Genomic DNA, 101,780 nt, shown 5'->3' on the forward strand with positions numbered 1-101,780 from the left:
TGCGAGCGGAAGAGTTTGCTGCCATGGTTGATGCGTTTGGTGCTGTTGGTCCGCGTCATTGGAAGGGAAGAAGAGCTAGAGCTCATTCCGAGCAGTGGATGGAGCAAATCATTGAAGATGTACGGGCTGGCAAGCTGAAAGCAGAGAAAGGCTCAGTCCTTCATACAATGGCATTCTTTAAGGAGCTGGATGGCAATCCGCTGGCACAAATCACGACCCGCGAATTTGGGAGCGTCCAGAAGAATTTCGACCAGAGCGCTTTAATAAGGATTGGCAGGAAAATCCGTTCATGTTTGTTCCACAAGGCGGAGGCGATCCAGCTCAAGGACATCGTTGTCCAGGCGAAGGCATAACAGTCGAACTCATGAAAGCGACCCTCGATTTCCTTGTCAATCAGATCGAGTATGAGGTGCCTGCCCAGGATTTAAACTACAAGCTGAACCGTATGCCGACTTATCCTGAAAGCGGCTTTGTTATGAGCAATGTTAAACGCATATAATTGTCGCTGCATTATGAAAAAATCCGTTACCTTGCTCTGGACGATTACTTCCTTAAGCATAGGAAACGGATTTTTTCGTTTGGACTGGATTAAGACCATGCCCTGCTGCAACTAGCTGCTTACTTTACAGAACTGCCAGTGAAGGCATTCCAATAGGCAACCTCGTCAACAGACAAGCGCTCGGTTTTACGTGGCTCTCCAGCTGCCTTGCCTACTGCAATTAGCATAACTGGATGGAAATTGGCAGGCACTTCAAAGGCTTCGATAAATTTATCAGCTTGAAAACCGCCCATTGGTACAGTATCAAGCCCTCTTGCTTTTGCGGCAAGCATTAGCTGCATCGAAATGAGTCCCGCATCAACCAGTGCGGTATCACGGTAGCGTGCAAGATCTTCGCTGTAGTAAGCCGAAATGCGTGCAACATAGCTTGTAATGATGCTTTCTGGCATATAGCCCTTCTCTACAGCACGGCTGTAAATAAGCTCAGCATTTCTGAAGCCTTCAAGATCAGCCAGCACGGCGATCACAGCTGAAGATGTTTTTACTTGCTCTTGATTGTTAGCGATTGGAAACAGCTTTTCCTTTAATGCTTGATCATGAATAACTAAAAAGCGCCAAGGCTGAAGATTGGAGGAGGATGGCGCCAAAATGGCATCTTCAAGCAAGGAACGAAGTTCTCCTTCCGTTAGCTTGAACTCCGGATCATAGGCACGAACAGAATGACGTTCACGAATAACCTCATCAAAAGTTGGTTGCTGCACTTTTACTGCTTCACTCATTATTTATTCCTTCTTTCCCAATAGTTTTTATCGGATTAAAATTGTATATCGGTAGTGTATACTTCTCCTCTTACAATGTCAACTTCATTTTTTGTATCAACTTACTTTTTTATACCATAAAAATAATATACCATTCAGTACACAATTTCAACTAAAATATACTGCCAAAAGCATCGCGTGTCAATAGCTCTTGTTGCATTTCCAATATATTTTCGGGTCCGTTTGTTTGACAGCGCTTTATTTCGATTCTATAATAATTGTATACTTTACGTTACAAAATAATGGAGGTTGCTATGGCCAGACTTCGTGAATTTGATGAAAACAAAGCACTCGATGCTGCAATACTGCTGTTCTCGGAAAAGGGATATGAAGCGACCTCGTTAAGCGACCTGACCGCTAAAATGGGCATTCAACGGCCGAGCATATATGCAGCCTTTGGAGATAAAAAGGAACTATTCGAAAGAGCACTGCGCAAATATACGCAATCCCGTACCGCGTATATCCGCACTCGACTGGCTAACCACTCATCTGTGAAGGAAGCGTTTCGCGCTTTTTTTAATAGTTTGGTTGCCTCGCAATATGGAGAGGGGCCTAATTGTGGATGTTTTTGCACCAATACGATAGTAGAGCTTGCCCCCCATGATGAGAAATTTGAAATCATTACTAGAGAGCATGAAATGTACCTCGCCGTCATCTTTCAGGAAACGATTGAACGCGGCATACAATCAGGTGAATTAAAGGAAGGTTTGAATGCAAGGGCCTTGGCACAAACATTCGTCGTCCACATGGTTGGGTTAAATGTGTTGATGAAATCGCGCCCTGAACGTGCATTTGTCGATAATTCCATCACATCCATCCTTTCGCTGCTGGATGCAAGCTAATCCAGCAGGATGGCAGCCAGTCTGCTTGAAGCAGTAACCAAGAAGCTGAAGCGAAGGAACAGATCAATTCCACAAAACGCAAATAGTCGCCTTCAAACCCTAATGTCACCTCTAACTATAAACAAGAGGAGCATTAGGGTTTAAAAGCGACTGGAGGAATGCTTTACGAAGCAGTCTGAATTAAATGCTATTGCCCAGCTGCGCCAATATTAACCAGGCTGACATCAGATAACGTAATTGTATTTTGCCCATCATGCTCACCTGAAAGATTGCCCATGTCAAATGAGATTCGCGCGTTCGGGTAGCTGTCTGCGGCAGCATCGAAGGTAAACGTGAACAGCTGCTCTTCGCTTGTTAATTCTACCTGCTGTCCAAAATAGCCATGCCACTGATAGTTATTGTCAACATCTACCCAGCCGACTCCGATTGCTAGCGCTCTATCCTTTTCAGCCTTCGCTTTAAAGCTGAGTGTATAGCGAGAGCCTTGTTGAATCGCAAAGCCTTCATGAATCACCTGGCGATCCCACGGATTGTCTCCAGCACTGCCGATTGCCGCTTGAAGCTGGCGATTAACCGCATTTATCGCAATCTGGCTTTGATCGCCTGCGGCATAAGCCTGCCAGCCTTCCGTTCCTTTGGCAAAATCTCCGTTGCTTATCAAGTTGACATTGATCGGCTGTCCCCCTTGATCCGCCTTCGGATTAACCTCGAACAGCATCACATTGCTAATCGATACTGTGTGAATGCCATCCTGTTCAGCAGCATGGCCCAAACCAAATGCCAGTACAGCTGCCGCATCCGTTTGATCTTTCATTGCCAGCTCATAGATGAAATGCTGCTTGCCTTCGGTTAGCTCAGCTTCCTTCTCCATATACTTTGCAAATTCACCACTGCTTTGCGAGAGGACAACCTGCAGCTTTTTATTGGACGAAGCAGCTGCATCAAATTCCAGCCTGTAATGCTTGCCTTGTTCAAGCACGATATTGCTTTGCTGCAGCAAGGCATCCCACCACTGCGTGCTTGTGCCTGGCAGTTCAATTGCGAGCTCGCCATCCTCTGAGCGTGATGTCTGCAGGTCATGCGGAATGAGCTCCCATTTATCTAAATCTGCGGCAAGCTTGCCGTTTTGCACTTTGTTTTGCGAAATATCAAGCCAAAGGGTGTTGTAATTAGCGCCTGCAAAATCAATATAGTAGCTGTGCCCTGCTTCCAGCTGTACCGCCGGGAAATAAACCGTTTGATAGGTTTGCCATCCGCCAGTGCTGCCCAGCTTGAGCGTGGAATGAGCAATCGTTTCACCGCGATCATTTTTCACGCTGAATTTAACGTGGGAGCCTGCATCCTCACTAGCAAGACGAGCCGATACGATATAATCGCCGGTCTGCTTCGCTTCAAGCTTATATTGCAGTAAATCTCCTTCATCCATATAAGCAACATGCTTGCCGCCCTCGCTGGAGTTTTCCAGCTGCAAGCCCTGCATCGCCCATGCTTGTGTAGCCGGCACATGTGCATAGCCGCTCACTGATACTGGAGCGCCGCGCTTCACCAGACGTACATTGTCAACATAAGCAGTGCCTTCTGCTCCGCCAAACAGCAATTGAAGCTCATATGCGGAAATTGCTTCTCCTTCACCTATAACAATTTCTGCCGTATAGCTTTGCAGCTCCGTATCAAGCTGAACCGTTTTCCCTTGGAGAATTTGAATCGAATTGCTGCTTTCACCGACGAGATCAATATCCAATGATCTTGGCGCATCAGCCTTCGCTTCAAAGGAAAGCCCATAGGTCGTGTTCGCTTCAAGCTGCAAATTCGACTGTCCTACAATAACATCTTTAGGGTCGCCATTGCTGGCAGTTACATCGACCACTAGCTGACGTTCCATAATTGGGAACTTCAAAAAGTTATTGACACTAACTTCAGCTTGAGCGCCAGCATCTGCAGCGATGCGGCTGGTCCAGAACGCAAGACGAGCTTTACCCTGATCAAATGTACCATTGTAAATCAAATTGCCATCAAGCAGCGGTACTCGTTCGCTTGGCTGCTCTGGCAGCGGACCAGCATCGCCCAGCTCAACAAGTTTAACGTTAGCCAGCGAGACCGTTGCATCATGCAGGCCCATATTAAATTCAAATCTGGCATTGTTGTCTGAGCTTGCTCTCATATCAAATTCATATTCATAAGTCTTCCAGTCCGTTGTGAGCTCAAACACCTTCTCGCCCGAGTAATTGGTCCAGTTTTTCTGGAACTGTGTCACCTTGGACATCATCGTGCGTGCAGCAGCAGCTTTGGCATCAAAGGTCACTTTATATTTTTTGTTCTTCTCTACAAAAATCGGCATTTGCGTTAACTGGATGGAGTAGCTTTCCGTACCAGCATGTTCAATGCTTATTTGCGCTGCCTTGCCCTTCTGCTCATCATCGACCACTTCTACTGTGCCGGCGCCGCCAGCATTTTCAATAAACTCCCAGCTGCTTGGCACTCCGTCTGCTGCGGTTGCTTCGGCAAACTTGTCGTTATAAAGCTGATTGCCGTCCGCTTGCGGCTCGCGCTTTTTCGCTGGTATTGGCGGATTGCCTGTTACATCCGGCCATTGCTCCAAATCCTTGTAGGAATAAACGCGCACGAAATCAACCTTCATCGTTTCAGACTCGAAATCGCTGTTCGGCGATCCCGGCCAGTCTCCGCCAACCGCCAAATTTAATATTAAATAAAACGGACGATCAAATGGTGCCGGGTACGTATAATATTCCGGCTGGCCTGCCGCCTTGGTCTGCCAGTCACTCACCTCATGATGCAGCTTGCCATCCATATAGAAACGAATTACGCCTGGCAGCCATTCCACTTGGAAATCATGATAATCATCAGCAAAGGTTTGTCCTTCAGGAAGAACGGTGCTGCCTTGATCATGCCCATGCACGCCGTCAGCATCCTTGCTGTCAAAATGCAAGGTGCTGTAGACGCGGCTTTGGTTCTGATTCTGCTCGCCTCCAATTAGCTCCATAATGTCAATCTCACCCGAAGCAGGCCAGCCGCCGTAGTGCGCTTCGTCTGTCGGCATCATCCAAATCGCCGGCCACATCCCTTGCTGAATAGGCAGCTTGGCGCGCACAACTATTTTGCCGTAAGTCCAATCGCCTTTGCCCATTGTGATCAGCTTGCCTGAGCTGTATGCTTTTCCTTCATACCCGCCCTTTTTTGCCTCGATTTGCAGGACACTGCGATCATTATCTTTGACGATGCTTACATTGTTCGGACTATAGTATTGCAGCTCATTGTTGTAGACGAGACCAGTATCCATGACGGTCCATTTGGCGCTGTCAACAGTCGAGCCATTAAATTCGTCCTGCCAAACCAGCTCCCATTGATGATCCGGTATAGTTGTTGATGCTACCGGTTTTTCGCCAATTGGATTAGTAGGATTGGTTGGATTCGTTGGGTTAGTGGGGTTGGCTGGATTTGTCGGCTGCTGCGGCGTTCCTGTCCCGGCATCAGAATCAGCTGGCTTAGGCTGCATGGAAATTCGGTCGCCCGCTGCCAGCTTCTTACCATTGACTATGACATCATTCGCATCAACGCTCATTTCGTTAATCGCTCCCTCACTATTTACGACAGTTTGATGAGCCTGCTTATTGATTGTCAGTGAGCCAAGCGAGCTATTGCGCGAAATATCAATCTGTGCCTGCTGCTGCACACTTACGCTTGTCGCTTCGCTTGAATCAGTAAATCTCACGTGCAGCGGATTGCCAGCTTTGTCGATTATCATTCTATGAAGCTCGGAATTTTTAATCTTGATCGAGCTGCCGCCTTTAATAATAACGCTGCCTGTTACCGTGACGCCCTCAAGCGTCACCTCTCCGTCTCCGATCCCTTCAGCAAGCAATAAATTCCCTCGTATATTAACGTTTTGCAGCGAAGCATCCGCCGAGCGCACAATTAAATTGCCTGTTATGCTTTGGTCAGCATACGTGCTGGATGAGCCAACAATATGTGCAACCATCGATGAAAGCAGCTTCGCGGTTTCTGCTCGTGTAATCGGTGCTTTAGGCTGCAGCTTGCCGTTATAGCCATTCATTATTTTTTCATTGATAAAATAAGTAAACGCTTTCCTGGAATAGCTGGACAAGTCATCATAATCCGAAAATTGATGCAGCTGTTCCGCAGCTTCAGTATCAGCAGATAGCTGAAAAGCGCGGTCAAGCATTACTACAGCGTCCTCTCTCGTAAGTGAAGCAGCTGGCGCCAAATGTGTGCTGTCTACACCTTGAATAATGCCTGAGCCGTTCGCTCGCAGCATCGCCTCATAGTACCAATCAGCAGCTGCAAGATCGACAAATTGGTCGGAGCCTTGACCGGTAAAGCCAAACATACGATCAAGCACTGCAACAAATTCTGCCCTGCTAATGCTGCGCTCTGGTCTAAAGCTGCCATCTTGATAGCCATTCAACAGCTCTAATGCAGTCATATGCTGCACTGCTGACTGTGCCCAATGCCCCGACATATCGTTAAACCTTGCAGCCTGCTCATGTTGCGCTTGCTGGGCGCTTTGCTCAGCAAGCTGCTGGGTACTTTGCTCAGCATGCTGCTGGGCACTTTGCCCAGCATGCTGCTGCATGTCTTCCTCCTGCCCGCTTTGTGCTGCATAGGTTGTTGGGCTAATAAGCGTTAGCGTCAAGCAACCTGTCAAAAGCAATGCCGTCCATCTCCTCATCGTTTATCCCCCTTAATTTGAGTTCACCTTATTCCTTGACTGCACCTATTACTAAGCCCTTCACGAAAAAGCGCTGCAAAAATGGATACACAAGCAAAATCGGAAGCGCTCCGATAAAGATTTGCGCTGCGCGTACCGTACGCTGTGAAACGTTCTCCAGCATTGATGCGTCGACATTGATCTTGCTAAAGTCCTGCTGCACAATAATCGTTTGCAGCAATGAGGCCAGCGGATAATTTTTTATGTCTGACATATAAATCATTCCGTCAAACCAGGCGTTCCAATGAAAAACCATCGTAAACAGCGACAAGGTTGCAATCGCTGGCAACGATAGCGGAATATAGACCAGCATCAACGTTTTGAACTGCCCGGCCCCATCCAAGTAAGCAGCTTCCTCCAGCTCCTTCGGCAGCCCTCTGTAGAAGTTCATCATCAAAACGACGTTCCATACAGACAATGCGCCCGGCAAAATTAGCGCCCATATTGAATCCATCAGCCCAAGCTTTTGCACCAAAATATAGCTTGGGATCAAGCCGCCGCTAAATAAAATCGTAAACACAAAAAACCAGGTGTACATCGATCGGCCCTTAAAATTCGCATCTTCCTTCGACAACGGAAATGCGGTAATTAGCACGATCACCATGCCAATTACAGTAGCGATCACCGTTCGCTCTGCCGAAACGACAAGCGAGTTCAAAAAGTTTGAGTTGCCAAATGTTTTCTCGTACGCATCGGTCGTAAAGCCAATCGGCCAGAAGCCAACCAGATTGGCAGAAGCCGGAGCCATGCTGCTGAACGACACCGCCAAAATATGAATGATCGGCAGGATGCAAAGCAGTGATAGAATCGCAATAAAGATGTAGTTCACTATGCTGAACAATTTGTAGCCTTTCGTTTTGTAATACAAGCAAGTTCCTCCTTCTTCTAAAACACGCGATAATTAGCAAGCTTATACGCCAGCCTGTATGAAACAATGATTAGAATGGTGCCGACGACTGATTTAAATAGGCCAACCGTTGTCGCAAAGCTCATTTTCCCGTTAAGAATGCCCAGACGATAAACAAATGTATCGATAATATCTCCTTTATCGTAAACTAGCGGGTTATACAGGTTGAACACTTGATCGAAGCCGGCATTCAAAATATTGCCGAGCGAAAGCGTCATAAGCACGATCGTAATTGGCATTAGCGCTGGCAGCGTAATGTGCAGCGTCTGCTTAAAGCGGTTCGCTCCATCGACTTCCGCCGCCTCATACAAGGCAGGATTGATGCCGGCAAGAGAAGCAAGAAATACAATTGTGCCGAAGCCAAATTCCTTCCACACATCACTTACAATGAGCGTGAAGCGGAACCAGTTGCCGTCTCCGAGGAAAAAGATCGGCTCTCCGCCGAGCGCTACGATAAGCTTGTTCACCATTCCCCCTTGAGGAGAAAGTATATCGAGCAAAATTCCGCCAAGAATAACCCAGGATAAAAAATGCGGTAAATACACTAGCGTTTGGCTAACTCGTTTGAACGCCATCCAGCGAATTTCATTGAGCAATATCGCAAAGCTTAAAGGAGCAACAAGCCCCGCAACGATTTTGAAAACCGCTATAATAAGCGTGTTCCATATTACCTTGTCTACATCAGGATATAGAAACAAGTAGCGAAAATTTTCCAGACCAACCCATTTCGAGCCAGTAAAGCCGAGCCATGGCTTAAAATCCTGAAATGCAATAATGATGCCGCCCATCGGCACGTACTGGAATACGATTGCGAGCAGCACCGCGGGTACAAGCATCATATGCAGTGGCCAATTGCGTTTCATGTTCCAGCGCTGCCTTGTCTTAAGCGGCTGTGCAAGCTTGTTTTCTGTTTTTAAGGTAAGATCCTTCACCCCTACACCCTCCATGTTTTTGAAATTTTGTCTTTTCTAGGTCGTCCAGACCTTGTATAGTACGATTATAGCAACGTCGAATTGCGATCTATATCCTAATATTGCAACAACGATATTGATATTTTAACTAGATTAAGGAGGGGTCACTCTGTTTGCCCGCTTAAATGTTTTTACGAAAATTACGCTGCTCATATTGCTGCTGCTCTTGCTCGTACTGTCCATCTACACCTATTCCAACCGGGAAAGCGTGCGTGTTATTGAGCAAGAAATCCAGAACAATACGACGAACCGCTTATCTACTTTTGCCGATTCGGTAGAATCCAATATCTATCAATTGTCGCTTTATGGAATGTCGATCGGGCAGGACTCCAGCATTCAAGAGTATCAGCGTCCTGATTACAAGGATGTGCCGTATGAGCTTGTCCGGCTTAACGGAGCTATTTTGGAAAAAATCAATTTATACAATGCAGCAAGCAAATGGCATTCTACCATTACGTTATATTTTCCTCGTATGAAGCAGGTCATATCGACCGATTATTATGCGTCAATTCCGTACAGGGAAGATGAATTTACAGAGCCGTTTGCACAATCATGGACCTATGCCGATGATCAGTTTGTGTGGCATACAACCGATCCGACTACCGCAATGTCTGATCCAAGCAAGGCGAGACTAATTACGAAAATCAGCTTTCCAACCAATCATCTTGCTGTTCTGCTTAATCAAAACAAACTGAACAATAACGGAGATCCTTTTCTATTTCATCCTGAATTGGGTTTAATAAGCAACAGCACGGCAAATGATGCGCTAATGACGATATTGGCGGAGCAATTGCGCACGTCGCAGCTGCTTGATAGCGGAGGCTTTCGCACGAAGCTTGACAATACGGAATATTACGTCTCGTATATAAAGTCCAAAAGCCTGGACTGGTATTACGTGGACTATGTGCCGATGCAGCAAATATTGCGCCCAATAACAAGCAGTAGAAATTTGTTTTACGTGTCTGTCGCGGTTCTCGTCGTCATGAGCACTATCGTGCTCTTTGCCTTGTACCGCAGCGTCCAAATGCCGCTTCTGCAGCTGGTAAGAGGAACCAATCGCTTGTCTGGCGGCGACTTTTCAGTGCGTCTCGATTACTCGGCACGCAATGAATTCAGCCTGTTATTCGCCCGCTTCAACATTATGGCCCAGCGTATTCAGGAGCTGATCGAGAATGTGTACGAGGAGAAGCTGCGTCGCCGCGAAGCGACTTTAAAGCAGCTGCAATCGCAGATCAATCCTCATTTTCTGTATAATTGTCTGTTCTACATCAAAAATATGGCACGCATGAAAAACGAGCAGGCTGTCGTGGCAATGGCATTGAATTTGGGGGAGTATTATCGCTATATTACGCGGACAGAAAATGATATGGCGACCATCGGTGAGGAGCTGAAAATGGTAACAAACTACTTGGAAATCCAATCTCTCAGACTGGAGCGGATGCAATTTACAATCGATGTGCCTCATGCTATATTAAACAAAACTGTGCCGCGGCTAACCTTGCAGCCGATAGTTGAAAACGCTATACTTCATGGGCTGGAGCCCAAGGCGGAAAATGGTGAAATAAAAATTTACGGCGATTGCCAAGGCGATCGCTATACGATTACGGTTGAAGATAGCGGACTCGGCATGACTGATGAGCAGCTGGAGCTCATGCGTCGCAATCTGCTCAAGCCGCTAGATGAAAACATCGGCTGCGGAACCTGGAATGTTCATCAGCGCATAACCTATTTGTTTGGTGAACCAGCCGGGCTAACCTACAGCCACTCCTCGCTGGGCGGTGTTAGAGTCGATATTACGTGGCAAGACAAAGCAAACGAATAGAGAAGGTGTTCATAAATGCTGCAGCTTTTACTAGTTGATGATGAGCGCTCCGTTGTGGAAACGCTGGCTGAAACGATTCCTTGGGAGGAATGTGGAATCGGTACAGTTCATGAGGCGCTATCTGGAGCAACGGCGCTGGAAATGATGGAGAATCATGCGATCGACATCGTCATTACAGACATCCGCATGCCGGGCATGTCCGGCATCGAGCTCATTACGGCGATTCATGACAGATGGCCTCATGTTCATTCGATTCTATTATCGGGCTATGCCGAATTTGAATATGCCAAGCAAGCGATCGTAAATCAAAGCTTCGATTACTTGCTGAAGCCTGTTAGCGATGAGGATCTGATTGATTCGGTCAAGCGACTCGTTCAGCGCATTCAGGAAAAATGGGAGGAAGCAGCGTCCTATCAAAAAGCGCTGTACACCTTTCAAGAGAATCTCCCGTTGCTGCGCTCCACGCTGCTGAATGAGCTGCTTACGGGCAAAAGCTTTACAGCAGTAGCACTTGCGGACAAGCTAAAGCTGCTGGAGCTGCCCTATACAGAGGGCGAGCAGCTTGGCATGCTCGTTATTCGAATGGAAGAGCATTTGTCCGATATGGCAGGGCAGGATCTTGCCTTGATCGAGTATGCGATCTGCAATATTGTAAGCGAAGTAATGCAAACTGACTTTCATATTTGGCATACGCGCGATGCCCATGATTACATCGTGATTCTCGCTAGTGTGCGCCAGGACAGCAAGCTGTTCCCGGGCAAGCTCGACCATGCCAAGGCGTTGCTGGAGCAGTATGCGGCACAAATTCAAACCAATGTGCAGCTTTATTTGAAGGGTGCAATTTCGGTTTTAGTCGGCAGCTGGGGGCAGTTCCCGCATCAGATTCGAGCAAGCTATGAGCATGCGGTGATGTCGATGCGCAAGCGAATGGGCCAAGGAAAGGGCTTGTTTGTTACTGCTTCGGATGAGCCCGCCTGCGAGCCTGTACATAGCATTCGCTCGTTGTATGAACCGCCGACGCTCATTAGTTTGCTGGAGGCCGGACGCTTTGACGATGTGGAGAAAAAGCTTGCTCACATATTCGAGGAGCTGCTGCGCTCGAGTGAAAACTATGATATAGCCGAGCATATGATTGAGGTTTATCATGTTCTTGCCGGAGCCTTTTCGTATATTATTCATAAAAACGGCAAGCAGCTCTCATCGATACTGCCGAGCGAATCCTATCGCTATTTTCAGGCTCCCAGCTATACGACGGCACAGCAACTGCTGGACTGGTCGATTCGCACGCTGCAATATATTCGGGAGGATTCAGAGCAGGAGCTTAAGGACAATCACAGCACGATTGTGCGCAGCGTCAAAAGCTTTGTTGATCGCCATCTGGCAGAGGACGTATCGCTGCCCGCGATTGCCGAGCATGTGCATTTGCACCCTGTATATTTGTCCAAGGTGTACAAGGCTGAAACAGGAGAAGCGCTCACAGCGTATGTGTATCGGCTAAGAATGGAAAAAGCAGCGTTCTATTTGCGGACGACGACAGCAAAGGTATTTGAAGTGGCGGAGCTTGTCGGCTACAACAATACGGCCTACTTTATTCGGGTGTTCAAGAAGTTTTATGATGTGACTCCCCAGGAATATAGAGATAGCTTGCCTTCCTGAGAGTTAGTTCAAAACGCCGAACTTTAATTACGCTGTTACGCGCTCGCTGGCAATGCCAAATAAGCATCCTGCGCACTTGATTTTGGGGCTGAGCCCTTGACCAAGTGTGGCAGGATGCTTTGTTGTTGTGCTATCGCGAAATATTAGCGAATTAGCAAATTAGCGATGACTTGCATGATGTTTATTGCCCACCGCTAACCGATTGGTACCATTCGTTTACTTCCTTCGTAATCTGATCGCCGCCTGACGATTTCCATTTTTCCACGAATGTGTCAAAGGAATCAAGCGGTGCTTTGCCGTAAATAATTTGTGAGAACGTATCCTTCTCCATTTTGCCTAAAATGTCATTGTTCATCTGCATCGTTGCTGTTGGCGCGCCTGTGAACATTTGCTGGTATACGCTGTCCTTTTGTGCCATAACGATTTCTGCTGCTTCAAGCATCGATTGCGGCACGCTCGACTTCAGCTTCTTCTCAAATGGCGTTGTTGCTTCTTCGCCGCTAGCAAGCTTAGCCAATGTAGACATATTCAAGCTCGGAATACGTGCGCCGTCAAATGTAATTGTATATTTCTCTGGTGCAAAGCCGCCAGTATGGGCCGCATCAGTAGTCGGCTGACCGTCAACCATTACCCAGTCATAGCCTTCTGCCAAGCCAAATTCGAACTCGCTTCCCGCTTCCGGATTGGCAAAATGGTCAAACAGGTAGTTTTGGTATTTGAAAAATGCTTCCGGGTTCTTCATATCCTTGTTAATCAAAACAACTCCGTTGGAATTCGCTGTCCCATGTCTGCCTACTTTGCCGTCAGGGCCAGCAGGAATTGGATAAGCTTTATACTGCGCATCAGCATTGTTCTTTTTCACATCCTCCAGCGGCCATGATGGCATCCAGTGCGGGCCAACTACGATCCCTGCCTTGCCTGCCGTAAATTCTTCTGCTGCCTTAGTCTCGTCGTACAAGCCAGCTTCTTCGGAGAGATAGCCTTTGCTCATCCAGCTTTGCAGCTTTGCAAGAGCCTGCTTGGAGCCTTCTGATACTGAACCGTATTCAAGCGTGCCGTCCTCCGTCAAATTCCATTGGTTCGGCATCGTGCCGAAAGCGCCGAATACCCAGCCTGCATCGGACATCCAGGTGTTGATCCAGTTTTTAAAGCCAATTGACAGGCCGTACGTATCCTTCTTGCCATTACCGTCCGGATCCTGATTCGTGAACGCTTCCATAATTTCCTCAAGCTCATCCAACGTTTCTGGCGCATCGAAGCCAAACTTCTGCATCCAATCCTCGCGAATCCACATGACAGGATCACCATTGTATGCATAATCAAGAATCGGAATGCCAATTCGTTTGCCGTCCTCCATATATGGATACCAAACAGATGGGTCCTCATTCATCGCTGCTTTCCAAACATCGCTCGCATATTTATCGAACAACTCGCCAGCGTCAAGAAATTTCCCTGATTCAATCAATTCGCGCACAATATTAAAATCGCCGCGGTATGAAATAATGTCAGGCATTTCAGAGTTTGAAGCCAATGACAAGCGCAGCTTGGTTTCAAACGCATTGTTGGTGGAAGGCGACACCCACTGGTTTTTCAGCTCAATGCCCAGCTTTTCCTTGGCCCAAGCTGCATGAACGTTATTGTCCTGATCCTCGCCCGACTTGAACTTAACATCCGGTCCCCACGGGCGCAAATAAGTAATTGTAACTGGAGGATCATATTTCCCATCCTGCAATACTGCTTCCGCACCATTATTCGCCGCATTGCTTGCATTTTCGGTATTGCTTGAGTTGCTTGGCTTGTTGCCATTATTGCTGGAATTGTTGCCGCCACATCCACTTAAAATTGTAGACAATGTTAGTACCCCTGCCAGCAAAAGACTGCTCATTATTCTTTTCTTGCTTCTGTTCAACTTCATTTCCCCCTGTCCATATAATGTGGTTTACAGAAACAATAATAATGATGATTACTATTGCTGCCCATACTAACATTGCAACATTTATTGCACTAATTTAGGATGTTAAAAATTGAATATAATTGTTGAAATATTACTGCTTTCGATTAATTGCTCGTATATTTCACCCAATCATATTCAGCATACAAAGGATTAGCTCCATTATACGAGCCTAGCCAGCTGTCAACGCCAGTACCATTCCAAATATTCATCATAATTTTTCCTGGCGTACTTGGAATATTGGTCGTTGCGGTATGCTTCAGCACTCCGTCAACATACCACTTAATATAGCCTGGCTGCCAATCAAACGCATAGGTATGGAAGCCAGCCGATGCATCAAAGCCAAGGTCGACGACCTTCTCATGACCGCCGACTCCATTGGTGAAGTAATTGAACTGCACCTTGGTCGTGTCCTTGCCTAGAAATTCAATGTCGATTTCATCCCACTGCGTGCCATATGCAGGACCGGTATACGTAAAGAAGGATGATACAATTCCTACGTTTTTGGCAGGCTTCATGCTAACCTCATACAAGCCGTAGCCGTAGGTGTACTTGGATTGATATTCCCCGCAATCAAAAACATTGTAGGCCGAGCTTGTCAGTCCAAGCCTAAGCTTGCCGTCATTAGTAAAGCTGACATTGTTGCTGCGCCAGGTGCAATTAAACATCCCGCCATTGGAATAGCCGTTCGATTTGTTCCATGTCTCAGGATTGAAATAGGTTAGTGGCTCCCAGAAAACAAAACTAGCAAATACAGATCCAGCCAAAACCATAGAAATGAGACCTGTTGCAACTAATGAAATCCAAGACTTCTTCTTCATTCCGACACCTCCTAAATAATTGACCAGCACGAAAGACGTATACAATAGCGTAGATGTCTGCATCATTTGTAAAGCGCTTTCATAATTGGCGTCTTTATTGTATATCGTAGCCATGCCGCTACTCTATAACAACATCTTAAGTTTGGTGTTAAATTTCCAACTTTAAAGCTGAAGACATGCTGCTGAAAATGGTTCGTGCTGTTCCGAGAATGTACTAACGTCCAGCAAGCTCCAAGTATACAGAATACTGTTCCTGCTCGATTCGAAAAAGCGGTTTAAATGCCGCTTTATGTCCAAGGTCGTCTGTTAATACAAATTCCAGCTGATTCTTTTCACATTTTACGAATCTACTCAACAAATTTTCTTTTGATATGCCGACAAATTTTTGTTCATTTCCTAATTGGGCAAGTAATACGTTTCCGTACATTACCGCAACCAAATGCTCATTGCCTTGTAATGGAACGAAACGTAATGGTGCTGCAATTTCGATTTGAATGATGTCTTGATCATCGAATACTCGCTCAATGAGAATAAATCCTCCTTCTCTCTTGTATTCGATGCTTGATGAATTTATTTTTACGTCAGCAATAGTGCCTTCCTTTAGCTTCAAGGTGAACGCTGCAGCATGTTTTGTGCTAATGACAAGCGTTGATGTAAGACTGTCTGGGAAAGCAGTTTGCTGTGAAATCACTACTTCTTTTTCCTTCCAATATAAAGTAGATGAGATAAAGCAATTCAGTAATAACGTGTCTGTTCCTTTAAACCAGATGTTCTTTTGCAATTCACTCATTGCCTCGATTCCGGATGCTGTGCAGCACCAGAAGGTATCGTAAGGTTCACTGAATGTTTTGCAAGCTCCGCTGCCCATAGGCTGATGATATTGAGAAAGACCTGTTTCACTGCTTGTGCTGTTAAGGATGGCGTTGTATTTCAGCGATTCAATATGATCCAAGTAGTTCACCTCCTGAGTCCAGTAAAACAATCGCTCAACGATTCTCTCCGTGTTATGCGCACAGCAGCTCTCACTTTCACCACCAGTCAAGCTATTGTCCAATCTGCCATAAGCTCCCCAGTGCTCTGATTTCTCGGATACTGTCCCTTGTATAGCATGTGTTGCCCTGGAGCTGCTGTTGCCATTGGCAAATGTTCTTCCAAGCAAGAAATGATAAAAGTTCATCGCTGCAAGCTTATACTTCTCCTCACCTGTAATCTCGTATCGGTGCATTGCACTTATAATCATCGGTAGATGGGTATTCGCATGCAGGTTATTAAGAACGTCTTCACCTGACGCAAGTGGAGACATGAAATAATCTCTATCGAACTGATGTGCAAGACGAAGCAGATTCGCGTCACCAGTTAGGTCATATAAGGTATAGAAGGAATCTCCTATTCCGCCAAATTCATTTGCCGGATTAAGCTTGGTGCATCTGAGTATACCGTCAACTTGCCAATAGGATAGCTTCTCAAACCTTCGATTAATGTAATGAGCCAAATTAAGTGCCAAGGTCAACGCTTTTGCATTGCCCAAGTAGTGATAACAATCAATTAATCCTTGAACAATTTTGTGCAGTGTATAGTATGGCGCCCATACATTGCGGTTTTCCTCCTGCTCCAAAACATCCAAAACGCCTTCTTCAAAGGCGCTAAGATATCCGTTGGGCTGAGCACAGACATCCAACACATCGACAATTGTATTCGCTTTCAGCTTTAAGTGTGGATCGCCATCAGCGTAAGCAAGCTTCGCGCAAGCAGAAAGAAAATGCCCGACAAAGTGACCTCTTAAGCCGCAATTTTCCGCCTCCCACCCTCCTAATGGTTTAGCCTGAGAAGGTAAGCCTGCATTTAGCTTAAATGTATGCAGCAGCCTATCCAGCTCGAAATTGGCTATATACTGTTTTACGAGTTGACGGCGAACAGCTGCATCGTTATCCATTAAAGTAACCTCATCCAAAAGACATGAACGAATCATTTCCCATTCCTCCCTTATTGATTGCACATACCGCTTGTTTCAGCAGTCTGCTTCGCCACTTGCGCTTTTGCGATATTCACCTGGAGTCGTGCCCGTATATCGCTTGAACACCTTCGCAAAATAATGCTTGTTGTCATAACCAACCATTTCTCCAATTGAGCTGACTGAGAGATCGCGCTCAGAGACAAGTAATTTTTTGGCTTCATCAATTCGAATTCCATTCAAATAGTTTACAAAGGTCTGGCCTGTTTCTTTCTTAAACAAGCTGGAAATGTAATTAGGATGTAGATTCATGATCTGGGAGATATGATCAAGTGAAAGATCTTTCCGAAAATGAACCTGCATATAGGCCAATATTCTGCTGGCATGACGAGTGTAGTCTGTATCACTTGCAGGGGGGAGTTCTTTGTTAATACGTTCAAGTAATATTGCAATTTCCTCTTGATCGATTGGCTTCAGAATATAGTCGATGACACCAACGCGCAATGCTGTTCGAACGTACTCAAATTCATCATAACCAGTCAATATGATAAAACGACTGCACAGCTCTTGTTCTCTCGCTTCTTCAATCATCTCAAAACCATTTTTCTCAGGCATATTTACGTCAGTTATCGTAATATCAGGCATATAATTTTTCATAACCTCAAGTCCCTCTAATGCATTGAGCGCTTCCCGAATCTCAGTTCCTCCAGGAGCAACTTTTCTGATGACTTTGATCAAACCTTGCAATATCAATGGTTCATCGTCTACAATTAGCAATCTCATTGTTACTTCTCCCTCCTTTTCTCGATAATAATACATAGACTCGTTCCCTTTCCAAATTCACTGTCTATCTCAAGACGCGATGCTCCACCGAAAAAAGCCTTTATTCGATCATGAACATTAATAAGACCAACACCCGTTACAGTAGTCGCTTCACTCTGCCTATCTCCAGCCATAAGCAACGATTGCAGCATTTTTAATTTATCGGCAGGGATTCCCTTCCCATCATCTATTACGAAGATTCGAATTTCATTTTCTGAATCTTTAGCTGCAAGTCGAATATTTACAGGACGAATTACGGTAGATACTCCGTGTATAATACTATTTTCCACAAGAGGCTGAATAATAAAACGAGGACATATAACGCTCGACAAATCCATAGAAATATCTATCTCATACGTCAATCTGGCTTGTAGTCTTGTTTTATGAATTTGCAAATAAAACTTTGCCATATTAATCTCCTGTGCAAGATTTACCTCATCCTGCTCAGAAGACAAGCTGTAGCGCATCAGCCTTCCAAACCAAAACGAAATATCAGCCACTTCTTTATCATTGTTCGTTTCAGCGAGCATCCTAATTGTCTCAAGCGTATTATAAAGAAAATGCGGTTTAATCTGTGCTTGTAAAACTTTATAGGCAGCCTCTTTGTTAAGCAGCTCAGCACGATGGACATTGTTAATCAGCTCGTCCATGCGATGAAGCATAGAATTATACGTTTCAATTAAAAAGCCTATTTCATCCTTTTTCTTGGAACTTTTCTGTTTGAATATACTTTGACGCAAATTCTCTTCGTTTAACGTACGCATATGTCTCGCTAATTTTAGAATGCGCTTCGTAATAGAAGTTGCCAGCCAATAATATGCGAGTGATAATCCTACTAGCAGCAAAAATAGAATTATAATTACGATCACTTCAGACCTTGTAAGGGAATGAAACACATCGTCAACTTTACCTGTTATGAAGACATGAACGCCAAGCTCTTCAAGCACCAGTTGATTGATTACATTTTGACGGTCAATAATAAATGTATCCGTTTCCGAATCCACTAGCTCGAAAACATTGTCATGAATTTGCATTGGAAGGTTTCCAACAATTTCATCCTCTACTAAGAAAAAGGCCTCCCATGGAGCTTTTACTCCTGCAGCTTCAAAAAACTTTTTTATAAATGTATCGTTAATTCTAATTTCCAATAGTCCGATTATTTCAGTAAACTGTGTGTTGTAAAGATGCTGATAATAAATTAGCTCAGAATGTAAAGAGTCCGGATCAACTCTAACCCATAACCCGGAACCAGGTTTTAGAGAGCTTAGTGACTCTTCTATTTCGGGATCTAGAAATTCCCACCCAACAAAATGATCTGTTATTGTAAATATGTCTTCGCTCTTCGTGTAGATCAATAACGAATCAATTTCAGGATTGGCAAATAATGCTTGTGTATATAACGGTCGTATATAGCGAATAAAGGAATACACATTTTCTAATTCTGTGTCATATACACCATCAAGATAATCGGTAACATAAGAGTTATATTGCAAAACTCGATGTATCGACTCGATACGAGTGAAATCCATTTTCATATTCGCGTATGCTTGTTCCAATATCTTTTGACGCCCTTCAGCATACTGCTTCGTTAAGCTTCCATGTATTTGCATGTAATAATGGTAACCAAATGCCATTACCGGTATGAATATTAGCATAATATAGCCTAGCGTTATTTTCCGTGTAATATTCATCATTCACCCCTCCCGGCACTTGTATGTCATTTGGACTGCATTAACTAATATAACATGGAAGAATGCTCAATACTGACTGAAGTTTGAAAAACGGTAGAGAGACAACGTCTCTCTACCGGATTGACAAGTTATTTAATAAATAGCTCTTTCTTTTTTTGATAGATGTCATTCGCCCAATCAACCAGCTGTGGTAGTCCGAGTTGATCGGCAGTTTTTAACATGTTTTCATAATTAGCAATCGCTTCTTCTTCCGAGCCTGCAAGATAGATCTTTACTTTTTCATTTTTAATCATTTCATCGACTTTCGTTTTGATTGTTTTCTCTTCAGAATCTGGTTGAGTTTGGATTAGTCCAATCTCAGGCTTATATTGTGTGATCTGTTTTCGCTCTAGTAAGGCTTGTGTCTTTTGTGTACCAGGAACATATCCTTGCAGCCCTTCTGTGATACCATCATTGTACAGATACCACCACTTGATTCCATTACTGTTTACAAAGTCCGCATCTGACGGGTCATAATTCAAATTAGGATATCCCTCTTCATTCCACGTCCAATGCTCGCCTTCGATGCCGAACATTGTTAGTTTTTTCCCCTCATCGCTAGCAAGGTATTCAATGAATTTGATTGAAGCCTCAGGATCTTTGTTGTTTTTAGTAATAAATGTACCCGCGAATCCAAGTCCCGTGCTCACAATTTTAGCATCTTTAGATAATGCACTTGGCAGCATTTTAAATGTATGTGAACCGCCATTGCTTTTAATTTTTGCGTTATCGGTATCCGCTATACTTACTGTATGGCTATGAGCAAATGCTTTTCCACTGATCGCGTACTCATCATCAATTTGATCATTGGTGTATGCAAAATTTTCAGCCAGAATATAGCCTTCACGGTATAATTTATTCATAAATTTGAAGAAGTCCAGCATTTCTGGTTGCTTAATAGCGTATTCGATCTTGCCATCTCTTTCATACCATCCATCCAGCAGCGCTTCCACTCCAAATTGTTGCAGGAAATATTGTTCAATCCAGTCCTTATCCATAATCAATGGCACCATATCAGGATACTTTTTCTTCACCATGTCTAAAACATTCACAAAATCTTCTACAGAGTTTAGAGAAGGGTTGCCGAGTTCATTAAGTATATCCTCACGAACCGCAATACCTGGGTTGCCATCACTGCCAATTGCATATTTATTCGCGGCCATTTCCTCTTGCGTAGCAAAGGAATTTCTTACTGTATAGAAATTTCCATCGTCCATTGTATGAATGGCAATTCTCGTATTATCAATTACAAAATCAGGCGCATATTGTTCAATCAGTTCATTCCATGGGTATGATAAACTTGAATCCGACAACCGATCAATTTGCGAATAAGTAAAGATCAGATCCGGCAAGTCGCCTGAGGAAATCATAAGCGGCAGCTGTCTGTCATCAGCAGCGACCGTTACCTTTAATTTCACACCCGTTTTTTCAGTAATTTTCTCTGCAATCGGGCCCTTCCACTCACTGACAGGATACCAAGGAGCATCAATAAAAAGCGTTAGCTCCTTAACTTCATCATTCCCGGTTGATACCTTGCCAGCGTTCTCATTCGTATTCGCATTGTTACTGCCACAAGCCACTAGCAACGAAAGCGAAAGAACCAGTGACAACGATAGTAGCAAACCCTTCTTTATCCTCATCATCAAACAACCCCTCCATCAATCAAATTATATATCAAAGCAAGCTAGCTTGCTCTAATACCCTGAATCAACCTTTTACCGAGCCCAGCATAACGCCTTGAACAAAGTATTTTTGTAGAAACGGATATACGCAAACAATTGGCAGCACAGATATAACCATTGCAGCTAATTGAAGCGAGTAACTCGTAACCCCTGCTGAAGCACTGTTTGCTATCGCAATTGAATCCATAGGTGCGTTGCTTTTATTAATAACCTCCATCATACGAAAGGCTAGTGTTCTTAAATTTTCCGACTGCACAAAGTAAGCTGAATCCAGCCATGAATTCCATTGACCTACACCAGTGAATAACGACATTGTTGCAATAAGCGGCATCGATACAGGAAGAATAACCTTGTAAAAAATAACAAACTCATTTGCACCGTCTATATGAGCTGATTCCTTAAGCTCTCCTGGTATATCCCTGAAGAAGGTGATCGCGATTAACAAGAAGAACGTACTTAGCATGGAAGGAATAATATATACGCCAAACGAGTTGAGCAAGCCTATTGAGCGCAATACAACATAATAAGGAATTAAGCCTCCTGAAAAATACATTGCGAAGATAATAATTGTGAAATAGGTTTTACGGAATAATAGATTTTGATGCGATAATCCATAAGCGACAAGACTAGTAAACATGACGCCCAGCACTGTCCCTGAAAGCGTTCTCACAACACTGACAATAAAAGCCTTGTACCAGTGAGGGTCGCTTAAAAAACGTTCGTAATTTTCAAGAGTGAATGCTCTTGGCCAAAAGTAAATAGCTCCCGTAAGGGAATCCGTTCCTTTATTGAACGAAAGAATTAACACGTAATAAAACGGATAAAACATAACTATAAAAATGACGAATAGGATGACTGTGATCAAGCTATCCATAATCCGGTCTTTTTGTCTTTGACTCAAAGCCATATAATCCACTCCTCATTCTAAAATAAGCTTGATCCTGAAGCGCGTTTTGCAATATAGTTACTTGAAAAAATTAAGATGACAGATATAATAGATTGAATCAGATCGATAGCTGCTGCATATGAAAAACGACCATCCCTTAGACCGACCTTAAACGCATAAGTTTGAACAATTTCTGAAGTAGAATTATTTATACTATTGCCAAATAAAAACGCTTGTTCGAAGTTAGAACCTACTAAGCCGCCACCCAAAATGCTTCCAATTGTAAGAATAAGAACAACAACGATCGTTCCTTTCATACCTTGAAACGTAATATGCCGAATTCGTGCAAGTCTTCCCGCTCCATCGATTTGAGCTGCTTCGTACAATGTAGGATTTATCCCGGCTATAGCTGCCAGGAAAATAATCGTCCACCATCCTACCTCTTTCCATACTGCGCTTCCGACTGCTAGCCCCCAGAAGTGATCAGCGTTAGTCAATATATCTAACGGCTTATCAATTATACCGAGACTCATCAATGCTTTATTTATCATTCCTATATCTGCAGACAGGAAGGAGAATGCAATACCGGCCACTACTACCCAAGAAATGAAATGAGGCAAATAACTAACCGTTTGTACAACTTTTTTAAAACGAAGATTTTTAGCCTCGCTCAGCAAAATTGCAAGTATAATTGGAGCTGGGAAAGTAAACAGAACTTTCAGAAAGCTTAAAGCAAGCGTATTGCGTACGATTTCACCGAAACGATAATCGTTAATGAATTCATTGAAGTGCTTAAATCCAACCCACTCACTTGTAAATATTCCTTTAATCCCGGTAGATATGGAATAATCTTTGAATGCCATAATAATCCCAAACATTGGAGTGTAAGCGAATATTAACAAAAAAATCATCCCTAAGCCTACAAAAAGATGAAGAACTTTTTGTCTTTTCAATTGTTTGAAAAATTGTGTGCGGCGTTTGCTGAATCGAATATTACGATCAACTGAACTGTCTAATGCCATACAACCCCCTCCTTCTTCATTAATTATAGCTTTGCAAAAGATGCTCCCATAAGCCAACATTATTAAGAAAGCGTTGTCATTTTTTAAGATTTATTAGTATGGTTGACAGCTCCTTATCCCGCTAAATACAAAAAAACCGCAGCATACAAGAGTTTATCTCCTGCATACTGCGGATTTTTAGTTCGCCCAATATTGCTTGGCAAGACGTTGTCCTTGATGAATCTTCGCCCACTGCTCTTCCTCAGTCAGCTCATTTCCTCCATCGCAAGATGCAAAGCCGCATTGATGCGATAGGAACAGGCGATCCTTATCGATAATTTTAGAGGCTTCATCCAGCATTTTCAGCACGCGAGCTTCATCATCCAATGAATTTGTTTTCGAGGATAACAAGCCAAGCACGATTTCTGTGTCAGGTCTATCCTTGAACACCGCCAGCGCTTCAAGAGAACCGGCTCTTTCATCATCCCACTCAAGGAAAAAGCGATCGTATTTCAGCTGCTTAAGGAACAGGTTCGCAATTTTTACATACGAGCCGCCACCCATATTGCGCGAGTCGTAGTTGCCGCGGCAGTTGTGCGTCCACATTTTCAAGCCAAGCTCATGTCCAAAGTCGATAACCTCGTTATTAATTTCGATGAACTCAGTTGCTAGCGCTTTGACTTCTTCCTGATTAATATTTTCGCCCGTATACGGTGAATTTGGATTATCGTCGGCAAAAAGCTCCCATAAGCAATCATCAAACTGCAAAATTTTTCCTCCAGCAGCTGCAAATTCCTCAACAAATTGCTTGTAAGCCGTAACGAGTCCTCGCTTCAGCTCATCACGCGTACGATATACAGCGTCCGCTCCGCCAATATTATCGGACCAGGAAAGCTCTCCATAGATATGAGATGGGGAAGGTATGCAAAGCTTCGTTTCACGATCCCCTGCCAGCTCCTGCAGCTTATTGAAAATCTTAATAAAATGATGATTTTTACCGTTTAGTTCTCCTGTAATACGAAGCCCGATGTCTTTTCTTGTTTCGTATTTGGAGGTGCCGTCAATATCTCTGAAGAAATAGCCATGATCGGCAATATAGCGTTCGATTCCATGCAGTCCCCACACAAAGTCGAGATGCCACATCGATTTTGAAAATTCGCCATCCGTAATGATATCTAGTCCGTTATCAATTTCCTTTGCTACGATTTGCTCGATTGCAGCAGCTTCACATTGCTCATAGCCAGGTAAATTCTCATAAAACGGGTAGCTAATATCATCACGATGCTCAATTATATGTTTATATTCTAGTAAATCAGATGGACGTAATAGACTTCCTACAAGTTGAAATTTGTTGCACATGTCAGTTCCTCCCTTAGCTAGTACCTTGTTGCTATTGATTAGATATTAGCATGCAATAGCATGGGAGAAATAACACTAATTAGCTATAGCTAGATATAACAAAAAGCTATTACCGGGATAATCAACTACATATTATATATAACAAGCAGCGAGCAAGAGGTACCACCTTTAGAGCGGTATCGGATAGGGCGTGAGCTCAATCGCTGCATCCGCATCGGCGAAAACTTGTCTCGCTTCCGTCTCAAGCTCCGCCAAAGCCTCCCGCGTATAGCGCGAGCTGAAATGCGTCATAAGCAGTCTGCGAGCGCCTGCTTCATGCGCAATCTGCGCAGCCTGCAGGGCAGTAGAATGTCCGTACTCATGAGCTTTGTCCGCGAGCGCATGGGCAAATGTTGCTTCATGAACAAGCACATTGGCGCCCCTGCCAAGCTTGACGGCATTGGCACATGGCCTGGTATCGCCAAGTATCGTAACGATGCGGCCAGGCAGCGATTCTCCAACAGCATCAACCGAGCGAATCACTCGCCCATCCGCCAGCGTCACATCCTGTCCTGCTTTCAGTTGTCCGTAAACCGGGCCTGGAGGAAGCCCTTGCTCTGCAAGCCAGCCGGCATTCAGTACTCCAGGGCGCTCACGCTCCTCTATTCGATAGCCGTAGCTCTCAATCCGATGATCGAGCTTAGCAGCTTCGACCTTCACGTTAGCATCCTCAAAGATAGCTCCTTCTGCTTCGATTTCTGTAATATGGATCGGATAGTTTAAATGAGTTTCCGATATTCGCAAGCTTGTCTCCAGCAGCTCGCGCAATCCAGGTGGTCCGTATAGCTGCAATGCTTCTGTGCCGCCAAGCGAGGAGCGACTGCTCAATAAACCCGGCAAGCCGAAAACATGATCGCCATGCAAATGAGTAATCCATATTTTTGTTAATTTTGTAAGCTTTAACGGTGTTTGCAGCAGCCGATGCTGGCTGCCCTCCCCACAGTCAAACATCCAAAACGTTCCGTCGTTTTGCGTTAGCGCTATTGATGTTACATTTCTGTCACGAATCGGCATTCCCGCACTTGTCCCCAAAAACCATAGCTCCATCCTGCTCCACCTCTAATTTATAATAATTGCAACTTTTTCCTTCTATTGTTGCACAGCGCGGTAAGCGTTATACAAATTATACCGTCCAGCTTCAAGCCAAGCATAGATGTCCGCCAGCTTGAATTTTTTTCAAAAAACAGGGTTGACAACAGCTGCAAACATGTTAAACTATTCCCATAAGTTTACTGAGATTTACTCATTTTTTCATATATAAGCTGATTAGTTAACTAAAGGCTCCTGCATTCACGATTTCAAGTGAAAAGTAGGGGCCTTTCTGTTTATAGCTCATTTTTTATTATTTTTGAAGAAGGGACTGATCCAGATGGGCGAAAAAATTAAAGTTGATCGCGTTACAAAAACATTTGTCGTGCGTGACAGCGACCAAAAGGGAGCCAGGAAGGAATTCACCGCGATTAGCAATATGGAGTTTTCCGTTAAAGAAGGGGAGTTTCTTACTATCGTTGGTCCAAGTGGATGTGGAAAGTCAACCCTGCTTGATTTATTGGGCGGGCTGTCTACTCCAACAAAAGGACGAATTTTGCTTGATGGTCAAGAAATAAAAGGTCCCGGGCTGGATCGCGGCACTGTCTTCCAGCAATATGCCCTGTTCCCTTGGAAAACTGCGCGAGGCAATATTGAATTTGGACTTGAAGCGAAAGGAATTCCTAAACGTGAATGGCGCGCACAATCCGATCATTATTTAGAGCTAGTCGGGTTAAAAAGCTTTGCTGATCGATATCCGCATGAGCTGTCTGGTGGCATGAAGCAGCGTGTAGCAATTGCTCGCAGCCTGGCTTTTAATCCGGATGTTTTGCTTATGGATGAACCCTTCGCGGCTTTAGATGCTCAAACTCGCGAAACCTTGCAAAGCGAGCTGCTGCGAATATGGGAGAAAACGAAAAAAACGATTATCTTCATTACGCACGGGATTGATGAAGCAGTCTATCTTGGTCAACGGGTCGTCATTTTGTCGGCAAATCCTGGGCGCATTAAAAAAATCGTCGAGATCCCATTAAAGCACCGCTTAGCCGATGCAGATATTCGCTCGAACCCGGAATTTGTAAAGGCTCGTCATCAGGTTTGGAGCTTACTGCACGAGGACGAATATGCTGGACTATATATTTAATGCGAGAGGAGGCAAGCAAGCATGGTTGCGATTAGCAAACAAGTGAAATCCGCAAAAAGGCTGCATAAATTAACGATTAATCCTTTGTTGGCGCTACAAAAGCTAGTTAAACAATCAATCGTACTGCTGCTATTTTTCGTTGTGTGGGAGATTGCACCGCGTATCGGGCTCGTCGATCCTGCATTTTTCCCCGCTTTTTCCGAGGTAGCATCAGCATGGTGGAACATGCTTTTATCGAATGAACTATTTTCTCATTTCAGTGCAAGCATAACCCGCTCCATTGCCGGCTTTGGTTTAGCCATTGCGATTGCGATCCCGTTAGGTCTAGTCATTGGCTGGTATCCGATTGCGCGTGATCTGCTCAATCCTATTCTGGAACTGTTTCGTAATACTGCAGCATTAGCGCTGTTACCCGTGTTCATCCTATTGCTGGGGATCGGCGAAACCTCTAAAATAGCGATTGTGTTTTTCGCTTGTACTTGGCCAATTTTATTGAATACAATCGCTGCTGTCCGCAACGTTGATCCACTTCTGATTAAATCTGCACGATCGATGAACATATCATCCTTTTCGTTGTTTTACAAGGTCATTCTCCCTGCTTCAATTCCAACAATGTTTACAGGCATCCGCATGGCCGGCACTGGAGCAATTCTCGTCTTGATTGCCGCTGAGATGGTCGGTGCCAAAGAAGGTCTAGGCTACTTCATCACGTATTCTCAATATAACTTCATGATCCCTGAAATGTATGCAGGCATTCTTACAATCTCGATACTTGGCCTGATCATTAACTACGGCTTGCTGGCGCTAGAAAAAAGATTATCTCGTTGGAAGCAAGATCCGACTGTGTAATTTTTTTATATCTTAATCCAAGTAACTCAATATGAATAATAGGAGTGTGTTTGTAATGACAAAACAATTAAAGCTAGGAGCATTTTTCAATTTACCAGGTCATCATTTTGCAAGCTGGCGCTACCCTACTACGCATCCAGAGCGCTCGCTTGATTTGGATTATTTTATCGAGCTGGCTCAAATTGCGGAGCGAGGCAAATTTGATACGATCTTTTTTGCAGATGGATTCGGTCAAGAGCTTCAGGAAAACTCGCCCTCCGGCATTAAATTAGATCCGATTATCATTTTGTCTGCATTAACAGCTGTAACGAAAAACATCGGCTTAGTGGCAACGTTGACCACAACCTATAACGAGCCTTTTCAAGTAGCTCGAAAATTTATTGGCATTGATCATTTGTCCAATGGCAGAGCAGCGTGGAATGTTGTCACTTCTGCAAATGGGAAGGAAGCAACGTTATTCGGAAAGGAGAAGCATCTGGCTCACGCCGATCGTTACGTTCGTGCAGAGGAGTTTGTAGAGGTAGTGAAAAAGCTATGGCTCTCTATTGAACATGAAGCGCTTGTGATCGATAAAGAAAAGGGGCAATATCTCGATCTTAATAGAGTACACCCGGTTGACCATGAAGGGTTATGGTTCAAGGTTCAAGGAACTTTAGACGCGCCAGCCTCGCCACAGGGTCACCCTGTTATTGTGCAAGCAGGCTCTTCCGAAGCTGGAAAAGAGCTGGCTGCCAAAACAGCTGAGGTTGTATTTACTGGCTGGCAAACGTTAGAGGAAGCACAAGCCTTTTATCGCGATGTAAAAAGCCGTCTGGCTAAATACGGACGCAAGGCTGATGACCTTAAAATTATGCCTGGTGTGTTCATCACGGTAGCCAGGACAGAAGCTGAAGCGATTGCTAAGCGAAAAGAACTAAATTCTTATATATTGCCTGATGTAGGCCTTGCTTATCTATCGCACTTTATCGGTGCCGATCTTAGCGGCTACGATGTTGACGGTCCGATCCCTGCGCATTCAAGCAATGACGATCCAACTAATCCGCAAATTCGCGCCAATATTGTTCGCGGCATTGCCGAGCGCGAAGGGCTGCAAACGATTCGCGAGCTTTATGAGTTTATTGCAGGAGCGCGCGGACATCGTGAAATTGTCGGCACGCCTGCACAAATTGCCGATCAATTGCAGGAGTGGTTCGAAAACGAGGCAGCCGATGGCTTTAACGTGATGGCGCCTACGTTCCCGGATGGTCTGAACGATATCGTCGAGCTTGTCATTCCTGAGCTGCAGCGACGCGGCTTATTCCGTACAGAGTATGAAGGTCATACACTGCGTGAAAATTTAGGCCTGTCGCTTCCGATTCGCCCTGCGCAGCAAACGATAAGCACAACTCAAGCTTAAGGAGAGCTAACCTATGCAAAAAACTTATACATTCGTCTTATTCGCACTCATTAGCTCCATGCTTTTTAGTCTGCTGGCTGGATGCTCTTCATCAAATAAGCCCGCTGCAGCAAAAGCTGGCGGCAGCTCCAGTGAAGATAAGGTTCTGCAATATCAAAGCTCGCCAGGCTCTGTCAGCTTTCCCGAATTGGCGGCTGATCTCGGTTATTTGGGTGATTTGACGCTGGATAAAGTAAGCAATTCTGTCGGTGGCCCCGAAAGCATTCAGTTAACAGCAACGGGAGATATCGATTTTGGCTCTGCATTTAACGGCGCAACGATTAAAGCCATATCCAAAAATGTAAAGATCAAAGCGGTGGTCGGCTCCTATGGCAGCGATGAAAACACCTATATCGGAGCTTATGTGCTTGAGGATAGTCCGATAAAAGGCCCAAAGGATTTTATCGGCAAAAAGGTCGGCATGAATATTTTAGGCGCACATGCTGAATTTCTCGTAAAGGATTATTTGCGACAGGAAGGGTTGACGGAAAAGGAAATCGATGAGGTTATTTTAGTGACTATTCCGCCTGCCAACGCCGAGCAAACGCTGCGAAATAAACAGCTCGATGTCATCATATTTAGCGGCATAGCGAGAGACTTTGCGCTGGAACGAGGCGGGATTGTTGAACTGTTCAAGGATACTGATGTATTTGGCGGGAATTTTACAGCAGGCGATTATTTCTTTACTGAAAAGTACATTGCCGAAAACCCTACAACGGTAAAAACCTTTACCGAAGGCGTTGCAAAAGCGATTGAGTGGGCTAGAGAAACACCGCGAGAAGAAGTCATCGCTCGCTTTGAAAAAATAGTCGCCGCCCGCGAAGGGAATGAGCCGACAGCGAATCTGAAATATTGGAAAAGCACCGGTATTGCCACTACAGGCGGCGTCATTGAAGATAAAAACTTTAGCATTTGGATCGAGTGGCTTGAGAAAAACGGAGAACTGGAGCCTGGTACGATAAAAGCTGAGGATCTATATACGAATGAATTTAATCCTTATGCTCAATCTCAGTAAAGGCGGCGCTATACTGCCTGACTTCACCCAGTTCTAAACCATTTAATTTGGAGGTTATTGATATGTCACGTATTGTTATTATTAATGGCGCAAATGCCGCAAGCTCTCGAGTGAATGCGGTGCAGCAGTACATCGAAAAAACAATTGACGAGGTAGCTTCGATTGAAGTGTTCAAGCTGCCTGCTGAAGATTTACTGACTGCTAATTTCAATAGCGAGCATATTCAAGCTGTAAATCGGATTGTCGAGAAAGCTGAAGCCGTTGTCGTTCTTACACCGGTGTATAAAGCAGCCTACTCTGGAATTTTGAAAACATACTTGGATCTGCTGCCGCAAAAGGGACTTGAGCATAAAACGATTCTGCCGATTGCAGTAGGAGGATCGCTGGCTCATTTGCTATCGCTGGAGTATGCATTAAAGCCAGTGCTGTCGGTGCTGGGAGCTACGACTATTTTGCAGCCTGTCTATTTAATCGATAAACAGATCGAACGGCTGGAAAACGGCAGCTTTTCGATTGCAGAGGAAGCAATTGAGCGAATCGATAAGGAGCTGAATAGACTAGCTCCGGTAGTGTCTAATCCGGTATAATTACTCTTTTGCTCAACTGCACATTGAGCGTAGCATTTGCTACGGAAAAGAGGGGCCGCAGCCCCTCTTCCTCCTGTCGCCTATGCGATTCGTTCGCTAGCGCTATTCGATTTCAGATCCACTCAGCTCAGGATTAGCCTGAATTTGCTCTGCAAAAATATCGAGCAGTGCGCGTACTTCATCCGTTGACTTGGTGCTCATCAATCGATGCCTTAATTCACTTGCACCGCGGAAGCCTTTGACATAGATTTTGAAAAAGCGATGCAACCCGGACATGGAACGAGGCAACTGCTCAGCATATTGATCCTGTAAATCAAGCTGTAATCTTAGCAGCTCCAAATACTCTTCACTACTATGCTCCTGCGGCTCCTGCTCGAAGGCAAACGGATTTTTGAAAATGCCGCGCCCGATCATAATACCGTCAACACCATATTGCTCGACTAGCTCCAACCCTTTTTGCCGATCTGGAATATCTCCGTTGATCGTAAGCAATGTATCGGGTGCAATCCGGTCTCGCAATTGCTTAATGTGCGGGATAAGCTCCCAATGCGCCGCAACCTGGCTCAATTCCTTTGTTGTACGGAGGTGGATGGACAGATTTACAATATCTTGCTTGAGAATATGCGTCAGCCATTCCTCCCACTCGTCCACTTCATTGAATCCAAGTCTTGTTTTCACACTTACGGGCAATCCGCCCGCCTTTGCCGCCTGGATAATGTCTGCCGCAACGTCCGGACGCAAAATAAGTCCGCTTCCCTTTCCTCGCGACGCGACATTCGGAACGGGGCAGCCCATATTAATATCGATGCCTTTGAAGCCCAGCTCCGCCATCCCGATACTCATTTGCCGAAAATATTCCGGCTTATCTCCCCATATATGTGCTACAATTGGCTGTTCATCCTCTGTAAACAATAAACGGCCGCGTACCTTTTGCGTTCCCTCTGGATGACAATAGCTCTCCGTGTTCGTAAACTCTGTAAAAAACACGTCGGGCTTGCCGGCTTTGGCAACGACATGGCGAAATACAACATCCGTCACATCTTCCATCGGGGCAAGTATAAAAAACGGCCGCGGCAAGTCACGCCAAAAATTTTCCTTCACTTCAAACTCAATCCTTCCACAATAGATGGTACATCAAGCTGTCTTATTATCGTTTAACGTTTAATATACCAATCGACCAGACTGTTGTAAACCTCGACCTTAAAATGCTATTAATTTCAAAGATTGTAGAGCGTGTTGTCCCTCTGCTACAATGAGAACGGGAAGCAAGCAAATGGAATAATTTGCAGTTATTTTCGATTGAGAGGATGATCATTGTGTTTAAGAAGCTAGCATCAGAAGCACTCGGGTTAAGCGATATCGGTAAAGTGATTGATCGCAAGGACTTTGACAAGGTAGACACTGACGATTATGTTATGCACGAGGATGGCGAGAAAATTTACTTCATTATCAAGTCTAAAAAAGACGAGTACTGCTTTACAAATCTTGCGTTAATCCATCTCGATGGCGAGAGTGCCATAAGCAGCAAGCGCGTGCTGAAGCGCTACAGCTATTCCTCTCATGAAATCTCGAGAGTAATGCTGGAAACAGCAGGCACAGTCGACCTGGATGTAGAGATCAAGTTCCAGATTGGCAGTGAAAGCTTCTCTATTGATGTCGATAAAAAGCAGCTTGAACAAATAAAAGACCTTTACAAAACGCTGTACAAAATTTCTGAAATCGTCGCGACCAACGATAAGCTTTATGACTATGCGGTACAAAGCGTACATATTGCGAAAGAAAGCCTCGGCCGGGTTTCTACACAAAGCGCTTCAATAGCAGAGCAATTTACCAATATTAATGAGTACGCCTTTAATTGGATGAAAGCCAAGCATGATGAATATAAAATAAAGGACTTTGGCTTCGTATTCGAAAAGTATATTAACCAGTAATCATCATAATGATTAATAACCAAATGAGCAGCCATGAGAAGAAATTACTCCTCCTCCGTGGCTGCTCATTATCGTTTATGAAGATGGGTTGGCTCTCCATCATATTATCTTCAATTTTGTTTCTACGCGCTGCGAACGACACGAAAGCCTTGGTCCGGCCCATAGCCGCTTGCTTCAAATTTGCCGCGGAAGGCGCTCTCGGTGTTGCTGACGTCGCCGATCCAGCCGCCGCCCTTCACCACACGGTAAATTCCGCTTTCAAAATCATTGTCCTCATACCAGTCCCAGCACCATTCTCTTACATTGCCTGACATATCATAAAGCCCCAGCTCGTTCGGCTTTTTCGAGCCAACCGCTTGCGTTGTATTTCTGTTGTTCTCAATCGCAGCCCAGGTCCAATCTCCCGACAAATACTCATTGCCAGCGTTTCTCCAATACCAGGCAACTTCATCTGCATTCGTTCCGCCGCTATATGGGGAGCTTTCGCTCAGTTGACCTCCGCCGGCTGCATATTCCCATTCCGCTTCCGTTGGCAAGCGGTAGCCATTCGCGCCTTCATTGATCGTGACGGTCCATTTGACAGGGTCATACTCGCTTTTATTGTGCGAGTCTATTTTAGTTTTGTCGATATTGTAGTACGGCTCCAAGCCTTCCTTTATACTCCTTCTATTACAGTACTCAACAGCGTCATACCAGCTTATCATCTCAACTGGCAAATTATTGCCCTGGAAGGCTGAAGGGTTGCTCCCCATCACATCCTGCCACTCTTTTTGGGTTACCTCATATTTGCCGATATAAAAGTCCGCTATTGTTACGTCTTTTCCATAGTAATTGGACGTTGTGTTTTTAAAGGTCCCGCCTTCAACGAGCACCAAGCTATCATTGTTTCCACTGTTCTCAGTCTTATCCTGCGAGCAAGCGCTAATGATGACGATGACCGCGATTAATAGAAAAAGGATTGGTTTTCTCATTATCATGATCGTTATCTCCTTCGTAAAGGATGGAAAGCTCAAATTAACTGCTTAACTGCTTAGCTGAACGACATAAGGCCGCCGGCTGTGAAACCGGCAGGCCCTGGCTAATTCTTTGTCAAAAAGCTGCAAGCGAGCGAACGTGAGGCAATTACCACACCGTTACGTTCGAGCTTCCGCTGCTTTGATAGCCTTCTGTCGCAAGCACTTGGTAAGACCAGCTGCTGCCCAGATTCATTCCTACATTTCTCCATGCGTTAACGTGATTGCTGAACGTAATGGAGACATTGTTGCCAGTCGGTCTCTTAGACTGGCGCACGCTCCAGAACTGCTGGAAGGTTTGTGTTCCGTCAATAGAAGGAGCGTTGTAGCGCATCGTTGTATATATGTCATATGTGCCGCCATCGCTGGTAACCGATCCTTTATACTGTCCAGTAGGCCGATATGTGCCCCAGCTGTCTACGACGTAATATTCAATCAGAGAGTTTCTTGTCCATCCATAGAGAGTCAAGTAAGCATTGCCGGACGGCGCCCAGACGCCAGCATTGTAGTTAATTGTTCGTGATGGAGATCCAGTAGCCCAGCCTTTGCCGACAACAAAATTTCCGGTATTTGACCATTGCACACTGTAATTGCCGCCAGATCCATTCGTAGCATTTACAGTTCCGCCGCCATCCGTCCAATATTGCCAATGCGTGTTCGCACTTGCGGTTGTTGCAAGCAATCCAAAACTTAAAGTAGCTGCAATCATTAGCTTCAAAAACTTCTTGTTTAACTTAAGCATAGCTTTACCTCCCGAAAAACAATTGGATTTTTCACTACTTCCCTACAAACTACATGCTTGTCCCTCTTAGCAGCACAACACTAACCAACATTCAAATTTGTTAGTTGTTCACAACTTACTTTCACCTCCTTTATAGGTAAATTATAGAATGAAAGCGTATACACAAAAATAAAGGAATTAAAGATTACACTACAGATTTTAAATATATGTTTGGGTAGGTTGACTCTCCCCTTAGAGGATCGTTTATCCTTTCGTATAGAGGCGGGAACACTACGCTTTGTACCAATTTAGTATGGAAGGATGAATAACATGTATACCGTTCGCGAGGTGGCAAAACTGGCGCATACAACCGTTAAGACATTACACCATTATCACAAAACAGGTCTTTTAATTCCCGAGCAAACGTCAGAAGCCGGCTATCGCTTATATGGGAAGAAGGATTTGGAACGATTGCAGCAAATCCTTTTTTACAAAGCGCTGGATTTTCCTCTCAAATCGGTCAAGTCATTGTTAGATGGCCATATCGACAGAGAAAATACGCTGCTTCAGCAAAAGCTTTTGCTGGAACAGAAAATAGCTCATTTCAAGGAGCTGATCACAACTATCAATACTACTATAGAAAGTGCCAAACAAGGAGTTGATTTAGAAATGGAAACGATGTTTAAAGGGTTTGCATCTGAAGAGGAATGGCAACAAGCGTTAAAGGAGCAGAATGAGCATTTGCGGAAGGAATATGATGTTGACCTGTTGCAGCAGCCGATTGATGTAGCAGCATTAAATGACTCTGCCTTGGAAGCACAGTCATTTAATGAGGATATGATTCGATTTTTGCAGGAAGGCTTCTCGGCAAATACTCCTCTTGAGCAATGGCAAGTCGGTTACGCATACTTTCTGAATAAGGTGGCCGTTTATTATTCAGCGGGCAAAAATTATCATTCTAATCTTTGAGCGCGGCAGCTAATGTACTGCTTTGTTTAAGCTTCTGTATAGATAGATTCAAGCTGTAGTTTCCGTATTCAAGCAGTTTGCCAAGAAAATAAGTCAATTGTTCTTGGGATGTTACTTTCACCGTCAAATGAAAACAGCCCGCACCCGAAATGCGATGCGCTTCAACGACTTCATTTTGATCTGAAATAAAGCGAATAAAAGCATCATGATTGGCTGTTTTCATTTGAATAATAACAAACGCAGTAAAAGCAAGCCCTAATTTCAATTCATCAATGATTAACGAGTAAGCAGATATGATGCCGCTATCCTCTAATTTTTTTATTCGATTGCCTACTGCCTGACCGGTCATATGAATCTGTTCCCCTATGTCCTTCCACGGGATGCGTGCATTATCCAATAATAGTTGAAGGATCTGAAAATCCGTTTGATCTAGTTTCATATAAAAATCCTTTCGCCATGAAATGATTTAATAAAAATGTGTTTCGCCAGGCTATCGATACAACTCCGGATGTTCTTTATCATTTTATTATACCGCAAGCGATATTCCAAAATGAAAAGGAGCTGGAAGCACATGAATATACAACTAATTCGAAATGCGACTCTTATGGTCCAGTATGCAAGGAAGAGGTTTTTAGTCGATCCATTTCTAGCTGAAAAAGGGGCGTATCCGCCATTTCCTAATTCATTGCGCCAAGATCAAAACAATCCTTTGCTTGACTTGCCTGTTTCGATAGACGACATAATAACCGACCTTGATGCTGTAATTGTTACTCATCTGCATCTAGATCATTGGGACGAAGCAGCGAAAGAGTTATTGCCTAAGGAAATTAAAATGTTTGTGCAAAATGAGGAGGATGCAACTGAAATTAAGGGCGCTGGCTTTCAAAACGTTGAGGTTCTCCAGGAAAATAGTAAATTTGGCGAAATTCAACTAACTAAAACTAAAGGCGAACACGGACGAGGGGAAATATTGCAGCTTGCCGGGCAGGTGTGCGGTGTAATCTTGAAGCATCCAAGTGAAAAGACGCTTTATATTGCTGGAGATACAGTTTGGTATGAAGCTGTTCAAGAGACAATCGATGCACATCAGCCAGAAATTATTGTCGTAAATGGCGGTGATAATCAATTTCTGCAAGGTGGCTCTCTCGTGATGGGGAAAGAAGATATTTATATGGTATATAAAGCTGCGCCTTCGTCAAAAATTATCTCTGTCCATATGGAAGCTGTTAATCATTGGACATTATCGCGAGAGGAATTGATAAGCTTTTCTAAGGAAAAAGGATTTTCCACTAATCTTCTCGTTCCATATGATGGAGAAGCTTATACATTTTAATAAAATATGTTGCAGCTACAGTATCACACCGCATGCCTCTCTGGTATGCGGTGTGATACTGTAGCTGCAGCTGCTCCAAATTATAAATGAGACTATAGGCGGTGTCCTCTCGCCGAACAGCTTGCAAGGCATCCAGAGCAAATTCGAGCTGATCCTTCTCGCGCGCTGAGGACTCGTCAGCAATATGAGCCGCCCCTTTCACGTACCGCTCCATCGAATTGCGGTCGTAATCGCTGTACGTGCTTCGCCAGTGCTCATCGCGCTTTCCCCCCTTTTTCCAACATCACAATCAATTCGTTCACTCTTTCGTTCTCGATTTCGTGAAGGATCGTATCGAATATCCAGTCGATCCGCTCATCATAGCGCTGAAGTGCAGCCGTAATTCTCGTTAAGCGCTGCTCGGTCTCCTTCTCTTGAAGAAGCTGGCGGATTTTCTCTCGATAAGGCTCTATATCCTCCTCATCAGCTCTTTCCGCTTCAAGCTGCGCAATCTTCTGCTCCAGCAGCATGACATGGAGCTCAACCTTGGCGATAGGCGTCAGCGGTTTAACGAAGCTATTGCTATCGACGAACACCTCCCGCTTCACCCCAAAATAGTCGACAAGCGCCTGAAGCCGCTCCTGTGGAATCGGTCTGCGCTTTTTGATCCAATCAGAAAATTGCTGCGGCGTAATATGAAGCTGACGCCCAATCCCGGAATAGGACTGCTCGTTAATCATAACCAAATATTCCAGCACTGTTTTCGACTCACTTCGTTCATGCTTACTCATATAGCTTCCCTCCACGACATAATTTACGTCAACTATACAGCATCGACATAATTTATGTCAATAGATTCGACGTAATTTATGTCAGCAGCAAAAAAGCCATCGAGATATACTCGACAGCTTAAGAGAGCCAACACCTCACCGGTTTCATAAATTCACTACAAGCGTCCCCGTTTACAAGCACCTATTGCTATACCGCATCATTTGCTTTCCTTCAGCTTCCATGCACTAACGAAAAATGCAGCAGAACCGATGAGCGGAAATACAGCCAACCAGCTTTTGCTGAGAGCCTGCTCGATAAACGTTATCGCAAGAATAATGCCCAGAATCGCATAGATTAGCTTCTTTTTCATGAGCGATCTCCTCCCTTCCTGGCCCCTGATTACAAATCACGGGAAGCATATACGCGAATCGAAATCAACAGGGATGCTGCACCAATTACAGCGGCCAACAGAACGAAAAGCAGCCCTTGCATAGGCTGAGAAAGCGGGATGTTGCTCCAATCCATGCTGCTATTTTGCAGCAGCTTGATCACACTCGGCATAACAAATGGCGTAATAAAAATCATAAAGAAGAAAATGTATCTCGACTTTTCATAGCCAAACCGATATTGAATCGGAATGATGACTCCAAATGCAATTTGCAGGATCAGCACAGCCAGGCCGCTCTCATACAAATTAAGCAGCCGAAGCTCAAGCGGTGCGATTAAGGCAGTTAGCGTATAAAGCAGATAGCACGCTGCAAACAGCACTGCCACCATCACATATTTGGCGATCACCAGCTTTTTTCGTGTATACGGAGTGGCGCACAAATAAGCAGCACCGCGAAACTTATCCTCCGCCATCGAAGCGCTGTTAAACATTAAGTACGCGATAAACAGCGTGCTTATAAAAAAGGAAGGAAATTCGCCACCAGCCATCAGCTTCGTATGAATGAACACAGGCAGCACCAGCGCGGCGATCAGCAGCACAATCCAATACCTTTTCGCTAATAAAAAATCCTTCTTCACCAAATGATAAAGCATACGATCACCTCTTAATATAACTCAGCATAATATCCTCAATCGACGGCCTTTCAATGTACACATTTTTCATTTGACGTCGTACCGCAGCTTTATCCGCGGTCAGGCCGGAAAATCCGTAATCCGTTTCATCGAGCGTTAAAAATAAAGCCTTGCTCTGCTCGTTCAGCTCCTTATTATCTCCTTTAACCAGGCCATGCTTATCCAGCAATAGATCCTTTTCCTCACTAAAAATGATACGGCCGCCGTGAATAAGAATGAGCATATCCGCAACCTTGTCCAGATCAGACGTAATATGTGAGGACAGAAACACACTTTTTCCTTCTCCGACATATTCCAATAAAATGTCCATTAGCTCCAATCTCACCTGCGGATCGAGCCCGCTTGTCGGCTCATCCATAATCAACAAATCAGCATGATGGGAAATCGCCAGTGCAATTGCATACTTCATGCGCATCCCTTTCGACAACGTGCCAATCCTTTGATTCAGAGGCAGTCCAAAACGGTCAATATTTCGCTTAAATAAGCGATTATCCCAGTTGCTATAGGAGGCCGCAATAACATTCTTCATCTCCAGCAGCGTTAAATCATCATAAAAATAACCGTCATCCAGCACAATGCCGATTCGATTTTTAAACTCATGCTCATTATTTTGAATGCTCTTGCCAAAGAATTTAATTTCTCCCGCATCCTTCTGTATTAACCCGAGCAGCAGCTTAATCGTCGTTGTTTTTCCAGCACCATTTACACCTATAAATCCGGTAATGCATCCTTCAGTTAAGGAAAAGCTTACGTTATCCAGCTTAAAGCTTCCCAACTGCTTCGTTAATTCGTTAACCTCCAGAATAGGCTTCATTCCTCTTCCTCCTCAAACAGCAAGTCCATCATCGCGTAAAGCTCGCTTTTCTGAATACCAAGCATACGTGCCGCTTCCCACGCTTCGGTCAGCTTGCTCTCCACCATGCGTCGTTTTGACTCCATTAACAATTCAACATTTTCCTTGGCGACAAATGAGCCCTTGCCAGCCTTGGTCGTAATAAACCCTTCCGCTTCCAGCTCATCGTATACTCTTCGTGTCGTCAGTACACTGACATGCAGATCATTCGCCAGCGCGCGAATGGAAGGCAGCATCTCGCCTTCAGCCAGCTCTCCTTGCAGAATCGCTTGCTTGATTTGATCTTTAATTTTCTGATATATGGGTAAGTCCGATGTATTCGTAATGATGATTTTCATAAAACCTCCATGACAGCCTGCAAGTTTTGCTCGGATTCTTCGAATCCAACTGTGTATCTCCTACATTAACAGAATACACAGTATGCACAGTTGTGTCAAGAAAGGAACCAGAAACGAAACCGTTTGTGGCTCGCTCAAAAACAGAAATATTTTTTTAACTATCGGTAGTTAAATTATTGACTTAATCTTTTTCCTGTTGCTATAATGAGCTAGACCATTTATCGAAGGAGCGATCGCTATAAAAAAAAGAGAGCTTACATCTAGCCAATTAATTGAAGCAGCATTTGAGCTATTTACAGAGCATGGTATTGAGAAAACGAGTTTAGCGATGATCGCCAAAAAGGTGGGGATGACCAAGCCCTCGATCTATTATCATTTTTCCACCAAGGAAGAGCTCATTAGCCAGGTTTTCGAGTACATTTTCAAAGACCATTATTTTAATTCCTATTTTCAAACTGATTCACTCGACAAAGAGCAATTTGCGCAAAGCCTTTACCAAGGCGGACTAAAGATGATGCCTGGCCAAGACAGAGCGAATTATGCCGTTTTGCGAGTACTGAATGAATTTGTCATACTATCTGAACGTGAAGCACTGTATAGGGAGCGCATAATCAAGCTGCAGCATGATTTTCTTGACGGATTTCGCAAGCTGCTGCTCGCCGGGGCGGATTTAGGAGCTGTTGCCTCGCACAATATCGACTATAAAGCAACGATTCTTGCGCTGGTCATTGATAATTTATCTCGCTCTGTTTTGATGAATGTGGAAATCGATTACGAAGGTGTATGGAAGGAAGCAGTGAACAGTATCCTTAACGAAGATTCGAAAATTCGCTAATATCCAAATTAGAGGTGAGGAATTGAAGGCTATTATTATTACAGGGGCATCGCAAGGAATTGGCGAAGCGCTAGCCAACCAACTACTTAACGAAGCCCATCATATATGCTGTATATCCAGAACTAGCAATCCAAAGCTTATCGAGCGTGCCAAGCAAAGCAGCAATAAGCTAAGCTACTTCCCGTTTGACCTTACCCGATTAAACGAGATTGATCAGCTTTTTGCAGAGGTATTTGCCGCAATTAACGCCGAGTCGAAGCTGGACGCCATCTATCTAATCAATAATGCAGGGATGCTATCTCCCGTTGCACCTATTGAATTAAATAGCGCGACCAGCATCATTGAAAATGTACATGTCAATTTGCTCGCTCCTATGATTATTACATCTAATTTTATAAGACTGACACAAGAAATGAACATCGATAAACGGATCATGAATATCTCATCGGCCTCAGCCAAATATTTACTGCCGGCGCAAAGCTGCTACAGCACCGCTAAAGCGGGCTTGGATTCCTTCTCCAAAAGCATAAATCTGGAGCAATCCGGCAAGCAATATCCTGTCAAGGTCGCTGCTGTATATCCTGGCATGATCGACACGCAGCTGCAAGCCGAAATCCGTTCCACAAGCAGCAAGCTGTTTCCGTATGTAGAGCAGTTCAAGCAACTAGCTGAAGCCGGGCAGCTTCAAACCCCGGACTATACAGCCGAAAAATTAATTGAAATTCTGTTCCGACATGATTTTGGCAGCAACGCACTTATTGAAGAGCTGTGAAAAGTAAAGAGTTGAAAGGCTGGCAAAGGGATGGCTAGACGCTAAGGAAGCTGGATAACGTTATGTGTGACACAATGAAGCCTTTCTCATTCTAAGGAATATCTAGCGTCTTATTAGGCGGTTTCCCCCGTATTTGGGGCAGATTTCCGTACTTAAGGTTATGTATATTCGTTAGAATGTCCATCGCCTCCAAACGGATCAATTAACGTTATCCAGATTCTTTAAACCTTCACTTTAACCTTGCACAGAGGCTTACAGGACGGCCTCTTCCCGTTAATCAGTTACAACATTGGCGCAACTTGAGCAACAAAAGAGCCTCTACCCTTTATTTAAGATAGAGGCTACTTCTTTATACTAGAGAACAATTAATTTAATGAAACCGTTTTCGATTCATCTGTGACTACATGATTGGCTTTGCTTTGTTCATGTCTCGCATTTAATTCTTCCTGTATTTCAAGCATTTTTTCTTTTGTTAGCGGATAAAACTTCATCGCAATGACGGAAATAATCCACGCCACCATAACCGTTCCGATATACAATGCCATCGTAACCCAAAATATAGATTCGGAATAAGGAGTATTTATATCAGGAAATGCTGCCTTAAATCCTATTGCTGCTAAAGTTAAACCGACGACGGTTTGTGCTAATGAAGAAACGACTTTATCAATAAATGAATATGTTGTAGAGATAATACCTGGTACAAAACGTCCTGTTCGATATGTTTCATAATCTACAATATCCGGTATTAATGGAGAGACCAGCCCTGTCGATAGAAAAATAAACGCTCCGCTCAATAACATCAGCAAGACGAAAGCAATCGTCATAAAGCCCAAATTGTCAAACCCGATTTGAGTCGGATCTCCCAACCATAGAAGCAGAAAGAGCAGGGCATAGGTGATGATACATCCCCATGTTGCCGCTACATAGCCTCTTTTTGTACCAACCTTTCTTGCCCACTTTATTCCGAAAAAAATCATAAGAAGATTTACGAAAATTGCAGGCATTGCCATCTGGCCTGACATAGAAAAGTTACCAATAATAATGCCATACAACATGACAATAACAACCTGATTCGAATGCGTCTGCATCGCAAGCTTATCCGAAGTGACTGATAAAACAAAGATTTGCAAGGCTCGGTTCCCTTTTATCACTTGCCACATATCCTTAACACGAACCTTTTCCGAGCTACCCGATTTCGTTTCCAGATTTTCCATACGGTCCTTTGACCAGATAGCTGCAACACATAGCGCATATAGTATACCTGCTATTCCAACTACAGTAAGCACCATCTCTTGAAAGAAGTCAGGATTGTTGAAGCCGCCGTATTTAGGCACCAAATAAAGCGAGTTATACATTGAAAAAAGAGACAGGAATACCGTCGTATAAGCAGCTTCAATTCCTCCTAACACCGGACGCTGCTTAGGATCATTAGTAATGATGGCAAGCCCGGACCATTTCGAAATAGCTGCAAATGTATAGCCGAGAATATAAAAAGCATAAACAATAATAAAGTAAATCAGTTTCATGCTGCTCGGAACAAGATGCGTGGTAAAAAACATAACCACGGTGGATACGCTCATAATGATATAGCCGGAAATGACAAATGGTTTCACTTTGCCATATTTTCCTTTGGAGCGGTCTATCAAAAATCCTACAATAGGATCCGTAATGCCATCAAAAAATCGAGAGCCTGTAATCACGAGTGAAGCAACGACCGTTCCAAGACCTACAATGCCAGCCGCGTAATAGGAGACCAGCATCATTAGCGCCATAAATAACTTTTGTCCCAAGACACCTGCCGGATAACAAATTAATTGCCATGTTTTAGCGCGGTTATAGCTGATTTGTGAATTCATTAGATGTAACCCCTTTCAAAATAATCATGAACTGGCAGGTACGTTGCCTTTTTCAGTATGATCTTCCACAGTGACACGCTTAATAAAGAAGGACAACACTAAGCTTACAGCACCGAAGATCAGTATGACAAAATAAGCATCATTTACACCTTGTATGGACGCTGCTGCTGCCATTTGCTCCTCTGTCTGGCTTGTGCCTTGAGTGATCATCTGCTGCAGATATCCTTCCGTTCTGCTCGTCATAATAGTTACTAGCAAGGCCGTACCTATTGCAGCAGCTACTTGCTTTGCGGTATTAGAAATTGCAGTGCCATGGGCATGGAGTGCCGGTGGCAACTGATTAAGCCCTGCGGTCTGGATTGGCATGAGAAACAAAGCCATGCCGAGCCTTCTGCCCGCATACATTAAAATGAGTACGATATAACCTGTTGAGAGTGACAAGTTAGTAAAGGTGTAGGTTGTTGCAAGTACTATTGTTATCCCTGCAACAGACAGCCATTTTGCTCCAAACCGATCAAACAACTTGCCAACTACAGGATTCAGCACGCCCATTAACAGTGCGCCCGGAAGCATCAAAATCCCTGACTCCAAAGCAGTAAAGCCTCTAGCATTTTGCAAGTATAGCGGCAGCAAAATCATATCCGCATACATAAGAACGGTAACTGTACAATTGATAATTGTAGTTAACGAAAACATATCGTATTTAAAAGCTGTTAGATCAAGGAATGGCTCCTTAGCACCCAACTGTCTCCAAATAAACAATCCTATTGTAACAACTCCTACTAGCAAGGAGATTATTACGACATAGCTAGCCCAACCACTGTTCCCCGCTTCACTAAAGCCATACAGCAGAGCGCCAAACCCGATGATAGTCAGCATTAAACTGATTGTATCCAACCTGGTTTTGCTGGTCTTTGATACATTTTTCAGCAGAATGAAACTGCTTACAATAATAATAACGATAAAGGGAATCATGCCATAAAACAACGCGCGCCATGTGAAAACATCAAGTACATAGCCTGCAAGAGTCGGCCCGATTGCCGGAGCGAAAATCACTGCAAGCCCGACAGTCCCCATTGCTGCTCCCCGTTTGTCCGGCGGAAATAATGATAAAACAACAGTCATTAGCAGCGGCATCGTAATTCCGGTAGAAACCGCTTGAATCATCCGTCCCGATAGTAGAACCGCAAAGCTCGGGGCGATAGCCGACACTACAGTGCCAATAAGAAAAATAATCATAGACGTGTGGAATAGCTGCCGAGTTGTAAAACGTTTCATTAAAAATCCGGTAATTGGAATGCAAATGCCGTTCACAAGCATATATCCCGTTGTAAGCCATTGCCCGGTCGCAGGCAGTACACCGAACGCATCCATTAATGTTGGTAATGCGACTGTCATCGTTGTCTGATTGAATATTGTAAAGAAAGCGCCCAGTATCATCACCGTTAAAATAGGGATTCTCTTTGTTAAGCTAATATCTGATTCTGCACCTGTCATGAAGCTGTAGTTCCTCCATCAATAACCAACTCACTGCCGGTGACATACGAGGCTTCATCTGATGCTAAATACAATACACCATACGCGATATCGTCCGCTGTCCCGAAACGAGGCAGCGGCGTTCTATCCTCGAAATATTTTTTTGTTTGTTCATGATTAAGAATTCCTTCGGTCATCGGTGTAATAATCAATCCAGGATAAATGGAATTGACCCGAATGTTGTCCTTGGCGAAATCTACAGCAGCCGCTCTGGAAATAGCTCGCAAGCCACCTTTGGATGCGGTGTAACTATTAAATCCGCCGCCACCAATACTCGCAAGAGAAGCAATATTAATAATCGAACCTCCTCCATACCTTTTCATGCCAGGCACAACATGCTTCATCCCCAAATAACTTCCCGTTAAATTAATTTTCAAAACACGCTCCCATTCATCTGCAGTATCCGTTTTTCCTCTGATGCCGGCACTATTCACAAGTACATTTACAGTACCGAATACGCTCTCAGCCTTCTCTAAGACAGAGACCCAGCCCTCCTCTTCTGCAACATTATGTGTAACGGCGATCACATCGCCCTGAAGAGCAGCAATTTCATTGATCGCAGCCTCAAGCTTATCTGTTTGGAGGTCTGTCAGGACCACTTTAGCTCCTTCCATTGCTAAACGTTTTGCAGTGGCTTTCCCTATACCACTTCCCGCTCCTGTTACGATAACAACCTTCCCGTTCATTCGTCCCATTTATTTTTCCCCCTTCATCCGTTTATTGCTAAGCGCTTACTTTGTTAGGATACGGTTATTTTCAACTTCTTTATTGTAATTTGGTTTTATTTTTTTTATAATAGTATGAAATTTCATTACTTATCTCATTAAAGAGAGGAAAATTTATGGCTACAAGCGCTGATACAATTAAAAATAAGTGTCAATTAATTTCAGCTGTTTTTGATTTAACAATCTATTTTATAGCCCCTGATGGAGCCATCCTATACGAAAATATCAATCAAACGCTGCCGCATCCATTTTTGGATAACAATAAGGATCATTTTTTCAACCATTTAAACTTTACCCCTGGCCAATTAAATCGATTTCCCGTCATTCAAAAATCACAATATATAGAAAAATATATACTGATAAGCTGTATCGATAGCTCGTCCAATGCTTTCGAAGGTACCGTCATGATCGGCCCAGTTCTTTCTTATCCACCAAGTGAAGATAAAATTAGCAGCTTAATCAATGACAAGCGTGCATTTTTTCAACGCGAGAGTATTTTGAAATACTACGAAAATTTGCCAGTTATCCATACAAAAAAGCTAATTGATGTATGCACAATCGCATACTACCTAATCAATCATGAACTTCTTTCTCCCGAAGCTATAACGATTCAATCCTCAAAAAAACCAATGGTAGAGCAAGCTGCTAAAGAAACGAATTTGGCACTTTCCAAAATGCTGCAAAATGATACGCTACATTATGATCGGATGTTTGAAAAGCAACTATTGGACATGGTAAGAGAAGGAAGAGTCGAAGATTTAAAACAGTTAACGGCCATTAAAAGGGAGGAAGAAGCTACTACGATTTTATCCAAATCAAGCTATATCCGCTCACTTAAAAACCATATTATTACGATGTTAGCGCTCGTGTCGCGCGCAGCAATTGAAGGCGGACTACAGGATGAATTGGCATGTTCCTTGCATGAAAATTTTATTGTACAGCTAGAGCAATTGAATCGCTTGGATGAAGTAAGAAACTTTACGCCGGCAGCTCTGTATACATTTGTTAAAAAAGTGAAGCAAATTAAAGAGGAACGTTATTCTGCAACCATTTCTGCATGTAAAAATTTCATTGACAAGCATATTTACCAAAAATTCAGTCATGATGATCTGGCAAATCATGTTGACCTGAGTCCAAAATACTTGTCTGTATTATTTAAACAAGAGGTTGGTATTTCGGTTAGTGAATATATTCAGCAATGTAAAATGAATGAAGCCAAACGTTTGCTGGCTTTCAGTAAAACTCCGATATCTGAAATCGCTTCTTTGCTTCAGTTTAATGATCAGAGCTATTTTACAAGAGTATTTAAAGACTACGCCGGCATAACGCCAAAAAAATATCGTGAGACTTATCATCTCTTAGATCAGCAATAAAATACGGTTGGATTTAGATCAGTGAAAAAAGCGAAGGTGCAAAGCATTCCTGTAATGTTGTTCGATTGCTATGCTCCTTCGCTGCTGCTTTCTTGCATAAGCGCTATGATTTTTTAATTTTTGTTAGTTTTTCGTTTAATAGATACAGCAATTTATCATTGTAAATATCTCTGGAAATTTTCGATACTTGATCAATCGTCATTTGCCGCTTCATTCCAAACATTGGATGTCCATCATAATCACCCAAATACTCTCTTAACACAGCGTCAGCTTCTTTATTTTCTTTAAGCTCGCCAAAGCTGCATCTCGTCGAATAAACATCATCGGTGATTTGAATTTCTTTCACCTCGACGTCACTTAGATCAGGCATATTGAACCAATTGGCGGCAGCCGTTCCTATTCCGTCCTCAGGAGAGGTATAGCTTGGATTAGGTTCAGCTACTTTATTGAAGACGGCTACATCCTCCAATATTATGTTAGACTGACTGCTTACTGCTTTAATAGTCGTCGTCCCTTCCTGCAATCGAACATTTTCAAAAATAAAGACTTTGTCATCGCTTTTTGCTGAGCCATGCTCCTGGCCATTTACATAAAGCGTAACTTCAGTACAGTTGGAATAGATTTTAATAGCAATAGCATCCTCTACTCGATCTACAAAACGTTTGCTTGTGATGTGAACAAATTTCTCGTCACTCCAATGTGCTTTATACATATAAAATGCATCTTTTTTTATCTTTCGATCATACGTTACCAGGCCTTTGTTGTTTCTCCCCTTCACACCGGCCTCATCACGAACATTTGCAGCAAAATCAAACATATTCCAGACGTAAGTCCCCATAAGAAACGGCTTCTGCTCGAATATTTTCCATACTCTTTCATGAAAAAGAGCATGATATTCCTCGGTATAGTCCCTTACTTGCGGGGTACTGCTATGATACTGAACTAATCCCTCGGCTCCATACTCTGAAATACATAAGCTGACCCCAGGATTTGTCTCGTGAAACTCATCAATCCATTCCGAAAAATATTCTGGTTGACTGCCATACCATCCATAATATTTGTTATAGCCAACAATATCCGAGATAAAATTATAGTCATCTGTAATCTCTACGAAGGATGTATGAGCCATTGTTGTCAAGCGGGTTGGGTCTACCTTTTTCGCCAAATCATTCAGCTCTTTAACTAATCTTCTCGCCTCGGCTCTTTCTCCTCCAATCTGGATTTCATTTTGCACACCCCAGAACATAATAGAAGGATGATTAATATTTTGCTTGATTAGCTCAAGCAGCTGCTGCTTGGCATTCACTCCCTCAAGCTCATAATCCGACATTTTCGAAATAAAAGGAATTTCTGCCCAAACAACCATACCTTCTTGATCACACAAATCATAGAAAAACTGATCATGCTGATAATGGGCAAGCCGAATAGAGTTAGCCCCGAGCTCCTTAATAAGCGCCATGTCCCTAAGCTGCTCTTTTTCTGAAATCGCCCATCCCAAGTCTTTGCTGTCCTGATGTCTTGCAACGCCTTTTAATTGCAAGCGCTCACCATTTAAGAAAAAGCCTTTTTCAGAGTCAACGTTAAAATATCTTACTCCAAACGGGATAGTAAGCTCATCGATTGTGTCATTGAAGCTTTGCAGCGAGACTTTGGCGTTGTATAAGTAAGCGTTGTTTCGTCCATTCCAAAGATTCGGGTTCTCAATAACAGCTGGCAAGTCAACCTCTAGCGTTTCACCCGCGGGTACGACTACTTCATTTGCACGGTAGGTCGTAAGACGATTGGTTGCATCGAGTATTTCGCTCCAAACCCTTACTTTTTTATCCTCGTTATCCTTATTCGTTATTCTCGTTTTGATCGTAATGGAAGCCTTTTCACTTGTGACCTCATCTTGTACAATATAAATTCCATTTGAACCATAATCCATAAGGTCAACATGCACATGATTCACAATAACAAGATTTACATCGCGATAAATACCACCGAAGAAGGTGAAATCTGCTTTTTGCGGATAAACATCATCTACAACAGTGTTATCTACCTTGACAGCCAACACATTCTTTTGACCAAATTCTATCATCTCAGTAATATCAAATCTAAAGGTCGAATATCCGCCCTTATGCTGTCCAATATACTGACCATTCACATATACATCTGTTACGCTGTTTGCACCCTGAAATTCGATATATACGTTGTTCCCTGCTGAAAGGTTGTCAACGACAAATTCTTTTCTATACCAGCAGGCTCCCGTATAAAAATCATTCCCATTCGCTCCGTCGATCGCATTCCAGGTGTGTGGCAAATGGATCGGCTCCCAGTTTTCATCGTTGTAGCTTTTACGCATGGCTTGACTGTCATTTTGCTTCGTAAATTTCCATCCGCTATTGATGTTTATTAACTTTCTCATTAAAAATATTACCTCCCTTTATCCTCGCAAATATGCTTATACGATAAGCACTCCTTCCGCCTTTACGCTGGAACGAGCTGTCCTCAACAGCATAACATGATGCGTTGAAACGTTATGGTATTTTCGTATGTTTTTTGGACTAATTATGCAGAGCTATGTTTAAACAGCAAAGGGGCTTGTTCAACACGTCAGTGGAAACTGACAAGTTGAACAAGCCCTCTGTTGGTATGTTATTAAATCTTGAGCAAGCCGCGGAAGCCTCTTGCACCGTAGTAGGAATCTGCTCCGTTGTGGTAGACGAACACGGTGTCATAGCGGCGATCGCAAAAGAGCGCTCCGCCGAGCTTTCGAATGTGATCCGGTGTTTTTACCCAGCTTGAGGTTTTCAAATCAAAGCTGCCAAGCCTTTGCAGCTCGCGATATTGCTCCTCTGTTAGCAGCTCAATGCCCATCTCCGTTGCAACATCAATGGCGCTATTTTGTGGCTTATGCTGTTTTCTCGCTTCCAGTGCTGCGCGATCGTAACACAAGCTTCTGCGCTCTTTCGGACTTTCCGCCGAACAATCGTAAAAGATGTATTCACCCGTCTGATCGTCATAACCGACTACATCCGGTTCGCCAGCCGTTCTTTCCATTTCATAGAGTGACCACAGCTTTTCAGGCTGCGCTGCTTCAAGCCTTGCTTGTACATTGGGCCACTCTAAACCTGGATGACGATCCATATTTTTCTCAAAACGTGCCTTCAATATAACAAGCAGTTCATCACGTTGATCTGGCGACAGTTCCTTTTTCATACTTTCATTCACATTTGTCATGATAATTGCTCCTTTAACAGCTGCTTGTCCATTAACAATCAGCTCATATTCGACTCATACGCATTTATGTTCATATCGCGACTCGCTGCTTGCGTCTAACATCTTACATGCTTGCGTTTAAAGCCAAGCTGCCCCTTGTCGATAGCCTTTTGAATATTTTCGAAGGCATGAATATGCTTGCTTTTATTTTTGTCCGGAACCTCAACTGGCCCGACTGACTTGGCTGTCTCAACTGCCTTATCATGCAGCGGCACATACGAAACAGCCACTGTGTACATAAAATTGTTCATTGAATATTTCGTTCGTACCGGGGCATCATGTATCGTGCGCTCCACCAGCTCGAGCATAGCGGCGATTTTCTCCTCGGAAAATTCATGATCCGGTCGGTTCCCCAGCAGCCAGCAGTAACAGCTCCAGCCGGCCGACATTCTCAGCTCTTCGCCGCTGGCGATCCATTTATCTGCAACCTCCTGAGCAATATCTGCTTCCGATAACGTGACAGCGACTACATAATCGGACAGCATATAAAAATACGCCGCATCCATCCAGCGGTCATAATCGGCTGCCGTCATCGCATTCGGATCGGCAATAATGCCGGCAAAGTACATCGCGTCGTAGTTTCCTGTCGCGTAAAGCTGTTCGGCGAGCGGCTGATTAATTTTTGTTTTTCTGAAAATAGGCTTCATCTTGCCTGTCGCCACACCAAAAAGCGGCTCATGCGCGCCGTTGGACATGTACATCTTCTTTAGTCGTTCATTGCTAAGAGCTTCAAGCTCCTGCATAACCATTTCAAAATCCATTGTGTTACTCTCCCTTCTTACTTGCCGTTCACTAACTCTGTCCTCTAAAGAGAAATAGACCGCCCCTCAGGAAAAGGAATCGCGGTCTATCTGTCTTTTCTATTTACCCTTAAGAAGCCTACCGCCATTAAAAGCGGCTATTGCTATTGCATCAAGGGGCTGTGTTAGCGCACAGCTCCTTTTTGCATTATACACCAAATTATAAAGCTCTATTCCATAACAATAATTGCATATCTTACGTTACATGTATATATAGCTATGATACCACGTATGAATTCACGCTTACAAGAGTCTCGCATCTATTTCAATAATTGTCCAGTCTGTCGAGCAGTCTGGCTACCGCTTCAGCAGTAAAATGAATCCCCGTTCCCGCTCCATTATATACAATGTCGCCTGCTTTCATCCGCTGGTCAAGCCAATCGCTAATAAAGGCGGGCGCATATCCGCCAGTGCTGAACTCACCGCCAAAAGCAATCATTTTCGAATAATCATCCAGATAGCCTTGTCTCGTCACATCAGCATTAGCACGTGTATATAGCCAAAATTGCACATCATACATCAACGTCGAGCGCTCATCAGCATGCAAGGCAAAATAGCCTTTCTCCTCGACAATTTGCCGGCAAATTTCACGAATTTTGCTCTCGATTTGCGATACTTCCGTTGCCTGCTCGCATAGCTGCTCCAGCAGCGGAGAAAACGCGCCATTGGCAACCCGCTCGAGAGCAGCAGCTTTATCCGCTTCTGATGTATCATACGTATCGGGATGGACCAGCCCTTGAATAAAGCTTTCAAAATTCGGTGCGAGAAATGTAATTTCATAATCGCTTTCCTGGTCGACATGAATGACCTCCGGCTCCCCGTCTGGACCACAAGCGCGATAGTCAAGCATAACGACATCATGCCCTGCCGACGGACAATCGCATATTACAACGCCAATGTCCGGGTAACCCCACTCCTCGATCATAAACCTGCTGCCCGAATCTCCAGCAAGCGAGCAGCTTTTGCTGCTGCCAATTCCCATAATCCCTGTAATCGCGATATGGTCTTCCGCCCAGCTCGTCGGCAGCTCAGTAGGGAAGCATGTATTTACTGGAATGCCGCCGTTTTGCATGCGCATAAGCTGAATATAGGACTGCGGCAGCTTATAGCCAAGCTCCTTCTCTACAGCAGCAATAACATCATCAGTCGGGTACGGCAGCACATATTCCTTGTCCGCATAATCACTCTTTTCCCAAAAGCTCGACAGATCAACATGGGCAAAGGGCTGCTCTGCCGCCCCATTGCTAGCCTGCTGCCGCTCAAGCAACCGGGCTCTGGCAGCAGCTGACAACTGTTTATTCTGCTCTTGGCGCTCCAGCTTGCCACGCACATAGTCCAGAAAATCCTCTATATCCTCATCACCAGGCTGCAGCTCATTTGCTTCAGCAAACGCCTGCACCGCCTGCTCATATTGCGCTAAATTCGCGTATGCATAGCCAGCCCGATAGTGCCACACTGCATCTCTCTCCGCGTCGGGAAACAAAAACAGCAGCTCTAGTGCCTGCTCATATTGCCCAAGATTGTTAAATGCTCTAGCCAGCCAACCCGTCAACTCTAATGTACGCTCTGCCTCATCAATCGCCAATATCGCATCAACAATGAACTGATGCTGATCGTCCTCATGCCATGCTTGCAGTTGCTCGTTATCTATCATGCTTTCTTCCTCCTATATTAGCTCTATGAAAATATTAACATAAAGCCAGTTCAAACGAACTGAGACTAAGTGCTCCTTCGTTCAAATTAGCGATCGACCTAAGGACTATTTTTATTGTTGACAATTTACATCGGAATACTCTATAATCAATCACAGCCTGCTACACATTTATTACTTTTCCAATTGTCTGGGGATAAAAAAATGAAAAAAATAAACAACTGGTATAACAATCAACTTATTCCATGGCTTCTTCCTATTATCGCAATTATTATTTGGCAAATATTAGGACAATACAAGATTATAAGCTCCTCCATTCTGCCAACGCCCTTTGATGTGATAGAAGCTGCAATCCAATTGACGAAATCCGGAAAATTGCAGGAGCATGTTTGGATTAGTACACAGCGTGCTTTAATCGGATTTTTCATAGGAGGCATCATCGGCTTTATACTTGGACTCCTCAATGGAACCGTTAAGTTTTTTGAAAAAACAACGGATACGACGATGCAAATGATCCGTACGATTCCGCATTTGGCTCTTATTCCGCTTGTTATTCTATGGTTTGGAATCGGGGAATCTGCAAAAATTTTTCTCGTCGCGCTTGGCGTCATGTTCCCTGTATACATCAACACCTTCAGCGGCATTCAAAATGTCGACCGCAGGCTGATTGAGATGGGAAGCGTATATGGATTATCAAAGTGGAAATTGTTTGTAAACATCATTTTGCCTGGCGCCCTGCCTTCAATTCTCGTAGGCATTCGCTATGCGCTCGGTGTAATGTGGATGTCCTTAATTGTAGCGGAAACGATTGGTGCTGACTCCGGGATCGGCTTTATGGCAACAAGCGCCCGTGAATTTATGCAAATGGACATTGTCGTGCTCACGATCGTGCTGTACGCGATTTTAGGAAAGCTGTCCGATGTCATTGCAAAGCTGTTTGAACACCGCTTTTTAAAATGGAGTCCTGTTTACCGTAAAAAATAACTAGCCAACGCAACAGCTGGCCGAATCATATTTGGAGGACGTCATGATCAACATTGAACTTAAAAATGTCAGCAAACGTTACGGCGATAACGAAGTATTGCACAATATTGATTTATCGATTGAGCAGGGAAGCTTTACCGCCATCGTTGGCCGAAGCGGCTGCGGCAAGAGCACCCTGCTGCGAATTATCGCCAAGCTGGAGCAGATTACAACAGGAGAATTGAATTTCTCCAGCAACGAAGCAAGCAATCCGAAAATCCGGATTATGTTTCAGGATGACAGGCTGCTGCCTTGGAAATCAATTATAAAAAACATTGAGCTTGGCGCAGTCAATCCGGCCGTAGCCAAAGAGTCTTTAGAGAAGGTTGGATTGATCGACAAGCAGCATGACTGGCCAGATCAGCTATCAGGCGGTCAAAAACAACGCATCGCGCTGGCCCGTGCCTTAGCAAGCAATCCGGATATTTTGCTGTTTGACGAGCCGCTTGGCGCACTGGACGCTTTAACTCGCATTGAAATGCAAAATCTCATTGAAGGGCTTTGGCAGCAGCAGAAATTCACATCCCTGCTCGTTACCCATGATGTAACAGAAGCTGTGCGGTTAGCGGATCGCGTTATCGTAATCGACCGAGGAGCCATCCAGCTCGATGAGCGCATTGACTTGCCAAGGCCTCGAGAGCGCAACGACAAATTTACTTATTATGAAACAAAAATATTGAATCAAATTCTGGAGGGATAAAAACATGAAAAAAACCTTACTCATCTCATTAATTGCCTTATTCACATTGGTTTTAGCAGCTTGCGGAAGCAATTCCTCCGGCGGCAATGCCAGCAACACATCTACTGGCGGTTCTGCCACTAATACACCAACAACCGAGCAAAAAGGTGTCGTTACGATTGGCTACCAAAAAGGAAATACGCTAAACATTCTAAAAGAGCATGGAAATTTGGATCAAGCCTTAAGCGAAAAGGGCTATAAAGTAGAGTGGAAGGTGTTCCCTACCGGCACAGTTTTATTGGAAGCTCTAAACACGAATAATATTGACTTCGGTCATGCATCTGACGGCAACGCTGTATTTATGCAAGCAGGCGGACATCCGTTGAATTATGTGGCAGCTGAGTCGCCATATCCAGAAGGCGTCGCACTAGTTGTTAAAGCAGATTCCAGTATTCAAACTGTAGATGACTTCAAAGGGAAAACAATCGGGGTAACGAAAGGCGGTAACCAGCATTACTTGCTGCTGGTTGCTTTGGAGAAAGCCGGCATTGCATTGGACGAAGTAGACATCAAGTTCTATAAGGACGCTGCGGAAGGCTTGGCTGCCTTTACGAAAGGCGAGTTCGATGTATACGGCACTTGGGACCCATACCTGGCTATCGTAGAAAGCACCGTTGAAACACGCACGATCGTGAACGGAACAGACAACTCGGAAAATCGCACCTTCTATTTTGCAACTGAGGACCTTCTGAACAATAAAGCGGAGGTTGTATCGATCATTTTGCAAGAGCTGCAAAATGCGGATCAATGGGCTAACGAAAATAAACAAGAGGTTTCACAAATTTTATCCGAGGAATTAGGGCTGGACATCGAGCCACTGCAAAAAGCAAATGATCGCCGTACCTTTGGCGTTGAAAAGATCGGTGATGCAATCATTACAAGCCAGCAAAAATTAGCTGACAAATTCGTTGAAGCAGGACTGCTCGAGCAACAAATCAGCATTAAAGATGCGGTAAATATCGACGATTCCACCATACCAAGCAACATTCAATAAGGAGAATTGAACATGACACAAGTAATTGAAAATGCATTTTTGAGCTACGGCAAGAATGACGCGCCTGTAAAGGTGGAAGTATTTTTGAACCTGGCATGTCCGTATTGTGGAACATTTTTTCAAGCAGCTGATGAAGCATTAACCTCCTATATTGAAAATGGGCAGGTTCAATATGTCATTAAGCATTATGACAAGCCGCGTGAAATGCTGCTATATGGCACGCTAGCGAACGCATTTTTAGACTATAAGGACCCACAGCGTGTTTACGAGCTGATGAAGGACTTGTTCGCCAGACAAAGCGAATGGAGCGAATCCGACAGTCATTCGATTAAAAAGCTGCTAAGTGAAGAATATGGTTTGCAGGAGCAGCCGGAAAATATTGACCTGAGCCTAAGCATTATTGCAGAAGCGATTAAACGCAATGTGAAAATGGTGCCGACCGTATTCATTAACGGCAAAGAGTTCCAATACCCTGTTGAAATTGATGCCCATGAGTTGAAGCAGGAAGTCGAGCAGGCTCTGGCATAATTCGCTAGGAGCGGAGTTCATCCTTACAAATAAGCACAAAGCACCCCCCTCGAAAAAATGTTTGAGGGGGGTTTGCTTATGCTCCATCATTCATTCAAACAAAGCTCATTACGGCCAATCAAAGCCGCCTCCATCAGGATTGCAGCGTTTGAGCCGCTGCACCCCTTTATATATGCCTTTGAAAGCACCATATTGGGATATTGCCAAAATCATATACTGAGAGCAGGATGGCTCGAATCGGCACTTATTCCGTATGCGATCAGGAGCGAAACGCTGATAAAGCTTTACAACACTAATCGCAATTCGCTTTAGTCGGACAACACAATAGCCTAATATAAACAATGCTGTTGCAACAATTGCTACCCAACTATCAGTCACCCAATATTTGATTATGTAAAATATAACTGCCGATACTATCAATACTATGATCATATTAAGAGCTAACATTCCCCAGCTAATCATAGGCCTTTCAAGCGTTCTTTCATAATTGACACTTCTGGGATCATTGGCATCCTCAGCAAAAAGAGCTTGAATAAGCAGGTTCTTGTCAGGCATATCCCCATAGTGAATCTTCGTTTCTTTCATTTTGCAGCTTATCCTTGTACAAAAATGAGCATGTAATAGTTTGTTGGTATCGGTTGCTGAAAGCAGCCCGGTTTTTCTGCTACAATAATCGTTTCCATAGAATGAAATTCCCATCCCTGCTGAGCCTCTCTATTAATAATATCAGCAAAATGGTCAAACGCCGCCTGTACATCGCCTTTTCCAACCTGTACCCCTTTAGGTCCTGCTACTGCTTTATACCTTTTCATAAAATAACCTCCATTATAATAGGTCTATAGTCGTACAAGAATGATCCTATACATCATTTTACATTGAATCATCATTATTTCAACCATAATTACAAAATTTTTGTCGATTTACCAAAACTAACGACAAATAGACCTCATCCCTGGAAAGGAGTCGGTCTATTTGTCGTTCGCACGTAAATGTATAGCTAATGTTGCTTCGAGTGCAGTGCCTGCGTCATGTCCAGGCTACGCACTTTGCTTGCTTGGCTTCACCACTTCAACTTCCTTGCCCTTATCCGATAATCTTGCAACAATTTTATCAAGTGTTTGCCTTGCGGTATGATCCCATACATGAGCTGCGCTTAGATCAAGACGTACTTTTGGCGCGCTATCGGCAAAATCAATTTGATCAAGCAACGTATTGCTTGATACGAAGAACAACTGTCCTTTCACACGGTAAACGGACATGCTATCACTTACTTCCTTCTCCACATCCAATTGAGCAGCTGAACGATAAGCGTATACCAGCACACTCATCAGTACACCGATGACAACACCAAGCGCTAGATTATGCGTACTCACCATCACAATCGTTGTGACCACCATAATAAAGGTATGGGCAAGCGGCTTGCTTTTAATCTGTCGAATATAACTCCAATCAAAAACCTCGATACAAACCATCAACATCACGCCTACTAGTGCGGCGATCGGAATAATATTTAAAATGTCATCAAGCACGAACACAAGCAGCAGCAGCATGATCGCCGCTACTAGTGTAGACAATCTGCCTCTGCCGCCTACCTTGACATTAATCGCCGATTCAGCAATCAATGCACAGCCAGCCATTCCTCCAACAAACCCTGTTACCGTGTTGGCAATGCCTTGTCCGCGCATTTCTTTGTCCTTGTCAGACCTCGAATCGGTCATTTCATCAATAATCGTTTGGGTCAGCAAGGTTTCAGAATATCCAACAACAGCAAGAGATAGCGCAACCGGCAGTATAATCCATAGCGTTTCTAGCGTAAATGGTACGACAGGGATATGAAACCAACTAATTGCCGACGTATCAATTGCCGCGATATCTCCAACCGTTTGCCATGAGCCTGGAACGAAAACAACCAAAAGCGTCATCGCAGCAACCGCAAGCAATGGCGACGGAATCGCTTTAAAAAACTTGGGAATGATATAAATCATTAGCAGCGTAACGCCAACCATCGCGTACATTTCCCATGATTGATTCTCAAAGTATCTCAGCTGCGAAATAAAAATAAGAATAGCTAATGAATTAATGAAGCCTGTAATGACGGAGTGTGGAACAAAGCTCATCCAGCGCCCCAGCTTGAACACACCCATCAAGAATTGAATAATGCCCGTTAAAATCGTAGCAGCAAATAAATACTCCACGCCATGAGTCGCGACCATCGCCGTCATAAGCACAGCCATCGAGCCCGCTGTCGTAGATACCATCGCCGATCTGCCGCCAAAAAACGAGATCAGGATCAGAATTGAGATCGAGGATAGAATGCTGATCATCGGATTAACTCCTGCAATAAAGGCAAAAGCCAGCGAATCTGGAATTAATGCCAACACAGTTGTAATACCCGCAAGGACATCCGCTCTTATATTAGAAAACCAATTTTGTTTTATTCTCAGCAGCATACTCTATTACGCAAACTCCTTTGCTATATTGATTTTTGCACACTTCACTACTTTACCATCTCTATCGTTGCTTGTGTATGGCTTTTTCAATAAAAACAAGCTCGCACGAAAAAACGGTATTTCATTCGGAAATCTGCGAATAAAATACCGTCTTGTTAATGAATTCACGCTAATAGTAGCGTTGTTATATCTAATGCTGCGGCTTTGCCAGTTCAAGATTTAAAGGGCCGTCCTTGCTCCAGCTGGCAATTCCATCATCTTCTTCAAACTCAACAATGACATCGGAAACACCCTTCATCGCATGGACGACTGCTTCAATTTTTTGTTTAATCGCAATCGCTTCAGCGAGTGAAATACTCGTATCAATTTCCAGCTTCATCTCAATATGATATTCTTCGCCTTCCTTCATCGCGTACAGCGCTCGGATGTCCTTAACCTCAGGATGGGCAAAAATATGCTTGGCAATAGCGACTTCCATTTCATCATCGGCTTCACTTAACGCACCCTTCGCGTTATCGAGGAATACTTTACCGACCACGTAGAACATCAGCACGCCGATCACAATCGATGCAACCCCTTCAGCCGCATGCCATCCGAGAAAATAAGAAAGCAAAATACCGATAATCGCGATCACGCCACCAATAGTTGCGACCAAATCCTCCATGAAGACAAGCTTCGTTGCCGGCTTTGCCTTGCCTAATTTGGTAAAGCTGACCGGAATAACTTTAAGTCCCTTTGCCTCTGCGCCAACCTCATGAATGACCTCCTTCATCGCCTTGAACAAAACGAAGGACTCCAAGCCAACGGCAAGTGCTAATACGATCAAATTTATAATAGTTCCTGTTCCCGACGTTTCCACAGGATGCAGGATATGGTGGTAGCCTTCCTTAATTGCTTCATAGCTCATAATCCCTACAATAATGACCGCGCCCAGCAAAACAAGGTTGACCAGCCGCCCGAAGCCATTCGGATAACGATCGGTAGGCATTTTCTTACTTAAGGCACTACCCAAATATACGAAAAATTGATTCGCTGCATCTCCCAGCGAGTGCATCGTCTCGGCAAACATCGCTACATTTCCAGTGATGAAAAACGCTGCGCCTTTAATAATTGAAATAATGGTGTTCACAATAGCGGCCGTTAACGCAGATTTATTGCCCTTGCGTAATAATCCCGCTTTCCCTGTTGCATTTGCCACGAATAATTCCTTCTTTCTAAGTATGTGTTAATTTGGTGCATAATACCAATCATACAACCATTATCGCCAAATTTGAATATATAAAATTTTGCCCCATTCGACATAATTTCAAAAGTCTCGCCATTCATATTGATAAATTGTGGCTCTGCTGGACTTATGGTAAAGTAAAAGCAAAACAACTGAACGTGAAAGGAGCAGGGCTGTGAAGGAACGAATTCCTGAAATTCTTGCTTATATGCAGGAAACGGTTACTCAAGATTTAACCGTGGAAGAAACCGCAAACCATTTTGGTTACAGCAAATATCATTTCAGCCGCGAATTCAAGCGATTGACAGGTTTTTCAGCAGCAGATTACTTATCCTCTTTAAAAATCGAGCTTGCCAAGCAAGCCCTGCTTCGCAATGAGCATTCAGTTACTAACTCCGGGTTTGATGTAGGCTATTCCAGCATCGGCACATTCTCTACCACATTCACCAAGAAAACCGGACTCTCTCCACGCGAATACAAGCAGCAGGTAGAAGCGCTGTACAGCGTGGCGAAGAAGTATGAAGAAACAACTACTGTAGTTGTTGGTCACAAAGACCCTCCTGTCTCAGATGCAAGCCGCTGCCATATTTCCGTTCATTATCCCGAAGGCTATCAGGCTGGAATTACATTTGTCGGATTTTTCAAGAGCCCGCTCCCCAATCATCGACCGGTGGTCGGAGTCGCGCTCATTAAAAAAAGCACGCATCTGTTCGAGCATATTCCGAACGGCTCCTACTACCTCCTTGCTTGTTCTATAGAGAAAACCTTCAACCCGCTTCGCTACTTCGTGCTGGATGACTGCTTGCGCGGACGTGTGCAGCAACAGCTTCATTTCCCCCAGGATCACGATCAAGCCTTCAATATCCAGCTGCGTGAAGCGATTCCCGAGGACCCGCCGATCGTCGTTAATGTATTGAAGCTGCTTACCGACTCCATAAAAAAATAAACCTGCTCTATACCGTCCAACAATTCCGCAATGAATGAGAAGTTTTTGCCGCATTTTTCTGTCAAAATGAGCTTGTACCTCTATTATGAATAGAAAGGGATGGGATTGATGGACATAACAATTACGCCTTATCTTATGCTGGATGGGAGAGCACAGGAAGCGATTCAATTTTACCAGGAGCTCTTTGGAGCGGAAATCATCGGACAAGAATTTTTAAAGGATTGGCCTGGAGAAATGGGGATCGAGGTTACACCTGAAAATGAAAATCGCGTCATGCACGCACATCTGAAAATCGGCAATTCCGAGGTCATGCTGGCCGATTATTTGCCCGGCCAAACCCCTCAACCGGGTTCAACCATCAACCTGATGATCGTTGTCAAAGAAGTAGAAAACGCGAAAAAACTCTTTTCCCTGCTGCTAGACGGTGGAAAGGAAGTGTTGCCACTCCAGGAAACAGGCTTCAGCCCAGCTACAGGACAAGTCATCGACAAATTCGGCGTCGAATGGCAAATTATAACTGATCACCCGGATATGGCAGGCTGATCTTTTGCAAGCTTAGGTCTGTCCGAAAGGTCAAAGGCGATCCACTACGTTTTCGGAATTGCTTTGCTCCTTGCTGTAGCTTTGTTTGTTATGGTTATTATTGTACGGGATTAGTTTGCGTCCGCTTGTGCAGAAGTGGACGCTGATGCAGCTCGCCCGCGGAAGGTTGAACTGTGAGAGACCTATTCTAATAGGAGAGGGAGTTAATTGGGAGATGAACGACAAACCCTCGGAGCAATTGTTAGTTTACATGTATTCATCCCCGGGGGCTTCGAGCCCCAAATGGAAAAAATTATGAAGTGGCTTCCCTAATAAAAAATATTTATAAATAGTCCAACCTGTCATGCTATTGTCATGCTATAGGTGGTAAAATTGATAATATTTTTTATTTTAAGGAGGCGCTACATGGGGGAATTATTAAAGGACATTTACAGCAAGGACTTTTTAATAAACTTTAGCAGCATCGTTCAATCTGCTTATAAAGCATTTGATACATCAGCTTTTATTACGACAGTGATGGATGAAGCATGGGATGCGCTTCCCCTTAAAGCGCGGACACGGAAAATTTCAGAAAGTCTTGGAATCTTTCTGCCAAGCAGCTATGAAAGTGCGCTTGACATCCTCTATGCGATTGCCGACTCATGCATTGGTTTTCCTTATCTTTTCTTCCCTGATTTTGTAGCCGTGTATGGCAAGGAAGAAAAGCATTGGGAGCTTTCTATGAATGCACTTGAAAGCTTTACCCAGAAATCATCCGCCGAATTTGCAATCCGAACATTCATCCTCTCTGATCCGGAACGAGTTATGCGGCGGATGACCGCTTGGGCAGAGCATCCCAATGAGCATGTACGCAGATTATCTAGCGAAGGTTGCCGACCGCGCCTTCCCTGGGGAGAAGCACTGCCGATGTTTAAGAAAAATCCCGAGCCGGTATTATCTATCCTGGAGCTGCTCAAGGCAGACCCTTCACTTTACGTGCGCAAAAGTGTTGCCAATAACCTGAACGATATTGCAAAGGACAATCCAGAGCTTGTGCTTGAAACCGCGCATCGCTGGATCGGTAAAAATCCCGATACAAACTGGATTGTACGCCATGGCTGCCGCACCTTGATTCGAAAAGCCAACCCTAAGGCGATGGAATTATTCGGATATGAAATTGCTCAAGATCAGGCTCCAATTGCAACTCTTGCTTCATTGTCGGTACAACCTTCTACGCTAACAATTGGCAACAGTTGTGAAATTCAATACAGCCTTGACATACGCAAAGGCGAACCCGCCCATATTCGAATCGAATATGGAATTGACTTTATCAAGTCCAATGGAAAGGCATCCCGTAAATCCTTTCTGCTTTCCGATAAAACCGTACCAGGTGGTGTACATCTTACTGGAACGCGTAAGATTAGCTTCTCAGATCTATCCACCCGCCGTCATTACCCGGGCAATCATCGGATTGTGCTGTTAGTGAATGGTCAGGAAGTTGCTGAAACATCGTTAATGCTCGAAGCTTAATAACAAGAAGCAACTCCAGAAAACATTATTAGCTGTTTCATTTATGCGGTTACACTAAAAAGCTTGCCCAGTAACAACTACCGAGGCAAGCTTTTAATCGTATAGAATTTCTCGTAATTTTTTTCTGAATCCAATATCTATGGTCTAATAATTTCCGAAGGTCTCTTAATACGTGTTATCATGATGACTCCCAAGATTTGAATTCCGGACACAACAATGGACATATCAAACCGACTTACAACAAATATTAATGCTGGAGAAACGATAATCATAGCAAACATACACCAACGTATTACGCCTTGTTTGCCAAGCTCTCGCTTAACAAAGAAATAGATCATAGAGACCAATAGTGTTACTGATATGAACAAATTAACTCCCGTAATCAAAATACAAATCTGAACCCACAAAGTGGTGCCTTGTCTGATAAGTTGTATGACGAATAAAACATATAATATAATGATCGCGAACAATAGGATCGGCCATATTGGAGCGTATAATCTCTTAATGTAAATAAGCCACTCACCGCTATCCTCATCTTCACTTATTTTCTCCAGTTTCCGGTTAAGCTTGTCTACCTCACTTACTATCAATGCCTGCAATGTATGAAGAAATAATGGATTAAATTGCTTGTAATAATCCCGAATGACCGCACGTTGCTCACTTGTCAAGTGAGGACCACATTCTCCTAACAAAGCATACATCTGCTGTTTACTAACGTCATTATCCAGATGAAGCACGTTCGCAATAGCTAACTCAAGTTTTGTAAAGAGACCTTGCTTTAACTGTATAGTCATCAGTTCGTTCTGTTGTTTTTCATCTATCATGCTTTTGAATTGCTTATACATCCAGACAAGTATTGTCCCTATTATCGAAATAATTAACGTCTCTGAAGCATTCGCTTTTAAGAATGCTGCAATATCTGCCCACATCTATATACCTCGCCTCTACTCGTAATCTGACTTTTGAGATTTAGTACCTTCATATGTATGTATATCGGCATTCTCTACATCTTTTGATAATCCGATATTCATGAGGATGAGAGCATTTTCCTTCTTATCTAACTTAATCTTTAACTTTATTTGTGAATTTCTTAGCAAGCAACATAGACATGAGTTGAGGAATCAAATTCAAAATGCTAACCAAAAGCAAAAATTGATTTGGGCTTAATGGCTTAAAATAGCCACTCCATTCAGCATTCCCTGCCATTTCACTGATGAAATAAAAAGAGAGAATTAATGAAAATATATTGCCAATAATAATGAATAACGAACTACTAAAAAGTTTGCCCAGGATAGCAAGAAGGACAGTCACTACAATCATAAGTAAATAGCCAAGCATGGAGCGATTTTCGAAATCCTGATGCATTGAAAAATACACAAAAGGAAAGCAGTATAAGCAGGCTATTAAAATGCCCATTATAATTTTTCTCATTTTGGTTACCTCTCTTGTTAATTTATACAAAGTATCTCATAAGGTGGATTAATTGGGAAACAAGAAACTTTCCGACTTTTTCTTATTGTATCACTTGTCTCATCGATTTTGATTTATATACCGGCCTATATCGGATTGTAAAATTAAAAAAGCAGGCCTAGCCACTTTCGACGGCTGAGCCTGCTTCTGCTCTTTTCGAGTATTCATTTAATTTAGCTTTGGTTGCGGTTAATAATAGGTACCGTGATTTCCTCAGGATACTCGATATTCGAATCACCGTTAAATTCACGATCCATAAGGATATTGGCTTGTTCTGTCTCAGTTTTGTCAGACAGGCGTTGATCCTTTTCAGAATCTTGCTCACGTTCCAAGTCTATCCCCTCCTTCCAAAGAGGTAGTATTTCCACATGAAGAAATACTATTCCGGAAGATTATTATGCTCAGCGAACAAGACCAAAATGCTAACCAAAAATAAAAATTGATCTGTGCTTAAAGCCTTAAAGTAGCTATTCCCCCCTTCATCACCCGTCATCTCGCTGATGAAATAAAAAGAAATAACTCACCGTCAGTCCACATATTCCACAATATCATGACTCACCAATTTACTATTCTCCACAAAGGTTGACGGTCTGGTATCCTTGTTTAAAGCACGTAAACGAACTCGATCAAGCGTTAGACGCTCAACATTACGAATATCTAAAAAGGTAGCTCTGCTCCAATCTGGATAATAATTCTCCGATACCTGCTCCGGATGCTCAAACCTCATATCCCACACCTTTGGATATTCCTTCGGGATGCTTTGACCATCTACTCCGCCGATTGAGGTGTACATTATATCGCTTAACACTAAATCTTTAATCGGATAGCTTTCATGTGCATCGACACGTATCCCGTTGAATTGCGGAGAACCCATCATATCATCAGTAAAGCGATAATGTATGTTTTTCATCTCATCATCATCCGTAGCTATAACATTAGATATTGTAATTCGTTCTAAGCGACCGATTTCAGGCATTGTATGTAAACTGATTGAAGAGCCTATTACATCCAATCTATTATTTAACAGGATAAAGATCGGTCTACTAACATTTCTCATAACCATGCCCTGTACAACGATATCTGATATGGAACCGCCTTCCGTGCATTCTATTTTTATGCCTTCGCGCCAAACATTTTCGAAGGTACAATTTTGAATAACAACATTGGAAATCTCACCTATTGACTTTAATCCAATTCGAATGGCTGCACAGATTGATGTAAAGTGGCAATTGGTAATATGCACATTCTTCATTGGGTACTGACGACTACTCGATTGGAGACAAAGATTATCGTCCGTTCCCAGTATGCTGCAGTTTGAAACAAATACATTTTGGCAGCCGTCAAAATCCAGGCCATCTCCGTTATACTTTTTTTCATTTCGAATATCCAGATTTTCACACCATATATCCTCACTATCTAAAAAGGCAGTTGTCCAGGCCGCTGTATTGTATAGCTTCAAATCCTTCAAATGTACGTTCTTGCAACGTAATATCCGTATCATCATCGGACGATCGATTGTTCCTTCATTCGGGAAAAAGTCAGCATTCCCGTTAATGGTCCCCTTGCCGACAATTCCAATATTCGTTGCATCCTCTGCATATATAAAGCATTTATCCATATCCTGCTCGTTCACATAACGGTTATAATGCGTATCTGCACTGTAATCACGAATATCGGGGTTAGCGAGCAACACTGCTGAAGGATTAATTTGCAAATAAACATTGGATTTTAAGCGAATGGTTCCAGCTACAAAGGTACCTCCATGCAGCAGCACATAGCCTCCCCCTGCTTGATGGCAATCATCAATTGCAGCTTGAATCGACTTTGTGTCAACAGATAAGCCATCCCCCTTTGCACCATACTTGCGAACATCAAATTTATCGGTCATCGTAATCATCCTCCATTTATTATCCGTGTTGATATATGGCTAGTGTAGAAGAGTCGCACATCGGCTCATATGAAGCTTTTTAAGGTAAATGTCAGCTTTTTTAAGAAAATTAAAAATTGAACTCCCTCCAAAGCTCGGATTCTTTCATATTTAAGGCTTTCGTTAAATTTGAGTGCTACTGCACTCGCCTCACTTATTAGATGATGTACATATCTATAACGTTACTTATCCAATAAGGAGGAAAGCTTCTATGGAGACAACAGCTTCAACGGAGACAACAGCTTCAACGAGCCGAGCAGCACTTTTAAATGTGATAAGGGAAGCCGAGCAGCTCCTTCAAGCTAGTAGTGAATATTTTACGGAGGGAGCTAAAGTAGATATTTTAGATTTGCTTCAATCAGCCAAGCAAGCGCTGCAAGCTGCTGCTTCTCCGTTCACTCGCAATAGACAGTTTTACAAATACGAGGATGCGGATCACTACTTGTTCCACATCGATCGCTTTACGATGGTTCCGCCCTTCCAAAGGGATGGCGATGTATATACGCGCTATGGCTTAGTCGAGGCGCTAGCGTGGTTAAAGCAGCAGCATCTATTGGCTGGTGGACTAGCACAAACTCGCAGTCGCGCTAAGCTGGCACTGCAAAAAGCAGATGAGCTGTTGCAGCAGGCAAAAGTCGGAGAACAGGTCGGAAATTACCCAGCAAACAGCCTGCGCAGCTTACAGGCAGCCACTGACAAATTAAGCGCTGCGTTAAATGATCCAGCAGCTACCCAAGAGCAACTAGCAACAGCTGCCGTCAAATGCTTTAACGAGCTAAGAGCTTGCCGGCATTCGAGAATATTACGCACCGATGCTGATCCTTTTTGTTCACTATATATGAATGACGAGGAGCTAGGTTCGCTCAAAGCAACCATTCGTAAGGATCCCTTTATCGCAAGCTACTATGACAAAATCAAGGCTTTATCCGATCAATTTACGCTCGATGAATTGCAACGCTCACTTGAACTAATAAGCGATCAGCAGGCAGATTACGACGAGTTGAATCAGCACTTCTATTTATGGAGCTCTACCGATAAAATTGTTAACTTCCAAGCTCCACAAGGGACTGACTATGGCAAAATCTCGTTTATATTACCTTCGATAGAAAATGAAACCGATGGATTAGGGCATGTATGGATTGATAACGTTCAAATCCATTCCGCTAGCGAAGGGCAGCTTACGATTCATAATCATCATTTTGAAGAGGGCGATACAGCTCCATTGTATTGGATTCCTGTTGCAAGAAAGGGCACTCCTATTATGAAATGGGAGGATCAATATCCGTTCCATGGCGGCGCTGACAGCAGCTCGACCGCACGTTCGATCTACATGTGCAATCCAACGCATCAGGACGAGGCATCCTGGGAATATAGCGAATCTATTCCCCTCATCAGTGGAAATAAATATACGCTAATATTTGATGCCAAAATTGATGGAAAGCTTGTACGCGGCATTAAAACGGTGCTTACCTTCTATAATGAGCGTCATGAGGACCTTGGACAGTTTGAATATTACTTCAATCGCAAATCTTCCATTGCTGCAGGTCGTTATCAGCTTGCCATGCAATGTGATGCCATTCAATATCATCTTACTCGCGATCGCTACTATGCAGAAAAGGTTAAAGCTGCTCTATTGTTCATCTTTAACGATTTTTGTCAGGGTGCCGAGCATTGGATGATCACTAACCTTCGTCCAGAGGGAAGTGATAGCTATGGCGCTGTACAAGCGGGGCGCTTATTAAGCGTAGCAGCAGTTAGCTATTCCATGATCAAGTCTGCCAACGTCTTTACGGCTGCAGAAAAGGATCGCTTCTACGGAATGATTAAATATATGCTGCGTTATGTGCTGGACCTGCGCGATCGTACAGAATGGACGACCTATGAAGCACAAAGAGGCTGCAGTAATTGGCAAACGGATATGTGTGCCGGTGCCGGACTAATGATGATGGTATTAACAGACTTTCCAGAGCGACTGTCCTGGCTATATAACGCTGAAACGATACTAAAGGCACAGCTAGCCCTCAATGTTAACGATGATTCCTCTTGGCCGGAATCGATTCGATACCATGTTGCAGCACTGGAACGCTTTGCAGGCTATGCAAAAATATGTGGCCGTATAACGGGAGAGGATTGGTTTGCGACATCAGCACTCGTACCTATGTTCGAGTATTTAGTAGCTATGCAAACCCCTGCCTATCCTTACTTTGATCATTGCATCGGTACGCCGCCATTTGGCGATCATGCGCTAACAGCAGGTGCAGAGTATGGCTGCTTCCCTGTTTATATATCAGAGGTAGAGAAGATTGATAAAGGCTTGGCGGATCGTATGCTTCTTACCTGGAAGGCTGCAGGAATGCCAGTAAAGAAGCTGTGGGGAGAAGGCATTGTATTCGAAAATCTTATCTCGTCATTGCTGCATTACGAAGTGACGACAGAGCTAACATTAGCGTCGACAGCAAGCTACCCGGACTCCGGTATCTACATTTTTAGAAATCATATGAACACCGACAAGCAAAGCTACTTTGCGATTATGTCTAGCCCTAACAAGATAGCACATGGTCATCTGGATCAAGGCTCCTTTATTCTATACAAAAACTCCATTCCACTCGTTATGGATACGGGCATTGAAGGATATTTTGATTCAAGCACGCAGTGGCATATTAGCTCTTATTCGCATGCGTGTGTGCAATTCTCTACGAATAAAAAGGCTGAGCCCTTGCATGGTGTGGAAGCAATTAATCTATCCGCAGGTACGTACAGCCTGGAGCGCGGATGGGTGGATGTTCCTGTGTCTAGTCGCGTAATTGACGTCACGCTAACCGATCAGCTCGATTCCATCACAATTGAGATTGAAAACCCGGAGGGTGCCGGCAAGCATATTCGCCATGTGACGTACATTAAACGTTCAGATCTGTACATCATTAAGGATACCGTTGAACAATTCGCAGGCGATGTGCTGTTCTCGCTACCAATCGCAGCGATCGATGCCCGTATCGAGCGTCAAAGCATCGTAGCTAGCTGTCCAGCTAATCTAAATCTGGATGTACATTTTGTAAGCGAGCTCCAATCCCTTACGTTAGATACTGGTCGTTCAACTCACTTTTTTGATGGGGACGATATGAGCTGCTCCTATATGACCTATGTTCGAGCCGTTGCAGCTGCTTCGTCTGGCTTTCTTACGATTCTAGCACCGAGAGAAGCTGATCAGGCCCCTATTAACATAGTCGCTCAATCGACAGATTCATTTATTATTCAAGATGCAGCGCATCACTATCAGATCAAGATCAATTCAGGCGACAACACCATTACCGTATACTAGGAGGAATAAACATATGCTTGGACGCGTTAATCTTCTTCGTGATTGGACGGTGACTACCGAAGGCAGTTCCGCTCCCTCTCCTACTATGATTCATGTCAATCATCCGAAACCTTCTGACGGAGACGGCTGGTATTCTATTGGCTTTGAAAAAGGGAATCATTATTGCTTTGATACAATGGGCTGGTACGGCTTAGAAATTGAATTTGAATCCAATCATCTTGTTTCCGAATTTAAAATTAATGCTCATTTTATAAATCATCCTGACATTGAAGCAAATGTAAAAAGCTCCACTAAAGGAAGAAATACGCTTTATGTGAGTTTGTTAGATTTTGAGATCGAAAGGGCAAAGGCAAATGTATGGAGATTTTTAACAGGCTTTACCTTTACAAGTAATGCTTCGTTATTAAGCATTTCACTCCTGCGTGCGAAGGAGATCTTCGTCCATTCAAGCTGTAAAGGGAAAGCTGGTGATGTGAATGAGGAGATCACCTATACCGTTACGCTGCTGAATTGCACCGAGCAGGAGCAGCTCGTAGCCATTAAGCAGCAATTTGATGGCTGGGAGTCTCTGATCGCTAGAATCTCTCCTAGTGAAGTAGAGTTAAAGCCTGCTCAATCCATTGATATCAAGGTTCGGCTCACTATGCATCAAGATATCGTTCCCGGAGGCCATGAATATACAACCTTAAACATTACAGCAAATGGTGGCAGTAATCATACGACAGCGTTACAGCTGATCACCTCTCGCAAGCTTCCGCATCCATATATTTATTGGAATAAAGAGCAATGGAAGCATCGCAAGGAACTCATTGATAAGCATGAATGCTTTCAGCCAGGCTATCAGAAAATGATAAACGATGCAGACCAGTGGATCGTTAAGCCTCCTCTATCCATTGATGAAAGAGATTATTGCTATGATACATCTGAGGAGCATTATATTATGTCAGCAGCCTATGCCTATGCCTTGACTGGGGAACAGCGTTATGCGGAAAAGGTCGCTCAGTTTTTTAGATACTTTACTGATCCGCTCAACGGCTACCCCAATAAATTAAAGGGCTGTAGTCAGAGCTATGTGCAAGAGGGGCATTTCTTTCAGCATCTGGCGATTCCGTACGATATTATCTATGAAGCAAATGTATTGTCGGCAGATGAGCATCAAGCAATCGAGCATTGCTTCCGATTGTATATGGATATTCTTGATGTTCATATTCAAAGCGGACATATTTCTAATTGGTTGTTATCTGAGATTACCGGGGCCGTTTATTGTGCGATGGCTCTTCAGGATATGGATCGGGTATTTCGCTTCGTATATGGGGCCGGTGGAACGATCGAGCAGATGAAATACGGCCTGTTCAATGATGGCTGGTGGTATGAATGCACGGTTAGCTATAATACATGGGTCGCCTCGATGTGCCTTCATACTGCGCATGCCTTGCTTCCATTCGGCATTAATATCATTCATGCGCATTTTCCGGTGCCATACAATAAGCAAGTCGATAGCACGTATAAAGCGCAGCCGCCACATATTCGCTTCGGCATGGTGAACGAGCGTTGGGGCGGCAACCAAAAAAACTATATTTGTGTAAAGGATATGTTCGATGCTGCGATTCCTTTTCTTGATTATCGAGGAGTTATCTTTGGCATTAATGACTCCTATGAACGAAAGCTTGAAGGCGTTCATTTTGGCTCCACGTATGATCTGGCCTACCATTACTATAAGGATGAGCAATACGTGCCGATTATGAAGCAGCAGCAGTACGTCGATCCCATCTTTGGTCATGCTGAGCTTCCAGATGTCGTCTCTTCATCCATCGCTAATAATGCATACTCCGATAATATAGGCATAGCGATGCTGCGCAGTCAGAAAAAAGGCAGAGCACAGGCTGAGCAAATTCAAGCCGTTCTTAGATACGGCTCACACGGATATGCGCACGGGCATTTTGATCGTACTGAACTGCTATCGATTATGCGATACGGACGAAGCTTTTATAATCCTGAGCATGTATGGTGGGGCTATCTCCATTTTATGTACAAATTTTATGTTCAAAATTCGATGACTAAAAATATGGTCGTTGTTGATAACAAGATGCAGGTTCCGGCAGATTCGAGAAGAACTCTGTTTTACTCAGGTGAGATGGTTCAAGCAGCCGCTGTAGAAACAACAGCAGCATGGGCATACCCGCCTTATGGCGGCATGATTTATCAGGAAGGTGAAACATTAGAGCAGCGCGCTGCTTTAAATGCAAGCTGCTTACCTGGTTCACCGCCTGATGCAGCATACGGGCAGCTTTCCCATTATAGTGAGCCTATTTTTCAAAAAAGATTAATGGCGGTAACGGATGACTATATCGTAATGTTCGATTATGTTAGCGGAACGGAAGAGCATCAATTCGACTCCTTATTGCAAATCAAGGGCTTTCAGCAGCTAACTGCCGACTCGCTAGAAAAAGTAAAGCAAACGAGCCAATGGACGACTAACCCGCTTTCTGACGGTCAATTTATTACAGATTGTCATTGGTTTAAAGTAAAGGGGCAAAGCTTGGCCCAATTCGAAACGGTATTTGGTGACGGAGAGGATCTTAGAGGAACACGCAGCTTTTACAATACACCAGGCTCGCTAAAATTAAATGTCCACACTGCGTGGCCGCTTCAATCAGAGCAAATTATCGGTCGAGCCGCTGAGGATCATAGCATGATGATCCCTATGAGCTATCGTGTTGAAGCAGACGTCGAGGAAAATGCACAGGTGCTGGCAAGTGGTCGCTTGGATGCTTGGCTGCTAGGTGAAGGCAGGGTTGAAATCGAGCTAACTCCGACGATGAGATCACTATCTTTAATCGTGAACAATCATCCGCTATATAATGAGCAGAAGTATCCTTATCGATCGAAGCAGGGCTTGTTTTGGGGAGCAGCCTATCTTGAAACACGAGATGGCAAGCAAATTCCAATTCACGAATTGCCTCTAGCCTTTCAAAATGTCGACCATGGCTACGGCATCGGTAAAGATTATGAAAATGGAAGGGTAACAATAGTTGGCAATGAGTATCCATATGCGATACCGACAAGCCCGATTGATCATTCGTGCGAAGCAATTATTACTGTACCTCTTCCCGAGGAGCTTCACGCAGTCAAATTTGTTGGTCTGATCGGTGCTGACGCATTTCCGGGAGATGAAGCCCAACGTCGCATCACCTACGGTGTAAGAACGAATGGCAAGCTTGCACGCTACATTACCATTATTGAGCCATTTGAACAAGAAGCGATGATCTCCTCCATACAGCCAATGAGCGAAAACAAAGTGATTATTCAATTACGTGATGGGCGTTCGCAGGAAATAGAAGTTGAACATATGGATAGTCAGCGCAATCAACTATCAATCTCTGAATACAGCAACGGATTACTCATAAGAAAGGAAACTACTCAGCAGTAAACTACATGCCCCAGAGTGCTGTTCAACACATTCTGGGGATTCTTTTATATTAAAAAACTTCCATTATTCATTAAAAACGTTACATACCTACTACTAGCATTCATCTACTATAATAGACTTCACGATCTACGATGGAGGGACATTATGCAGCGTATTCGTCATTTTATATTAAGAAAGCGTTTACTTATACAATTGATCCTTTCAAATGTCATTTTAGGCTTGGCTATCGTTTCAAGCTTAACGATTTTTATTACATCCAAAGTGTCTGGGCATTTGAAAGAGGAGCTGACTGCTTCAACGGATCAAGCATTGGAGCAATCCTATAATACGGCCAGTATATTATTAAACTCTACCTACCAACAGTTCGCGACTGCCTATTCTTCATTAGACATTCAAGCTGGCTTTTATGCGAATGAGTTCAGCGCTGAACTTATGGGCCGAATCAGTAATACTTTAACGAATCTAACAACAATTAATCCGATGATTCATTCAGCTTATTTAATAAATTCGCGTCATCAACTTGTTTTCTCCTCCTTGACGACGATGAGGCCATACGAACAATTTTATGATCAACAAATTCTTCAGCTATTCGAATCAGAAGCATTACAGGGCTCGATATTTATTCCCAGAACGACCTCCTTTGTTTCCGATACAAAAGCCTTTGAGGGGAATTTGATTTCAGTCGCATTTATGAATTCAAAGGATCGTACGGCAATTAACGGTGCTCTCATCCTGAACTTTGATCAAAAAATATTGCAGGAAATGATTATGAACGGAACAAAAAAAGAAAATCAATCCTTTCAATCGATGATATTAAACCGCCAGGGGATCGTTATATCTCATTCTAATTCTGAACTCATAAATCATGATTTCTCTAGTCAGGATTCATTCCGCACTATTCTCGATTCTGATCATGATGAGGGCATAATCGAAGCTCAAATCAACAATGAGCCGCATCGGCTGTTCTATATGAAATCCGATAGCCTTGGCTGGATCTTTATTGGCGACGTCAATTACATCACATTACTTAGCAAGGTAAATGATACCAAAAACTACATTCTACTCGTCGCTTTAATTATTTTGTGCATCGTCATTATCGTCGGGCTATGGTTTACAAGAATGATTTACGGACCGATTCATTCACTATTAACGAGTATTAAAAAGTCGGCGAATCTATCCAACAACTCGCCAAGCAGTGAGTATGATCTGCTGTCTGATACCTTTAGCTATTTAGATCAAAAGCTGCAACGGCTTCAATATGAAATGTCGAGCTTCCGCGATCACGAGAAATCAACTCTCTTGAAGCAATGGCTTACTGGAAGCTGGGGCAATGAAACAGAATTTATCGCCAAGCTGCAGCGAAATGGCATCGATATTGCAGACCAGCAATTTCAAGTATGTATGCTGCGGCTCGATACCTTTAACCAATTAAAGGAGAAGTATGCGGCTAAAGACATTATGCTGCTGAAATATGCAATTTGTAATATCGCGGAGGAAATTAGCAATCCGTGCTTCAACAGCTATTGTGTTGACGCTGATAGCGATCAGGTCGTTATTATTTTATTCAAGCCACAGGGCTCTGAGGATGTAATGGAAGAGCTTTTACGTAAAATCCAGCATAATATTAAGGCTTATTTGCATATTCGTGTATCTGCTGCTATTGGAAGCCATGCTTCAGCAATGGATGAGGTAGCCGAATCTTTACAAAGCGCGTATCAAGCCTCTCGTTATCGTTTGCTAATAGGTGAAGAAAGCATCCTCTCGTATCATATTGAAGAGGATCGACAAAGCCTGCACGATCAAACATCTGGCGCATTGGAGAAGGTCGTCACCGATGCCCTGAAGCTCGGAGATGTTACGAAATACGCTGATGCTCTCCATGAATACCTGGAACATTTAAGAGCTATTGCCATTGATGATGCACTGCTGCATTTAAATCAGCTGCTATTTACGCTTAATCGCACTGCCAAAAGCATGGCAAGCGGGGAACAGCTGAAAAACAAACTGGATGTCGGTTATTTAGCACAGCAATTATACCAGGCGGTAAGCTTGGATCAAGTTATGCAGCTCCTCTTGACCCTAGGGGAGGAGGCGATAGAAGCTAGAAAAGCACAGGCTTCACAAAAAAACATGCTGTTGATCGAGAAAATTAAAAATCATATTGCTGCCTCTTACATGGATCCTAATCTTTCTGTCGATGCCCTGGCGGACGTAGCAGGATTATCCATTAACTATATGCGGAAAATTTTCAAGGACATTACGGCTGTTTCACTCAATCAATACATTAACAGTATTCGATTCGAGAAAGCCAAGCATCTTCTGCTTACAACCGACATTCCCGCCAATCGCATTGGAGAAATGATCGGGATGGATAACACAAAATACTTTTACAGCTCGTTCAAAAAATACTGTGGCAAGACACCCGATCATTTCAGAAAAAGCACTGATCTCAATTAAATATTGTAAAAAAGTGCACCGAACTTCGCCTGAAGCGGTGTTTCTTTTTTATCACTCATAGAAAATCATACCTTTCTTCCTTTTTTATACCCCGATATAGCGATAAAATCAGGCATTTTGTGCATTATTTGCGGTTTTGGAATGCTCATTTTACATGTACATTGGTATCACACCAACACAACGAACAAAGGAGGGTTCAAATGAGCGAAGCTACAGCAAGTGCCTTAACTCCACAAGAGGCAACTAAAAAACGCGGTAAATTTGCAGCATTTATTTATGAATTAATTAAAAATAAATTTTTATACCTGTTGGCATTACCCGGCATGCTCTGGTTTTTTGTATTCGCTTACCTGCCCATGGTTGGCATCATTATTGCATTTCAGGATTTTAAAGCGATGAAGGGAATTTTAGGGAGCGAATTTGTTGGATTAAAGAACTTTCAGTTCTTCTTTCGCTCTGGAGATTGGATTCAAATTGTAACAAACACTTTATTTCTGAACACCTTATTTATTGTTTTTAATACGTTAGCTGCTGTAGTTATTGCAGTCATGGTCACAGAGTTAGGCGGGAAATGGTTTAAGAAAATTACTCAATCGGTTATGATTTTCCCCCATTTTCTTTCCTGGACCGTAGTCGCTATGTTTGTCATGGCGTTCGTTGCTACGGATGGAGGCTTTATCAATCAATTTATCGCGCTTTTCGGATTCGAGCCGATTCAATTTTTATCCTCCCCTGGCTATTGGCCATTAATTTTAGTATTACTTAAGATTTGGCATGGCGCGGGCTTTGGCTCCATCGTTTACATGGCAACGATATCTGGCATCAACCCTGATATTTACGAATCCGCTTCAATTGACGGGGCCAGCCGTTTTCAAAAAATACGATTCATTACATTGCCATTATTAAAGCCAACGGTAATCCTGCTTACGATATTAGCTGTAGGCGGAATATTCAACGGAGATTTTGGAATGATCTATGCCATCGTGGGCAGAAACCCAATGCTTTATCCGACGACAGACGTTATTGATACTTATCTATTCCGCTCCATGATGGATCTGGGAGACATGAGTATGTCGGCTGCAATTGGCTTCATGCAATCTTTAGTAGGATTTATTCTTGTCCTGACCGTCAATGCCATCGCCAAAAAAGTAGCACCAGAATCAGCAATCTTCTAAGGAGGTGATAACCGATGTCTATAAAGGAAAGCTTCTCAGATCGCATTCTAAAAATGTTTTTTTATATCGCAATCGCCTTATTTTCTGTGTATTGTCTAATTCCATTTTGGTCTGTTATCGCGAGCTCTCTCACCACCGAAGCTTCACTTGTTAAAAATGGTTATATGTTTTGGCCGAGTGAGTTTAGCCTTGATGCTTATAAATTAATATTTCAGGACAACACCATCTATAAATCGTATGGCGTGACCACCTTTGTAACTGTGGTTGGTACTGCGCTTTCCATGATATTCACCAGTGCTATGGCCTACACCCTGTCCGTTAAATCGGTAAAGTATCGCAACCATATGGCCTTTTACATCTATTTCACGATGCTCTTTCATGGCGGACTTGTTGCTACGTATTTACTTATCTCCAAGTATCTTGACATGAAGGATAGTATATGGGTGCTCATTATTCCGAGTATGCTGAGTGCCTGGAATATGTTCTTGTTAAGAAATTTCTTTGCATCGATTGATGATTCCATAGCGGAATCCGCAAAAATAGACGGGGCCAATGATGCTTATATTTTATTTCGAATTATTCTGCCGATCTCATTGCCTGCTATTGCGACGATTGGTTTGTTTTACGCCTTAAGCTACTGGAATAAATGGTTTGATGCGATGCTTTATATCAATAACAAGGACTTGTTCCCATTACAATACTTAATTCAACGGATTATGAACAATCTTGATTTTATTAATCAAATCTCTGCTGATGTAACCTTGCCAAACTTCATACCACCTGCAATGACCGTTCGACTCGCAACTACTGTCGTCACCATTGGCCCTATCATTTTCTTATATCCGTTCCTGCAAAAATATTTCGTTAAAGGATTAATGGTAGGCGCTGTGAAGGGCTAATTCCGCTTAAGCGGTTTAGTATATAAAGCTTAGATTATTTAAATAAAGGGGATGAATATGTATGGTTAACATGAAACGTATGACTGCTTTATTATTATCTATCGTTTTAGTCTCAGTATTGTCTGCATGCGGCTCCAACAACAACAACGCTAATTCAACAGGCTCAACAAACAGTTCAGCACCTGGCAGCACAGACGCTGCAAAGGGAGCAGAGCCTCCTAAAGCGGTTACGTTAAAGGGGATGCTTTTTGGTGATGAACCAAAGGATCTGGATGTCGTGCTGCAAGAATTTGAAAATCGCACGAAGGATACGCTTAATACAAAGCTCGATATATCATGGAATTCTTCAGCGGATCACAAGCAAAAGGTTAAGCTGATGATGGCTGCTGGTGAAGAGGTTGACTTTGTATTTGATGCTGATTTCCAAAACCTGCGCGAGCTTGTTCCTCAAGGTGCATACGCTCAGCTGGATGAATATTTCAATAATGATGACTATCCCGGTCTTAAAGCTGCCTTTTCAGAAGAATTTATCGAGATGAATAAACGATATGACAATCATCTTTACACGATACCATTTACGCAATATTTCTATGATCTGCCTGTCGTATATATCCGTAAAGATTTGCGCGAAAAGCTGGGCTTTAATGAACCGATCACAAGCTATGATGAGCTGCAGCAATTCTATGATAAGGTTCTATCCTCTGAGCCTGGAGTGACTCCACTTGCTTTGCGCGGCAGCAGCGGCTTCCAGGAAATATGGGCTCCTGAACGTGCAGAGCTTGATACCGTACGTCCGTTAACATTAGGCGGTATCGTTTACTATATTCATCTATCGGATGATCTAAAAACAGTGCAAAATGTTGTTGCGATGGGTGATGCTGCTGAAAGCTGGGCTACATTACCTGCTCCATTTGACACAATGAAAACCGCATTTCCGCAGTACGACAAATGGGCGGAGTGGAGCAAATATCTCGAAAAGGATATTTTAAGTCAAAAGGATCATAAATCCTATTTTATGTCAGGCAAGGCCGCGTCCTACTACGGAACAATTTCTTCTTATGCGGCAGATAAAAAGCTGCTGAAGGAAACGATTGCTGATGCTGATCTGGAATTTTTCGTGCTTAAGGATCGCATTCGCAACATGGAGCCAAAGGCGATTGCAACGAATTATAAAGCGAATAACTCCATTGCAATTCCTGCATCATCTAAAAACATCGATCGCACGATGAAGTTTTTTGATTGGCTGTTCCAAAGCCGTGACAACCATGACTTATTTGAGCTAGGAATCGAAGGAGTTCACTGGGAAGCAGTAGGCGAGGATCAATATAATTTGCTTGATGCTTCAGATAACTATATGTTCCCGGGCTATGAGTTCACTTGGAATCCGACTATGATTCGTACATCCGCAGACCTGGATGAGACTGCAAAGAAATATTTCGAGTACTCTGCTGATCCAGACAGCTATTATGCTCCGGTATTAGCAAGCTTTTCGTTCGATACCTCTAACGTTAAAGGCGAATTTGCTAACGTTCAATCAAAGGCCGATCCATTTATTCAAATGCTAAAAGCTGGTCAGATCAAGGATTGGGAGTCCGAGCTTCAAGCTCTAAATAAAGAATTGCAGGCTTTAGGACTGGAAACAATTCGTCAAGAAATTAAAGCTCAGGTTCAAGCCTATCTCGATGCTGGCGGCAAGTAATGGTTAACATTATCCGGTTGACGACCCTCGTCAACCGGATTTTTGCTGCTGGATAGGAGGTCAATCCTTACTCCCATTCCTTTTATCTGTTCACCGCCTACTTGAGAAAATTATGGGCGAGCGAAAAGAGTTGACAACTGCTAATAATTCATCTATTTTAATATTGAACGGTTGAACCGATCAACCTACATACTAAAAAGGAGTGATTTTTTTATGACTATCTTACATAACGAAAAATTTTCAAAAAATGCTGAGCGCGCCATTGTTATTGGAGGAGGGATTAGCGGGCTGCTAGTTTCGAGAGTCCTCTCCGATCATTACAGCGAAGTGATTGTTCTCGATAAAGATGATTTTCCAGAAAAGCCCGAACATCGCGCTGGCGTTCCGCAGAGTTTTCAACCTCATCGTCTTACACCTCGTGGCAGAATGATTTTGGATCACTTTTTCCCTGCCTTTAATGATGATTTGCTCGAAATGGGGGCTCCTTCATCCCAAGGGAAAACGGCCTATTTTTCTTACGATTTCGGAAATATGGAAATGTCGATTCCGGACAATGAGGCTACTTTCAGCCGTGCCTTACTAGAATGGGTATTACGTGAACGAGTAAAGAAGATTCCGAATGTTCATCTGAAGCCTAAACAAGACATAATCGGGCTTCTGACGAATTCTGATAAGACTGCGGTGACAGGAGTAATTGCACGGGACCGTACCCAGTCGGGGCAAGAACAAACGTGGAACGCTGACCTAGTCTTCGATGTTAGCGGAAGCAACTCTAAATTAGTGACATGGCTTGAACAATTAGGGTATACTATTCCCGATCCGGATATTTTGAAAGTGTCGCTTGGCTACAGCACCCGTCATTACCGGATCCCCGATTCGCAGACTAGAAATTGGGATGTCTATCGCAAAGACGGTAACCCTTCCAATCATCAATTTACCGCTGTCTTGTCAGTGATTGAGAACCAAACTGCTGAATTATTGCTGTGGGGGGTTGGTGGGCGCGTTCCCGACACGAAAGCGCAGGAATTTGAACAAAACGTGGATCAGCTGAAAGATTCGCTCCTATCCGAGCTTTTGCAGGGGCTTGAGCCGATCGGGGCGCCTAGGGGCTATCGGATATCGGAATTACGACGTCATCGTTTCGAGCTAATGGAACGCTGGCCTTCCGGATTGCTGGTAATGGGGGATGCGCTTTGTACATTCGATCCCATATATGGACTTGGTATGACCGTGGCCGCGATCGAAGCGGAAAGGGTCGCGTCTTATTTCCAAGAACAGCGCAATAATCCTCAGCCTCATTTCGAAAAAAGAATGCTTCAGGGATTGCAGGAGGCTTTGGAGCCTGCTTGGTGGTTGAATTGCGTACACGACCTGCAATGGCCGAATGTAGAATATGCCGGGCGTCATCTCGCGGGGATTTCATTTGCCCAGAAATACATGAACCTCGCCCTTCAACAAGTTGTATCGAAGCAGAATTCGGATTTGTTTTTACTGCAATGGGGGGTAACCTCGCTATTATTTTCGCCTGGCATGCTCTTTAATCCTCAGATGGCCGATTTCTTTCTCGCTCATGCATCTGACGAAGAGTCTCGCGAGTTGATGACATTTTTACAAGAACAAGGTCAGACATTGGAAGAGATGATGGAGCAAATTCCTAACTTCGCTAATGCCTCCTTTGTTCAGATCCCATCGGGAGAATAGATTGATAGGTTATAATGTAACGAAAGGATGAAATAGTAATGTCGCCTTTAAACGAAGAGCAGTTGCAGCAAATTCGGGACGAGCGCAAGGAACAAATTATGAAAGCCGCATTGAATATTTTTGCCCGTCGCGGCATTATAGGAACAAAGCTGAGTATGATCGCCACAGAAGCTGGAATCAGTCAGGGGCTTCTTTACCATTACTTTAAGTCGAAAGACGAGCTGTTCATCGTACTGATTGAGCAGGCGCTTCAAGAGTCGATTGAAGGTTTGAAAAGCATTTATCATTTGCCTGGAACACCGCTCGATAAGGTAAGGGAGATGACCCGCCTATTCCAAGAAGGGCAGCCTTATTTCATGCTAATTCACCAAGCTAGAACGTCGGACGGTGTACCCGAGCAGGCCAAGAGGCTAATTGAAGGGCATTCTATGGAAACTTACGTCGTAGATATTTTGGAGCCACTGTTCATCGAAGGGCAAAAGACCGGTGACTTTACATCTGGCGATCCTCGACAACTGATTTCCGCCTATTTTACAGTAATATCAGGCTTGATGACATTAAATATTAATGCCGACAATGCCTATCAAATGCCGGATGTCGATTTATTATTGCGAATCGTGTCGGGGCGGCCGTGATTCCCGGTTTTAGTAGAAACACATTCCATATGGGATGCCTGCACGTTAAACCGGATAGGAGGCTACCCATCAGTTGAGTAGCCGACCTTCCCAACCACCGTGCATCCTATTCGGTACACGGCGGTTCAATCGTTTGAGTGCAATTGACGTAAACGCTCGTACTGAGCAGGGAAGTCATAATACCCTGCCTGTGCGAGCCTTTCGTTTGTTACATTCCAGTTGTGCAGGACTCGCTTCATGTCCGCTATATAAAAATTTGCTTGCGCAGCAGGTTCACCCGCCTAGGCTGCTCGATTCAGATTGTCTCTGCCTAGTATTCTTTAGCTCGATAAAAAACAATCAACATCTAATTCGTTATGTGCAAATCCATTTCTGCTTTATAGCAATGTTTCAGGCGGTCGGGCCATGAGGTGAAATTGATGAGTGCGTCGTCGACATGGGTAAGTTGATCGATGGCTCCGACGTGGGCGAGCATACGGATCGTTTCGTCGGTAATCGCACTTTTGCACGCTCCTACATAACTGCCCGCGTTTAAGACACGATAAGGACGGACAGCATCGTTGATACCGACCTGAAAAGGCTCAAACTTAGGAATAACTGACGGTGTAAGCCCAAGAGTATTATGGCGTTCAGCGACAATTTCAAGCGCTTGCTTCACGGCGTTTTCTCGATCTTGGTGATTAGAAGATCCCAGTATACGGTCTAAGACCGGACCGATTTCCGATGCGACACGCAGCCTGGAAAATGCCGTTCCAAACCATTTAAGATAAGGCCAGTAACGTTTTTCTTGAAGAAAGCATAGCTCCATAATAAGGCGAACGAGCCTGAATGCAACCATAAGAGAGCCTCTCCCATCGTTTGCTTCAACGGTTCTGCCGAGCAAAGGCTCGGTATTGCCGATGAGGTGCCACTGGGAGGCCATCATCCACAGCCAAATATCCGTCGGATACCAAGACAGCTGCTTGCGCATCCGAGTCAACTCGCCCAATTCATCGTGAAATACTGCTCCAGCAGTGAATTGGAGCAAATGTTGCTGTGGCAGCGAAAGCCACTTATCCTTTTGTAATTCGGTGTGCGAATCGATCTTAAGTTGCACTGACAACCAATGATCTAAAGTCGTAACCTCGACATGATGTCTGACTGATTCGGTTTGCCAGGAATAGAAGCGAACCGGGTACCCCTTGTAGACGGCCGGCAATCCATGCTCAATCGCTTTAGATACCTCGTTAACGTGTGATGCACTGACAAATACTTGCATCCGTGGACCCCAACTGTGATCTGTCGAACGCTGCTGATCGAATCCCAATACTTCAGACCCTTCCCCAATCAGGGCGGCAGCGTGTGGCCTATCAATCAACTTTTTGACAACATCCTCATAAAAATGACGTGACAGCTCAATACCTGGAATGAACGAAACCACTGCAATGAATTCCTCCTCGATTTTCGGGGAATTACACAGTTTATAGGGCCGATGATGCGTTATCCCCGTTTCTTGGTTCTGCCCAATGTTGATTATGGCTACCCATAGACAACGCCTCCTTATTCTTAGTCCTTTTAATCATAACATAAGCAAATAATTGTTTGGAACAACCTTATTGTTGTGTTCTGTTCAGCCACTCATGTTCAATGGAGGTGGAGATCGGTGTGTCGGTCGTAAAGATAATGCCCGGCCTCCAATCAGTTCACGATAATAGTGACTCCCTATTTTTGTTTAGCCCTCGTATTATTGTCTCTCGCAGCAGAGCTTACTCTTGCACAGTTACCTCCGCATATGCCTTTAGGTACGTATCAGTTAGCTCGCCCTTTACTCTGAACATACCTGGCTTAGCATATTGAGCAGAATCGACTTTTTTCCAAGCAACCGCTACCGACTCTGTAGTGCCGTCACTTTTCGTTACGACGATCTTGGCTGGTAGTGAAGGGGCTTTACCAACACTCGTAGTTAGCTGAATATCGTCTACAGCAGTAATTGCTGGGCCAGCTTCAGTTCTCAGACGTAGAATCGTGACAGAATGTGCAGGGAACTCATAATGGAATGACTCTCCCAGATTGGAAACTTGCTTCTGCACAGGCTCGATGTTATTCGGATCATCAAATGAATTTTCATCAGTCAATGAAGGGGAAGACATTTCAAATACGGTTGCATCTGAAGTGATAAATGCTGCCCCATTTACATTTACTTTAGAATATTGCTTATTTGATGAGCTATTGACAACCTTTAATATAATATCACCGGTTTTCTCATCTAATGAAGCTGAGCTATATAACGGTCCTGTCGCCTTACTTTCATTCAGGTCGAACAGCAGTTCATCGTCCAAATAACAACGAATGCGGGAGCCTTCTACGATAATTTTAATCTTGTACGTTTTATTGCTTGCAATCGACTGATCAGAAACGCCCGATACGATGCCTCGCGAGCCATTCACCGCCTTCTCAATCACGGTACGAGTATTGCCCCATCCACCTAGATTCAGCCAGTAATAATTGTCAGCATCCTTAGCCGCAAAGCCTATAAGGAAGCCTTCATTTCCACTCTTTTTAGTCGCCTCCAGCTCTAACGTATAATTACTCCAGCTCTGCCCGCTTCCAAGCATGAATCTTGTATCCTCTCGGTTACTCGTCTGCTTTAACAGGCCATCTTCAATCTTCCAGCTCGAGCCAGCATCATTATACGCTATAAAATCAGCGCTTGCTGCGCTATCCGAGAAATCATTGGCATACAACACGCTGCCGTCTTCCGAGGTTACTTTTATGTTGTCATATTCAATCTGTGTTGCCCATGAACCAAGGAATATGGAGCCAGTAATATCGTTGTCGCTCTCGCTGCGCTTTTTAGCTTGAAGCGGTAATGTTTTATTCCCTGTATGATTCATAAACAGCTTCTGCACATAATAATTCGGAGTCTTAACGATGCGATGCTGGTCAAACCAGATCATATCTGGTGTCCATTGCGTAAAGCTGGCTGGCTGGCGACTGAACAATGGAGCGTAAGCAGCCATCTCTACGATGTCCGCATTGCGTTCTAGCCCTGTCATAAACACTGCTTCAGTAATCGCCGACTCCATATTGTTTCTTTTGCCAACTCCGTGCGATGCATATTCCCCTACAAATACCTTTGGACCTGAACGGCTGAAATCGTCATAGCGACTTACATTATCCAGCATCCATGACGGGGATTGATACATATGCTCATCAACAAGATCAGCAGGGTTGTTATGTTTAGCTAACCAATTATAAGCATCGCTATACGCACCATCGTTCGGAAAGGCTCCTGAGCTGAAAATAAGCTTAATCTCTGGATGCTTTTCCTTTATCGCGTCATAGAACATCTTATATCGTTCGTAATATTTTGCACCCCATAGCTCATTGCCAATGCCCAGGTATTTCATATTGAAGGGCTCAGGATGTCCATTCGCCGCTCGAAGTGCGCCCCACTTTGTCGTCACATCGCCATTTGCGTACTCAATCAGATTAAACGCACTGTCGATATAAGGCTGAAGCTCGTTTAATGGCACCGTATCAGGATTCGAGGTACAGGATTCTATTCCTACAAATATAACAGGCAGAGGCTCCGCGCCAATATCCTCAGCAAACTGGAAATATTCTTGATAGCCTAAGCCAAATGATTGATAGTAGTTGTTCGCCCATTGATTGCGCTGAGTTTCTCGCTCAGCTATATCACCGATCGTATTCTCCCAGCGGTAGTAATTATCCAGAGAACCACCTTCAACAATACAGCCGCCAGGGAAGCGGAGAAAGCCTGGCTCCATATCGTCCAGCAGCTCAGCTAGATCATAACGAAGTCCATTGCTGCGGTTATTCCATACCTTTTGTGGGAATAACGAAACCATATCTAGCGCAATCGTCGCTCGATCGTGAACAAGCACAACTAACTGGGCTTCATAATCCGTCTCATTCGCGGTTATCACACATTGCAGCTTCTGCCACTGCGTCGTTATACCGTCGATGCTGCATGCTCCATAAACTTTACTATTATCCTTGCTTCTTAGCTCCGCTGTTAGCGGATGCTGAAGCTTATCGTCACTTTTCGCATAAATCGAAAACTGATAGCTTGCTCCGGCTTCTACCGCTATTCCTGAATAGCCAGCATTGGAAATCCCTACTCCTTCACCGGCATTCGTCGCTGTTACTTCTACATACTTATGGTTCTTGTCGTTCAGCGGCTTCTCTGTCGATGCTCGTATACTCCCTTCACCTCCGCCAAACTGCTCCAGCTTCCAGCCGTATAAAGGTATGTTAAATTCAAATGAGCGATTATGTACGAGCTCACCGTACAAGCCTCCATCTGCCGCATAGTTAATATCCTCATAAAATAAACCGTACAACGTCGGGCTGATCTCATGCTGAGGCTGAGCATCTACATTAATTTCATAAGCAACGGCACCTTCAGCCCAGATTGTAAGCTCAAATTCCTTTGCAGCTGACTGACCATCCTTAGAAAGCGTAGCAGTTAGCGTTACGTTAGCATCCTCAGCATCAGCTGCTGGACGCGTCACCTTTCCTTCGTCACTCACGTACGTTCCATCTGAAGATGTCCAGCTAATCGAAGTGCCGAGCGGTCCCTTATTCGGAAGCTCAAGGTCATTCGTTATTTCTAGCGTATTTACACCCAGCTCCAGCCACTCCTTGTCGAAGGCTATCGCTTCTTCCGCTTCCATCCCTTCGCCCATAACCTGCATAACCTCAAATTCATCAAGCGCACGGCTATAGATTCTAAAATCTTCAATTTTCCCAACATAATTTGGATCTGAACTATACTGTGATTTGCCAATGTAATTCGCTGACGTAGCGCCTAATTGATCCGGGGTGATCGTCAGGTTTGTATTTTTCAAAACCTCGATGCCATTGATATAAATAATCGCTGTCTTGTCCTCTATCGTTACAGCGATATGCTGCCATTGATTAGACGAAGTGAAGGGAACACCCGTAAGCGATTGAACGGTGCTGCCCAGATGTAAGCCTAACTGAACAGAGGAGCCATTGTTCAGAGTGAAAAAGATATAGTTCGTCATGGATGAGCCAATATCAAAAATCCTTGACCAAGCTGGAAGCGAAGCAGGATTGATCCAGGTAGATATCGTTATGGCTTGTTGTTCGGCTACGATCCCATTCGGCATCTTAATATATCCACCATTAAGCTCGATCGCTTGACCTTCCCTCCCATCCTTAAAGCTTGCTGCACCAACGATAGCACCATCTTGACCATTGCCGCTTTCATCTACGATTGTCGTACCTTCTGTTTGATTGAGGCTATAGTGCAGCAGCAAATCCTCTTTAAAGCTCACTTCAGCGAGCATAGTACTGGAAGTTGTCGTCGCATCATTTGTCGAATCAGTGTTAGATCCTGAAAGCGTATGCTCTGTCCGACTCTCTTTTGAGTTAAATACCAAAAAAAGCAAGCCTATCATTAACAATATAGTTACGATTGAAATAATAAGGATTTGATTTTTTCTCAATCTCATGCTAATGAGCCCCCTATGTTTTTTTATGCGATTGCATAGTGCTAACGAGTGAAAACGATTTCAAATTTGTTCAAAAAGATCATTAACGATAAAATTACCTCCTAAAACAAAATGTTAATATAAACATTAATCATTAATATCTTAATTAAAATTCTACTATTCTCCTTAGGATAAATCAACCTTGCTCATGCAAAAAAGCCATGATTCTGCGAAATATTTCTCAGCAGGATCATGGCTATTAAATTAATGCGCCATCTTCCCCCTCATAGAAGGTTACTTGATTGCCTTCTATGATAATATCTTCTGAAATGCAATTCTCGTTGATTCATCTGGTAGCACGATTTGTCCACAATAAACATAACCTAACTTTTTCAATAGGCCCTGCATAGGCTTGTTATTAACATGCGTGTCAATGCGGATATTACCTGCCTGTTCAAAAGACCAATTTAAACAAAAGGTTGCTACCCCTTTCGTTCCTTCTGCTGAAGCAATTCGATGAATTACTCCATACGGCTCATCATTCAACCATGCACCGTCTTTTATCACTTGATAGGTTTCATCCTCCTCCTGAGCAAAATAAAACACGCCAACAATGTTGTCCTTATCGATGCAGACATATAACTTCCCCTGCTGGATATCATTCGTTAGGAGTTGTCGATCCGGATATGAATCACCCCATTGATCTTCATTGCCATTTTCCTTCATAAACTGTCTAGCGTAATCGTATATTGACATTATGCTATCCAGTTCTCCTGCTGCTGCTTTTCTAATGTTCATACTTCCCCCCACTATGTATAAGTTCTATTATTCATCATTATGAGCATATTGCATATAAAGTAATCCCTTTGGTTGTGATACGGTATAAAGAAAGGAATAGAGAGGCAGAAGCCCCTCTATTCCTTTCTACCAACATAGACAGCACAGATATCTTGCCCTTTATTCCATGTAATCTTCCAATGCGAGCTTAATATGAGCTAAATGATGCTCTTCATGCCAGGCTAATTTTGCAACTTTTTTAGCTACTGTAATTTTACCGTTTACCTGGTGAATAAATACTCGGTCTAGCTGCTCTTCGGTTAATGTTTGTCCTAAAGCTACGATTCGCTCATTAATGCCTTCTAGCATTCGAATTGAGCTTTCTACAGGAAGCTTGGTGTCTGGTTGAACCGCCCACTTTTCTTCATCAAAAGCAGGTACGGACGGGTTGTCATCAGTTAACGCTAATTTCAAGCGTTGATACATGTTCAGCTGAGAATCTGCAATGTGATGTACAAGCTGACGAACTGTCCAAGCACCTTCACGATAGGTTTTGTTTAGTTGTTCATCATTTAATGAATCTACAGCTTCTCTCAAGCGGATCGTATACGTTTCAATTTGCTTTAGCCACTCTTGAACATGCTCCAATGTTACCTTTTCTGGTACTTGTAATTGACCAATTGGGAGCTTCACATCCATGTTCAGACCTCTTTTCAATTTTAAGAATTTTGATTAACGTTTAATATACCAATGACCTTGCTTTTCGTCAATTAATCATCTTCCTCAATCTCGGCCAAAGCTTAATGGCATCAGCCCATTCTTCTAATATTAGTGTAGAAGGAGTGTTAACACGCTTTATACTATCAACGGGATAGAGTATGAGTATACGTTTATATACTTACCTACTAAAAGGATTGATATAGATATTAAACGATCTCCCTTATAACTGTTCTAATTTATGGAAATTATACACAAAAGAACTCGTAAGTTCAATAATAAATTACTTTTCAGAACTTTTAATGGTCTGCATAATGAATAGATCATTGGTCTACACTTTTTATAGAAAGAGGTGTGATCATTGAATCAATTTGCCAGAACAATAGGAGAACGCATACGGCACTACCGCCTCTTAAAAGGATGGACACAAGAACAATTAGCGGAAGTGCTAGACTCTCAAGGAACCTACGTGGGGCGAGTAGAACGCGGCGAACAAAATCTACAGCTCCAAACCTTAGAAAAAATAGCAGATGCTTTACATATTAGCGTCTATACATTATTCACACAGCAAGAACCACTCGATTTTTACCAACAGGATGAATGGATATGGAAAATTATTCTGCTTCTTAAAGAGCAAGAACGAGCATTCCGCGTTCTGCACGAAATGTTCCGTTAAACGAAGCGCCTTAACACTTTTTTTATAGAAAACAGTAGCTCCATTGCTTGGGCAGTTTTTGATAGTTTTTGCTTAAGTTAAACTGCAAGTTATCAAAAACAGCCCCTGCTAATTAGCATGAGCTGTTTAGAAAAAGTTGATTTTTTAGAAAGATGTTTGCATTCGAGATATTTGTTCTATACGATGCATTAACACGACCGACTCTCGTTAATTATCCAGCTTCAATATCTCTTCTAAACCGTTGAATAATGCGAAAGCTTGAAAACAATTATTTAAGGCTGCTCGCAATTGCTTTGTTGGCTTGACGCCGTTTTCGTACCAAATGTTTTTAACGACTAGCTTCCTAGCTTTTCGCTCCGCGATAATCTCAGCACGTCCAATCAAGCTTTCTCCGTATAACAAGGGCAGCACATAATATCCAAATTTTCGTTTAGCGGGAGGCGTGTAAATCTCCCAGGTGTAATCAAAGCCAAACAATTCCTTAATTAATTTTCTGTCCCAAATGAAATTATCCAGTGGGGCAATCAATTCGCAGCGCAATTTCGGTGCCGGATTTTGCAAGACGACTTCGATTAGCGGTAAATCTTCCATACGACAGTATAGCACGTCCTTCATCTGTTCCACATCAATAGCAACAATGCGAGCTTCCTGTAACAGTTGGCGGAAAACCTCATTGCGCTGCTCTGCCTTCAAACCCCAGATGTGCAGCAAAGCATCTGATGCACGATTCCACAATAATCCAACAGCACCGATTCGACGTAGTACCCGCCATTTGTAATGATCAAGCTCGTCCACCAACGGTTCTGGCGCATTCAGCAGATCTGGTGGTATGTACTTCTCAGCGATGTCGTAATATTTGCGTGTTCCTTTTTTATGATGGATAATTAACTCACCTGTCGAGTACATCTGCTCTAGCACCGATCGGGATGCATTGTTTCCGCTGCTCCAATGGATAGCTGATTGCCATGCGAAATTTCCATCTAATTTCAAATCACCCGAGCTTATTGCACCATATTTGTGGATGTGAGCCCGCACTTGCACTGTCAACTTTTCCATTTCAGGATAGCGCTTAGCATGTTGTCTTGCCACCTGTCTGTACCGTTCAAAATACGGCCAGTCCTCGACCGGGATAATAGCCAGATTCTTGTCGGGATAATCAATCAATAATCTATCTGTATATAGCAACTCGTCAAGCATATTCTTAGTAAATCCTTCAATCCGAGACTGTAGTACCAGTTCAGCGTTTTTTCCACAAACATCGATAGGATCATATTGAATACAGCCGACCTGTCGAACAAAATCCAATACTCCCTGCTTTCCGGTAAATTGATATTCACCCAACAGTCCGTGCTTCAATAACATAAATTGTCGTGCCTGGCGATTTGTCAATTGAATCATATATGCATCGGCTCCTTAACCCCTATGTTGGAAAACAAACACCAAACGTACGTTCTTGTTTAATTTCATTTGCATATTAAAGCTCTCCTCTATAGGCCGGCTGCATGTACTCCTGAGTCGGCTTTTCCACTGGCAGCTCATAATATCGCTCTTGAACCGACGATTGAATTTGCTCCTCGTGCGGCCCTGTCTGACGCGCAGGTTGATAAGGTTCATCTACATACATAATTCTGCGTTGAATTTGCATAAGCCCGTTCACGACACGAAGCGCGATCCAATAAAGCACAATGCCTAAACCTACATACAGAAGGTATTGCTGATTATAGGTCCAATCGATATGAAAATAACTGAAAACACTATTTTCCAAAATATCAAGCTGCATTTCATTCATTAAAATAATATGCACGACTGGAAGGGCAATAAATCCAAGCCCTATTGCAATTACAGTTACCGTAATAACAAAAAACAAAATACTTGTTACAAATCTCAGTAATACGAGCAGCAGATTCCGAATGAATAGCCCGCCATCAAAGCCTCTCACCATTCGCATAAACCAGTTCCGTCCAGCTTCAGATTGTTGATTGCCAGTATATGCAGCAGGAGCAGCCGGTAACCCCAATATTTGACGAATCATGCTCTGTTCAAAATGTACAATCCCATTTAATAGCTTTGCTACTCCGAAAAACATAGGTATTCCGATAAAGAGCGGAGTCAAACCGATCGATAGCGCAAGTCCCGTTATCGCTACTGTAAAATAGATAATACCTAGCGGTAAAGATAAAAGAAAATAAAGAATCGTCGCATACGTTTTTGAATTAAAAAGCACCCAGTTCACTTTACCTGTCGGTGTCTTGGCATTTTCTTCAGCTGCCGTCATTAATTAACACTTCCTTTGGATTCATAAGCTCACGCTCTAAGTTATGAATCCATTGTAACGGTATTATTCGACTGTCATAACCGTCTTAGGAACAGTCTAATCCTAGCCTTTAGCCCAGGGCGTGCGTGTATGCAAACTACATATCGTTCCAACTAACTTAATGACATGCTGAAAAACACAAACGATGCAACCATTCCAAATATTGCTCCCAATTTGGTTGAAATAAAATAAAAATCGCTTGGTTCCGGATCAACAACGTCCAATCGGTGAGACAGATAAAATAAAAACATCTGTAGTGCCTTTACGCGAAACAATTTCAATTTCTCTATAGTCTTGATAGGTTGTTAGCTTAATGTCATTTGCATGTCTTGTTGTATATACGGTAACATTTTCCGATGAGCTGGCTTCTTGATATTTATAGGTGTTCACATAAAATACTTTTTGCCCATAATACTGGTACGCCCATATTGCAATCCCAATACACATTAATCCAATTAATGTGAACTTCAATATTTTTTTAGCTTCCATTTCGCACCTCGCAGCTTGAACTAATGAACAATTATAATTCTATCACAATAAAAGCCTGGAGACTTGCGCATGTGCACAAGCCTCCAGGCTTTATCATTCTCCTGCCGGTACAAAACTAATCCAGCATCGTTTTATCACCAAATAGTGCTTCCCAAGCCGCTTTTCGCTCGTCAATAATTGCTTGACCGCCTGAGTTAAGGTAATCCTTCATGCCGGAATCATATACCTCGTCAAATTTGTCAACAGGTGCAACAACAGCCTTGTTCAAGATCGTATCACGCTTCTCTTTCAGTGCTTGACCTTGCCCGTTCTCTGCTTTAATTTCGCCTACATTGACATTTTTGCCTACGCGTCCCTCATTAGTCGTAATTTTATGCGCAATCTCAATATACTTGGAATCAACACCAGCGTAACCGTTGGCAATTGATTTGACGGTCAATTCAGGATCGCCCAGGTCAAGACCATTGCTTGTAATCGTATAGTCGATGTTTGCTGGAGAGTTCATAATTTTTTCGCCGGTTGCCGCAATTGTCTTCAAGGAACCGTCAGGCAGCTTTTCGTGCGTAACGCCTTCCTCTCCAAATTGCAAGAAAATACGATGCTCAAGCTTGGAAATCCAATTTATATAGAGTAATGAAGCGATTGGTTCTTTGTTGGTAGCCGGGAAGAAGATTTTACGGTCAACAGGACCGGATAAAAACTTCTTATACACGCCAGCATCGTTAGCAAATGGTTCAATCGCGACATATGCTGCATCTGGTCCAACAAGACGCTGAAGGCTTGCATGAATACTGTCCTCACCGTTGCGGTACGGGTAATCCCAGTTGTGTATAAATGCGCCCACATAGCCAACCTTCATAAGATTATCCTCTGTCGTATCTCCAGCAGGATAAAGTGAGAAGTCCTTCCAGACCAGTCCTTCGTTATACCACTTGTTCAACGTTCTGATGCCTTCCTTGTAATTTGGCAGAAGGAAATTTCGATCATCAAAGCCGTTTATATAAATGTCCTTATCTGTAATATCGTTAGGCACGAAGGAAGCTGTCAAATGATCCGCACGCCAACCTACATCAAAGCTTGTTGAAAATGGAATCATTTTGTCCGCATCTGCTCCTAAAAGGGTAGAAGCGTTATCTCTAAATGCGATGAGCATATCTTCAAACTCTTGCAGCGTTGTTGGTGCTTCGAGTCCAAGCTTCTTTAACCAGTCCTCGCGCACAAACGTATTAATGCGGTTAAGAACATTCAAACGCGCTTCCAGCGCCCATAACGTTCCCGTGTTAGGATCCTGGTCCCAATAGATGTTTGTTTCCGTTAAATAGTCAAACATGTCCGGGAAAAGGTCTTTATTTTCTTCCAGAATAGGAGCTAAGTCAAGAACACCGCCCATATTCGCGTAGGTTTGAATGGTTGGATAGGAATAGGTGATGCTAACATCTGGCGCTTGATTCCCTGCCAAAAGGTTATTAATGACCTCGCCCTCTGTCCAACGAGGTACAGGAACGAAAGTAACCTCTACATTATGGTCGCGAAGCATACCGTCTTTAATATATTGTGTGTAGAAGTTATCCTCTGGCTTGGTGCCTCCGTCATTACCACGGTCATAGACCTCAACTGTAATTTTACGAGTCTCCTTAAATTTCAAATTGGAATCGAGACCCAACGCTTCTAATCTGGCATCGCCGCCCTCTTCAGCGGTATTCGTTGCAGATTCTGAATTACCTGCTGCTGGAGTTGGCGAAGATGATGGCGCAGGTTTGTCGTTAGTACATCCTGTAATAACTAACGCAAGTGCAGCACTGATCGTCAGAATGGACAACGCTTTACGAAATCCCATGTTTGTTCCCCCTTATTTTCATTAACTATTTTGAATTGATTTATAAAAATTGACATAGCCAATTTCTATCATGTGCTGACCCCTGGCTTGCCCCTTAACCTTTGACGGCTCCGATTGTAACACCCGAGATAAAGTATCTCTGCAGCCACGGATATACGAGCAAAATCGGTACAGTTGCAAACATAACCGTCGCTGATTTGATCGTTTCAGACAAGCCTGGGTTTGAAAAGCCTTCCTGTGTAGCTACCTCAACACTGGTGATGCTGTTCAGTATGTTGTAAAGCAGCAATTGTATAGGGAAGTAGGTTCTATCTGACATAAACATTAACGCATCTGAGAAGCCGTTCCATCGACCTACCGCGTAGAAAAGAGCCAACGTTGCAAGCACAGGAGTAGAAAGCGGCAGATAGACGCTTATAAGCACCCTGAGCGGTCCTGCTCCATCGAGCTCCGCAGATTCTCTAAGACTGTCTGGGATACCAAATAAGAAGCTGCGCATTATGATGACATAAAATACACTAATACTGTTTGGCAAAATCAATACCAGCGGATTATTGAGCAAGTGTAGCTCCTTTAACAGCAAATAGGTTGGAATTGTGCCGGCACTAAAGTACATCGTAAAGAGAATAATCGCGATAATCGTCTTTTTCCCTTTCAGGTTGTCATAAATAAGCGGGTATGCGCACATCACCGTCATAAACATCGACCAAACGGTGCAGATCACCGTTAGTATTGCTGTCCATAGCAACGACCAGGTGTATTTGGAATCTCCTAGTACAGTCATATAAGCATCGAAATTCAGTCCTTTAGGCAAGAGCAATACTTCATTTTTCACCAAGGCATCCGCAGAGCTTAACGATCGTGCCAATATATTCAATAGCGGCAGGAGACAGACTAAAACACACAACAAACAAATGAAAGCGATTACCCAGTCTCCGATTTTAGTGCTTCTTGATTTAATCATGCTATAGCCCTCCTACCAGATGCCGCGTTCGCCAGATTTTTTTGCAAGCGCATTTGCTGCAAATAAAAATATGACACACACGACCGATTGAAATAAACCGACGGCAGTGGAGAGTGAAAACTGCAATCCACGAATACCGTTGTTGTATACGAATATGGAAATAACATTCGAAACATCTGTGACAAGCTTATTGCTGAGTGCGTAAGGTCTGTCAAATTCACTGCCTAAAATTTGTCCCAGACTTAGAATCAGCAACACAATAATCGTTGGACGAAGTCCTGGCAGCGTAATATGCCAAATTTTTCGCAAACGACTTGCTCCATCCACCGATGAAGCCTCATAGAGCTCTGGATTGATCCCGGCAATAGCGGCCAAATAAATGATCGTGTTCCAACCACAGCTTTGCCAGATGCCAAGCAGAATGTAGGTGATTACCCAATACGTAGGGTCATTCAAAAAAGGAATTGATTCAAAACCCATCTTATTTAACATGATGTTGACAAGTCCTGTCGTCGGTGCAAAAAGCTGAAGAGCCATCCCCGAAATGATTACCCAAGATAAAAAGTGTGGCATATAAACAACCGTTTGAGTGAATCTCTTAAATCTTCTGAACGCGAGTTCATTCAAGATAATGGCAAGTATGATAGGTGCTGGAAACCCAACAAGTAAGTCTAGAAAGTTAAGAAGGATGGTGTTTCTAAGTGCATAAAGAAAGTCGCGATTGGAAAATGCCTGAATAAAGTATTCGAAGCCATGATTTGCTGCCCATTCCATCTCCCAAGGACTTTTCACAATGCTATATTCCTTGAACGCAATTTGAATATAGCCCATCGGGATATAACGGAAAATAATAAAGAAAGCCAACGGGAGAAGCAGCATTGCATACAGAATCCAGTAACGTTTCATATAGGTGAGCGATTTACTCATATTTGTAGTTAACATATATGTTACCGCCTTACGTATAAATTTTTATTCCCTTTTCATAGCAGGTTCCATAAATCTCTCTTGATCTAAACAACACCTCCATCATCGTTTGGCGTCTAAGTTTATCTGTTTCGAACTTGATCAAGCTCATTCGCGGATCAGTTCTTTAACTGCAAGCTCCGAATTTACGCCATACTTTTAGAGGAGTACGTTACAAGGGTTAAGGGTGGTCCTTCTCCAATCTTGTTGTTGTCTATTCTTGTCTATTTTTGTGTAAGCGCTGTCACAACAACGTGATTTTTACTAAGCAAACTTTTCAACGGTGTATCTTTATCAACTCCAGTATTCAAAAATTGTTCTGAATTAAAGCGGTTTCAAAACCACTTTTGTCTTTAATATAATTTAGCATTGAAGATACCTTCCGACAATAGACTGAATATAGGTAACAGTGGCTAATTAAAGATTATTTTTTTGAAAAAGACTGCGCGCATTCTACTCCGGTTGTTTCTTGAGACATTGAGATGGAGAATATCCCTTGATCATTTTAAATTGCTTTCGAAAATGCGACAGATCTTTATACCCGCAACGCTCTGCAGCTTCGCTTACGTTGCACTCGCCATTTAGCAGCATATCTTGTGCATGGTTAATTCTCGTTTGCGCCAAATATTGATTGACCAGCATTCCCATTTCATTTTTAAATAGCGCCCCAAAATATACGGTATTGAGCCCTACCATATTGGCAATCTCTTTCACAGTAACATTGCTCGCGTAGTTTTCAGAGATATAGCTAATCGCCTTTTTCACCCGATAGTCTGTACTCGTGGGGTCTTTTTTCAAGAGAATGAGCTCAAATAATCTATGAATAATGACAAGCAGCAGACCTCTCGTTTTGATGAGATACCCGGCTTCCTTACGCACCCAGGCATTGGATAACTCTCGAAATAATCCGATGAGATCGCTTTTAATTCCGATATGCGTCAGTAAAGGAAGTGGAAGATCGACTGCTAGTTGTCCGCTCATTTCATAGAGCTTAAAGTTAGCCGAGAACAAGTGCATAAGGTCATCGACGACGCAATGGGCTTTACGAATACTGCCACTTGGAATACAAAGAAGATCGCCGCGCTTCACCTCGTATTGCACGCCATTAATGGTGTAAATCCCCCTCCCTTCAATCACATAAGTGATGTCATAAAACGAAATTTCATTTTCTGCGATTTCCCATGCTGGTGTGCACTTTCTGTAGATCAAATAGCCGATATCAGGAACTAAAAAGTCATTAATTTCCACTGACAAATTGATTCCTCCTCCCAAATAATACCTTTAATTTGTCCCCTATTACTATAATTCAACCTTTCTACAAAATTGTCAACGAGATGGTTAAATTTGGAGGAAATTATAAATATATGTGGGGTGTGAAGCTATGAAATGTTGCTAAAAAGATAAAAGTCCTGAAGCCTCGAGTATGCAAGAGGGTTCAGGACTTTTATTATTATCTTGCTTTCTATCAACCAAGCCTGCAATCTACATGGCACGACTGATGTCTTGAATGTTTTTTATGCACGAGAACAAATCTTAAGTTTATTTCCGCTCTCCACGCTTCTTATAATCCATTTGTATTTCGTTATACCACCCTTCAGGCATCGCTGAACATGCGCGGAATGTTGCGACCGCTTCGCTCATGACACGGAAGTTCAATTCAACGCCTTCTCTGTCTGCATGGTAGTTCTGGGCGCGATCTGCGGAGATGCCAAACCGTCCCGCCGTTTCAACAGCGTCGATATTTGCACCGAGAAAGATAAACTCCCACCCATAATTTTTCTTTTGCTGCTCAATTAGTGCCTTTATTTTCTCTGCTGAATATTCGCGGCTGGAGTTTTCCTCCCCGTCGGTGATGATAACAAACAGCACCTTTTCGGCACGGTAGTCGTTGGCTGTATGCTTTTGAGCATTGCCAATTTTGTGGATTGTCCTTCCGATGGCATCAAGAAGCGCTGTCGATCCGCCAACTTGATACTCTTTCTCGGTAATCGGGCTGACCGCCCTTATATCAATGCGGTCATGAAGCAGTTCGTACTTATTATCGAACAACACCGTCGTTATGCGGCACTCGCCCTCAACCACTTTCTGCTTTTCAAGCATCGAGTTGTAGCCGCCAATCGTATCTTTTTCCAAGCCGCTCATTGATCCACTCTTGTCCAGTATGAATACCAGTTCTGTTAATCCTTTTTTCATTGAAATGTCCTCCTTAAGTTTATTGTGACTTAAGGGTAACACTTCCTATCGAGCGTAAGGTCGCTTAAGGAGCGACAAATTGCCTTTGAGAGGCAAATTCAGCGTAATCATCAGCTTATCCACCCAACAGTGGCAGGTCGTATTTAAACAGTACTTCGTTAATCTCGAAAACATCGTACTTGCCACTGATTATGAAATACTCGACAATCACATCGAACTTTTGACTGTGGGACAGCGTGTACCCAGCCCGTTCTAAAAGGTCGTCCGTTTCGGGGAGAGTAAGTTCCAAAGCCAGTGCGAGAGCGATGGCGGTGCGCTTGCTTGGCATATATCCTTTACCCGTTCTGATTTTGGAGAACAACCTGCGGTCGAGGTTGGCTCGTTTGTAGACCTCCACATCTGTTTTACCCTTGGCATCAATCAGCCGCAGAAGAGTGGTCGAGAAAGACTCGTCCAAATTTCCGATCAAATCGTCAAGGTCTGCGTTTGGTACGGCAGCAGACGGCATCGCTATTGGCGGCAGCGGAGCAGTATAGCTTTTGAGGAGATCGGCTTCTTCAAGAGCTAAACGCTCGACATCGAGCATTGCACGCCGTCTTGTTTTGTGTTCCTCAACATAGTGTTCGTCAATGTAACTGGCTACTTCACCGAGTAGTTTCTCACTGACAGCAAGCGCTGCCTTATCAAATACGGCAAGGTACACATCCAAATCGTGATCAGCGAGGAAGTCAAGTATCGCCGAGGTAGCCACTTGCAGAGCTTCGTCTTTGGGGTATCCGTAAATACCACTTGAAATCAACGGGAAGGCTATACTTTGACACTTATGCTTGACGGCAAGCTGAAGTGAATTTATGTAAGCGGAGCGTAGGAATTGCTCGCTTTGCTCTGCAATACTATGATTGTAGACAGGACCCGCTGCATGGATTATGTACTTTGCAGACAAGGCAAACCCCGGTGTAATCGCCGCCTCTCCAGTTTTGATTGGGGCAAGTATATTGCAGGCGGCTTGGAGTTCAAGTATTCCCGCAGCTTTGAATATAGCACCGCAAACACCGCCGCCCATTTGCAGGCTGGTGTTTGCGGCATTGACGATAGCATCGACTTTCATTTTTGTAATGTCCTGACGTACGATGGTGTATGGCATTAGTACACCTCCTCTAATAACTTAGAAATACTGCTATCCGCATTCCTAAGGTCAATGAAGGCAACATTGACCTTTACATTGTCATCGGAGGCAAATCTGATGTCGTTTTTGCTTACACCATCGGAATAGGGATACAGTAAGACAATGCTGTCTGCTTCATACTTTTTACCGTAAGCATACATCTGGTACATATCAGATTGTGAAATACCACTGTTTCGGGCATTGTCAGAAAGCAGCTTCCATTTGGTGTCAAGAACGACTGTGCGCCTATCAAATTCCAAGACAATGTCAGGACGAAGGGAAAAGGCACGGGCCGGACTGTCAAATAGACTATATCTGGCATCCTGAGTTCGTAATATAACGCCGCTGCCGATGTGCTTGCAAAACTTCGCGGCAACAAAACTCTCGAACACCTTTTCCATTGGAAAAAGAAGCGCAAGCGAAACCTCGCTTCCGGCAAAAGCGGTGAAACTATTTCCTTGCAAGAAAACACGGCACCACGAAAGAACCTTATTGTAATGATTCATACCGCGGTCGACAAAGCACTTTGAGAAGTCCGAATCATAGCTTTTGGAATATTCCACACTATCAAAATAATTCAGCAGACGGACAGCATTTTGACGGTTGCGTCCGTCACTCGTAGTATTACGCAGAAAACGAAGTGTGGACTTGATCAGACGGTTTTCCGGTCTGTTTATATTGAAGTCGTCGTAACAGACAAAAAATCGTTCCTTGTTTACCAGATTGTATTTAATATTCTGGGAAGCCAGCAGCTTACCTTTATAGAACCGTTCATTTACTTCGACTGGTGTATAAGCAGCTTTTATCCCCTGCTTCGTTAGAATAGCGACCTCGTCAAGGAACATCTTAATAAAAATTTCGAGAAGGCTCAGGCGGTCAACATGGAGTTGTGAAACATTAAAATTCTTAAACGTTACGTCCTTCAATGTTTTTAGCATCTCAAGGAAAATCCGCTTTGTGTCGCCCTCGGTAATGTCGCCTCCTAAGATTTTGGGAAGAATCTCTATAACAGTACCATCAGTCATCGTTATCAGCTTCTTTGACAATTATAATAGAATTTTAGAGGGGAATAATGATTTTTTTGATTTAAGTATGTCTAATCGAAGGAATGCATTTGCTTAATACACTCAATAAATACCTTTTGCATCAATAGGCAATTCCCTGACATGCTTAAGATAATTAGTCATATTGGCATCATCTTTGGCATTGTAAGAATATCGAAAATATTCAGCGACATCCTTGGCTAGAACCCTAAACAATTCACACGAAGTAAATATCGAGGTCCACATATTTTCATAATTGCTATCCGAATAAGTTGCCTTATACAATTCCCAATATGATTCAGGCAGATACTTTTTCATATACTTTCCCATTTTTCCAATCGAAACTTGGAAATCAAGTTTGGTGCCTACCCACCATGAAATCATATTATCCAAATGAGGTCTGATAACCTGTTCAAACATTTGTTTCGCATATGGTAATTCATCGCGCCAAATTCCTTTGGCTACATTTTGCAGGCACCACCAAAAATCATTACAAGTACCCAAAAATAACTGTTCCGTAGGCTCTTTTACACGATAGTCAATATCTGTGGGGGCAGGAATGATTGGTAGACAGTTGTCCTTATCTAATAGTGGAATTGTCAGCTTATCACTAACGTAACTTTCAAGCATAAATTCTTTAGTTTCGATTTGAAGGTCTATACGATTTCCATCTGTAAATAACATTAAATATGCGTAAGACCGAGCGAAATCCATCTCTATACCAATAGATTGGTCATTTTTATCAGGCTCTTGCATCATAATCAATTCACCAAAGACATTTATCCATGTTTCATCTTTTATAAAAGAAGTCGTTTCGGTTACTACATAAACTATATCATAATCCTGAAAAATATCCTTAGGAGCATTCGGATTCGTTCGTGATCCGTTCATATATACCGCTCGAATTCGTTCATCCGTATGAGCAACCCCTAGTATTAAATCAAACATTTCTTTTTCAGTTCTCATGTACTCCCCTCCAAATCTTCAAATATACTAAACATAGTATTCTAGAATATATGCTATTGCAATTTAGGTCGGAGCAGGACCTGATGTACGGAAGAAAAGCTTCATCCCGCTGAGGTTTATATTCTTGAAAGAAGGGCCGGAAGTCTCTTTGCAATTATTTTAACATAATGGGCACCCGCAAGTTCTCGCCTGCCAACCTGCTTGAGCATTTAAACAAAGAGATGAGTAGACGTACTCGCGAGCTCGGAGTATTCTGGAAGTTAGGAGTAAAACTTTCTGTAGAGGCAGCTTTCTGAGTTGTTTAAGTTAATCTGGTTGTTTATCTAATTTCTCTAGTTCATAATCATAACCGTCATGAATTTCATTAGTAATATTGTCTTGTCCCACGTAAAAAGTAAAGTCACCGTTAGTAGAAGTAAAATAAGAGTGATATGTTCTATGCATGATATCAAAATCAAAATCACTCATATACAGGACTTATGCAGTTCGCCCCAACAATTGTAAGAGCAAGACTTTAATAGATGAACAGTTATCATTCAAAAAAATACTTGACAAATAAAAATCGCCTAAATAATTGTGAAGGATACCTTTTTAAACCGGTATATCTTAAAGAATTTTGGGTGATGTTTATGAAATCAACATTGGAACAACCACGCTTTCGGAAACTGATGCATGGAGCGTGCGCTGGCGCACCTCTTTTGCGCACCTTATGGGATCGTTTCGACTTTTCTTTGCTCCTTACACAGTCTGGCATCTTCAAGCGTAGCGGTGCACCGTCTTGGATGCTTTGTTTTATGTACGTCATTGGCTTGGTTTCAGGTTGTTCATCGGTCAACCAGATGGCCATGCTTGCCGATAAGGACGCCCTTCTTGCGCTTATGTTTAAGCCCTACAAACTCGCACAATACACACTCAGCCGCTTCTTTACGACGCCTTTCGCCTGGCGTTCCTTTGGCAAGAAGCGTGTCCAGCGACTGCAAGCCGATCCCGATACCGCTCTGCATGAAGGAGATTCGATTAACCTGGACGACACCCATATAGCGCACCCATTTGCGAAAAAGCTGCCGTTTCTGTCCAGGCTTTTTGATGCCTCTACCAAGTCCTATGGCTGGTGCATGAATCTGGTTGTCTTGCAAGCGGTGTGTAAGAATGGGCTGGAGTATCCGCTCTTCTCTAGCATTTGGC

At 43.4% G+C, this 101,780-nt stretch carries 86 protein-coding genes and 1 pseudogene (1 of these 87 cut by a window edge); 32 read left to right on the forward strand and 55 right to left on the reverse strand.

Annotated elements, in window-relative coordinates; translation table 11 throughout:
- A pseudogene (locus tag KJS52_RS08740) lies at positions 1-499 on the forward strand (cytochrome P450); it begins 487 nt to the left of the window's first position.
- A 119-nt stretch (positions 500-618) separates the two neighbouring features.
- On the opposite strand, the gene KJS52_RS08745 reads toward KJS52_RS08740, so the two are convergent.
- Positions 619-1,278: a nitroreductase family protein gene (locus KJS52_RS08745; protein WP_213514346.1), complete on the reverse strand. Its 660-nt coding sequence runs from the start codon at positions 1,276-1,278 to the stop codon at positions 619-621.
- Between the two features lie 293 nt (positions 1,279-1,571).
- Here KJS52_RS08745 and KJS52_RS08750 point away from each other — a divergent pair, with 293 nt between their 5' ends.
- Positions 1,572-2,159: a TetR/AcrR family transcriptional regulator gene (locus KJS52_RS08750; protein WP_213514347.1), complete on the forward strand. Its 588-nt coding sequence runs from the start codon at positions 1,572-1,574 to the stop codon at positions 2,157-2,159.
- Positions 2,160-2,346: 187 nt separating this feature from the next.
- Here KJS52_RS08750 and KJS52_RS08755 read toward each other — a convergent pair whose 3' ends face one another.
- Genes KJS52_RS08755 through KJS52_RS08765 form a run of 3 tightly spaced genes read right to left on the reverse strand, consistent with a single transcriptional unit; the run spans position 2,347 to position 8,676 of the window.
- Positions 2,347-6,867 (reverse strand): carbohydrate binding domain-containing protein, encoded by a 4,521-nt coding sequence (locus KJS52_RS08755; RefSeq protein ID WP_246563322.1) that lies wholly within the window; start codon positions 6,865-6,867, stop codon positions 2,347-2,349.
- A gap of 28 nt (positions 6,868-6,895) precedes the next feature.
- On the reverse strand, positions 6,896-7,774 hold the full coding sequence (locus KJS52_RS08760; protein ID WP_213514348.1) for a carbohydrate ABC transporter permease: 879 nt from the start codon (positions 7,772-7,774) through the stop codon (positions 6,896-6,898).
- Between the two features lie 17 nt (positions 7,775-7,791).
- Positions 7,792-8,676 (reverse strand): ABC transporter permease, encoded by an 885-nt coding sequence (locus KJS52_RS08765; protein WP_246563355.1) that lies wholly within the window; start codon positions 8,674-8,676, stop codon positions 7,792-7,794.
- 262 nt (positions 8,677-8,938) lie between these two features.
- Here KJS52_RS08765 and KJS52_RS08770 point away from each other — a divergent pair, with 262 nt between their 5' ends.
- Both KJS52_RS08770 and KJS52_RS08775 read left to right on the forward strand, forming a co-directional pair.
- Positions 8,939-10,606 carry a sensor histidine kinase gene (locus tag KJS52_RS08770; protein ID WP_246563324.1) on the forward strand — a complete coding sequence of 556 codons (1,668 nt, stop codon included), beginning with the start codon at positions 8,939-8,941 and terminating at the stop codon, positions 10,604-10,606.
- A 15-nt stretch (positions 10,607-10,621) separates the two neighbouring features.
- Positions 10,622-12,262, forward strand: coding sequence for a response regulator (locus KJS52_RS08775; RefSeq protein WP_213514350.1), 1,641 nt, complete (start codon positions 10,622-10,624; stop codon positions 12,260-12,262).
- 181 nt (positions 12,263-12,443) lie between these two features.
- Here the strand turns inward: KJS52_RS08775 and KJS52_RS08780 are convergent, their stop codons facing one another.
- From KJS52_RS08780 to rnz, 10 genes are all read right to left on the reverse strand, one after another.
- Positions 12,444-14,147 carry an extracellular solute-binding protein gene (locus tag KJS52_RS08780; protein ID WP_246563326.1) on the reverse strand — a complete coding sequence of 568 codons (1,704 nt, stop codon included), beginning with the start codon at positions 14,145-14,147 and terminating at the stop codon, positions 12,444-12,446.
- A gap of 173 nt (positions 14,148-14,320) precedes the next feature.
- Positions 14,321-15,034 carry a beta-glucanase gene (gene bglS, locus KJS52_RS08785; protein WP_213514352.1) on the reverse strand — a complete coding sequence of 238 codons (714 nt, stop codon included), beginning with the start codon at positions 15,032-15,034 and terminating at the stop codon, positions 14,321-14,323.
- 214 nt (positions 15,035-15,248) lie between these two features.
- A complete protein-coding gene (locus KJS52_RS08790; RefSeq protein ID WP_213514353.1) occupies positions 15,249-17,003 on the reverse strand; it encodes a beta-L-arabinofuranosidase domain-containing protein in 1,755 nt (584 codons plus the stop codon).
- A 39-nt stretch (positions 17,004-17,042) separates the two neighbouring features.
- Positions 17,043-17,768: a response regulator transcription factor gene (locus KJS52_RS08795; RefSeq protein WP_213514354.1), complete on the reverse strand. Its 726-nt coding sequence runs from the start codon at positions 17,766-17,768 to the stop codon at positions 17,043-17,045.
- A 2-nt stretch (positions 17,769-17,770) separates the two neighbouring features.
- The gene (locus KJS52_RS08800; protein ID WP_213514355.1) at positions 17,771-19,498 is read right to left on the reverse strand and encodes a sensor histidine kinase; all 1,728 of its coding nucleotides are present in this window, start codon (positions 19,496-19,498) and stop codon (positions 17,771-17,773) included.
- 128 nt (positions 19,499-19,626) lie between these two features.
- Positions 19,627-21,177, reverse strand: a complete 1,551-nt coding sequence (locus tag KJS52_RS08805; protein WP_246563328.1) for an extracellular solute-binding protein — start codon at positions 21,175-21,177, stop codon at positions 19,627-19,629.
- 67 nt (positions 21,178-21,244) lie between these two features.
- Entirely contained in the window at positions 21,245-22,126 is an 882-nt protein-coding gene (locus KJS52_RS08810; RefSeq protein ID WP_213514357.1) for a carbohydrate ABC transporter permease, read from the reverse strand.
- 17 nt (positions 22,127-22,143) lie between these two features.
- The gene (locus KJS52_RS08815; RefSeq protein ID WP_213514358.1) at positions 22,144-23,127 is read right to left on the reverse strand and encodes an ABC transporter permease; all 984 of its coding nucleotides are present in this window, start codon (positions 23,125-23,127) and stop codon (positions 22,144-22,146) included.
- A 177-nt stretch (positions 23,128-23,304) separates the two neighbouring features.
- Positions 23,305-24,465, reverse strand: coding sequence for a cobalamin-independent methionine synthase II family protein (locus KJS52_RS08820; RefSeq protein ID WP_213514359.1), 1,161 nt, complete (start codon positions 24,463-24,465; stop codon positions 23,305-23,307).
- 168 nt (positions 24,466-24,633) lie between these two features.
- Positions 24,634-25,551: a ribonuclease Z gene (gene rnz, locus KJS52_RS08825; RefSeq protein ID WP_213514360.1), complete on the reverse strand. Its 918-nt coding sequence runs from the start codon at positions 25,549-25,551 to the stop codon at positions 24,634-24,636.
- A 322-nt stretch (positions 25,552-25,873) separates the two neighbouring features.
- Between rnz and KJS52_RS08830 the strand changes: the two genes are divergently transcribed.
- The 5 genes from KJS52_RS08830 to ssuE all read left to right on the forward strand — a co-directional run bounded on the left by KJS52_RS08830 (position 25,874) and on the right by ssuE (position 30,563).
- Positions 25,874-26,677, forward strand: a complete 804-nt coding sequence (locus KJS52_RS08830) for an ABC transporter ATP-binding protein (RefSeq protein ID WP_213514470.1) — start codon at positions 25,874-25,876, stop codon at positions 26,675-26,677.
- A 21-nt stretch (positions 26,678-26,698) separates the two neighbouring features.
- Positions 26,699-27,526 carry an ABC transporter permease gene (locus KJS52_RS08835; RefSeq protein WP_213514361.1) on the forward strand — a complete coding sequence of 276 codons (828 nt, stop codon included), beginning with the start codon at positions 26,699-26,701 and terminating at the stop codon, positions 27,524-27,526.
- A 55-nt stretch (positions 27,527-27,581) separates the two neighbouring features.
- Positions 27,582-28,922: an LLM class flavin-dependent oxidoreductase gene (locus KJS52_RS08840; RefSeq protein WP_213514362.1), complete on the forward strand. Its 1,341-nt coding sequence runs from the start codon at positions 27,582-27,584 to the stop codon at positions 28,920-28,922.
- A gap of 13 nt (positions 28,923-28,935) precedes the next feature.
- Positions 28,936-29,976: an ABC transporter substrate-binding protein gene (locus KJS52_RS08845; RefSeq protein ID WP_213514363.1), complete on the forward strand. Its 1,041-nt coding sequence runs from the start codon at positions 28,936-28,938 to the stop codon at positions 29,974-29,976.
- 62 nt (positions 29,977-30,038) lie between these two features.
- Positions 30,039-30,563: an NADPH-dependent FMN reductase gene (gene ssuE / locus KJS52_RS08850; RefSeq protein ID WP_213514364.1), complete on the forward strand. Its 525-nt coding sequence runs from the start codon at positions 30,039-30,041 to the stop codon at positions 30,561-30,563.
- Between the two features lie 102 nt (positions 30,564-30,665).
- On the opposite strand, the gene KJS52_RS08855 is transcribed toward ssuE, so the two are convergent.
- On the reverse strand, positions 30,666-31,610 hold the full coding sequence (locus KJS52_RS08855) for a tRNA dihydrouridine synthase (RefSeq protein ID WP_373871352.1): 945 nt from the start codon (positions 31,608-31,610) through the stop codon (positions 30,666-30,668).
- A gap of 269 nt (positions 31,611-31,879) precedes the next feature.
- On the opposite strand from KJS52_RS08855, the gene KJS52_RS08860 reads away from it, so the two are divergent.
- On the forward strand, positions 31,880-32,494 hold the full coding sequence (locus tag KJS52_RS08860; protein WP_213514366.1) for a PH domain-containing protein: 615 nt from the start codon (positions 31,880-31,882) through the stop codon (positions 32,492-32,494).
- Between the two features lie 122 nt (positions 32,495-32,616).
- Here the strand turns inward: KJS52_RS08860 and KJS52_RS08865 are convergent, their stop codons facing one another.
- Positions 32,617-33,465: a formylglycine-generating enzyme family protein gene (locus KJS52_RS08865; protein WP_213514471.1), complete on the reverse strand. Its 849-nt coding sequence runs from the start codon at positions 33,463-33,465 to the stop codon at positions 32,617-32,619.
- A gap of 151 nt (positions 33,466-33,616) precedes the next feature.
- Positions 33,617-34,249 (reverse strand): endo-1,4-beta-xylanase XynA, encoded by a 633-nt coding sequence (xynA, locus tag KJS52_RS08870; RefSeq protein ID WP_213514367.1) that lies wholly within the window; start codon positions 34,247-34,249, stop codon positions 33,617-33,619.
- A gap of 309 nt (positions 34,250-34,558) precedes the next feature.
- Between xynA and KJS52_RS08875 the strand changes: the two genes are divergently transcribed.
- Entirely contained in the window at positions 34,559-35,197 is a 639-nt protein-coding gene (locus KJS52_RS08875) for a MerR family transcriptional regulator (RefSeq protein WP_213514368.1), read from the forward strand.
- Here KJS52_RS08875 and KJS52_RS08880 read toward each other — a convergent pair.
- Positions 35,187-35,636 (reverse strand): Lrp/AsnC family transcriptional regulator, encoded by a 450-nt coding sequence (locus tag KJS52_RS08880; RefSeq protein WP_213514369.1) that lies wholly within the window; start codon positions 35,634-35,636, stop codon positions 35,187-35,189. The genes KJS52_RS08875 and KJS52_RS08880 overlap by 11 nt on opposite strands.
- 132 nt (positions 35,637-35,768) lie before the next feature.
- Between KJS52_RS08880 and KJS52_RS08885 the strand changes: the two genes are divergently transcribed.
- Entirely contained in the window at positions 35,769-36,530 is a 762-nt protein-coding gene (locus KJS52_RS08885; RefSeq protein ID WP_213514370.1) for an MBL fold metallo-hydrolase, read from the forward strand.
- A gap of 254 nt (positions 36,531-36,784) precedes the next feature.
- Here KJS52_RS08885 and KJS52_RS08890 read toward each other — a convergent pair whose 3' ends face one another.
- The 5 genes from KJS52_RS08890 to KJS52_RS08910 all read right to left on the reverse strand — a co-directional run bounded on the left by KJS52_RS08890 (position 36,785) and on the right by KJS52_RS08910 (position 39,551).
- On the reverse strand, positions 36,785-37,300 hold the full coding sequence (locus KJS52_RS08890) for an XRE family transcriptional regulator (protein WP_213514371.1): 516 nt from the start codon (positions 37,298-37,300) through the stop codon (positions 36,785-36,787).
- A 197-nt stretch (positions 37,301-37,497) separates the two neighbouring features.
- Positions 37,498-37,650, reverse strand: coding sequence for a hypothetical protein (locus tag KJS52_RS08895; protein WP_213514372.1), 153 nt, complete (start codon positions 37,648-37,650; stop codon positions 37,498-37,500).
- Positions 37,651-37,679: 29 nt separating this feature from the next.
- The gene (locus KJS52_RS08900; RefSeq protein ID WP_213514373.1) at positions 37,680-38,321 is read right to left on the reverse strand and encodes an ABC-2 transporter permease; all 642 of its coding nucleotides are present in this window, start codon (positions 38,319-38,321) and stop codon (positions 37,680-37,682) included.
- Positions 38,322-38,325: 4 nt separating this feature from the next.
- A complete protein-coding gene (locus tag KJS52_RS08905; RefSeq protein ID WP_213514374.1) occupies positions 38,326-39,174 on the reverse strand; it encodes an ABC transporter ATP-binding protein in 849 nt (282 codons plus the stop codon).
- Entirely contained in the window at positions 39,171-39,551 is a 381-nt protein-coding gene (locus tag KJS52_RS08910) for a GntR family transcriptional regulator (RefSeq protein WP_213514375.1), read from the reverse strand. The genes KJS52_RS08905 and KJS52_RS08910 overlap by 4 nt, the downstream gene beginning before the upstream one ends.
- A 271-nt stretch (positions 39,552-39,822) precedes the next feature.
- On the opposite strand from KJS52_RS08910, the gene KJS52_RS08915 reads away from it, so the two are divergent.
- The gene (locus KJS52_RS08915) at positions 39,823-40,386 is read left to right on the forward strand and encodes a TetR/AcrR family transcriptional regulator (RefSeq protein WP_373871353.1); all 564 of its coding nucleotides are present in this window, start codon (positions 39,823-39,825) and stop codon (positions 40,384-40,386) included.
- A gap of 22 nt (positions 40,387-40,408) precedes the next feature.
- Complete coding sequence (locus KJS52_RS08920; RefSeq protein WP_213514376.1) at positions 40,409-41,158, forward strand: (S)-benzoin forming benzil reductase; 750 nt, start codon at positions 40,409-40,411, stop codon at positions 41,156-41,158.
- A gap of 365 nt (positions 41,159-41,523) precedes the next feature.
- Here KJS52_RS08920 and KJS52_RS08925 read toward each other — a convergent pair whose 3' ends face one another.
- From KJS52_RS08925 to KJS52_RS08935, 3 genes are read right to left on the reverse strand one after another with little or no spacing between them, the layout of a single operon-like run.
- Positions 41,524-43,014 carry an MFS transporter gene (locus KJS52_RS08925; protein ID WP_213514377.1) on the reverse strand — a complete coding sequence of 497 codons (1,491 nt, stop codon included), beginning with the start codon at positions 43,012-43,014 and terminating at the stop codon, positions 41,524-41,526.
- A gap of 24 nt (positions 43,015-43,038) precedes the next feature.
- On the reverse strand, positions 43,039-44,511 hold the full coding sequence (locus tag KJS52_RS08930) for a DHA2 family efflux MFS transporter permease subunit (protein ID WP_213514378.1): 1,473 nt from the start codon (positions 44,509-44,511) through the stop codon (positions 43,039-43,041).
- Positions 44,508-45,245 (reverse strand): SDR family NAD(P)-dependent oxidoreductase, encoded by a 738-nt coding sequence (locus tag KJS52_RS08935; RefSeq protein ID WP_213514379.1) that lies wholly within the window; start codon positions 45,243-45,245, stop codon positions 44,508-44,510. Before KJS52_RS08935 ends, KJS52_RS08930 begins: the two co-directional genes overlap by 4 nt.
- 146 nt (positions 45,246-45,391) lie before the next feature.
- On the opposite strand from KJS52_RS08935, the gene KJS52_RS08940 reads away from it, so the two are divergent.
- On the forward strand, positions 45,392-46,648 hold the full coding sequence (locus tag KJS52_RS08940) for a helix-turn-helix domain-containing protein (protein WP_213514380.1): 1,257 nt from the start codon (positions 45,392-45,394) through the stop codon (positions 46,646-46,648).
- Positions 46,649-46,751: 103 nt separating this feature from the next.
- Here KJS52_RS08940 and KJS52_RS08945 read toward each other — a convergent pair whose 3' ends face one another.
- The 4 genes from KJS52_RS08945 to KJS52_RS08960 all read right to left on the reverse strand — a co-directional run bounded on the left by KJS52_RS08945 (position 46,752) and on the right by KJS52_RS08960 (position 52,363).
- A complete protein-coding gene (locus KJS52_RS08945) occupies positions 46,752-49,055 on the reverse strand; it encodes a glycoside hydrolase family 2 protein (RefSeq protein WP_213514381.1) in 2,304 nt (767 codons plus the stop codon).
- 233 nt (positions 49,056-49,288) lie between these two features.
- Positions 49,289-49,870 (reverse strand): DUF4256 domain-containing protein, encoded by a 582-nt coding sequence (locus KJS52_RS08950; protein ID WP_213514382.1) that lies wholly within the window; start codon positions 49,868-49,870, stop codon positions 49,289-49,291.
- Between the two features lie 95 nt (positions 49,871-49,965).
- Positions 49,966-50,670 carry a DNA alkylation repair protein gene (locus tag KJS52_RS08955; RefSeq protein ID WP_213514383.1) on the reverse strand — a complete coding sequence of 235 codons (705 nt, stop codon included), beginning with the start codon at positions 50,668-50,670 and terminating at the stop codon, positions 49,966-49,968.
- 304 nt (positions 50,671-50,974) lie between these two features.
- On the reverse strand, positions 50,975-52,363 hold the full coding sequence (locus KJS52_RS08960; RefSeq protein WP_213514384.1) for an SMI1/KNR4 family protein: 1,389 nt from the start codon (positions 52,361-52,363) through the stop codon (positions 50,975-50,977).
- Positions 52,364-52,564: 201 nt separating this feature from the next.
- Between KJS52_RS08960 and KJS52_RS08965 the strand changes: the two genes are divergently transcribed.
- Genes KJS52_RS08965 through KJS52_RS08980 form a run of 4 tightly spaced genes read left to right on the forward strand, consistent with a single transcriptional unit; the run spans position 52,565 to position 55,644 of the window.
- Positions 52,565-53,344: an ABC transporter permease subunit gene (locus tag KJS52_RS08965; protein ID WP_213514385.1), complete on the forward strand. Its 780-nt coding sequence runs from the start codon at positions 52,565-52,567 to the stop codon at positions 53,342-53,344.
- A 43-nt stretch (positions 53,345-53,387) separates the two neighbouring features.
- Positions 53,388-54,083 carry an ABC transporter ATP-binding protein gene (locus KJS52_RS08970; protein WP_213514386.1) on the forward strand — a complete coding sequence of 232 codons (696 nt, stop codon included), beginning with the start codon at positions 53,388-53,390 and terminating at the stop codon, positions 54,081-54,083.
- A gap of 4 nt (positions 54,084-54,087) precedes the next feature.
- Positions 54,088-55,116, forward strand: a complete 1,029-nt coding sequence (locus tag KJS52_RS08975) for an aliphatic sulfonate ABC transporter substrate-binding protein (RefSeq protein WP_213514387.1) — start codon at positions 54,088-54,090, stop codon at positions 55,114-55,116.
- A 12-nt stretch (positions 55,117-55,128) separates the two neighbouring features.
- Positions 55,129-55,644 carry a thioredoxin domain-containing protein gene (locus KJS52_RS08980; RefSeq protein WP_213514388.1) on the forward strand — a complete coding sequence of 172 codons (516 nt, stop codon included), beginning with the start codon at positions 55,129-55,131 and terminating at the stop codon, positions 55,642-55,644.
- Between the two features lie 108 nt (positions 55,645-55,752).
- Here the strand turns inward: KJS52_RS08980 and yidD are convergent, their stop codons facing one another.
- The 4 genes from yidD to KJS52_RS09000 form a co-directional block, all read right to left on the reverse strand.
- A complete protein-coding gene (gene yidD, locus KJS52_RS08985; protein WP_246563334.1) occupies positions 55,753-56,229 on the reverse strand; it encodes a membrane protein insertion efficiency factor YidD in 477 nt (158 codons plus the stop codon).
- 8 nt (positions 56,230-56,237) lie between these two features.
- Complete coding sequence (locus KJS52_RS08990; RefSeq protein WP_213514389.1) at positions 56,238-56,456, reverse strand: DUF4177 domain-containing protein; 219 nt, start codon at positions 56,454-56,456, stop codon at positions 56,238-56,240.
- Between the two features lie 225 nt (positions 56,457-56,681).
- On the reverse strand, positions 56,682-58,094 hold the full coding sequence (locus KJS52_RS08995; RefSeq protein ID WP_213514390.1) for a SulP family inorganic anion transporter: 1,413 nt from the start codon (positions 58,092-58,094) through the stop codon (positions 56,682-56,684).
- 190 nt (positions 58,095-58,284) lie between these two features.
- Entirely contained in the window at positions 58,285-59,292 is a 1,008-nt protein-coding gene (locus KJS52_RS09000) for a cation diffusion facilitator family transporter (RefSeq protein WP_213514391.1), read from the reverse strand.
- A gap of 202 nt (positions 59,293-59,494) precedes the next feature.
- On the opposite strand from KJS52_RS09000, the gene KJS52_RS09005 reads away from it, so the two are divergent.
- The 3 genes from KJS52_RS09005 to KJS52_RS09015 all read left to right on the forward strand — a co-directional run bounded on the left by KJS52_RS09005 (position 59,495) and on the right by KJS52_RS09015 (position 62,317).
- Positions 59,495-60,265, forward strand: a complete 771-nt coding sequence (locus KJS52_RS09005) for a helix-turn-helix transcriptional regulator (protein ID WP_213514392.1) — start codon at positions 59,495-59,497, stop codon at positions 60,263-60,265.
- Positions 60,266-60,373: 108 nt separating this feature from the next.
- Positions 60,374-60,808 (forward strand): VOC family protein, encoded by a 435-nt coding sequence (locus KJS52_RS09010; protein ID WP_213514393.1) that lies wholly within the window; start codon positions 60,374-60,376, stop codon positions 60,806-60,808.
- 405 nt (positions 60,809-61,213) lie between these two features.
- Positions 61,214-62,317, forward strand: a complete 1,104-nt coding sequence (locus KJS52_RS09015) for a DNA alkylation repair protein (protein WP_213514394.1) — start codon at positions 61,214-61,216, stop codon at positions 62,315-62,317.
- 137 nt (positions 62,318-62,454) lie between these two features.
- On the opposite strand, the gene KJS52_RS09020 is transcribed toward KJS52_RS09015, so the two are convergent.
- From KJS52_RS09020 to KJS52_RS09035, 4 genes are all read right to left on the reverse strand, one after another.
- Positions 62,455-63,246: a hypothetical protein gene (locus KJS52_RS09020; protein WP_213514395.1), complete on the reverse strand. Its 792-nt coding sequence runs from the start codon at positions 63,244-63,246 to the stop codon at positions 62,455-62,457.
- Between the two features lie 133 nt (positions 63,247-63,379).
- Positions 63,380-63,748 carry a hypothetical protein gene (locus KJS52_RS09025; protein WP_213514396.1) on the reverse strand — a complete coding sequence of 123 codons (369 nt, stop codon included), beginning with the start codon at positions 63,746-63,748 and terminating at the stop codon, positions 63,380-63,382.
- Positions 63,749-63,960: 212 nt separating this feature from the next.
- On the reverse strand, positions 63,961-64,119 hold the full coding sequence (locus KJS52_RS09030) for a hypothetical protein (RefSeq protein ID WP_213514397.1): 159 nt from the start codon (positions 64,117-64,119) through the stop codon (positions 63,961-63,963).
- A gap of 194 nt (positions 64,120-64,313) precedes the next feature.
- A complete protein-coding gene (locus KJS52_RS09035) occupies positions 64,314-65,675 on the reverse strand; it encodes a glycoside hydrolase family 28 protein (protein ID WP_213514398.1) in 1,362 nt (453 codons plus the stop codon).
- A gap of 250 nt (positions 65,676-65,925) precedes the next feature.
- On the opposite strand from KJS52_RS09035, the gene KJS52_RS09040 reads away from it, so the two are divergent.
- The 8 genes from KJS52_RS09040 to KJS52_RS09075 all read left to right on the forward strand — a co-directional run bounded on the left by KJS52_RS09040 (position 65,926) and on the right by KJS52_RS09075 (position 81,029).
- Entirely contained in the window at positions 65,926-69,033 is a 3,108-nt protein-coding gene (locus tag KJS52_RS09040; RefSeq protein ID WP_213514399.1) for a heparinase II/III domain-containing protein, read from the forward strand.
- A gap of 13 nt (positions 69,034-69,046) precedes the next feature.
- Positions 69,047-72,463 carry a hypothetical protein gene (locus KJS52_RS09045; protein ID WP_213514400.1) on the forward strand — a complete coding sequence of 1,139 codons (3,417 nt, stop codon included), beginning with the start codon at positions 69,047-69,049 and terminating at the stop codon, positions 72,461-72,463.
- 144 nt (positions 72,464-72,607) lie between these two features.
- On the forward strand, positions 72,608-74,920 hold the full coding sequence (locus KJS52_RS09050; protein WP_213514401.1) for a helix-turn-helix domain-containing protein: 2,313 nt from the start codon (positions 72,608-72,610) through the stop codon (positions 74,918-74,920).
- 200 nt (positions 74,921-75,120) lie between these two features.
- Entirely contained in the window at positions 75,121-76,095 is a 975-nt protein-coding gene (locus tag KJS52_RS09055; RefSeq protein WP_213514402.1) for an ABC transporter permease, read from the forward strand.
- A gap of 14 nt (positions 76,096-76,109) precedes the next feature.
- A complete protein-coding gene (locus KJS52_RS09060; protein WP_213514403.1) occupies positions 76,110-76,994 on the forward strand; it encodes a carbohydrate ABC transporter permease in 885 nt (294 codons plus the stop codon).
- Positions 76,995-77,055: 61 nt separating this feature from the next.
- Entirely contained in the window at positions 77,056-78,693 is a 1,638-nt protein-coding gene (locus KJS52_RS09065; RefSeq protein ID WP_246563338.1) for an extracellular solute-binding protein, read from the forward strand.
- A 213-nt stretch (positions 78,694-78,906) separates the two neighbouring features.
- A complete protein-coding gene (locus tag KJS52_RS09070) occupies positions 78,907-80,394 on the forward strand; it encodes an FAD-dependent oxidoreductase (protein WP_213514404.1) in 1,488 nt (495 codons plus the stop codon).
- A 38-nt stretch (positions 80,395-80,432) separates the two neighbouring features.
- Positions 80,433-81,029: a TetR/AcrR family transcriptional regulator gene (locus KJS52_RS09075; RefSeq protein WP_213514405.1), complete on the forward strand. Its 597-nt coding sequence runs from the start codon at positions 80,433-80,435 to the stop codon at positions 81,027-81,029.
- 346 nt (positions 81,030-81,375) lie between these two features.
- Here KJS52_RS09075 and KJS52_RS09080 read toward each other — a convergent pair whose 3' ends face one another.
- The 4 genes from KJS52_RS09080 to KJS52_RS09095 form a co-directional block, all read right to left on the reverse strand.
- Complete coding sequence (locus KJS52_RS09080; RefSeq protein WP_213514406.1) at positions 81,376-82,449, reverse strand: DUF4037 domain-containing protein; 1,074 nt, start codon at positions 82,447-82,449, stop codon at positions 81,376-81,378.
- A gap of 325 nt (positions 82,450-82,774) precedes the next feature.
- Complete coding sequence (locus tag KJS52_RS09085; RefSeq protein ID WP_213514407.1) at positions 82,775-86,512, reverse strand: alpha-L-arabinofuranosidase family protein; 3,738 nt, start codon at positions 86,510-86,512, stop codon at positions 82,775-82,777.
- A gap of 288 nt (positions 86,513-86,800) precedes the next feature.
- Positions 86,801-87,289, reverse strand: a complete 489-nt coding sequence (locus KJS52_RS09090) for a GNAT family N-acetyltransferase (RefSeq protein ID WP_213514408.1) — start codon at positions 87,287-87,289, stop codon at positions 86,801-86,803.
- Between the two features lie 159 nt (positions 87,290-87,448).
- Positions 87,449-87,967, reverse strand: coding sequence for a YfiT family bacillithiol transferase (locus tag KJS52_RS09095; protein WP_213514409.1), 519 nt, complete (start codon positions 87,965-87,967; stop codon positions 87,449-87,451).
- 379 nt (positions 87,968-88,346) lie between these two features.
- Between KJS52_RS09095 and KJS52_RS09100 the strand changes: the two genes are divergently transcribed.
- Positions 88,347-88,661, forward strand: coding sequence for a helix-turn-helix domain-containing protein (locus KJS52_RS09100; RefSeq protein WP_213514410.1), 315 nt, complete (start codon positions 88,347-88,349; stop codon positions 88,659-88,661).
- 207 nt (positions 88,662-88,868) lie between these two features.
- Here the strand turns inward: KJS52_RS09100 and KJS52_RS09105 are convergent, their stop codons facing one another.
- From KJS52_RS09105 to KJS52_RS09160, 13 genes are all read right to left on the reverse strand, one after another.
- Positions 88,869-90,059, reverse strand: coding sequence for a winged helix-turn-helix domain-containing protein (locus tag KJS52_RS09105; protein ID WP_213514411.1), 1,191 nt, complete (start codon positions 90,057-90,059; stop codon positions 88,869-88,871).
- A 76-nt stretch (positions 90,060-90,135) separates the two neighbouring features.
- The gene (locus tag KJS52_RS09110; RefSeq protein ID WP_213514412.1) at positions 90,136-90,936 is read right to left on the reverse strand and encodes a sensor domain-containing protein; all 801 of its coding nucleotides are present in this window, start codon (positions 90,934-90,936) and stop codon (positions 90,136-90,138) included.
- A 152-nt stretch (positions 90,937-91,088) separates the two neighbouring features.
- The gene (locus KJS52_RS28005) at positions 91,089-91,226 is read right to left on the reverse strand and encodes a DUF6199 family natural product biosynthesis protein (RefSeq protein ID WP_507763533.1); all 138 of its coding nucleotides are present in this window, start codon (positions 91,224-91,226) and stop codon (positions 91,089-91,091) included.
- On the reverse strand, positions 91,186-91,464 hold the full coding sequence (locus KJS52_RS09115) for a hypothetical protein (RefSeq protein ID WP_213514413.1): 279 nt from the start codon (positions 91,462-91,464) through the stop codon (positions 91,186-91,188). The genes KJS52_RS28005 and KJS52_RS09115 overlap by 41 nt, the downstream gene beginning before the upstream one ends.
- 115 nt (positions 91,465-91,579) lie before the next feature.
- Complete coding sequence (locus KJS52_RS09120) at positions 91,580-93,301, reverse strand: type 2 periplasmic-binding domain-containing protein (protein WP_213514414.1); 1,722 nt, start codon at positions 93,299-93,301, stop codon at positions 91,580-91,582.
- 94 nt (positions 93,302-93,395) lie between these two features.
- Positions 93,396-94,265: a carbohydrate ABC transporter permease gene (locus KJS52_RS09125; RefSeq protein ID WP_213514415.1), complete on the reverse strand. Its 870-nt coding sequence runs from the start codon at positions 94,263-94,265 to the stop codon at positions 93,396-93,398.
- A 12-nt stretch (positions 94,266-94,277) separates the two neighbouring features.
- On the reverse strand, positions 94,278-95,207 hold the full coding sequence (locus KJS52_RS09130) for an ABC transporter permease (protein ID WP_246563340.1): 930 nt from the start codon (positions 95,205-95,207) through the stop codon (positions 94,278-94,280).
- Between the two features lie 474 nt (positions 95,208-95,681).
- Positions 95,682-96,476 (reverse strand): AraC family transcriptional regulator, encoded by a 795-nt coding sequence (locus tag KJS52_RS09135; RefSeq protein ID WP_246563359.1) that lies wholly within the window; start codon positions 96,474-96,476, stop codon positions 95,682-95,684.
- 291 nt (positions 96,477-96,767) lie between these two features.
- Entirely contained in the window at positions 96,768-97,421 is a 654-nt protein-coding gene (locus tag KJS52_RS09140) for a vWA domain-containing protein (protein ID WP_213514417.1), read from the reverse strand.
- A 115-nt stretch (positions 97,422-97,536) separates the two neighbouring features.
- Positions 97,537-98,565, reverse strand: a complete 1,029-nt coding sequence (locus tag KJS52_RS09145) for a macro domain-containing protein (RefSeq protein ID WP_213514418.1) — start codon at positions 98,563-98,565, stop codon at positions 97,537-97,539.
- Entirely contained in the window at positions 98,565-99,611 is a 1,047-nt protein-coding gene (locus KJS52_RS09150; protein WP_213514419.1) for an McrC family protein, read from the reverse strand. Before KJS52_RS09150 ends, KJS52_RS09145 begins: the two co-directional genes overlap by 1 nt.
- Before the next feature lie 102 nt (positions 99,612-99,713).
- Complete coding sequence (locus KJS52_RS09155; RefSeq protein ID WP_213514420.1) at positions 99,714-100,595, reverse strand: aminoglycoside 6-adenylyltransferase; 882 nt, start codon at positions 100,593-100,595, stop codon at positions 99,714-99,716.
- Between the two features lie 306 nt (positions 100,596-100,901).
- The gene (locus KJS52_RS09160; protein ID WP_213514421.1) at positions 100,902-101,063 is read right to left on the reverse strand and encodes a hypothetical protein; all 162 of its coding nucleotides are present in this window, start codon (positions 101,061-101,063) and stop codon (positions 100,902-100,904) included.
- A gap of 53 nt (positions 101,064-101,116) precedes the next feature.
- Between KJS52_RS09160 and KJS52_RS09165 the strand changes: the two genes are divergently transcribed.
- The coding region (locus KJS52_RS09165; protein ID WP_213514422.1) for a hypothetical protein at positions 101,117-101,780 on the forward strand (664 nt) is incomplete at its 3' end.

It is taken from the genome of Paenibacillus montaniterrae (assembly GCF_018403185.1).
GTDB classification, from domain to species: domain Bacteria; phylum Bacillota; class Bacilli; order Paenibacillales; family Paenibacillaceae; genus Pristimantibacillus; species Pristimantibacillus montaniterrae.

What these genes read in the sequence shown, in the direction of transcription:
- KJS52_RS08745 (WP_213514346.1), bottom strand. Translation starts at nt 1,278, where the DNA reads ATGAGTGAAGCAGTAAAAGTGCAGCAACCAACTTTTGATGAGGTTATT.
- KJS52_RS08750 (WP_213514347.1), top strand. Translation starts at nt 1,572, where the DNA reads ATGGCCAGACTTCGTGAATTTGATGAAAACAAAGCACTCGATGCTGCA.
- KJS52_RS08755 (WP_246563322.1), bottom strand. Translation starts at nt 6,867, where the DNA reads ATGAGGAGATGGACGGCATTGCTTTTGACAGGTTGCTTGACGCTAACG.
- KJS52_RS08765 (WP_246563355.1), bottom strand. Translation starts at nt 8,676, where the DNA reads ATGAAACGCAATTGGCCACTGCATATGATGCTTGTACCCGCGGTGCTG.
- KJS52_RS08775 (WP_213514350.1), top strand. Translation starts at nt 10,622, where the DNA reads ATGCTGCAGCTTTTACTAGTTGATGATGAGCGCTCCGTTGTGGAAACG.
- KJS52_RS08780 (WP_246563326.1), bottom strand. Translation starts at nt 14,147, where the DNA reads ATGAGCAGTCTTTTGCTGGCAGGGGTACTAACATTGTCTACAATTTTA.
- bglS (WP_213514352.1), bottom strand. Translation starts at nt 15,034, where the DNA reads ATGAAGAAGAAGTCTTGGATTTCATTAGTTGCAACAGGTCTCATTTCT.
- KJS52_RS08790 (WP_213514353.1), bottom strand. Translation starts at nt 17,003, where the DNA reads ATGATTCGTTCATGTCTTTTGGATGAGGTTACTTTAATGGATAACGAT.
- KJS52_RS08795 (WP_213514354.1), bottom strand. Translation starts at nt 17,768, where the DNA reads ATGAGATTGCTAATTGTAGACGATGAACCATTGATATTGCAAGGTTTG.
- KJS52_RS08800 (WP_213514355.1), bottom strand. Translation starts at nt 19,498, where the DNA reads ATGAATATTACACGGAAAATAACGCTAGGCTATATTATGCTAATATTC.
- KJS52_RS08805 (WP_246563328.1), bottom strand. Translation starts at nt 21,177, where the DNA reads ATGAGGATAAAGAAGGGTTTGCTACTATCGTTGTCACTGGTTCTTTCG.
- KJS52_RS08810 (WP_213514357.1), bottom strand. Translation starts at nt 22,126, where the DNA reads ATGGCTTTGAGTCAAAGACAAAAAGACCGGATTATGGATAGCTTGATC.
- KJS52_RS08815 (WP_213514358.1), bottom strand. Translation starts at nt 23,127, where the DNA reads ATGGCATTAGACAGTTCAGTTGATCGTAATATTCGATTCAGCAAACGC.
- KJS52_RS08820 (WP_213514359.1), bottom strand. Translation starts at nt 24,465, where the DNA reads ATGTGCAACAAATTTCAACTTGTAGGAAGTCTATTACGTCCATCTGAT.
- rnz (WP_213514360.1), bottom strand. Translation starts at nt 25,551, where the DNA reads ATGGAGCTATGGTTTTTGGGGACAAGTGCGGGAATGCCGATTCGTGAC.
- KJS52_RS08830 (WP_213514470.1), top strand. Translation starts at nt 25,874, where the DNA reads ATGGGCGAAAAAATTAAAGTTGATCGCGTTACAAAAACATTTGTCGTG.
- KJS52_RS08835 (WP_213514361.1), top strand. Translation starts at nt 26,699, where the DNA reads ATGGTTGCGATTAGCAAACAAGTGAAATCCGCAAAAAGGCTGCATAAA.
- KJS52_RS08840 (WP_213514362.1), top strand. Translation starts at nt 27,582, where the DNA reads ATGACAAAACAATTAAAGCTAGGAGCATTTTTCAATTTACCAGGTCAT.
- KJS52_RS08845 (WP_213514363.1), top strand. Translation starts at nt 28,936, where the DNA reads ATGCAAAAAACTTATACATTCGTCTTATTCGCACTCATTAGCTCCATG.
- ssuE (WP_213514364.1), top strand. Translation starts at nt 30,039, where the DNA reads ATGTCACGTATTGTTATTATTAATGGCGCAAATGCCGCAAGCTCTCGA.
- KJS52_RS08855 (WP_373871352.1), bottom strand. Translation starts at nt 31,610, where the DNA reads ATGGAAGATGTGACGGATGTTGTATTTCGCCATGTCGTTGCCAAAGCC.
- KJS52_RS08865 (WP_213514471.1), bottom strand. Translation starts at nt 33,465, where the DNA reads ATGAGAAAACCAATCCTTTTTCTATTAATCGCGGTCATCGTCATCATT.
- xynA (WP_213514367.1), bottom strand. Translation starts at nt 34,249, where the DNA reads ATGCTTAAGTTAAACAAGAAGTTTTTGAAGCTAATGATTGCAGCTACT.
- KJS52_RS08875 (WP_213514368.1), top strand. Translation starts at nt 34,559, where the DNA reads ATGTATACCGTTCGCGAGGTGGCAAAACTGGCGCATACAACCGTTAAG.
- KJS52_RS08880 (WP_213514369.1), bottom strand. Translation starts at nt 35,636, where the DNA reads ATGAAACTAGATCAAACGGATTTTCAGATCCTTCAACTATTATTGGAT.
- KJS52_RS08885 (WP_213514370.1), top strand. Translation starts at nt 35,769, where the DNA reads ATGAATATACAACTAATTCGAAATGCGACTCTTATGGTCCAGTATGCA.
- KJS52_RS08890 (WP_213514371.1), bottom strand. Translation starts at nt 37,300, where the DNA reads ATGAGTAAGCATGAACGAAGTGAGTCGAAAACAGTGCTGGAATATTTG.
- KJS52_RS08895 (WP_213514372.1), bottom strand. Translation starts at nt 37,650, where the DNA reads ATGAAAAAGAAGCTAATCTATGCGATTCTGGGCATTATTCTTGCGATA.
- KJS52_RS08900 (WP_213514373.1), bottom strand. Translation starts at nt 38,321, where the DNA reads ATGCTTTATCATTTGGTGAAGAAGGATTTTTTATTAGCGAAAAGGTAT.
- KJS52_RS08905 (WP_213514374.1), bottom strand. Translation starts at nt 39,174, where the DNA reads ATGAAGCCTATTCTGGAGGTTAACGAATTAACGAAGCAGTTGGGAAGC.
- KJS52_RS08910 (WP_213514375.1), bottom strand. Translation starts at nt 39,551, where the DNA reads ATGAAAATCATCATTACGAATACATCGGACTTACCCATATATCAGAAA.
- KJS52_RS08925 (WP_213514377.1), bottom strand. Translation starts at nt 43,014, where the DNA reads ATGAATTCACAAATCAGCTATAACCGCGCTAAAACATGGCAATTAATT.
- KJS52_RS08930 (WP_213514378.1), bottom strand. Translation starts at nt 44,511, where the DNA reads ATGACAGGTGCAGAATCAGATATTAGCTTAACAAAGAGAATCCCTATT.
- KJS52_RS08935 (WP_213514379.1), bottom strand. Translation starts at nt 45,245, where the DNA reads ATGGGACGAATGAACGGGAAGGTTGTTATCGTAACAGGAGCGGGAAGT.
- KJS52_RS08940 (WP_213514380.1), top strand. Translation starts at nt 45,392, where the DNA reads ATGGCTACAAGCGCTGATACAATTAAAAATAAGTGTCAATTAATTTCA.
- KJS52_RS08945 (WP_213514381.1), bottom strand. Translation starts at nt 49,055, where the DNA reads ATGAGAAAGTTAATAAACATCAATAGCGGATGGAAATTTACGAAGCAA.
- KJS52_RS08950 (WP_213514382.1), bottom strand. Translation starts at nt 49,870, where the DNA reads ATGACAAATGTGAATGAAAGTATGAAAAAGGAACTGTCGCCAGATCAA.
- KJS52_RS08955 (WP_213514383.1), bottom strand. Translation starts at nt 50,670, where the DNA reads ATGGATTTTGAAATGGTTATGCAGGAGCTTGAAGCTCTTAGCAATGAA.
- KJS52_RS08960 (WP_213514384.1), bottom strand. Translation starts at nt 52,363, where the DNA reads ATGATAGATAACGAGCAACTGCAAGCATGGCATGAGGACGATCAGCAT.
- KJS52_RS08965 (WP_213514385.1), top strand. Translation starts at nt 52,565, where the DNA reads ATGAAAAAAATAAACAACTGGTATAACAATCAACTTATTCCATGGCTT.
- KJS52_RS08970 (WP_213514386.1), top strand. Translation starts at nt 53,388, where the DNA reads ATGATCAACATTGAACTTAAAAATGTCAGCAAACGTTACGGCGATAAC.
- KJS52_RS08975 (WP_213514387.1), top strand. Translation starts at nt 54,088, where the DNA reads ATGAAAAAAACCTTACTCATCTCATTAATTGCCTTATTCACATTGGTT.
- KJS52_RS08980 (WP_213514388.1), top strand. Translation starts at nt 55,129, where the DNA reads ATGACACAAGTAATTGAAAATGCATTTTTGAGCTACGGCAAGAATGAC.
- yidD (WP_246563334.1), bottom strand. Translation starts at nt 56,229, where the DNA reads ATGAAAGAAACGAAGATTCACTATGGGGATATGCCTGACAAGAACCTG.
- KJS52_RS08990 (WP_213514389.1), bottom strand. Translation starts at nt 56,456, where the DNA reads ATGAAAAGGTATAAAGCAGTAGCAGGACCTAAAGGGGTACAGGTTGGA.
- KJS52_RS08995 (WP_213514390.1), bottom strand. Translation starts at nt 58,094, where the DNA reads ATGCTGCTGAGAATAAAACAAAATTGGTTTTCTAATATAAGAGCGGAT.
- KJS52_RS09010 (WP_213514393.1), top strand. Translation starts at nt 60,374, where the DNA reads ATGGACATAACAATTACGCCTTATCTTATGCTGGATGGGAGAGCACAG.
- KJS52_RS09015 (WP_213514394.1), top strand. Translation starts at nt 61,214, where the DNA reads ATGGGGGAATTATTAAAGGACATTTACAGCAAGGACTTTTTAATAAAC.
- KJS52_RS09020 (WP_213514395.1), bottom strand. Translation starts at nt 63,246, where the DNA reads ATGTGGGCAGATATTGCAGCATTCTTAAAAGCGAATGCTTCAGAGACG.
- KJS52_RS09025 (WP_213514396.1), bottom strand. Translation starts at nt 63,748, where the DNA reads ATGAGAAAAATTATAATGGGCATTTTAATAGCCTGCTTATACTGCTTT.
- KJS52_RS09035 (WP_213514398.1), bottom strand. Translation starts at nt 65,675, where the DNA reads ATGACCGATAAATTTGATGTTCGCAAGTATGGTGCAAAGGGGGATGGC.
- KJS52_RS09040 (WP_213514399.1), top strand. Translation starts at nt 65,926, where the DNA reads ATGGAGACAACAGCTTCAACGGAGACAACAGCTTCAACGAGCCGAGCA.
- KJS52_RS09045 (WP_213514400.1), top strand. Translation starts at nt 69,047, where the DNA reads ATGCTTGGACGCGTTAATCTTCTTCGTGATTGGACGGTGACTACCGAA.
- KJS52_RS09050 (WP_213514401.1), top strand. Translation starts at nt 72,608, where the DNA reads ATGCAGCGTATTCGTCATTTTATATTAAGAAAGCGTTTACTTATACAA.
- KJS52_RS09055 (WP_213514402.1), top strand. Translation starts at nt 75,121, where the DNA reads ATGAGCGAAGCTACAGCAAGTGCCTTAACTCCACAAGAGGCAACTAAA.
- KJS52_RS09060 (WP_213514403.1), top strand. Translation starts at nt 76,110, where the DNA reads ATGTCTATAAAGGAAAGCTTCTCAGATCGCATTCTAAAAATGTTTTTT.
- KJS52_RS09065 (WP_246563338.1), top strand. Translation starts at nt 77,056, where the DNA reads ATGGTTAACATGAAACGTATGACTGCTTTATTATTATCTATCGTTTTA.
- KJS52_RS09070 (WP_213514404.1), top strand. Translation starts at nt 78,907, where the DNA reads ATGACTATCTTACATAACGAAAAATTTTCAAAAAATGCTGAGCGCGCC.
- KJS52_RS09075 (WP_213514405.1), top strand. Translation starts at nt 80,433, where the DNA reads ATGTCGCCTTTAAACGAAGAGCAGTTGCAGCAAATTCGGGACGAGCGC.
- KJS52_RS09085 (WP_213514407.1), bottom strand. Translation starts at nt 86,512, where the DNA reads ATGAGATTGAGAAAAAATCAAATCCTTATTATTTCAATCGTAACTATA.
- KJS52_RS09090 (WP_213514408.1), bottom strand. Translation starts at nt 87,289, where the DNA reads ATGAACATTAGAAAAGCAGCAGCAGGAGAACTGGATAGCATAATGTCA.
- KJS52_RS09095 (WP_213514409.1), bottom strand. Translation starts at nt 87,967, where the DNA reads ATGGATGTGAAGCTCCCAATTGGTCAATTACAAGTACCAGAAAAGGTA.
- KJS52_RS09105 (WP_213514411.1), bottom strand. Translation starts at nt 90,059, where the DNA reads ATGATTCAATTGACAAATCGCCAGGCACGACAATTTATGTTATTGAAG.
- KJS52_RS09110 (WP_213514412.1), bottom strand. Translation starts at nt 90,936, where the DNA reads ATGACGGCAGCTGAAGAAAATGCCAAGACACCGACAGGTAAAGTGAAC.
- KJS52_RS28005 (WP_507763533.1), bottom strand. Translation starts at nt 91,226, where the DNA reads ATGTTTTTATTTTATCTGTCTCACCGATTGGACGTTGTTGATCCGGAA.
- KJS52_RS09115 (WP_213514413.1), bottom strand. Translation starts at nt 91,464, where the DNA reads ATGGAAGCTAAAAAAATATTGAAGTTCACATTAATTGGATTAATGTGT.
- KJS52_RS09120 (WP_213514414.1), bottom strand. Translation starts at nt 93,301, where the DNA reads ATGGGATTTCGTAAAGCGTTGTCCATTCTGACGATCAGTGCTGCACTT.
- KJS52_RS09125 (WP_213514415.1), bottom strand. Translation starts at nt 94,265, where the DNA reads ATGATTAAATCAAGAAGCACTAAAATCGGAGACTGGGTAATCGCTTTC.
- KJS52_RS09130 (WP_246563340.1), bottom strand. Translation starts at nt 95,207, where the DNA reads ATGTTAACTACAAATATGAGTAAATCGCTCACCTATATGAAACGTTAC.
- KJS52_RS09140 (WP_213514417.1), bottom strand. Translation starts at nt 97,421, where the DNA reads ATGAAAAAAGGATTAACAGAACTGGTATTCATACTGGACAAGAGTGGA.
- KJS52_RS09145 (WP_213514418.1), bottom strand. Translation starts at nt 98,565, where the DNA reads ATGCCATACACCATCGTACGTCAGGACATTACAAAAATGAAAGTCGAT.
- KJS52_RS09150 (WP_213514419.1), bottom strand. Translation starts at nt 99,611, where the DNA reads ATGACTGATGGTACTGTTATAGAGATTCTTCCCAAAATCTTAGGAGGC.
- KJS52_RS09155 (WP_213514420.1), bottom strand. Translation starts at nt 100,595, where the DNA reads ATGAGAACTGAAAAAGAAATGTTTGATTTAATACTAGGGGTTGCTCAT.
- KJS52_RS09160 (WP_213514421.1), bottom strand. Translation starts at nt 101,063, where the DNA reads ATGAGTGATTTTGATTTTGATATCATGCATAGAACATATCACTCTTAT.